Source organism: Methylobacterium sp. A54F, assembly GCF_053346035.1.
The window spans coordinates 110,038-221,814 of the sequence record NZ_JBKFBF010000002.1 but is presented as its reverse complement, the minus strand read 5'-3'; the positions used below and the strand labels follow the sequence as shown (position 1 = coordinate 221,814).

The window sequence follows — 111,777 nt, the reverse complement described above, 5'->3', positions numbered from 1 at the left end:
CATCACCGGCGTGCCGAAGCAGCAGCGGGACTGGGCCACCTCGTTCTCGTGGTGGGGGAAGATCAGGTCGATGCCGCCCGCATGGATGTCGAAGGTCTCGCCGAGATGCCGCCAGGACATCGCCGAGCACTCGATGTGCCAGCCCGGGCGGCCCGGCACCGCGATGCCGGCCGGTGAAGGCCAGGCCGGCTCCCCCGCCTTCGAGGGCTTCCAGAGCACGAAGTCGAGGGGGGAGCGCTTGTAGGGCGCGACCTCGACGCGGGCGCCGGCCTCCATTTCGTCGAGCGGGCGCTTCGAGAGCGCGCCGTAATCCGGCATCGACGGCACGTCGAACAGGACGTGTCCCTCGGCGACGTAGGCGTGCCCGGCCGCCACCAGGCCCTCGATCAGGGTGACCATCTCCGCGATGTGATCGGTGGCGCGCGGCTCGATGAAGCGCGCGGGCTCGCCCAGCACGTTCACGTCCTCCGGCATCAGCACCCCGAGACCGCGCATATCGGCGTGGAAGGAGGCGAGCGTCTCGTCCGTCAGCGCGCGGATGGTGATGCCGCGCTCGGCGGCGCGCGCGTTGATCTTGTCATCCACGTCCGTGACATTGCGCGCGTAGGTGACGTGAGCCGCCCCGTAGCGGTGGCGAAGCAGGCGGAAGAGCAGGTCGAAGACGATGATCGGGCGGGCGTTGCCGATGTGCGCGGCGTCGTAGACGGTCGGGCCGCAGGCGTACATCCGGACCCGCGCCGGATCGATCGGCGCGAAGGGCGCCTTCTCGCGGGTCAGCGTGTTGTAGAGCCGCAACATCGGGGCCATGAAACCAACCTTCGTCCCTCGGCGGGGGGCCAGCGCCCGCGCCGATGTTGCGCGCGGGCGACGGTCCTGCCGGCCCATCCGCGCTACCCCAAAACGGTGATGAATTCGAGAACCCCGATGTCGTCGGGGTCGCTCACCCGGGCCCCTGCGGGACGACCGACGCCCGCAACCCTTTGTTTACCGCGCCGTCGGATTTTCACCCGAAGCTTTCGCCACCGCGAACATTCAAGGAATTTCCCATGCGTCGTACGGCTGCCTGCCTCGCCGCTCTCCTTGCCACCGCCTTCCTCACCGTCGAACTCGCGGCGGCCGGCGACGGCGAGACGCCGGCAAAGGCTGCCCCCCGCGTCGAGAAGACCTTCCTGATCCCGTCGAGCGACGGCTACGGCGTCGGTGATTGCCTGACGAGCCCGGGCAGCGAGTGCGGGCAGGTCGTGGCGAACGCGTGGTGCGAGGCGCAGGGCTTCGCGGCGGCCGGGTCCTACGGCGTCGCGGCGGCCGACGAGTATACCGGCGCGATCGATCCGGCCCCGGCAGCGAAGGCCGCCGAGCGCCCGATCCGCATCACCTGCCAGGATTGAGAGGCCGCGCCCCTACTTCACGAAGTCGCCGCACTTCGGCGGCGGCTCCGTACCCCAGGGTGTCAGGGGAACCGCCGAGGTGGAGTTCTTCGGCGAGCCCTGGATGACCTTGTCCGAATAGACCATGTAGATCAGCGTGTTGCGCTGCGCGTCGCAGCCCCGGACGATCTGCATGGACTTGAAGATCAGCGACCGGCGCTCGCTGAAGACGACCTCGCCCTGCTTGACCTTCTCGCGGAACTGGACCGGCCCGGTCTGCCGGCAGGCGAGCGAGATGTCGGACACGTCCTCGGCGAGCCCGAGGGTGCCCTTGATGCCGCCCTTCTCGGGCTGCGTGTACCAGCAGGCCACGCCGCTCACGGCCGGATCGTCGATCCCGTAGACCACGAGCTTGTCGTTGGGCGTCAGCGGCCGCCAGACCGTCGACTTGTCGAAGATCCGGTCCGGATCCTGCGCCGCAGCCGCACCACCGAGCATCGGCGCGGTTGCGAGGGCCGCTGCCGAGCCAAGCCTGAGACCCCGAAGCCACATCATCGACCATTCCCCATGTGAAGCGTCGCCGCGCATGTAGTGGGGGTGTCGCTCGTTCGCGAGGGGGGTTAAATTTGTTAGGCTCCGCAGGTCGATTCCAGCGACGTTTTGAATGGAATCAGCGCTGCGCCCACCCGTCGCCGTCGGATCATGCCGTTGACCGTTGCGAAGACCCGTGAGCTTGCCGCCGCACTGGCCGGGATCGTCCTTGCCCTGGTCGGAGCGGGCAGCGCGTCCGCGGATCCGTTCGCCTGCCAGCGCTACCGCGCCGAGCTCGCCAACCTCGACGACGGGGCGAACACGGCCCGCGCCCTGCAGAGCGAGATCGGTCGCCTGCAGGCCTACTACCGCAGCCTCAACTGCGAGGGCGGGAAGTTCCTGTTCTTCGACACCCGCCCGCCGCAATGCGGCGCCGTGGAGCAGCGCATCCGCGCCCTGAATGCCGGTTACGGTGCCGAGAACGGCGAGGTCTCGGCCGCGCGGCGTCGCCAGCTGCAGGCGGCCGTCAGCTCGGCCTGTGCGGACGTTCCGCGGCCCGACGGCGCGGTCGCGGGCGAGGGCTACGCCCGGGGCGGTGCGCAGGTGATCTGCGTGCGAACCTGCGACGGCAGCTACTTCCCGATGAGCAACCTGCCCGACGGCCGCGAGGGCGCGAACGAACTGTGCCAGGCCCTTTGCCCGGGCGCGGAGGCAACGGCCTACTCGATGCCGCACGGCGACGAGGCGCTGAAGTACGCGGCGACCCTCAAGGGGAACCGGGCCTACGCCTCGCTCGCCAACGCGTTCAAGTTCCGCAAGGAATTCGTGCCGAACTGCTCCTGCAAGCCTTCGGGGCAGACCTGGGCCCAATCCCTGGTCAAGGCCGAGAGCATGATGGTCCGGCACAAGGGCGACATCTTCGTCACCCCGATGCAGGCGGAGGCCCTGTCCCGCCCGAAGGTTCGCCTGACCCTCGTCGGTCGCGCCGACAAGACGGCCGCGAGCCTCGCGGCCGACGCGGCCGGCCGCACCCCCGGAATCGTGATCGACGCGGCGGCGCCTCCGAAGGACGGCGAGATCGCGACCGCATCGACGGCGCCTGCCAAGAAGGCGGCCGAAGAGCGACAGAGCGTGCGGGTCATCGCTCCGAACGTCATCGCCGTTCCGCAGCGCGCCGCGGCGCCCTGAGCGCCGGCGGATCCACACCCGCGTTTGACCCCTCGCGATCGGGAACCATATCGGGCCGAACCCGTTCGGCACGGTCCGATCGCCATCGCGAGTTGTCTCTATGCGGAAAACCCGGCTCCTCCTCCTGACCGGCACCATGCTGCCCGGGCTCGCGCTCGGGACCCCGAGCTTCGCCGAACCTGGAGCATTGGAGCCCGGACGGCTGATTCTCGCGCAGCGCGATCCGGGTGAGCCGGGCGGCCCAGGCGGTCCGCGTCCCGATCGTGGCGGGCCGGAGCGGGGTGGTGCCGAGCGCGGCGGCCCCGGCGGCGGAGGACGACCGGACCGGGGAGGCCCGGAGCGCGGCGGACCCGAGCGGGCCGCGCCCGCGGAGCGCCCGGCTGCACGCGAGCGGCCGGAGCCGCGCCCCGAGCGGCAGGAGAGACCCGAGCGGCCTGACCGGCCCGAGCGCGGCGCCCCGGCGCCCGAGCGGGCGGCCCCGCCGCAGCCCCGGGAGCGGCCCGCGCCCGTCGAGCGCCCGACGCCTGGCGAGCGGCCGGCACCAGCGCAAGAGCGTCCGGCAGCCCGCCCGGAACGGCCCGAGCGGCCCGAGCGTGCGCCGCCGGTCCCGCGGCAGGACCGGGAGCCGGCTGAGCGCCCGGCTCCTCAGCGCACTCCCGACCGGTCAGGAGCGCCGGAGCGCCCGGCGGCGCCCGAGCGCGCAGCGCCCACTCCCGAGCGTCGCGAGGCCCCCGAGCCGAACCGCCGGGCGCCCGAGCCGCCCGCGCAGCGTCCCGTGCCGCCCCCGCCGGGCGAGCCGCGCGGCGCGCCGGAGCAGAGCCGCCCGCCCGCACCCAATGCCCAGCCCGGCGTACCCGGTCGCCCGGTACAGCCCCAGGGCGGCCCACCGGCCGCTGGGACGGTGCCGAATGCGCAGCCCGGGGTTCCGGGACGGCCGGTGCAGCCCCAGGGCGGCCCGGGCCAGGCCCCGAATGCGCAGCCGGGCGTGCCCGGTCAGCCCGTGCGGCGGCCCGGGGAGGCTCCCCCCGCAGCGGGGCCGGGCGCACCACCCCCGAACGTGGCCCCGCAGACCGCGGCGCCTCCGGCCGCGCCGAACGCGCAGCCCGGGGTTCCCGGACGTCCGGTTCAGCCTCCCGGCGTGCCGCCGTCCAACGGTGTCACCCCGGGTGTCCAGCCGGGTGTCCAGCCCGGCTTGCCGGCCGGCCGCGTGGACGACCGGGACCGTCGCGGCGACTTCAACGTGCCTGGCCGGCCCGGCTACGTGCCGGGCGGCTTCCGGGACGACGAGGATATCCGGGACTACGACCGCATCCGGCGGGACCGGCGCGAGTTCAACGAGGACGGGCGGACCTACATCCGCGAGCCCGGCCGCATCATCGTGCGCGACCGCGACCGCACCTTCATCCGCCACGACGAGAACGAGCGCTTCCGCGACCTCGACCGGCGGGCCTACCGGAGCGAGCGCCGGGGCCAGGAGACCTACACCTACCTCGACCGGCCCGGCGGCGAGCAGATCGTCACGATCGTCGACGACGACGGCCGGCTGCTGAGGCGGTCCCGCCGCTTCCGTGACGGCCGCGAGGTGGTGATCATCGACAACGCCTACGGCGGCCGGCCGCGGCCCGTCTACGAGGACGTGGTCGACCTGCCCCCGCCCGACATCCGCATCCCGCGGGAGCGCTACGTCGTCGATTACGAGGGCGCCGACGAGCGGACGGTCTACGAGGCGCTCGCCGCGCCGCCGGTGGTGCCGATCGACCGCCGCTACACGCTCGATCAGGTGCGCTACAGCCCGCAGTTGCGCGCCCGCATGCGCAGCGTCGACATCGACACGATCAACTTCGACACCGGATCGTTCACGGTGACGCCGGACCAGGCGCGGCGCCTCTCGACCATCGCGGCGGCGATCAACCAGGCGGTGCGGGCCAACCCGCAGGAGGTTTTCCTGATCGAGGGCTACACCGACGCCGTGGGCAACGACGTCGACAACCTCTCGCTCTCGGACCGGCGGGCGCAGTCGGTCGCGACGGTGCTGACGCAGCAGTTCCAGGTGCCGCCTGAGAACCTCACCACGCAGGGCTACGGCGAGCAGTACCTGAAGGTGAACACGCAGAACGCCGCGCGGGAGAACCGCCGGGTCACGGTGCGGCGCATCACCCCGCTGATCCAGCAGGGCCAGGCCGGTCAGGGCGAGCCGCCCCGCTGATCCGGCCTCCGAGACCAGGGCGGCCCGGGTAACAAGTCGGGGCCGCCCTGGCCGCGCCGGATTGACCCCGGCCCCCGCCCCGGCGCAACAGCGGGGCAGGGGCAGGGGCTGGGGCCGCGGTCGGTCGGGCGCCGAGGGATGACGGGATGGACGCGGGCAGCGACCGGTTGATCGAGGCTGGCACGCCGGCCTTTCGCCGGACCACGATCGCGCTGGCCGCGGCGGGCTTCTCGACCTTCGCGGTGCTCTACGGGGTGCAACCGCTCCTGCCGGTCTACGCCGAGGATTTCGGGGTCTCGCCCGCTGAGAGCAGCCTGGCGCTGTCGCTGCCCTGCGCGATGCTCGCCGTCGCCCTCCTCGTGGTGAGCCCGCTCTCCGAGGTGTGGGGGCGCCGGCCGGTCATGCTGGTCTCGCTCTTCGCTTCCGCGATCCTTACCGTCGCGGCCTGCCTGGTGCCGAGCTGGCACGGCTTCCTGGCCCTGCGGGCGCTGACGGGCCTCGCGGCAAGCGGCCTGCCCGCCGTCGCCATGGCCTACCTCAGCGAGGAGATGCACGGGCGAGCGATCGGGCTCTCGATGGGCCTGCTCATCGGCGGCAACGCGGCGGGCGGGATGATCGGGCGGCTGATCGCCGGCATCATCGCGGACCACGCCTCCTGGCGCCTCGGCCTCGGCACCATCGGCGTCCTGGCGCTCGGCGCGGCCATCGCCTTCGCGTGGCTCCTGCCGCCCTCGCGCCGCTTCGTCGCGCACCCGATGCGCTGGCGCGAGGTGCCCGGCACTTTCACGCAGCACTTCCGGGATGCCGGCCTGCCCTGGCTGTTCTCCGAGGCCTTCCTGCTGATGGGCGGCTTCGTCTGCATTTACAACTACATCGGCTTCCGCCTGCTGGATCCGCCCTTCTCGCTGAGCCAGACCGCCATCGGCGCGATCTTCGTGGTCTACCTCGCCGGCACCGCGAGCTCGGCCGTGACGGGCGAGATCGCGAGCCGTCTCGGGCGCCGCAAGGTGCTGTGGCTCGCGATCACGGTGGGGCTCGCCGGAATCCTGATGACCCTCTCGCAGAACCTCTGGGTGATCGTCGGCGGCATCGTCGTGGTGACGGTGGGCTTCTTCGGCGCCCACTCGGTCGCGTCGAGCTGGATCGGCCGGCGGGCGCTGCGCGACCGGGCCCAGGCCTCCTCGATCTACCTGTGCCTCTACTATCTCGGCTCCTCGGTCCTCGGCACCGCGGGGGGCTGGTTCTTCGCCCATTCGGGCTGGGGCGGGGTGGTGGCGTTCGTCGGCGGCCTGTACGGTCTGGCGCTGATCGTCGCGCTGCGCCTGTCGCGCCTTCCCCCCCTCACGGAGGCCAAATGACGAGCCGCACCCACGAGAGCCACGTCGCCGACCAGTTCGGCCCGCAGGCCGCCGCCTACGTGGCGAGCGCGGTCCACGCGCAGGGCGGCGACCTCGACGAGATCGGGGCGCTGGTCCGCGATGCGGCGCCCGCCCGCGTGCTCGATCTCGGCTGCGGCGGCGGGCACGTCGCCTTCGCGGCGGCGCCGCTCAGCGGCAGCGTCACGGCCTACGACCTCTCCGACGACATGCTCGGCGCGGTCGCCGCCGAGGCGCGGCGGCGCGGCCTCTCGAACATCGAGACCCGCCAGGGTGCCGCCGAGGTGCTGCCCTTCGCGGATGCCGACTTCGACGCGGTGCTGACCCGCTTCAGCGCCCATCACTGGCGTGGCGTCGCCGCGGCCCTCGCCGAGGCGCGGCGGGTCCTGAAGCCCGGCGGCCTGCTGGTGGTGGCCGACCTCGTCGCACCCGAGGATGCGATTCTCGACACCCACCTGCAGGCGGTGGAGCTGCTGCGGGACCCGAGCCACGTCCGCGACTACTCGGTGAGCCAGTGGCAGGCGATGCTGCGCGCCGCAGGGTTCGAAGCGAGGACACCCACCCTGCGCCGGCTCCACCTCGACTTCACGAGCTGGATCGCCCGGATGCGCACGCCCGCGTCCCTCGCCGCGGCGATCCGCGCCCTGCAGGAGGGGGCCGCGGCGGAGATCCGGGGGCATTTCGCCATCGAGCCGGACGGCAGCTTCACGGCCGACACCGCCGTGTTCGCGGGCCGGCCGGCCTGAGCCGATCGGGGACCGCCGCCCCCGGCCCGTTGACCGGACCCCGGGCTTTGCCCATCTAGGCCCGACCGTTTCCACGAGAGGAAGCCTGGCGCCCTCGCGAGGCGGCACCGGCTCTGTGTTGCAGAAGCCTTGATCGAGCTTGCCGTCGCCGTTGCGCTGATCGTCCTCAACGGCGTCTTCGCCCTCTCGGAACTGGCCGTCGTCTCGTCCCGCAAGGCCCGCCTGCGCACCATGGCGGAGGACCGGCGCTCCGGCGCGCAGGCCGCGCTCAGTCTGGCGGAGGAGCCGGGCCGGTTCCTCTCCACCGTGCAGATCGGCATCACCCTCATCGGCATCCTCTCGGGCGCCGTCTCGGGTGCGGCGCTCGGCGAGCGCCTGACCGACATCCTGCTCGAACTCGGCCTCGGCAAGGGCCTCGCGGAGACCGTCGGCTACGGCGTCGTCATCGGCATCATCACCTACCTGTCGGTGATCATCGGCGAGCTGGTGCCCAAGCACTTGGCGCTGCGCGACCCCGAGGGCGTCGCCTGCATGGTGGCCCCGGGCATGCGCCTCGTCTCGCGCGTGGCGGCCCCCGCCGTCTGGCTCCTCGATGCCTCGACGCGGGCGGTGTTCCGCCTGATCGGCCAGGAGACCGAGAGCGCGAGCGCGGTGACCGAGGAGGAGATCCGCAGCCTCGTCGCCGAGGCCGAGACGGCCGGCGTGATCGAGACGGACGAGCGCAAGATGATCGCGGGGGTGCTACGCCTCGGCGACCGCGCGGTGCGGGGCGTGATGACGCCGCGCACCGACGTCGTCTGGATCGACCTCGCCCGCGATCCGGCCGAAACCCGGGCGCAGATCCTCGCGAGCTCCCATTCCCGCCTTCCGGTGGCGGAGGGCCGCGCCGACAACATGCTGGGCGTCCTGCAGGTCCGCGATCTCGTGGGCCCCCTCTCGGCCGGCGAGCCCCTCGACATCCGGCGCCTGATCCGCAAGGCGCCGGTGCTGCCCGACACCCTCGACGCGCTGGGGGCCCTCGCCGCGCTTCAGGAAGCCGAGGTGCCGATGGGCCTGATCCATGACGAGTACGGCCACTTCGACGGGCTGGTCACCCCGGCCGACATCCTCGACGCCATCGCGGGCGCCTTCCACTCCGAGGATCCGGAGCCCGAGGCGGTGCAGCGGGCGGACGGGTCCTGGCTGATCGCCGGCTGGATGCCGGTGGACGAGATGGCCGACCAGCTCGGCATCCGGCTCGACACCTCGCGCGACTACGAGACCGCCGCCGGCCTCGTCATCGACCGCCTGCAGCGCCTGCCGGAGACCGGCGAGATCTGCGAGATCGCGGGCTGGCGCTTCGAGGTCGTGGACCTCGACGGCCGGCGGGTGGACAAGCTCCTCGCCACGAAGCTCGAGGACGCCTGACGGCGCCGGGGCCGAACGCCCGGCCTCACCCTGCCGTCGGCAGGATGCACGCGCCATGCGGCGTGACGCGATCCCCGCCCCGCAGCCTGGCGGGCGATACCCGCAGCGGCACGCATCGCCCCGGCGCGTCGGCAGAGGCGTGACCGCGATCGCGAGAGGGGAGACCTCAGGGGCGGAGGATGGAGGACTTCGCGCCGTCCGTCGTGAACGCGCCCTCGAACGCGCCCCTGTCGGTCTCGGCCCGGCAGCGCACCGTCCCGGGCCCCTTGTAGGGGTTCGTGAAGCGGCAGGTTCCGACCGCCGGCCGCCGCTCGGGCTTGCCCGCGAGGCCGACGATCACGGCATCGACCGGCTGAACCGCGGTGTCGGTGTCCGGCTTCACCTGGCTGCTGCCCATCCCGGTGAAGGTGAGGGCCGCGCCGTCCCGCGTCACGAAGTAGAACCCGACCCGGCCATCCGGGTAGGTCGTGTTCATCAGGCGGCCGGTGCACGCGCCCGTCTCGTCCCGCCCGCCGATCACCAGGCGCTCGCACGCCCCTTGAGCGAGCGCCATCGTGGGCCTGCTCGGTGCCTGGGCGAGGGCGCCCGCCGTCCAGAGGAGGGCGGGCAGCACGAGGAGGCCGCGCACGCGGCGGGCGCTCTGGCACGGGCGCGTCATCGGTGCGTCCCCGTCAGTGCGTCTTGGCGTTGATCGCCTCGGACCAGGTCACCGCGCGCTTGGCCATGCTGATGTGCTGGCGCTCGTACATGCGGCCCTCGATCTTGATGGCGCCGCGCCTGGCGTTCTCCGGCTGGTCGAAGGCCTCGATCACGAGGCGGGCGCGGCGCACCTCCTCGTCGGTCGGCGCGAAGCAGGTGTTCGCGGGCTCGATCTGGTTCGGGTGGATCAGGGTCTTGCCGTCGAAGCCGAGGTCGCGCGCCTGGCGGCACTCCGCCCGGCAGCCCTCCACGTCGCCGATGTCGTTCCAGACGCCGTCGAGGATGGTCAGCCCCTCGGCGCGGGCCGCCGCGAGGGTGAACATGATCCAGGGCAGCATCGGAACGCGGCCGGGGACGAGCTGCGCCCAGGTGTCCTTGGCGAGGTCGTTCGTGCCGAGCACGAAGCAGGTCAGGCGCGTGCGGCGGTCGCGGCGGGCCTGCGCGATGTCCTTGATGTTGAGGATCGCGGCCGGCGTCTCGATCATCGCCCAGACCGCGATGTCGTCCGGCGCGTCGAGGGCTTCGAGGTGGTTGGCGATGCTCTCGAGGACCGCCGGCGAGGACACCTTCGGCATCAGGATCGCGTTCGGCCGCGCCTCGATGGCGGCGCGCAGGTCCGCCTCGCCCCACGGGGTCTGGGGTGCGTTGACGCGGATGATCAGCTCGCGGTCGCCGTAGCCGCCGCCCTTCACGGCGGCGCAGACCTGCTCGCGCGCGACCTCCTTCTCCTCGAGGCCCACCGCATCCTCGAGGTCGAGGATCAGGCAATCCGCCGGGAGGGTCTTGGCCTTCTCGAGCGCGCGCTGGTTCGAACCCGGCATGTATAGGACGCTGCGGCGGAGACGAAGATCGGACATGGGCGCTTCCCTGCTTGTTCGTGCGGCAAGCGATAGACCACGGGCCCGCCGACGCCATCGCTTTGAATTCAAAATGCGGGAGAATCGCCCGCGTTTGACACCGCTTTGCGCTGCAGCATTAAGCCGAGATCCGGTCGTGCCGCTAGGCAGGTTCGCTCGGCCCCGAAGCGGGTTTCCGCCCCTGCACGGGCGGGTTCACGCAGCTCCATACGGTCCTCGACAGTCGAGGGCGCCCCCCTTTGGTCATGATCGGCCCGCAAAGGCAGCACGAAACCTTGAGGGGATTGCCGATGATCGGGATGAAGAGGGGCGCGGCCCTGGGCCTGCTGCTCGCGGGCGCGCTGGCCGTTCCGGCGCCGGCCCTGGCCGCCAGCAACACCACGATCGGCGTCGGCTCCGGCGCGGTGGCGGGCGCCCTCGTCGGCGGGCCGATCGGCGCGGTGGCGGGTGCGATCGTGGGCGGCGTCGTCGGCGCCTCGACGGACCGCGCCGGCCCGCGCCGCCACCGGCGGGTCCGCGCCGTGCGTCGCCCCCGGGCCGCCGTCCTGCAGCGCCGCCCGGTGGAGCGCAGCGCCGAGGCGATTCCGGCGCCGGCCGCCCGCGGCCCCGCCGTCACGGGCTCGGTGCCGGACGCCCCCGCCCGCGCCCCGGAGCCCGCGGCGGCGCCCGCCGGGGGGACGAGCTGGCGCAACCCGCGCTGAGCCCTCAGGCCGGCAGGCCTGCGGGCGTCGCCCCGAAGGTCCGGCGCACCAGGGTCGGGTAGGCGAGGGCCTGGCCGATCCCGCGGGCCGCGAGGAAGCCCAGGAAGGCGAGCCAGAGGCCCGCATTGCCGAGGCCCGCCCATTGCGCGGCGCCGAGCGCCAGCAGGTAGGCGGCCAGCGCGCCGAGCATCAGGTTGCGCATCGCCCGGGTCCAGGTGGCGCCGATGTAGACGCCGTCATAGGCGAACGGCAGGGCCGCCACGAGCGGCGCCGCCGCCGCGAACGGCAGGTAGAGCCGCGCGGTCGCCCGCACCTCGGGGCTCGTCGTGACCGCATCGATGAAGGCGCCGCCGCCCAAGAAGGCGAGGGCACCCACCCCGACGCCGAAGCCGAGGCACCAGAGCACGCTGAGGCCGACCGCCCGCCGGAAGCGCGCGAGCGATCCGGAGCCCACCGCCTGTCCGCACAGCGTCTCGGCGGCCGTGGCGAAGCCGTCGAGGAAGAACCCGCCGATCAAGAAGAGATTCCACAGGACCGCGTTGGCGGCCAGCACGGTGTCGCCGGAGCGCGCCCCGAGCGCCGAGAACACCACGATCGCCGTGACGAGGGCGAGCGTGCGCACGATGACGTCGACGTTGACGCTCAGCATCCGCCGCAGGGCCGCCGCGTCCCGCACCTCGGCCAGGGGTACCCGCAGGGGGCGGGAGCCGAGGCGCGCCAGCAGCGCGAGGCCGAGGGCGAGGCCCAGCATCTCGGCGACGAGCGTCGCGAGGGCCGCGCCCGCGATGCCGAGGTCGAGGCCGAGCACCAGGCCCAGGGTGAGCGCGATGTTGGCGCAGTTGATCGCGACCTGCAGCAACAGGCCGAGATCGGTGCGGCCGCGCCCGAGCACCGAGCCCAGCACCGCGTAGTTCGCGAGGGTGAAGGGCGCCGAGAAGATCCGGATGTGGAAGTAGGTCGCCAGCGCCGCGGCGACGGCGTCGCTCGCGCCAGCGATCGCGAAGGCCGCCCAGCCGATCGGCCCCTGCAGGACGACGATGGCGAGGCCGGTGAGGATCCCGGCCGCGAGCGCCCGGGCGAGCGTGCGGTTCACCTCCGCGGGGTCGCGGGCGCCCACCGCCTGCGCGGTGAGGCCGGCGGTCGCCATCCGCAGCGACCCGAACGACCAGAACAGCGCGTCGAAGATCACCGCCCCCAGCGCGACGGCCCCGAGGAGCGCGGCATCGCCCAGGCGCCCGATCACCGCGGCGCCCACGAAACCGAGGAGCGGCGTCGTGACGTTGGCGAGCGTCATCGGCAGCGCGAGCGCGAGGACCCGCCGGTGGGTCACGGGCACCGGGTGCATCATCGAACCGTCCCCGGGCGCCGCCTACCGCGTGGTCGCGAACAACCGCGAGAGGAACCAGAGGGGCACCACCACCACGGCGCCGGCGAGGACCCAGCCGCCGAATTCGTGGAACGTCGCGAGGCCGAGATCCACCAGCGCCCGGACCGTGTCGTAGGCGTGCCAGAACAGCCGGGCCGGCGTCAGGCCGAGCATCGCCATGAAGGCGCCGACGAGCACCGACAGGAACAGGAGCCGCAGGAACACCCCCGTCGGCGAGCCGCCGATGAAGCGGCGCAGGCCCGAGCCGGCGCGGTGCACGCCGTAATCCGGCGCGGCCTGTTCGAAGCGGTCCCGGCGGCGCGGGTCGTGCTCGACGATCATGCGGATTCCTCGGGACCGGTCTCGGTCGGATTGACCCCTCAACGCCCGGAAGGGGGCGGAAGCGTGACGCAAGCAACACAGGTTGCGCGAAACCGGATGCGGCCTCGGGCGTTGGGGCGTTTCGCGATCCGTACCCAGATGGCAATGCGGCGGCGGGACGCCAAGATACCCGACGCGCCCGCACGACACGAGCGACGAGACGACGAGCGATGATCGACCACGCCCTCTTCGATCCGGCGACGATCGATCCCGAGACGAAGCGCCTGAACGCCGAGATTGTGGCGGCGCACGCCGCGCAGGAGGACCCCTGGTCCCTGCCGATCGCCGAGGTGCGCGCGCGCCGCCGCCGGGGCACCCAGGCCTCGCCCGCGATGCCCCGCAGCGCGCGGGCCGAGGCGCTGACCATCGAGGGGCCGGGCGGGCCGCTCGCCCTGCGCGTCATCCGCCCGCGCCTGCGGCCCGGGCAGTCCGCCCGCGGCGCCTACCTGCACATCCACCGGGGCGGCTGGGTCTGGGGCTCGGCCGACGAGCAGGACCCCTGGCTGGAGCGGATCGCCGATTCGTGCGGCTTCGTCTGCCTCTCGGTGGAGTATCGCCTCGCGCCCGAGCATCCCTATCCGGCCGCGCTCCTCGATTGCGAGGCGGCGGCCCTCTGGCTCGCCGGGCCGGGACGGGCGGAGCTCGGCGTCACCGCCCTCACGATCGGCGGCGAATCGGTCGGCGCGCACCTCGCCGTGATGGTGCTGCTGCGCCTGCGCGACCGGCATGGCCTGCCCCGCGCCTTCCGGGGCGCCAACCTCAACGCCGGCTTCTACGACCTCGGCCTGACGCCGAGCGTGCGCATGTGGGGCGACGAGCGCCTCGTCGTGAACACCACCGACCTCACCCGCTTCGCCGACGACTACGTCCGCGACGGCATCGACCGGCGCCGGCCCGACGTCTCGCCGCTCTACGCCGACCTGAAGGGGCTGCCGCCGGCGCTGTTCACGGTCGGCACCGCCGACCCGCTGCTCGACGACACGCTGTACATGTCGGCCCGCTGGGCGGCCGCCGGCAACGGCGGCCACACCGCGGTCTATCCCGGCGGCTGCCACGTCTTCGTCCGCTACCCGGGCGCGATGACCGAGCGCGCCCTGGAGCTGATCGACCGCTTCCTGATGGCCCTCGCCTGAGCGACCTGCCGCAGGGCTTCCGGGACTGGTTCGCGTCGCGCGGCTGGGAGCCTCGCGCGCACCAGATCGAGCTGCTGCGGCTCGCCGGCGCCGGGCGCTCCGCGCTCCTCGTCGCGCCGACGGGGGCCGGCAAGACGCTGGCGGGCTTCCTGCCGAGCCTCGTCGGGCTCGCCGGCGCCCCGCCCGCGGCGGGCCGGGGGCGCGGCCTCCACACGCTCTACGTCTCGCCCCTCAAGGCGCTCGCGGTCGACATCGCCCGCAACCTGGAATCGCCAGTCGCCGAGATGAACCTACCGGTGCGCGTCGAGACACGCACGGGGGACACGCCGGCCCACAAGCGGACAAGGCAGGTGGACAAGCCACCGGACATCCTGCTGACGACCCCCGAACAGCTCGCGCTCCTCATCGCCCACCGCGAGGCCGCCGACCTGTTCGGCCAGCTCCGGCACGTGGTGCTGGACGAGCTCCACGCCCTCGTCACCTCGAAGCGCGGCGACCTGCTGGCACTCGCCCTCGCGCGGCTCCACCGCCTCAGTCCGGGCCTCGTCGCGATCGGCCTCTCGGCGACCGTCCGGGAGCCGGACGAGCTGCGCCGGTACCTCGTCCCGCAGCGCCCCCCGGAGGGGGAGGGGGCGAGCCCGCCCATGGCAGACCTCGTGGTCGTCCGCGGCGGCGCGAAGCCGGACCTGCGCATGCTGGACACCGGCCGGACGCTGCCGCTCGCCGGCCACACCGCCCACCAGGCGATGCCGGCCATCTACGATCTCATCCGTCAGCACAAAACGGTTCTGGTCTTCGTGAATACGCGGCTCCAGGCGGAATACACCTTCCAGGAGCTGTGGCGGCTCAACGACGACGTCCTGCCGATCGCGCTGCATCACGGCTCCCTCGACGCCCAGCAGCGGCGCCGCGTCGAGGCCGCGATGGCGGGGGGGCAGCTCCGCGCCATCGTCTGCACCGCGACCCTCGACCTCGGGATCGACTGGGGCGACGTCGATCTCGTGGTCAACATCGGCGCGCCGAAGGGTGCGAGCCGGATCATGCAGCGCGTCGGACGCGCGAACCACCGGATGGACGAGCCCTCGAAGGCCTATCTCGTGCCCGCGAACCGCTTCGAGATGCTCGAATGCCGCGCGGCCCTGGATGCCGTCGAGGAGGCCGCCCAGGACACGCCGGACGCCCGCATCGGCGCCCTCGACGTGCTGGCCCAGCACGTCCTCGGCATGGCCTGCGCCGAGGCCTTCGACCCCCTCGCCCTCTACGAGGAGATCGCCTCGGCCGCGCCGTTCGCCGGGCTCGCCTGGGAGGATTTCGAGCTCGTGGTCGATTACGTGGCGACCGGCGGCTACGCGCTCAGGGCCTACGAGCGCTTCGCGAAGATCCTGCGCGGCCCGGACGGCCTCTGGCGGGTGCGCGACGCGCGGGTCGCGCAGGCCTATCGCATGAACGTCGGCACCATCGTCGAATCCGCCAAGGTGAAGGTGCGCCTCGTCCGCTCCGTGCGCTCGAAGCCCGGCACGGTGCTGCCCAAGACCGGGCGGGTGCTCGGCGAGATCGAGGAGGATTTCTGCGAGACGCTGACGGTGGGGGACACCTTCCTGTTCTCCGGCGAGGTGCTGCGCTTCGAGGGCCTGATCGAGGACGAAGCCATGGTGACCCGGGCGGGCGCCGGCACCGATCCGGCGATCCCCTCCTACGCCGGATCGAAGTTCCCCCTCTCGACGTTCCTGGCGGCGCGGGTGCGCGATCTCATCGCCGACCCGTTCGAGTGGGACCGGCTGCCGCGCCAGGTCGCCGACTATCTCCTGCTCCAGCGCAGCCGCTCCCTCCTGCCGGGCCCGCGCGACCTCCTCGTCGAGACCTTCCCGCGCGGGGGCCGCTACTACCTGACGGCCTTTCCCTTCGAGGGCCGGCTCGCCCACCAGACCCTCGGGATGCTCCTGACTCGCCGCCTGGAGCGGGCCCGGCTGCGCCCCCTCGGCTTCGCGGCCAACGATTACGGCATCGCCATCTGGACCGGCCGCGACCTCTCGGATCAGATCGGCCTTCACCCGCGCTTCCTCGACGCGCTCTTCGCCGAGGACATGCTGGGCGACGACCTCGAGGACTGGCTCGCCGAATCGGCGATGATGAAGCGGACCTTCCGGCAATGCGCCGTCATCGCCGGGCTGATCGAGCGGCGTCATCCCGGGCAGAAAAAGACCGGGCGTCAGGTCACCATCTCGACGGACCTCGTCTACGATGTGCTGCGCAAGCACCAGCCCGATCACCTCCTCCTGCGTGCAGCGCGCCAGGATGCGGCAACCGGACTCCTCGACGTGAGGCGGCTCGGCATGATGCTAAGGCGGATCCAGGGGCGAATCATCCACAAGGCGCTCGACCGCGTCTCGCCGCTCTCCGTTTCCGTGATGCTCGAGATCGGGCGCGAGCGGGTCTACGGCGAGGGGGCCGACGAGATTCTGGCCGAAGCCGAGGCGCAGCTTCTCGAAGAGGCGCTGGGGTGACGGATGAGCGCCCGCTTCCGCACGAGGACACGATCTTGGCGCTCGGCCAACGACTTGAGAAGACCGCCCCCGCCGCGGCCCTGATGCTCTCCGGCGAAGCCCTGACGCTCGACCGCACCGGCGCCCTCTGGCTCGCCCGGCACCGCACGCTCGTGGTCTCCGACCTGCACCTCGAGAAGGGGTCGGCCTATGCGGCCCGCAGCGGTCAGTTCCTGCCGCCCTACGACACCCGCGAGACCCTCGCCTGCCTGCACGAGGTCGTGGCCCGGTTCGACCCGGCCTGCGTCGTGGCGCTCGGCGATTCGTTCCACGATGCCCGCGGCCCCGAGCGGATGGAGCCGGGCGACCGCGCCATGGTGGCGGCGCTGCAGGACGGGCGCGACTGGTTGTGGATCGCGGGCAACCACGACGCGGCGGTGAGCGAGGGCGTCGGCGGCCGCTACGCCAACACGCTGCGGCTCGGCGGCCTGACGCTCCGCCACGAACCCCGGGCCGATGCCGAGGAGGGGGAGGTCGCCGGCCATCTCCATCCCTGCGGCAAGGTCGCGATGCGGGGGCGGGCCGTGCGCCGGCGCTGCTTCGTGGGCGACGGCCGCCGGCTGGTGATGCCGGCCTTCGGCGCCTATGCGGGCGGCCTCAACGTGCGCGACCGCGCCTTCGAGCCGCTGTTCCCGAACGGCTTCACCGCACACCTCCTCGGCGACGGGCGCGTCTTCGCGATAGGCCGGACGATGCTGGCGCGGGACTGAGGACCTGGAGCGCGCTCAGGCCGCCACCAGCAGGGCCGCCCCGGCGACGCCCGACAGCACCAGGCGTAGCCGGCCGAGCCAGCGGGGGACGAGGCCGCGCCTCGCCAAATCCTGGTCCACGAGTCCCCAGGCGAGGACGAGGCAGCCGAGAATGCGCAGATCCCAGGGCGCGGGCGCGGCGAGCGCCGCCCAGGCGAGCAGAGACGGCACGATGGCGAGGAGGTAGTCCGCGTTGCCGGCGCCCCGCGCCGCCGCCGCACCCCAGCGGATACCCCCCAGGAACGAGGCGATCACGGCTCCGTAGGCGGACAGGATCGTGCGCGGTGCGAGGCCGACATTGCCGAGGCCGCCGTCGCTCCCGCTGATCGCCAGGGCGGCGAAGCCCAGGAAGGGGATCAGTCCCGCCACGCCCAGGAGGACGGCGCCCATCGGGACCGGGTTCACGCGCGCCATCCGTCCTCCGCGCTGCAGGCCGCCCGTGGGCGGCGCCTGACGATCCGCACACTATACGGCCGCCAGGGCGGCTGGTTCCCGCACTGCGGCACTATGGTCAAGCTTTGCCGGGGAAAACTACCGAGGGGCATGTCCGATGATGCACGCCGCCGGCAATTCGTTGACCATCGTTTCGGTCAGCCGCGCTGTGTTCGGCAAAGTTCGGATGAGGACGGACTAAAACCGCGGCTCGTGCGTCACCATATCATCGACGGCAATCATGCCACGACGATGTTCTCTGGCAGAGGCGAACCGATGCTTACCTCCACCACGCGTCGCAGGCGTACGGCGATCCTGCTGGCCCTCGCCGCAGGGCTGACGGTCGCGGCGCCGGTCGCCGAGGCTCGCCCGGGCGGCGGCGGCAGCATGGGGTCGCGGGGCTCGCGGACCTTCAACGCGCCCTCGGCCACTCCGACTGCTCCGAGCGCCGCTCCGATGCAGCGCACGCAGACGCAGCCCGGCCCCGGCATGAACAATCCCGGCATGCAGGCCCCCAGCCAGGGGCGTCGCTTCGGCGGCGGCTTCTTCGCCGGCCTTCTCGGCGCGGGCCTTCTCGGCGCGCTCCTCGGCGGCGGCTTCTTCGGCGGCCTCGGCGGGATCGCCTCGATCCTCGGCTTCCTGCTTCAGGCCGGGTTGATCGTCATGCTCGTCATGCTGACGGTCCGGTTCTTCCGCCGTCGCCAGCAGCCGGCCGGGGCGGGTGCCCCCTACGCCCGCACGGGCCTCGACGAGGTCCAGGGGCCGACGGGCCGCCAGCCCGACGGCCTGCCGATGGGCGGTCGCGCCGGGATGGGCGGTCCGATGGGTGGCCCGATGAGCGGCCAGCCGGCCCCTCAGCAGCGCCCGGTTCAGATCGGCCCGCAGGACTACCAGTCCTTCGAGCGGCTCCTCGGCGAGGTGCAGGACGCGTTCTCCCATGAGGACATGGTGGGCCTGCGCAACCTCGCGACCCCCGAGATGGCCGGCTACTTCGAGGAGGAGCTCCGCGCCAACGCCGCCCGCGGCGTGGTCAACCGCGTGACCAACGTCAAGCTTCAGCAGGGCGACCTGTCGGAGGCCTGGGGTGAGGGTGCGGCCGAGTACGCGACGGTGGCGATGCGCTACACGCTGACGGACCAGACTTTCGACCGCAGCACGAACCGTGTGGTCGAGACCGGCGAGCCCGAGGCCACCGAGCTCTGGACGTTCTACCGCGAGCGCGGCCGCCCGTGGATCCTGTCGGCGATCCAGCAGACCCGCTGATCGCCGCACGGGTACGAAATCAGGGGCCGGCGCCGCTCACGCGGCGCCGGCCTTTCTGTGTGCGTCCCAGGCGTTGGCCAGCGCGACGAACCCGGCGACCGGCACTTCCTCGGCCCGGGCCGTTTCGGGGATGCCCACAGTGGCGAGGAGCGCCGCGGCGTCGGGGGTCAGCGCCTTGAGGCTCTGGCGCAGCATCTTGCGGCGCTGGCCGAATGCCGCCCGGGTGACCGCCTCGAGCGCCGCCGCGCGACAGGGCAGGGGGGCCGGCCGCGGCACGAGGCGCACCACGCTCGACGTGACCTTGGGCGGTGGCACGAAGGCCGAGGGCGCGACGTCGAAGATGATGTCTGCCTGCGTGCGCCAGCCGCAGAGCACGCCGAGCCGGCCGTAATCGACCCGCGCACCCTCGTCGGCGACGATGCGTTCGGCCACCTCCCGCTGGAACATCAGGGTCAGGGAATCCCACCACGGCGGCCAGGCCTCCCCGTCGAGCCAGCCGGTCAGGAGGGCCGTGCCGACGTTGTAGGGGAGGTTCGCCACGATGCGGGCCGGGCCCGTGCCGACGAGCGGGCGCGGATCGAAGGCGAGCGCGTCGGCATCGACCACTTCGAGGCGCCCCGGATAATGCGCGGCGATCTCGGCGAGCGCCGGCAGCGCGCGGGGGTCGCGCTCAATGGCGACGACGCGCGCGGCGCCCGCCGCCAGCAGGGCCCGCGTGAGGCCGCCGGGGCCTGGGCCGATCTCGATGACCGTCACGCCTGCGAGCGGTCCGGCGACCCGGGCGATCCGGCCCGTGAGGTTGAGGTCGTAGAGGAAGTTCTGGCCGAGCGCCTTGCGGGGTTCGAGCCCGTGCCGCGCCACGACCTCCCGCAGCGGAGGCAGCCCGTCCGACGCGCTCACAGCTCGTCCGTGGGATCGAAGTGGCCGGCGCCCCGCGGCCGGTCCGCGTAGGCGCTCACGGGCTCGGTCCGCGCCTCCGGCCTCGCGCCGCCCGGCGTCGCCGCGACGGTGCGGGCGAGGCGATCGGCGAGGCGCAGGGCGGCCATCAGGCTGTCCGGCCGCGCGAGCGCCTTGCCGGCGATGTCGAAGGCGGTGCCGTGATCGGGCGAGGTGCGCACGAAGGGCAGCCCGAGGGTGACGTTGACGCCCTCGTCGAACGCGATCGTCTTGATCGGGATCAGCGCCTGATCGTGGGTCGGCGCCAGCGCGACGTCGTAGGTGCTGCGTGCCCGCGCGTGGAACATCGTGTCGGCGGGGAGGGGGCCGCGGATGTCGAGCCCCTCGGCGCGCAGGCGCTCAACGGCGGGAGCGAGCACGTCGCGATCCTCCGTGCCCATGGTGCCGTCCTCGCCCGCGTGCGGGTTGAGCCCCGCGAGCACGAGGCGGGGATGCTCCAGCCCGAACCGCGCGACGAGGTCGCGGGCGACGATGCGGGCGGTGCGCTCCACGAGCGCCGCGGTGAGGAGGCCGGGGACCTGCGCGAGGGCGACGTGAATCGTCACCGGCACGACCGCAAGCTCCTCGCTCCAGATCATCATGACGGGCAGCGGCGCTTCGGCGCCGGGCTCCCGCGAGAGCTCGGCCAGGAATTCCGTGTGGCCCGGATGCGCGAAGCCCGCGCGGGTCAGGACGTGCTTGGCGATGGGGTTCGTGACGACGGCCGAGGCCCGTCCCGCCTGCACCCACCTCACGGCGGCCGTGATCGACTCGATGATCGCGGCCGCGTTCGCCGGATCGGGCGCGCCCGGCTCGGCAACGACAGTTGTCCCGCTCGGAAGCGGCACGACCGGGAGCGCCCGGGGAAACACCTCCGCGGCGGTCTCCGGGTCGACCTCGGCCACGGGAATGGAAAGGCCGAGCCGGTTGGCGGTCGCCTCGATGAAGCCGGGGTCGGCCACGAGGAAGAACGGCGGCAGCGCATGCGCCGAAGCCCTGGCGCGCCAGGCGGCCAGCGCGAGTTCCGGCCCGATGCCGGACGGGTCTCCGAGGGTCAGGGCGAGGGGGGGCATGGCGGGTCCCGTTCGGCGGCGGCGCACCGGGCAATGCCGGGTGAACGGGTGCCGGCGCAAGGGGTTCTCGCGCAGAGACCGCGGTCCCGGAGATTCCAGGCGCGGACGGCTCAGCGAACCGAGGCGATGCCGTCCGCCGTGGTGGCGGTGCCCACGTTCTGGCGCAGGTCGGCCTCGCCGAGCGTCTTCAACTCGACGCGCAGCAGGACGGTCTGGTTGCGCTCGCGCACGCCGATCGCCGTGGCGATGGGCGAGACGATGTAGTTCAGCGAGACGGTGGTGCACTCGTCCTGGTAGCCGCCGCCGATGCTCATGCCCGAGAGGTAGAAGCGGCCCGGATTCTGGTAGGTCGGCACCACGCCGGTAGGGTTCAGCAGGTAGGCGCTGAAGGCGTCGGCGTAGAGGTCGCGGGTGTCGAGGTAGTGGGTCAGGTCCACGAGCGCCGAGCCGGTGACGAACCAGTTCGGGGTGATGTTGTAGGTGGCGGACGCCGTGATGCCCTCGCGGCGGTGGCTGAAGCCCAGGAACGGCTGAGCCTCGTAGAACGAGTAGAAGGCGGAGAGCGAGAGCGGCAGGAACGGCGAGAACCGCGCGGTCACGCCGGCCTCGAAGCGGTTGACCTTGAAATCGGACTGGTCGAACCGCGCCCGGCTGATGAAGCTGATGTTCTGGTTCGGCGAGACCTGGAAGCGGCCGACGAAGTCCGAGCGGCGGGTCTCCAGACCGGAATCGAAGCCCACATTGGCGAGGTCGCCCCGCCGGAACGAGTTGACGCCGGCGAGCTGGATCGACTCGCCGAAGAGCATGTTCATGTACCAGCCCGAAGGCGTCACCACCGAGTACTGCGCCCCGAGGTTGGTGCGCACGCCGCCCTCGACGCGGTCGTAGCCGGAGAACTTGTCCCACTCGAACAGCGACGTGTCGTCGAAGACAAGGCTCTGCGCGTCCTCGTTCGGGAGGCGGCCGATGCGGGTCTCGGAGGGCCGCGCGATGACCTGGGCGATCGGCTCCAGCGTGTGCACGCCGAGGGGGCCGAAGTCGCTCACGAAGGGGTAGCGGTAGTCGATGCCGACCGCCGGCATGACGCGGCCGGACGAGCCCTCGCCGACGTTGGCGATCGTCGGCACCAGGGCGTTCTGGTAGCCGGACAGGCTCGGGTTCACGAAGAACGCGTCGGCCCGCAGGTAGGTGAAGGGCGTCCAGACCTGCCCGGCATCGTCGATGAAGCTGCGCCGCCAGGAGACCTGCGCCGAGGCGCGGGTATCCGTCCCGGCCAGCCCGCGGATCAGGCAGCTCGCCCGGTCGAACGAACGGCAGGTCTCGTAGAGCGGGAAGTTCACCCCGTTGACGCTCGGGCTGAACAGGTAGGCGGTCGAGCGCGGCAGGCCCTGGAAGTCCGTGGCCTCGCGGGTAAGGCTCGTGAGGTTACCCTCGAAGCGGACCTCGCCGCCGAGGAAACCGGGCCCGTTGATGCGCTTGTCGTAGTCGATCACCGGCGCGACGACCGGCTGCTCCTTCTGCCAGTCGAAGCTCGACAGGCCCTTGAAGTAGTAGCCGCGCATCTCGAACCACGAGCGGTCCGACTGCCCGATCAGGTAGGCGGTGGAGACGGCCTCGCGGAAATAATCCGTGGTGATGTTCTGGTTGCGGATCCGGTAGTTGTCGAGGAACCACTTGTCGGTGACGCCGACGAGGTCCCAGCCCGTCCGCCAGCGGTCATTGATGTAGAAGCGCCCCTGGCTCTCCACCGAGCCGCGGAAGTCGCGGTCGCCCGCGCCGAGGGGCCCGGGCAGGAAGGCCGAGGGCGTCGACTGGAAGATGCCACTCACGCGCAGATTATAGAAGCCGGTGTCGAGACGGTGCCGGAACTCCGCCTGGCCGAGCACGCCCTGGCGGCTCACGAAGGCCGGCGACAGGGTGAGGTCGTAGTTCGGCGCGAGGTTGAAGAAGTAGGGCACGGCCGCGCCGGTGCCGAGCGCGGTCGACGAGATGAAGCGCGGCGTCAGGAAGCCGCTCTTGCGCTTCACCGTCGGGTCCGGCGCCTCGAAGTAGGGCAGGTAGGCCACGGGGATGCCCGCGATCTCGAGGGTCGATTCCTCGAAGTAGATCGTGTGCGTCTCGTTGTTGTGGATGATCTTGGCGGCCCGCACCTGCCACAGTGGCGGCTTCTCGGGGTTGTCCTTGCACGGCTCGCAGGCCGTGTAGGTGCCGTAGTCGAAGCTCGTCTGCTCGCCGCTGATCCGCTCGGCGCGGGGCGCGGAGAACCGGGTCCGCACCGGCTGGCCCTTCTGCTCGACGGTCTGCTGGATGCGCAGGGAGTCGATGAAGCCGTTCTTGAAGTCGTCCGTCAGCTCCATGCGGTCGCCGGTGACGACGGCGCCGTCCTGGTCGGTGAGGCGCACGTTGCCTTCGGCGAAGACGCGGCTGGTCCCGCGGTCGTAGCGGACCCGGTCGGCCTGCAGCGTGCGCGGACCGTAGTGCAACTCGGCGTTGCCCTTGGCCGTGACCGTGTTCTTGTCGTTGTCGTAGATCAGCTCGTCCGCCTCGACGAGCAGCTTGTCGCCGGGCTTGCCCTGGACGCCGGCCTTGAGCGGGTCCTTCCGGGCGGTCTGCGCAGCCGCCGGCAGCGCCGTCGCCAGGGGCGCGGCGGCCGTCAGCAGCACCAGCAAGCCGGCTGCCCTCGCGATGTCGGCGACCTTACGCAACGCGCGTCCCAACTCCTGCCACGCCCGCCATCCGCACCTGGTCCCCCCAGCGTCTAGCCGTCTTCCTGGTACAGAAGCGTGAGCGTACCGAGAAGACTTCCTACCACGGCGGGAAACCACGCCGCCAGCGGAACGGCCACGATTCCCGAGGCCCCCAGCCCCTCCATCACCTGCCGGATCACGTACAGGGCGAACCCCGCCGCGACCCCTCCCAGCACGAGCTTGCCCACGCCACCAAAGCGGAAGAACCGTAAGGAAACGGTTGCCGCAACGAGGACCATGGCCACGAACAGGACCGGCCGGGCCCACAGGACATCATACTGGAGACGGTAGCGGGTGGCATCCAAGCCGGCCCGCTCGGTCCGCTCGATGGTGTCCGGCAGTGACCAGAAAGGCACAGATTCCGGAGGCGTGAAGCGCTGCCGCACCTGCCCCGGATCGAGGGTCGAGGCGATCAGGTAGCTGCCGAACGACTCGGGCGGCGCGCCCGGCGTCAGCAGCCGGGCCTCCGTCAACTCCCAGTAGCCGTCGTGGAGGCTCGCCCGCGCGGCCTCGATCTGCGAGACGAAGCCCCCGGCCTCGTCGAAGGTGAAGACCGAGACGCCCGCCAGCGTGGTGGTGCCCTCGATGGCGGTCTCGGCCCGGATGATCGCCTGCCCGTCGAGGCTCCTCTGGCGGATCCAGAGGTCCTTGCCCGAGCTGGCTTTCGTCGCGCGGGCGAAGATCTTGGCCTCGATCTCGGTGGAGCGCTGCTTCAGGACCGCCGAGAGCGGGTTGTAGATGCCGATCGTGAAGGCGCCGAGCGCGAGCGCCACGAAGACGCCCGGCTGCAGGAACTGCCAGGCCGAGATGCCGGCGGCCCGCGCCACCACGAGTTCGAGCTTGCGCGAGAGCTGGAGGAGGGCGGCCATCGAGCCGAACAGCACGGCAAACGGCAGGACGCCCTCGGCGACGGCCGGCGTGCGGTAGAGGGAGAGCTGCGCCATGAGCGCCGGCGAGGCTCCCTCGGCATCACCGGCGCGCCGGAGGAGCTCGACGAAATCGAGGGTGTAGACCAGCGCGAACACGGTCACGAACACGCCGAGCACCGTGCGCACGAAGCGCATCGCGAAGTAGCGCCCGAGGGTCGGGCCGATTAGCATGGACACGGGGAGCGCCTAGCCGGGCGCGAGCCGGCGCGGGCGGAACCGGGTCCGCACCGCGGCCGCCACCCGGGCGTTCCAGGCCCGCACGGCCTGGCCGTGGAAGATCAGAAGCGCGGAGATCCCGATCGCGAGGAGCGGGACCGCGTAGACGGCCGCCACCGCGCCCTGGCTGCGGGTCGCCGCGCTGGTGGCCGCGAAGCCCGCGATGCGCAGGGCGACGACGGCGAGCACGGCGCCCGCCACCGCGAGCCCGCGCCCCTGCCTCGTGGTGCGGGGATCGCCGAGGGCCGCGAAGGCGATGAAGGCGAGCGCCAGGGGGTAGAGCCAGCCCGACAGGCGGTCGTGCAGCTCGGCCCGGAAGCGGCCCTTCTGCAGCTTGAAGTAGCCCTCCGACCGGTCGGGGAAGAGGAGCTGGCTCGTCGAGCGCTCGCGCGGCTTGTAGACCAGCTCGGCATCGGGCGGCGCGAAGGCGGCAAGGTCGATGGTGTAGCGCTCGAAGGTCAGGATCGAGGAGTCGCGGCTGTCCTTCTGCTGCTGGTGCACGCTGCCCTTCTCGAGCGCGAGGTAGCTCTGTCCGTCCACGTCGATCGCGAGGCCGCGCTCCGCGAGGTAGACCTTGGTCTTGCCGGCCTCCCGCTTGTCCTGGATGAACAGCCCCAGGAGCGCACCGTTCTGCCCGCGCTCGCGGAAGTGGAAGGTGATGCCGTTGTCGAGGGTGGTGAATTGCCCCTCCTTGACGACGTTCGCGATGAAGTCGCCGCGCACGCGGGTGATCACGTCGCGCAGTTCCTGGAAGCTCGCGGGCATCACGACGATCGTCAGGAAGCCGACCACGAAGCTCACCGCCAGGGCGAGCGTGAGGAACGGGCGCAGGATGCTGCGCGGCTTCATGCCGGCCGCCGACATCACGATCAGCTCGGAATCGCCGTTGAGCTTGTTCAGCGCGTAGACCACCGCGATGAACAGGGCGACCGGCGCGATCACCACCACGAGCGTCGGCAGCGACAGCCCGGTCACGAACAGGAAGATCAGGAGCGTCTGCCCCTTGGCGGTGATGAGATCGAGCTCCCGCAGGGCCTGCGTGACCCAGATCGTGCCGGTCAGCCCGACGAGGCAGGCCAGGAAGGCGGCGAGCGCGATGCGGAGGATGTAGCGCTCGATCTGCGTCATCGGGTCTCGCGATCCGCCATGGGCGTGCGGCCCGGCGGTCCCGTGCGTGAAGCCCCCTTCCGGCACGGCTCCTGAAGGCGCCGGGACTGGGGCGGATTTGCGGCCCGGCCTCCGGGCGATGCCCGGGCGCCGACGCCGGTCCCCGCGTTGCGTTCTACGCCTCAGCAGCTACACAGAGGGCGGTCGCCAGGGGGGCGGTCGCAAGGGGGCGGTCCCGCGGGGCCGGCCGCGCCGTAAGACATCATCGCAGGGTAGAAGGCAACGCCATGGCGGACGGTATCACCATCACCTTCGGTCCGGTGCGTTCCGGTGGTTCCGGCGATCTCGTCGTGTTCGTGGGCGATGACCTCAACCTCGGCGGCCCGGCCCGCGAGGCCCTCGGCCAGGCCGGCGTCGAGCTGGTTGGGCGAGCCGCGGCGTCGGAGCGGTTCAAGGGCCGTTCGCTCTCGGCGATGACGCTGGCCGCACCCGCCGGCATCGACGCGGACCGCCTGGTGGTGGCCGGCCTCGGCTCCGAGAAGGACCGGGCCAAGATCGACTGGACGGTGCTGGGCGGCTTCACGGGCGGCAAGGTCTCCGGCCGCTCGGCCCGGGTCGTGCTCGATGCGCCCGGCCTGACGGTCTCGGCCCTCAACGCGGCGGACTTCGCCCTCGGCGCCCGGCTGCGCGCCTACAGCTTCGACCGCTACAAGACCAAGAAGAAGCCCGACGCCGACGAGACCGGCGGCACGAGCCTCACGGTGCAGCTCCCCGAGCACGCCGCCGCCGAAGCCGCCGCGAAGGCCGCCGGCGCGGTGGCCGAGGGGGTGGTGCTCGCCCGCGATCTCATCAACGAGCCGCCGAACGTGCTCTTCCCGGAGGAGTTCGCCCGCCGCGCCGCCGAGCTGACGAAGCTCGGCGTCGAGGTAGAGGTCCTGGAGCCGGCGCGGATGCGCGAGCTCGGCATGGGCGCGCTGCTCGCCGTCGCCCAAGGGTCGGCCCGTGCGCCGCGCGTCGTGGTGATGCGCTGGAACGGCGGCCAGGCCGGGGACGCGCCGCTCGCCCTCGTCGGCAAGGGCGTCGTGTTCGATTCGGGCGGCGTCTCTATCAAGTCGGCCGGCGGCATGGAGGACATGAAGGGCGACATGGGTGGTGCCGCCGCCGTCGTCGGCACCCTGCACGCGCTCGCCGCCCGCAAGGCCAAGGCGAACGTCGTCGGCGCCATCGGCATCGTCGAGAACATGCCGGACGGCGAGTCCTACCGGCCCTCGGACATCATCACCTCGATGTCGGGCCAGACCATCGAGGTCATCAACACCGACGCGGAGGGCCGGCTCGTCCTCGCCGACGTGATCTGGCACGTACAGGCGGCCTACAAGCCCAAGGCGATCATCGACCTCGCGACGCTCACGGGCGCGATCATCGTGGCGCTCGGCCAGGACATCGCGGGCCTGTTCGCGAGCGACGACGAGCTCGCGGCCCGGATCACGGCGGCCGGCGAGGCGACGGGCGAGAAGGTCTGGCGGATGCCGCTCGCGCCGTCCTTCGACAAGGCCATCGATTCGAAGTTCGCCGACATGAAGAACACCGGCGGCCGCCACGGCGGCGCGGCCACGGCGGCGGCCTTCATCAAGCGCTTCACCAACGACGTGCCCTGGGCCCACCTCGACATCGCGGGCGTCGGCATGTCCTCGACGGCGAGCGAGATCAACCGCAGCTGGGGCGCCGGCTGGGGCGTCCGCCTCCTCGACCGGCTGGTCCGCGACCACTACGAGGCCTCCTGAGGCTCGGGCAGCCGCCCGGGACACAGACGATGCCGGCCGCGGCAGCGCGCGGCGCCTTCCTGCCGGCCCTGGCGGGCGTGCCGCTCGCCGCGGCGCTCCTCGCCCTCGGGCTCGCCGCGGCGACCGGATTCGATCAGCGCGGGACGCTTCCGCCCCTGGTCGAGCGGCACTTCTACGGGTTCTTCCTCGACCGCTATCCCCTGGCCGCCTTCGCCCTCGTCTACGGCCTCGCGCACATCCTCGTGCTGGGGCTCGGGCCGGGACCGGCCGGGTGGCCCCGGCGCCTCCTTGGGACCGCGGTCGGGCTCTGCCTGCTGACCGCGGCCGGCCTGTATCCGACCTTCGGCGGCGTGATCCTGCGCAGCGGCTTCGCGACCGGCGGCGTCGCCTTCCTGCAGGGGCTGCCGATGGCCGGCGCCTACGCCCTCGGCGCGGCCGCCACGGCCTTCAGCTTCGGCGGGATCCTCGCGCTCTCAGCAATCATGGCGAACCGCGCCCTGTGGCCCCGGGCCGGGTGGCGCCGCGCCGTCACCGGCACCCTGGCCAGTCTCGTCCTGCGCTTCCTCGCGCTCTGGTTCGCGGCGGCCCTCCTCGGCCTCGCGCCCAGCCTCGGGTTCGGCCCATGGCCGCACCGGGCTATGCGGCTCCCGGAAGCAGGGATCGGCGCCGTGCTCCTCGTCGTCGGTTTCATTCCCCACGCGATCCTCAACGGGCGTCGCTTGCGGAGGCCGCATCGAACCCGCTAAGTCGCGGGCGACGGGGCAGGATCAGGGTTGAGCCCGGCCGATCAGACGCCGGGCCTCCGGGAGGTTCGTCTTGACATTGGATCGCGCGGCCGCAAGGCCCTGGCACTCCGCCTATCCGACCGGCGTGCCGCCGGAGATCGATCTCGCCGGCCTCGGGACGCTGGTCGATCTCTTCGAGCACGCGGTCGCGCGCCATGCGGCCCGACCGGCGGTCACCTGCTTCGGGTCGTCGGTGAGCTACGCCCAGCTCGGTCGGGACGCGGAGGCGCTGGCGGCCTGGCTGCAGGCGCGGGGCTTCGCGAAGGGCGACCGCGTGGCGCTGATGATGCCGAACGTGCCCGCCTACCCGGTGGCCCTGTTCGGCGTGCTGATCGCCGGGCTCACCGTCGTGAACGTGAACCCGCTCTACACGCCCCGCGAACTCGCCGGCCAGCTCGCCGATTCCGGCGCGCGCGTCATCGTCGTCCTGGAGAACTTCGCCGCCACCGTCGCGCAGGTGCTTCCCGAGGTCTCGCTCGATCACGTCGTCGTGGCGGGGCCCGGCGACGGCCTGGGCCTCAAGGGCAAGGTCATCGACCTCGCCTCCCGCCACGTCCGCAAGGCGGTGCCGGCCTTCAGCCTGCCGCCGGGCCGCTGGACCCGCTTCTCGGCGGCGATCCGCGCAGGCAGCGCCCTGAAGCGGCAGCCGGCGTCGGTCGGGCCGGAGGACCTCGCCTTCCTGCAGTACACGGGGGGCACCACGGGCATCGCCAAGGGGGCGATGCTCACCCACCGCAACATCGTCGCGAACGTCACGCAGAGCCAGCTCTGGTTCGAGGCGACGGAGGACGAGGCGCCGCGGGTGATGGTGACGGCGCTGCCGCTCTATCACATCTTCGCGCTGACCTGCTGCTTCTTTCTGACGGTACGCCTCGGGGGCTGCTGCCTGCTGATCCCGAACCCGCGCGATGCGGACGGCTTCATCAGGGTGCTCGCCAAGAGCCGCTTCACCCACTTCGCCGGGGTGAACACCCTCTTCAACCTGCTGAACAACCACCCGAAGATCGGCACCGTCGACTTTTCCCGCCTCGACTACGTGGTGGCGGGCGGCATGGCGGTGCAGCGGGCGGTCGCGGCGCGCTGGAAGGAGATCACCGGCCACCCCATCGTCGAGGGCTACGGCCTCTCCGAGACGTCGCCGGTCGTCACCGTGAACCCCTACCGGGTGCCGGACTGGACCGGAACGATCGGCTACCCGCTGCCGTCGACCGACGTGGTGATCCGCGACGCGGATGGCGGGCCCGCCGCGATCGGCGAGGCCGGCGAGCTCTGCGTGAAGGGCCCCCAGGTGATGAAGGGCTACTGGCAGCGCCCCGACGAGACGGCCCGCGCCACCACGCCGGACGGCTACTTCCGCACGGGGGACGTGGCGGTGATGCTCCCGGACGGCGAGGTCCGGATCGTCGACCGGATGAAGGACATGATCCTGGTCTCGGGCTTCAACGTCTATCCCAACGAGGTCGAGGACGTGCTCGCCGCGCATCCGGGGGTGCTCGAATGCGCGGTGGTGGGCAGTCCGTGCCAGGATGCCGGCGAGATGGTCGTGGCGCACGTGGTCCTGCGGGACAGCGCCGTCACGCCGGACGCGATCCGGGCCCATGCCCGCACGCAGCTCACGGGCTACAAGGTCCCCCGCCGGGTGGTGGTGCACGACAGCCTGCCGAAGACCAACGTGGGCAAGGTGCTCCGGCGCGCCCTGCGCGACGAGGCGCCGCCCGCCTGACGCCTGCGCGTCGCGCGTAACCGCTCGGCGCGCCGGGGCGAATGGTAGCGGGACGCTTGTCGCGCCCCGATCCGGTGCCGATCTGCCGGCGTCAGAGTCCCGGGCCCGACCGGACGAGAGCGAGGACACTGCCCATGTTCATCAAGCGCCGCCCGAGCTGGGCGATCCCCGAGCACCTCGCCACGCCGGAGGCCGTCTTCCTCGACCGACGGGCGCTGCTCGGCGGCGCGGCCGGCCTCGCGGCGGGCTCGCTCCTCGGGGGCCATCCGGCCTTCGCGGCCGGGACGGACGGCTACCCGGCGGCCCGGAACGAGGCCTACACGCTCGATCGCCCAGTGACGCCCGAGCGGTACAGCGCCGACTACAACAACTTCTACGAATTCGGCACGTCGAAGACGGTCCTCCCGGCGGCCGATGCCTTGAAGCCGAAGCCCTGGACCGTGAAGATCGACGGCCTCGTGGAGAAGCCCTTCGAGATCGGCGTCGAGGATCTCGTCCGGAAGATCGGGCTCGAGGAGCGGCTCTATCGGCACCGGTGCGTCGAGGCGTGGTCGATGGCCGTGCCCTGGACGGGCTTTCCCCTGTCCCGCCTCGTCGCGCTGGCCAAGCCGTCCTCGGGCGCGCAGTACGTCCGCTTCCAGACCTTCCTGGACAAGTCGATGGCCCCGGGCCAGCGGCAGTTCTTCTATCCCTGGCCCTACACCGAGGGCCTGACGATGGCCGAGGCCACCAACGACCTCGCCTTCCTGGTGACCGGTGTCTACGGCAAGCCCCTGCCGAACCAGTTCGGCGCGCCGCTGCGCCTCGCCGTGCCGTGGAAGTACGGCTTCAAGTCGGCGAAGTCGCTCGTGAAGATCTCGTTCGTAGCGGAGCGGCCGAAGACCTTCTGGGAGGGCCTCCAGGCTTCCGAGTACGGGTTCTGGGCCAACGTGAACCCGGCGGTGCCGCATCCCCGCTGGAGCCAGGCGAGCGAGCGGGTGCTCGGCACCGACCAGCGGGTGCCGACGCTGATCTACAACGGCTACGGCGAGCAGGTGGCCGGCCTCTACAAGGGCCTGGAGAACGAGCGGCTGTTCGTCTGACGCCGCCCGGACAGAGGTCGGCTCAGTAGGTCCAGCGCTGGGCCTTCGAGACGAGGAAGTCGCGGAATGCCTGGACGCGGGCGACCGAGCGCATCTCCTCGGCGTAGACGAGGTAGCTCTCCAGCGTCGGCATCTCGCTCTCGCGCAGGACCTGTACGAGGCCCGCGCCGCCGTCGACCGCGTAGTCGGGCAGGATGCCGATCCCGGCACCCGTCTCCATCGCCTTCTGAAGGGAGGCGATGTTGTTCACGGTGAAGTGGATCGGGCGCCGCTCCTGGCCCTCGCGCCCGACGCTGGCCAGCCAGTGGGTCGCGAGCAGGTAGGACGGCTCGTTGCCGCCGAAGGACACGAGGCGGTGCTCGTCGAGGTCGGCGATCGACTTCGGCTCGCCGAAGCGCTTGATGTAATCCTCCGACGCGAACGCGTGGTAGTGGACCGTGAACAGGCGCCGCTGGATCAGGTCCGGCTGCGCGGGACGCCGCATGCGGATCGCCACGTCGGCCTCGCGCATGGCGAGATCGAGTTCCTCGTTGGTGAGGATCAGTTCGATCCGCACGTCCGGGTAGAGGTCGAGGAACTCCGCTACCCGCTGCGCGAGCCACGCCGTCCCGAGGCCGACCGTGGTCGTGACCTTGAGATCGCCGGACGGGCGCTCGCTGGTCTCGACGAGGCGCGCCTTGGTGTTCTCCAGCCGCAGCTTCATGTCCCGCGCTGCGCGGAACAGCAGGTCGCCCTGCTCGGTCAGGATGAGCCCCCGGGCATGGCGGTGGAACAGCGGCGCCTTGAGCTCGCGCTCGAGCGCGCTGATCTGACGGCTCACCGCCGACTGGCTCAGGCCGATGTCGTCGCCGGCCCGCGTGAAGCTTCCGGCCTCCGCCACGTTGAGGAAGATCCGGATCTTGTCCCAATCCACGGTGACACTCCCAAGCCGCACATCCTCGCCGCGGCTGATGTCCCGTGCCGCCGGCGCCGCCGGCGGTGTGGTCCTGATCCGCAGCCCGCCTCGATCGCCGGGGCAGTCCGGGCGGACGAGGCAGCGCGTCCGCGATCGGTCATGCCCAGCGAGGCAACGCCGGTCGACCCGGCGTCCCCAGGGTAGGACTTCCCTCTTGCGATTTCGTTGCGGTCGAACGCAAGTGGATCGGCGAAGATTTTGTTGACGACGCCGATCGGTCAGCGGAATTCATCCGCACGCCTACGAGTTCGGCGGCTTGTCCGACGGATCTTCTGTCGAATGGTCCGCGTCGCCTTGGCCTACTCTGCAGCGGCCTGACGTGGTGTCTCGCCGATATCGAGGTTTGCGAGAAATTTCTCGGCCTCGAGCGCGGCCATGCACCCCATTCCGGCGGCGGTGATCGCCTGCCGGTAGACGTCGTCGGTGACGTCGCCGGCCGCGAACACGCCGGGGATTTCGGTCTCGGCGGTTCCCGGCCGGACGGTGAGGTAGCCCCCGTGCCGCATGGAGAGCTGCCCCTCGAAGATCGCCGTCGCGGGCTGGTGGCCGATCGCCACGAACACGCCGTCGGTCCTGCGCTCGGAGACCGCGCCGGTGCGGACGTCCTTCAGGCGCAGGTGCGTGACGGTGGGCGCCGGCTGCTCCGTGCCGCAGATCTCCTCGATGGTCTGGTGCCACAGCACCTCGACGTTCGGGTGCTTGAACAGGCGCTCCTGCAGGATGCGCTCGGCCCTGAACTCTCCGCGCCGGTGAACGACCGTGACCTTCGAGGCGAGATTGGCGAGGTAGAGCGCCTCCTCGACGGCGGTGTTGCCGCCGCCGACCACCACGACCTCCTTGCCGCGGAAGAAGAAGCCGTCGCAGGTGGCGCAGGCCGAGACGCCGCCGCCCTGATACTTCGCCTCCGAGGGGATGCCGAGCCACTTGGCCTGCGCGCCCGTGGCGATGATCAGCGCGTCGCAGGTGTAGGTCTCGCCCGAATCGGCCTCCAGGCGGAAGGGCCGCGTCTGCAGGTCGACCTTCGTGATGTACTCCGAGACGATCCGGGTACCGACGTGCTCCGCCTGCAGGCGCATCTGCTCCATCAGCCAGGGACCCTGGATGGCCTCGGCGAAGCCCGGGTAGTTCTCGACATCCGTCGTGATCATGAGCTGGCCGCCCGGCTGGAAGCCGGAGATCAGGAGCGGCTCCACCATGGCGCGGGCGGCGTAGATGGCCGCGGTGTAGCCCGCCGGCCCGGAGCCGACGATCACCAGCTTGGCGTGCGTGTGAGCCATGTCTTCCTCGTCCTTCGTCCGGCCTCAGCCGCGGGCCCGGTGCCGCTCGTAGGCCTCCGCCATCGCCTCGGCGATCACGGGCGTCGCGTCGATCGGGTTGTAGCGCAGCGGCTCCAAACGACCCGTGAAGGGCTTGAGCGCCCCCGCCATGGCGAGCCCCGCGAACATCCGCCGATGCCGGATATAGGTACGCGGCAGCTCGAACAGCAGGACCGGCGCGCCGGTGCTCACTGCCTCGCTGACCATGTTGGCCGAGTCCGAGGTGACCACGATCGCCTCGGCGAGGGCGAGCATCGCCACGTAGGGATTGCGGCCCTCGCCGTCCCACAGGAAGCCGCCGGTCTCCGAGACCATGCTGCGCAGGGCCTCCCGCAGGGGGGCGGGAGTGCGGCGGGAGACGGTGACCATCAGGCGGTGGCCGCCCTCGGCGAGCTTGCGCAGGTCGGCCACGAGGCGCCGCATGTCGGCCTGGCGGTAGCTGAGGTGCCGGCTGTCGCCGCCGATCAGCACCGCCACCCGCGGGCCTTCGAGGGCGAGGAGCCGCGCGTCGGGTTCGGCGCGGGCGGCGCGGATCCGTGCGGCCGTCACGAGGTGAGGGGCCGTCAGGGTGGTGAAGACCTTCGGCCCCCGGAGGTCGTCGTAATCGGGGACCCAGATGAAGTCGGCGCTGTCGTGCCCCGTGCGCGGGTCCTTCAGGAAGGCCGTGAAGGTGCGCCCGCCCGTCGCGCGGCGCACCGCGCGGAGATAGGGCACGGCGCGCCGGCCCGAGGCGATCAGCAGGTCGGGAAAGGGGCCGGCCAGCGCGCCGCCGTCGCGGTGCGGGCCCTGGCGGGGATCGATCGGCCCCCAGGGGGCCGTCCAGCCGAAGGGCCCCCGGGCTGGAACGCGGCGGATGTCGTAGGCGAGGTTCAGCGTCTCGGCGATGCCGACGCACTGGTTCTCGTCGCCGGCCTTGCCGTCCGTGACGATCCAGGCCTGCGCCGCCGCGAGCGGGGGCAGCCCCGCCGCGGCCGCCACCGGCCCCGTCTCTTGGATGCTGGACACGGCCGATCAGTCGACGGGCAGCTGACGACGCAGCCAGGCGGCGTAGATGTCGGCGATGGCCGTCACCCGGCGCCGCTCGGAGAGCGGGTCGTACCAGGCGCCGCCGTAGCTCGCCGGCGTCGCGGTGAGCTGCGGGTGCCGTCCCAGCACCTCGCCCCGCGGCCCGATCAGCAGGGCCTCCCCGTCGAGATAGTCGTTCTGCGTGCCGCCGCCGATGCCGCGGCCGGCGGTCTGGCTGCCGGCGTAGGGGCGGAGCGAGAATCCGCGTATCAGCACCACGAGGGTGGGACCGCGCCCGCCGATGCGGTCGGCGAAGTCGCGACGCAGGGCGGCGGTCAGGTCCGCCCGCAGGGCTTCGGCCTGCGGGCCGTTGCCGAGGGCGATGAGCGGGCGCACGTCGACCCGCACGTCGCCGAAGCGGCCGCCGTTCAGGCTCGGGAAGTCGCCGGCCGCCGCCGCGCCGAGGCCCGGGAGCCCGGAGAGGGCGACGAGGCCCGCGAGGCCGCAGAGCCAGGCGCGAAAGGAGATGCGCACGCCTCAGCCGCCGTAGCGGACGTCGACCACCTCGTAGGACTTGCCGCCCCCGGGGGTCGTCACCTCGACCGTGTCGCCGACGCCCTTGCCGATCAGCGCGCGGGCGATCGGCGAGGTGATCGAGACGCGACCCGAGCGGACATCCGCCTCGGGCTCGCCGACGATCTGGTAGGTCTTCTCTTCCTCGGTGTCCTCGTCGACGAGCTTCACGGTGGCGCCGAACTTGATCTTGCTGCCCGACAGCTTCGTGACGTCGATGATCTCGGCGCGCGAGATCATGCTCTCGAGTTCGAGCACCCGACCCTCGTTGTGGGACTGCGCCTCCTTGGCGGCGTGGTACTCGGCGTTCTCCGACAGGTCGCCGAGGGCGCGGGCTTCGGCGATCGCCTGGATGATGCGCTGCCGCTCGACCTGCTGCCGGTGCTTGAGCTCCTCCTCGAGGGCTGCGAAGCCGCGCACCGTGATCGGAACCTTGTCTATCGCCATCGTCTCGCGCCACAATGAAGAAGCCCGGCCGGGAACGTCGCCGTTCCCTCCGGGCCAGGTCGGTTTCGTCTGAACCGCTGGTGACGCGGCCGGCGACTTGGAGCCCCCGCCGCGCGAATGGGTTCAGGCCGCAAAGTATTCCTGCAAGGCACGCACCTGGAGATCGCCCTCGAGATAGGCTTTGATCCCTTCGGCGGCAGCCATCGCGCCGGCTAGAGTGGTGTAGTACGGCACTTTATGCAAGAGGGCCGCGCGGCGCAGGGACCGCGAGTCCGAGAGGGCGCCGGCGCCCTCGGTCGTGTTCAGAACGAGCTGGATATCGCCGTTCTTGATCGAGTCGACCACGTGCGGGCGCCCTTCGAGGACCTTGTTCACCCGCTCAGCCGCCACCCCGTTCTCCTCCAAGAACCGCTGGGTGCCCCCGGTCGCCAGGATCGAGAAGCCGAGGTCCGCCAGGAGGCGGATCGAGGGCAGGATGCGCAACTTGTCGGCGTCCTTGACGGAGACAAAGACCGTCCCGGTCTTGGGGACCTGGGTCCCGGAACCGAGCTGGCTCTTGGCGAAGGCCACCCCGAACCCGCCGTCGAGGCCAATCACCTCGCCGGTGGAGCGCATCTCCGGACCGAGGAGCACGTCCACACCGGGGAAGCGCGCGAACGGGAAGACCGCTTCCTTGACGGCGATATGCGCGAGCGTCTTCGGCGCGAGGCTGAACGCGCCGAGGGGCTCGCCCGCCATGATCCGCGCCGCGATCTTGGCGATCGGCTCGCCGATGACCTTCGCGACGAAGGGGACCGTCCGCGAGGCGCGGGGGTTCACTTCGAGCACGTAGATCGTGCCGTCCTTGATGGCGTACTGGACGTTCATCAGGCCGCCGACCTTGAGCGCGAGCGCCATCGCCCGGGTCTGGCGTTCGAGCTCGGCGATGATCTCCGGCGAGAGCGAGCGGGGCGGCAGCGAGCAGGCCGAGTCACCCGAGTGGATGCCGGCCTCCTCGATGTGCTCCATGATGCCCGCGATGAACACCTCCGAGCCGTCGCAGACCGCGTCGACGTCGACCTCGACGGCATCGGACAGGTAGCGGTCGAACAGGAGCGGGTTCTTGCCCAGCACCGTGTTGATCTGGCCCGTCTTGTCGTTCGGGTAGCGCGCCTTGACCTCCGAGGGGATCAGGCTCGGAAGGGTGTCGAGGAGATAGTCGGCGAACTGCGCCTCGTCGCGGATGATCGCCATGGCGCGGCCGCCGAGGACGTAGCTCGGGCGCACCACGAAGGGCAGGCCGAGATCGGCCGCGACGAGGCGGCTCTGCTCGACCGAGTAGGCGATGCCGTTCTTCGGCTGCTTCATTCCGAGCTTGTCGAGGAGACGCTTGAACTGGTCGCGGTCCTCGGCGAGGTCGATGGCATCGGGCGAGGTGCCGAGGATCGGCACGCCCGCCGCCTCAAGCGCCCGGGCGAGCTTGAGCGGCGTCTGGCCGCCGAACTGCACGATGACGCCGTGCAGCGTCCCGGCCTGCCGCTCCGTCTCGATGATCTCCAGCACGTCTTCCTGGGTCAGCGGCTCGAAGTAGAGCCGGTCCGAGGTGTCGTAGTCGGTCGAGACCGTCTCCGGGTTACAGTTGACCATGATGGTCTCGTACCCGGCCTCGGAGAGCGCGAAGCAGGCGTGGCAGCAGCAATAGTCGAACTCGATGCCCTGGCCGATCCGGTTCGGGCCGCCGCCCAGGATGATCACCTTCCGGGCGTCGGTCGGCTGGGCCTCGTCGACCACGGCTCCCGCGAAGGGCGCCACGTAGGTCGAGTACATGTAGGCGGTCGGCGCCTTGAACTCGGCCGCGCAGGTGTCGATGCGCTTGAAGACCGGACGAACGCCGAGCCCGCGGCGCTTCTCGCGCACCTCGGGCTCCTCCAACCCCGCCAGCACGGCGAGGCGCGCGTCCGAGAAGCCGGCCGCCTTGAGCTGGCGGAAGGCGCCGGGCGTCGCCGGAAGGCCGTGCGCCTTCACCCGGTTCTCCAGGTCGACGAGGGCCTGGAGCTGCTCCAGGAACCAGGGGTCGATCTTGCAGGAGGCGTGGACCTCCGCGTGGCTCACACCGAGGCGGAGCGCCTGGGCGACCTTGAGCAGGCGGTCCGGCGTCGGCGTGCCGAGGGCCGCCTTGATGGCGTTGTGGTCGTCGCCCTTGCCGAGGCCGTCGATCTCGATCTCGTCGAGCCCGGTGAGCCCGGTCTCCAGCGAGCGCAGGGCCTTCTGGAGCGATTCCGCGAAGCAGCGGCCGATCGCCATCGCCTCGCCCACCGACTTCATGGCGGTGGTCAGCGTCGGCTCGGCGCCCGGGAACTTCTCGAAAGCGAAGCGCGGGATCTTGGTGACGACGTAGTCGATCGTCGGCTCGAACGAGGCCGGGGTCGCGCCGCCGGTGATGTCGTTGGCGATCTCATCGAGCGTGTAGCCGACCGCGAGCTTGGCGGCGACCTTGGCGATTGGGAACCCCGTGGCCTTGGAGGCCAGCGCCGAGGAGCGCGACACCCGCGGGTTCATCTCGATGACGATCATGCGGCCGGTCGCGGGGTCGATCGCGAACTGGACGTTCGAGCCGCCGGTCTCGACGCCGATCTCGCGGAGCACCGCGAGGGATGCGTCGCGCATCACCTGGTACTCCTTGTCGGTGAGCGTCAGCGCCGGGGCGACCGTGATGGAATCGCCCGTGTGGACGCCCATCGGATCGACGTTCTCGATGGAGCAGACGATGATGCAGTTGTCGTTCTTGTCCCGAACGACCTCCATCTCGTACTCCTTCCAGCCGAGCACGCTCTCCTCGATCAGGACCTCGTTCGTCGGCGAGGCGTCGATGCCCCGCTCCACGATGTCGAGGAACTCCTCGCGGTTGTAGGCGATGCCGCCGCCGGTGCCGCCCATGGTGAAGGACGGCCGGATGATCGCCGGCAGGCCGACCTCGGCCAGGGCGATCAGAGCCTGCCCGATGGCGTGCTCGCCGTAGCGCTTGCGCCGGTCGCCCTCGGCGCCCTGCCACTTCTTCTCGAAGGCCGCCAGCGCGGCGCGCCGCGCCTCGGGATCGGCATTCTCGGCCTCGATGCGCGCGACCTCGGCGAGGTACCGCTCGCGGTCGGCCTTCTTGGCGGCCGAGGCGTTGGCCAGCGCCGATTTCGGCGTCTCCAGGCCGATCTTGGTCATCGCGTCGCGGAAGAGGTGCCGGTCCTCGGCCTTGTCGATGGCCTCCGCCGTGGCGCCGATCATCTGGACGCCGAACTTCTCCAGGACGCCCATGCGCTGGAGCGAGAGGGCGCAGTTCAGCGCCGTCTGCCCGCCCATGGTCGGCAGGATGGCGTCCGGGCGCTCCTTCTCGATGATCTTGGCGACGATCTCGGGGGTGATCGGCTCGACGTAGGTGGCGTCCGCCATGTCCGGGTCGGTCATGATGGTCGCGGGGTTCGAGTTGACCAGCACGATCCGGTAGCCCTCCTCGCGGAGCGCCTTGCAGGCCTGGGTGCCGGAATAGTCGAACTCGCAGGCCTGCCCGATGATGATCGGCCCCGCACCAACGATCAGGATCGAGGAAATATCGGTGCGCTTGGGCATCGGACGCCTTCGTCACAGGCACGCGCGCCCGCCCTCGAAGGCCGCCAAGATCTGACGGTCCTGAGGCTCGGGCGCGAGCGGCTTGGATTGTCGTTGAGAGCCGCGTTTACACGCAGGCGCGGCCCTTTGAAAGGGCGTGCGGGCCGGCCGCGGTGGGTGCAGCCATGCGCTGCGCGGCGGGCGCGCCTCAGAGCGTGATGTAGAGGGCCGCGACCGCCCGGTCGATCCCGATGTAGAAGATCCCGAACGCGACCGCCGCCGCGGCGGCGAACTCGACCGCGGCGTTCTTCAGGGTCTGCGAGCGGCGCAGGATCTCGCGGCCGAACATCGCCGTGACCCAGCCGATGGTGAGGACGACGGGCATCGCGAACAGGAACGAGAGCGTGCTCTCGACCTGGCCGGCCCCGCCGGCTTCGAGGAGCGCGCGGATGTTGCGGACCCACGGGGCGTAGCAGGCGGCGTAGGCGGCCGTCGTCCAGGAGAGCGCCACCGCAACGCCGAGATGGAAGATGAAGATGCGGTGCAGACGGGAGAAATCGTCCTGCGCGTCGTCCAAGGTCATCGGGCAGCCCCATGCGGATCGGTGGACCCGCCGACGCTGCTTCGAATCGCCGTTCACGGGGTGACCCGCTGCCTGAGCCCGAAACCCGCGCTTTTTGTGACGCGCGGTGTTCGGAGCCCGGCTCAGGCGGGCGTGCGCTCCGTCTCAGGCCGTCCGTCCCGCATCAGGGCGACGAAGCGCTCGAACAGGTAGTGGCTGTCGCGCGGGCCGGGCGAGGCCTCCGGGTGGTGCTGCACCGAGAAGGCGGGCCGGTCGGTCAGGGTCAGGCCGCAGTTCGAGCCGTCGAACAGCGACACGTGGGTCTCGACCGCCGTCTCCGGCAGGCTTTCCGGGTCGACCGCGAAGCCGTGGTTCATCGACACGATCTCGACCTTGCCGGTGGTCTTGTCCTTCACCGGATGGTTCGCGCCGTGGTGCCCCTGGCCCATCTTCACCGTGCGGCCGCCGAGGGCGAGGCCCATCAGCTGGTGCCCGAGGCAGATCCCGAAGGTCGGCACCTTCTCCTGGAGGAGCGCCCGGATCACCGGGACCGCGTAGGCGCCCGTGGCGGCCGGATCGCCCGGGCCGTTCGACAGGAACACGCCGTCCGGCTTCAGCGCCAGGATCTCGTCGGCGCTCGTCGTCGCCGGCACCACGGTGACGTCGCAGCCCGCATCCGCGAGAAGCCGCAGGATGTTGCGCTTGACGCCGTAGTCGATCGCCACGACCCGGAAGCCGGAGCCGGGCTGCCGCCGGCCGTAGCCGCCGTTCACGGCCCAGACCGTCTCGCTCCAGTCGGACGGCGCGCGGCTCGTCACCGGCGGCACGAGGTCGAGGCCCTCCATGGGGGCGAGGGCAGCCGCGCGCGCCTTCAGCGCCTCCCGGTCGAAGGCGCCCTCGGGGTCGTTGGCGATCACCGCGTTCGGCATGCCGCGGTCGCGGATGCGCGCGGTGAGCGCCCGGGTGTCGACCCCGGTGATGCCCACGATCCCGCGCGCCCGCAGCCAGGCGTCGAGGTGGCTCGACGAGCGCCAGTTCGAGGGCTGCGTCACGGCGGAGGCGATCACGGTGCCGCGCACGCCCGAGGCCGGCGCCGCGTCGAGGCTCTCGAGATCCTCGTCGTTGGTGCCGACGTTGCCGATGTGCGGGAACGTGAAGGTGACGATCTGCCCGGCGTAGGACGGGTCGGTCAGGATCTCCTGGTATCCCGTCATGGCGGTGTTGAAGCAGACCTCGCCCTCGGCCACGCCGGTCTGGCCGATGCCGAAGCCCTCCAGCACCGTGCCGTCGGCGAGCACCAGGAGGGCCGTCACCTTCGGCTCGGCCCAGGGTTCCGGCGCGGCGCGCCCGGGCGCCGGGCGGGGTTGCGCGGGGGCGCCATCGTCTTGCAGCATCGGCGTGATCTCGCTTATGTCCGGCCAAGGCCCGGCACCGGCGCGAAGGCGCGCGGCACGGGCGGCGGAGTCGTGTGGCGCTCTTAGCGAGCGGGCCGCGCTCCGGTCAATGTGGCCCTGCCGCGCCGCCGCCTCAACCGACGCAAGCCGCAGGCCACGCATTCGTTTTTCGCAAACTCCGAGGATCCCGAGATGGCACTGCGCGAGCGCTTCACCGCCGAGATGAAGGAGGCCATGAAGGCCGGCGACAAGGGCAAGCTCGCCACCGTGCGGATGATCCAGGCCGCCCTGAAGGACAAGGACATCGAGGCCCGCGGCCTCGGCAAGGACCCGGCGAGCGACGAGGACATCCTCGCGCTCCTCCAGAAGATGATCAAGCAGCGCAACGAATCGGCCGGCGTCTACGAGCAGGGCGGCCGGCCGGAGCTCGCCGAGAACGAGCGCGCGGAGGTCGCGATTATCCAGGGCTTCCTGCCCCGGCAGATGGACGAGGCCGAGACGAAGGCCGCGATCGACGCGGCCGTCGCCGAGACGGGCGCCGCCGGCCCGAAGGACATGGGCAAGGTGATCGGCGCCCTGAAGGCGCAGTATGCCGGGCGCATGGATTTCGCCAAGGCGAGCGGGCTCGTGAAGGCGGCGCTCGCCGCGAAGGGCTGAGGCGTCCGGCGGGCCCCGGTTTTGCCCGCAATCCCCCGCACGGCGCCGGGCGGAGCGGGTGCGCCGGGACTCCGGCCACGCTCGTGCGCTATAGAACGGGGTTCCCGAGCGGAATCCCGAAGCCCGTGCGCTACCCGCCCCACATCCTCGAAGAGATCCGCGCGCGCCTGCCCGCCTCCGACGTGGTCGGGCGCCGCGTCCGGCTGAAGAAGGCCGGGCGTGAGTGGCGCGGGCTGTCGCCCTTCAACGCCGAGAAGACCCCGTCCTTCTACGTGAACGACCAGAAGCAGTTCTATCACTGCTTCTCCTCGGGCAAGCACGGCGACGTCTTCACCTTCCTGATGGAGACGGAGGGCCTGAGCTTCCCCGAGGCGGTGGAGCGGCTCGCGGGCGAGGCCGGCGTCAGCCTGCCGGCGCCGAGCGCCGACACCCGGGAGATGGAGACGCGCCGCCGGGGCGCCCTCGACGTGATGGAGCTCGCGGCCGCCTTCTTCGAGGACCAGCTCCGCGGGCCCCGCGGCGCCGCGGCCCGGGCCTATCTCGACCGGCGGGGCCTCTCGGAGGAGACCCGCCGCCGGTTCCGCCTGGGCTACGCCGCGCCCGACCGCTACGCCCTGCGCGACTTCCTGGCAGGCAAGGACGTCGAGCGCGACACGATGGTGGAGCTCGGCCTCCTCGCCGCCGGCGAGGACGTCGCGGTGCCCTACGACAAGTTCCGCGACCGGGTGATCTTCCCGATCACCGACATCCGCGGCCGGGTCATCGCCTTCGGGGGCCGCGCCATGCAGGCGGAGGCCAAGGCGAAGTACCTGAACTCGCCGGAGACGCCGCTCTTCCACAAGGGTCAGGTGCTCTACAACCTCCATCAGGCCCGCAAGCCCGCCCACGACCGCGGCACGGTGATCGCGGTGGAGGGCTACGTCGACGTCATCGCCATGACGCTCGCCGGCCACCCGAACACGGTGGCGCCCCTCGGCACCGCGCTCACCGAGGAGCAGCTCGCGCTGCTCTGGCGCCACGCCGAGGAGCCGATCCTCTGCTTCGACGGCGACGGCGCCGGCCAGCGCGCGGCCTACCGCGCCCTGGACCTCGCCCTGCCGATGCTGGAGCCCGGCCGCTCGCTCCGCTTCGCGCTCCTGCCCGAGGGTCAGGATCCGGACGACCTCCTGCGGACGGGCGGCGCCCCGGCCGTGGACCGCGTGCTCGATGCGGCGAAACCCCTCGTCGAGGTTCTGTGGGCCCGCGCCACGGAGGCCGCGCCGACCGACACGCCGGAGCGGCGGGCGGGCCTCGCCAAGACCCTGCGCGACGCGGTGGCGGGCATCCGCGACGAGACGGTGCGCCGGTTCTACCGGGACGAGATCGAGGACCGCCTCCGGGGCCTCTCCCCGCGGGGCAATCCGCAACGCGGCGCCTTCCAGCCGGGCGGCCGGGCCGCGCCCTTCCAGAGGAGGCCGCGGCCCGGCGACCCGCCGCCCTCGCCGCGCCTCACCGCCGGCCCGAGCCCGCTGCTGGCCCGCTCCAGCGGCTTCTCGGGCACCGGCAGCCCGCGGGAGGCGATGATCGTCGCGAGCCTTCTCGCGCATCCGGAGCTGATCGGCGTCGAGGCCGAGGACCTCGCAGCCCTCGACTTCGAGGATCCCGACGCTCTGGCACTCCGAGGCTTTCTGCTCGATCGCGCCGCCAACCAGGACGAGCCCGACCCGGCGATCCTGGAGAGCGCGCTCGCCCGGAGCGGCCTCGTCGAGGCGGCCACCCGTCTCGCCGGCCAGGTCATTCCGGGTGATCGCTGGAGCCTGGAGCCCCACGCCGACCCGGTGCGGCTCGAAGACGCATTGCGTCAGGCCGTGATCTTGCACCGCAAGGCCGGAGCGCTAAATAGCGAACTCCGCCAAGCCGAGCGGGCACTCGTCGAGGAGGAGACGGAAGCCAACTTCGCCTGGCTCTGCGACGTGAAGCAGCGACTCGCCGTCATCGCGGGTGCGGAGGCCGAGGCGGACTTGCCGGACGCGGCGGACTCGACCACCTCTTGAGACTGTGCCAATGGCGCTTTCGAGAGCGGGCGCCGCGCGGAACGGCGCCCTGGCACGGGGCTCGTCTGCCGAGGCGGGTTGGCGGGCGGACATCGCCGCATAGTTAACAATCGGTCAAGCGTCTTGCTTGATACCGGTATCCGAGATCGAGGCGGTTCAGGCGAGCGGCCGCCGACCCACACCCATTGCGGCGTCGTTCGCACGAAGCGGCTCCAAAGCTTCGGCCTCGCGCTGCCACGAAAACAATAGGCTGAACATGGCGACGAAGGCAACGGAACGGGACGAGACGGATGCCGCTCCGGAGCAGCAGACCGACGGGCCGCTCCTCGACCTGACGGATGCGTCCGTCAAGCGCATGGTGAAGCTCGCCAAGAAGCGTGGCTACATCACCTACGAGGAGGTCAACGAGGTCCTGCCCGATGGCCAGTCGGATCCGGACCAGATCGAGGACGTGCTCGCCCAGCTCTCCGAGATGGGCATCAACGTCGTCGAGGCCGAGGAGACCGACGAGGCGGCGGCCGAGCGTCCGGCCACCGGCGAGGCGGCCGACGAAGAGGAGGGGGCCGAGGGCGGCGAGGTCGCCGAGGCGTCCCCGAGCCGGGCGGTCGCCGTCCGCGCCGAGACCACCAAGGAGCCGACCGACCGCACGGACGATCCCGTGCGCATGTACCTGCGCGAGATGGGCTCGGTGGAGCTCCTGTCCCGCGAGGGCGAGATCGCGATCGCCAAGCGCATCGAGGCCGGGCGCGAGGCGATGATCGCGGGCCTCTGCGAGAGCCCGCTGACCTTCCAGGCCATCATCATCTGGCGCGACGAGCTCGTGGAGGGGAAGGTCCTCCTGCGCGACATCATCGACCTCGAGGCGACCTACGCGGGGCCCGACGGCAAGAACGCGCCGCAGATGGCCGAGGGCGAGGAGAACGAGGAAGGCGACGGCGACGGCGCGACGCCGCCCGAGGGCGGCGACGACGACGACGACATGGAGAACAACGTCTCGCTCGCCGCCATGGAGGCCGAAATCAAGCCGCGGGTCCTGGAGACCTTCGACGCCATCGCCGAGAACTACCGCAAGCTGCGCCGGCTCCAGAACGAGCAGGCCGGGCGCAAGGCCTCCGGCGAGCGCTCGACGGCTGCCCAGGACACGAAGCAGTCGGAGATCAAGGACGTCGTCGTCTCGGACGTGAAGTCCCTCTCGCTCAACAACAACCGCATCGAGGCTCTGGTCGAGCAGCTCTACGGGATCAACAAGCAGCTCATCAGCCACGAGGGCCGGCTGATGCGCTACGCCGAGACCCACGGCGTCGCGCGCGACGAGTTCCTGCGCCACTACCAGGGCTACGAGCTCGACCCGAACTGGATGGCCCGCGTCGGGAGCCTCGGCGGCAAGGGCTGGAAGAACTTCGTCGAGAAGGGTGGCACGCAGGCCGCGCAGCTGCGCGAGCAGATCGTGAACCTCGCCTCCGAGACCGGCCTGGAGATCGGCGAGTACCGCAAGATCGTCAACATGGTCCAGAAGGGCGAGCGCGAAGCCCGGCAGGCCAAGAAGGAGATGATCGAGGCGAACCTCCGCCTGGTGATCTCGATCGCCAAGAAGTACACGAACCGCGGCCTGCAGTTCCTGGACCTGATCCAGGAGGGCAACATCGGCCTGATGAAGGCGGTGGACAAGTTCGAGTACCGGCGCGGCTACAAGTTCTCGACCTACGCCACGTGGTGGATCCGGCAGGCAATCACACGTTCGATCGCCGACCAGGCCCGCACCATCCGCATCCCGGTGCACATGATCGAGACGATCAACAAGATCGTCCGCACCTCGCGCCAGATGCTGCACGAGATCGGCCGCGAGCCGACCCCGGAGGAGCTGGCCGAGAAGCTCGCGATGCCCCTCGAGAAGGTCCGCAAGGTCCTCAAGATCGCCAAGGAGCCGATCTCCCTGGAGACGCCGATCGGCGACGAGGAGGACAGCCACCTCGGCGACTTCATCGAGGACAAGAACGTCGTCCTGCCGATCGATGCGGCGATCCAGTCGAACCTGCGTGAAACCACCACCCGGGTCCTCGCCTCGCTGACGCCCCGCGAGGAGCGGGTGCTGCGCATGCGCTTCGGCATCGGCATGAACACCGACCACACCCTCGAGGAGGTCGGCCAGCAGTTCTCGGTGACCCGCGAGCGCATCCGCCAGATCGAGGCCAAGGCACTGCGCAAGCTCAAGCACCCGAGCCGGAGCCGCAAGCTGCGGAGCTTCCTCGACAACTGACCGACATGCGGCGGCCCAGCCGGCCGCCGCATTCTTCGCGTCCTGGTGGAGTTCGCTAGGACATGCGTCTTGCGGTAGTATTCGTCCACGCGAACGTCTGCGCGGGCGTTGCCACCCCGACACCGCATTCCCACCTTGGCCATATGCTCGACCACGGCCCGACCCAGAAGGCATCCGCGCCGACCGCCCTTGCCGACGGATCGGAGGCCGAAGGCGTGCCGTTCGGCCTCATCCAGGAATGCGTCGCCCTGCGCGACTGGCTGCTGAGCGAGGGCACGCGCACCCTCGCGGCGGACGACCTGCTCGCGGGGCTCGCCGAGCGGCTGAACGACCTCGACGTGCCGGTGGACCGCGCGAGCACCGCAATCGACACGCTGCACTCCGAATATGCCGGCGTCGGGCGGACCTGGAGCCGGGAGGAGGGCGCGCAGGTGCGCCTGTTCCCCCACGGCGAGGCCTCGGACAAGGCCTACCAGGCGAGCCCGTTCTACACCGTGCACCAGACCGGCGAATGGCTGATCCTCGACCTCGATGAGACGCCCGAGGACACCTACGCGATCCTGCCCGAGCTGAAGGCGGCGGGCTACCGCCACTACCTCGTGGCACCCCTGATCTTCACCAACGGCGCCCGCAACGGCATCACCTTCGCGACGCGCGCGAAGGCTGGCTTCCGCGACGACCACATCGCCATCCTGCGCTTCGTGATGCCGACGCTCGCGGCCGTCATGGAGATGCGCCTCGTCAACAAGCAGCTCGATCAGGTTCTGCGGATCTACGTCGGCGACGAGCCGCACCGGGCGATCCTGTCGGGCTCGATCCGGCGCGGCCACGTCCAGCGGATCCGCTCCGCCATCCTGTTCGCGGACATGCGCGACTACACGCGCACCTCCGCCGACATGACGCCCGAGGAGGCCGTGGACCTCCTGAACATCTTCTTCGACTGCCTCGTGCCGGCCATCGAGCGCGAGGGCGGCGAGGTCCTGAAGTATCTGGGCGACGGGCTGCTCGCGATCTTCCGCGAATCCGGCGACGACCTCGGCGGAGCCGCCAAGGGCGCCCTGACGGCGGCGCAGGCGGCGCTCCACGCCCTCGGCGAGGCCAATGCCCTCAACCGGTTCGCCAAGCCCGTGGCCGCGGGAATCGCGCTCCACCACGGCGAGGCGGCCTACGGCAATGTCGGCTCCGGCACGCGCCTCGACTTCACGGTGATCGGCCGCGACGTGAACCTCGCGAGCCGCATCGCTCGCCTGAACCGCACGCTGGGCGAGCCGCTGCTGATGTCGAAGCCCTTCGTGGACTTCCTGTGGGGCGACCCCGATTTCCTCGGCGAGCACGTGCTCGACGGCTTCGCCGAGCCGATGGGCGTCTACCGCCCCGCCGCTAAGCGCCAGGACAGCCCGGTCCGGGCCTGAGCCCCTTGACCGGGCGCGCCGGACGGCCCAAATCTGCAAGCGTTCCAGGGAGATCCCCGGCAAGGGGCTGAGAAACCGCTGGGCTTCGCCAGATCGGCGAGCGGCGCGGAAATCCTTCGAACCTGATCCGGCTCACACCGGCGTAGGGATTGGACCGCGGGCCCGTGGAGGCCCGGCTTCTCCAGGAAGCGTCGGATACCATCCCTGCGGGCAACCGCGGAGGATCGTCCTTGGCATCCGTGCCGACATCGCCCATCGGACTGCGCCGCGACCCGGTGCGCGCGGCCGACGCCGCGCCCGCGGCTCCCTTGCCCCCACGCGCCGACGTCGCCGTGGTGGGCGGCGGCCTGATCGGCCTGTCGATCGCCTGGCGCCTCGCGGAGGCGGGGCGTTCCGTCCTGGTGCTCGAGCGTGAGACGCTGGGAGCCGGGGCAAGCCTTGCCGCCACCGGCATGCTGGCGCCCGCCGCCGAGCACGAGCCGGGTTCGGACCTCCTCCTGCCGCTGGCCCTCGAATCCCTCCGGCGGTGGCCCGGCTTCCGGGACGCGCTCCAGGCCGCATCCGGCCTCGACATCGATTACCGCGAGGACGGCACACTCGTGCTCGCCATCGGCCGCGACGAGGTGGACCGCCTTCGCTTCCGCTTCGACCTGCAGCGGCGGGCCGGCGTCGCGGCCGAGTGGCTGCCCGGCAGCGAGGTCCGCCGCCGCGAGCCGCTGCTGCGGCCGACCGTGACGGCGGGCCTCCACTGCCCCCTGGATCATCAGGTCGATCCGCGGCGCGTCATGGAGGCGCTGGCGGCGGCCTGCCTGCGCGCGGGCGTCGCAGTGGCCGAGCGCACGGCCGTCACCGGCCTCACGTGGGCCGGCGGGCGCGTCTGCGGCGTCGAGACCGCCACCGGCGAGGTCCGGGCCGACACCGTGATCCTCGCCTCGGGCGCTTGGAGCGGGGAGGGCGGCCTGCTGCCGGAGCGGCTGGCCCTGCCGGTGCGGCCCCTCAAGGGCCAGTCGCTCGCCCTGCGCACCACCCGCCGCACGGGCACGCTCTCCGGCATGGTCTGGACCGAGCAGGTCCACGTGGCGCCGAAGGGCGACGGCCACCTCATCGTCGGGGCGACCGTGGAGGATTGCGGCTTCCGGCCCGGCGTCACCGCGGGCGGGCTCTACGCGCTGCTGGAGGGCGCTCGGCGCGTGCTTCCCGGCATCGAGGAGATGGAGGTCGAGGCCGTCTGGAGCGGCTACAGGCCGACCTCGGACGACGATGCGCCGATCATCGACGCCCTGGCGCCGGGACTGATCGCGGCCACGGGCCATCACCGCAACGGCTACCTGCTCGCGCCGGTGACGGCGGACGCGGTACGCGACCTCGTCGCGGACGGCGCGCTTCCCGAGGTGGCGCGGCCCTTCGGCCTCGCGCGGTTCCGCGAGCCGGACGCGGCGAGGGCGCGCGCATGAGGCTCACTGTCAACGGGCAAACCCGGGACTGCGAGGCGGCCAACATCGAGGCGCTGTTCCGCATCGAGGCCGAGGAGACCGGCCTCGACAGTCCGCAGGGCATCGCCATCGCGCTGAACGGCCGCGTCGTGCGCCGCCGCGACTGGGCCGACACGCCGGTCCGCGAGGGCGACCGCGTCGAGATCGTCCGCGCCATGCAGGGAGGCTAGAACCATGTCGGACACCGTCACGCCGCTGCGTCCGGACCCGGACGACGCCCTCGTCATCGCCGGGGTGCACCTCGCCTCACGGCTGTTCATCGGCACCGCGGGCTACCCGACCCAGGCGATCATGCGCGAGGCGGTGGCCGCCTCCGGGGGCGAGGTGGTCACGGCCTCGATCCGCCGGGTCTCGCTCCAGGGACACGGCTCGGACACCGTGCGCATCCTCAGCGGACGGCGCTTCCTGCCGAACACGGCGGGCTGCGAGACCGCGCGCGACGCGATCATGACCGCGGAGCTCGCCCGCGAGGCGCTCGAAACCAATTGGATCAAAGTCGAGGTGATCGGCGACCGCGAGACGCTGTACCCGGACGTGGCCGAGCTGATCGAGGCCTGCCGCCACCTCGTGGACGACGGCTTCGTGGTGCTGCCCTACTGCAACGACGACCCGGTCGTGTGCCAGCGTCTCCAGGACATCGGCTGCGCCGCAGTGATGCCGATGGGCTCGCTGATCGGCTCGGGGATGGGCGTCGCGAACCCGGCCAACATCGAGCTGATCTGCCGCCGCGCGAGCGTCCCGGTCATCGTCGATGCCGGCATCGGGACGGCCTCCGACGCGGCGGTCGCGATGGAACTCGGCGCCGCCGCCTGCCTCGTCAACACCGCCGTCGCCAAGGCGGACGATCCCGTGCGGATGGCGCGCGCCATGCGGCACGCCGTCGAGGCTGGCCGGCTCGCGCACCTCGCCGGTCGCATCCCCCGCCGGGGCCGGGCGGAGCCGTCGAGCCCGCAACTCGGCCTCGTCGGCTCGTGAGGCCGCTGCCCGCCCCCGTCCTGGCGGTGAGCGACCGCCACGGCTGCGCGGCCGGGCTGATCGACACCGCCCGGGCGCTCCTCGACGGCGGCTGCCGCTGGCTCTGGTTCCGCGACACGGACCTCGACCCGGCGGAGCGCCGGCGCATCGCCGAGGACCTCGTCGTGCTGGTCCACGCGGCCGGCGGCGCGCTGACGATCGGGCGCGACGCCGCCCTCGCCGCGGCGATCGGGGCGGACGGCGTGCATCTCCGGGCCGGGGCTGGGCCGGAGGCGATCGCCGCGGCCCGCCGCATCCTGCCCGAGGCCGCCCTCGTCGGCGTCTCGGCGCACGGGGAGGACGAGGTCTCGCGGGCGCGCTCGGGCGGCGCCGACTACGCCACCCTCAGCCCGATCTTCGCGAGCCTCAGCAAGCCCGGCTACGGACCGGCCCTCGGGCCCGCCGCCATCGCCACGGCGAGCGCCCACGGCCTGCCCATCCTGGCGCTGGGTGGTCTGACGCCCGCGACCGCCGCGGCCTGCCGCCACGCGGGCGCGGCCGGGATCGCGGTGATGGGCGGGCTGATGCGGGCGCCGAGCCCCGGCCTCGCGATGCGCGAACTCTTGGCGGCGTGGCAGACGTGAGCCCCGTGCCGTCCTACTTCGCCGCCGGGCCGTAGGGCGGGCGCGGGATCGCCCGGTGGGCCGCCCGCAGGGCCGCCGACCAGCGCTCGCGCAGGTCGTGGAAGTAGGTCTCGCCGGCCTCGATGCGGTGGTTCACCTCGAGGTCGAGGGCGTTGCGCCGCGCCACCGCGATGTCGATCGGCAGGCCGACCCCGAGGTTCGAGCGCATCGTGGAGTCCATCGAGACGAGGCCGACCTTCAGCGAATCGTAGAGGTCGGTCTCGAACTTCACGGCCCGGTCGAGGATCGGCTTGCCGTACTTGTGCTCTCCGATCTGCAGGAAGGGGGCGTCCGTCGAGCACTCGATGAAGTTGCCGGCCGAGTAGATCAGGAACAGGCGCATCGGCTCGTCGCCGATCTGCCCGCCGAAGAGCAGCGACACCGAGAAGCGCAGGTTTGCGGCCTCGAAACCGGCCTTCTCGATTTCCCGGACGCGGCGGATGGCGCGGCCGATCAGCTGCGCGGCCTGGAACATGGTCGCGGTCTCGACGAGCCGCACGGGCGGCTCGCCGCTCCCGTCGCTGATGCCCTCGCTGAGGAGGCTGAGCACGGACTGCGTGACGGACAGGTTGCCGGCCGAGGCCAGCATCATCACCCGCTCGCCCGGCACGTTGAAGTGGTGCAGCTTGCGATAGGTCGAGATGTCGTCGAGGCCCGCATTCGTGCGGGTGTCGGCGATCATCACCAGCCCTTCCTCCACGAGGACGCCGACGCAGTAGGTCATCGTACCGGGTCTTTCCTTGGCCGCGTCCGGCGGCCCGCGGCGGCGGCGGCGCGGACGGTCAGGAGCAGGATTGCGTTGCTGCCTGTGCTTGCTCCACGCACAGCTTCACGTCCAGCGTCTCCGTGCCGCCGCCGGTGCGGCTGCCGCGGATCGGCGCCGCGCCGAGAAAGTCGAGCCCGATCGCCACGCGGATGTAGCCCTCCGCCGCCGCGACGCCGTTGGCGGGGTCGAAGCCGACCCAGCCGAGGTCCGGCACGAGGGCCTCGGCCCAGCCGTGGCCGGATTCGTGATCGACCGCCCCGTCCTCCATCCGGTAGTAGCCCGAGACGTAGCGGGTCGGGATTCCGAGGTGGCGGGCCGCCGCGATGAAGACGTGAGCGAGATCCTGGCAGACCCCGCCCTTCGCCTCGAAGGCCCTGGCGGCCGTGGTGCTGGCGCTGGCAGGCCCTGGCGTGAAGGTCATGCCGTCGTGAACGGCGGCGAGAAGGCGGTGCAGAGTCGGCAACGGGGCCGCGTCCCCGGCGCCTCCGACCGCGTCCGCGAAAGCCTGGATCTCGGCGCTCGGCGCCACGAGGTCGGTCTCGCGCAGGTAGAACGGATCCGGCAGGCGCTCCGTGGCGCCGCGCACGATGCCGTGGGTGTCGTTGGTGTCCACCTCGCCGGTCACACGGATGACGAGGGCGTCCGCCGCATCGTCCGCGGTGAACCAGTGGACGATGTTGCCGAACCCGTCCTCGCGCTCGGTCAGGCGCCCGTCCACGGACGGCTCGATGCGCCACTTGCGGACGTACTGCCCGTCGTGGTCGCGGGGCGTCATGCGCAGGACCTGGATCAGGCCGCGGGCCGGCTGCTCGTAGGTGTAGATGGTCTCGTGGACCACGCGAATGCGCATCGGGCCTCCCTGTCGGTCGCTGGATCCTCGCGCCGCCTCGCGGACGGCCTCAGACCAGATACTGCTCGATGATCGCCGCGCCCACCCTGTTGTTCTCCTCGATGAAGGCCGCGACGAACTCGTGCAGGCCGGCCGCGAAGATCCGGTCGATGTCCTCGCTCTCCAGGCGGGCGAGCAGGTTGCCGGCGAGCCGCTGGCCGGCGCCCCGGCGCCCGTAGGCGTCGGCGATCAGGTCGAGGTGCTCGACGATCACCCCGTAGCAGTTGGCGAAGGAGCGCGGCATCTGCCGGTTGAGGATGAGGAGGTCGGCGACGAGGAGCGGCTTGATGCTCTCCCGGTAGACCCAGTGATAGGCGTTGAACGCGGAGACCTCGCGCAGGATCGTGGTCCACTGGAAGTAGTCGAGGCTGCCGCCGATGGTCTCGTTGGCCGGCAGCAGAATCTGGTACTTGACGTCGAGGATGCGGGCCGTGTTGTCGGCCCGCTCGATCGCGGTTCCGAGCCGCGTGAACCAGTAGGCGTCGTTGCGCAGCATCGTCCGGTAGGCCGAACCGTCGAAGGTCAGCGAGATCTTCTTCACCCAGTCGAGGAAGTGCGAGAACTCCTCACGGCTGAGGTCGCGGCCCTCGTAGTTCCGGAGCTCGAGCCAGGCGCCGTTGATCGTGTCCCACATCTCGGTCGTCAGCGCGGTGCGCACGCTGCGGGCGTTCTCGCGGGCGGTCTCGATGCAGGAGCGGATGGAGGAGGGGTTGTGCTGGCTGAAGGCCAGGAAGTCGCAGACCGTGTCGGCGTTGATGCCGTCGTAATGCGGCTTGAACGCCTCGATGTCGCCGGCCGAGGCCAGGGCGGAGGCCCACTCGTTGGTCTCGCCGCCGCCGTAGCTCGTCGGCAGGGCCGCGAGGCGGTGGGCGGCATCCAGGATGCGGGCGACGAACTCGGCGCGCTCGACGTAGCGCGAGAGCCAGTAGAGGTTGTCTGCGGTCCGGGACAGCATGGGCGTATCGCTACCGGTCTCTCGAGGTCGCCCGACGGGGCGGAACAGGGACGTGCGGGCCGCGCAGCGGGGCGGCCCTGAGGGCGCGGCTCACGCGTCCAGGACCCAGGTGTCCTTGGTACCACCGCCCTGGCTGGAGTTCACCACGAGGGAGCCCTCCTTGAGCGCCACGCGGGTGAGGCCGCCCGGCACGATCCGGATCTCGTCGGCGCCGCACAGCACGAAGGGGCGGAGGTCGACGTGCCGGGGCGCCACCCCGGAGGCCACGAAGGTCGGGCAGGTGGACAGCGACAGGGTGGGCTGGGCGATGAAGCCGTCCGGCGCGTGGCGCAGGCGCCGGCCGAACTCCTCGATCTCGCGCTTCGTCGCGTGGGGGCCGACCAGCATGCCGTAGCCGCCCGAGCCGTTCACCTCCTTCACGACGAGGTCGGAGAGGTTGTCCATGACGTAGGAGAACGCCTCCTTCTCGCGGCAGCGGTAGGTCGGCACGTTGTGCAGGATCGGCTCCTCGCCGGTGAAGAACTTCACGATCTCCGGCATGTAGCTGTAGACGGCCTTGTCGTCGGCCACCCCCGTCCCGACCGCGTTGGCGAGCGTCACGGTCCCGCGCTCGTAGGCGTTCATCAGGCCCGGCACGCCGAGCACCGAGTCCGGACGGAACACCAGCGGATCGAGGAAGTCGTCGTCGAGGCGGCGGTAGATCACGTCGATCCGGCGCGGCCCCTCGGTGGTGCGCATGTAGACGACGTCGTCCTTGGTGAAGAGGTCGGACGCCTCCACGAGCTCGACGCCGAGCTTGTCGGCCAGGAACGAGTGCTCGTAGAAGGCCGAGTTGTAGCGGCCGGGGGTGAGCAGCACGCAGGTCGGATCCCGGGTGGCCGTGGTCGGCGCGAGGCTCCGCAGCGTTGCGAGCAGCGCGTCCGGATAGTTCTCCACCGGCGCGACCCGGTGGCGGGAGAACAGGTCCGGGAAGAGGCGCAGCATCACCTCCCGGTTCTCCAGCATGTAGGAGACGCCCGACGGGATGCGGGCATTGTCCTCCAGCACGAAGAAGTCGTTCTCGCCGGTGCGCACGATGTCGATGCCGGCGATGTGCACGTAGAGGTCGTGGGGCACCCGGAACGAGCGCATCTCCATCCGGTAATGGGCGTTCCGGTAGACGAGGTCGGCCGGGATGATGCCGGCCCGGATGCATTCCTGGGCCCCGTAGACGTCCTTCAGGAACGCGTTGATGGCCGTGACGCGCTGCTTCAGGCCGCGCTCCAGGAAGCCCCACTCGGGCTTCGTCAGCACGCGGGGGATGATGTCGAAGGGAATCAGCCGCTCGGTCGATTCGTTGTCGCCGTAGACCGCGAAGGTGATGCCGATCCGGCGGAACAGCAGCTCGGCCTGGCTGCGGCGGGTGTGGAAGTCGTCGGACGGCGTCTGGTCGAGCCAGGCCTTGAGCTGGCCGTAGGCGTCGCGCACGGCCGCGGCGGCCGCGGGTTCGTCGCCATGGCCCGTCATCTCGTCGAACGCCGTACGCGCCATATCGCCCCTCCCAGACACGGCAAACTAGAGGCAAGAGATGCGCCACGCCAAGGGGAACGTTGAGGGCGGGGCCGGTGCCGCCCAGCAGAACCCCTTACAAACCTAGATCAACTTGAGTCCTTTCAAGCTCGCGTGCCCGCTTCGCCCGAGGATGATGTGATCGTGCACCACGATCCCCAGTGGATCGAGGGCCGCCACGATCTCCCGCGTCATGCGCACGTCGGCGCCGGAGGGCGTCGGGTCGCCGGAGGGATGGTTGTGGGCGAGGATGATGGCGGTGGCCGACAGCTCGAGGGCACGGCGCGCCACCTCGCGGGGATAGACCGGCGTGTGGTCCACGGTGCCGCGCCCCTGCACCTCGTCGGCGATGAGGTGGTTGCGCCGATCGAGGAACAGCACGCGGAACTGCTCGCGGGCTGCGAACGCCATGGTGGCACGGCAATAGTCGAGCACCGACGACCATGCCGAGAGGAGCGGGCGCTCGGCGATGGCGCCGCGCGCGAGGCGGTGGCCGGCCGCCTCGATGAGCTTGAGATCGGCGATGATCCCGGGGCCGATGCCCTCGACTTCGGCGAGGCGCGCCGGCTCGGCGCTGATCGTCTCGGCGAAGCTGCCGAAGCGGCGGATCAGCGCCTTGGCGAGCGGTTTCACGTCGCGACGCGGGATCGCTCGGAACAGGGCGAGCTCCAAGAGCTCGTAATCGGCCAGCGCCTCCGCGCCCCCTTGCGCGAACCGGGCGCGCAGGCGCTCGCGATGGCCGAGGTAGTGCGGTTCCGGCTCCGCACCCCCGTCGGCGGCTCCGGGGCCGGTCACGGCGGCGTCAGGCCGTCGCGAGGCCGGGCTGGTGCAGACCCTTGGGCGAGACCGTGAAGATCTCGACGCCGGTCTCCGTCACCCCCACGGTGTGCTCGAACTGGGCTGAGAGCGAGCGGTCGCGGGTCACCGCGGTCCAGCCGTCCGAGAGCACCTTCACGGTGGGCCGGCCGAGGTTGATCATCGGCTCGACCGTGAAGAACTGGCCGGGCTTGAGGGGCACGTCGTAGCTCGGCTCGACGTAGTGCAGGATGGTCGGGGCGTCGTGGTAGGTGCGCCCGAGGCCGTGGCCGCAGAAGTCGCGCACCACCGAGCAGCGCTCGGCCTCCGCGAACGTCTGGATCGCCCGGCCGATGTCGTTCGTCGACCCGCCGGGCCGCACGGCCGCGACGCCGCGCATCAGTGCCTCGTAGGTGATCTCGCACAGGCGCGCGGCCCGGCGCGCCACCTCGCCCACGTAAGCCATCCGGCTCGAATCGCCGTGCCAGCCGTCGAGGATCAGGCAGATGTCGAGGTTGACGATGTCGCCCTCGCGCAGGGGCTTGTCGTTCGGGATGCCGTGGCAGACGACGTGGTTGATCGAGGTGCAGATCGACTTCGGGTAGCCGCGGTAGAGCAGCGAGGCCGGGTAGGCGCCGTGGTCCATCGCGAACGTGTAGGCGAGGCGGTCGAGTTCCTCCGTGGTCACCCCGGGTTGCGTCGCCTCCATCAGGAGATCGAGGGCCTCCGCCGTGAGCCGGCCGGCGCGGCGCATCCCCGCGAAGGCCTCGGGCCCGTGGATCGGCGGCTCCGGGGCGCGGCGCGCACCCTGCGCGGTCGCCTGGTCTTGCTGGGTCATCGGGGGCGGGTCTTCGTGGGAAGGATTGGTGGATCCCCTATGTACGGTGCCGGGCGAAGGGCGCCAAGCGCCGACCTGTCCGATCCGCACGCCGGGGCGCATCTTGCCGCGCGGGCTAGGCTTGCGCAGCCCGAGGCGCTAGAGCGATGGGCCGAAGCGATGGGCGGGCCGGGCGCTGGACCCCGGCGGCAAACGGGCGGCCCGGCGGGCCGGATGGCGCGATGGCTGACAGGGCGGTTCCTCACTTCCACAACGACATGGGCGTGGCGGTGATCCACGTCGGGTCGCGGGAGTTCATGTGCATCGGGGCGCTGCCGCCCTTCGACCACCCGCACGTTTTCCTCGACATGGGCGCCGACCACGAGCTGATCTGCCAGTACTGCTCGACGCTCTACCGCTTCCGCCCGACCCTCAAGCCCGGCCAGGCCGACCCGGCCGCGAGCGTCTGGGACGACCGCAAGGCGCTCGCGGCCGAGTAGGGCGCGGCCCCCGCCGTGCCCCCCCTCGACATCGCCATCGTGGGCGCCGGCATCGGCGGCCTGACGGCGGCCCTCGCCCTGGAGCACGCCGGGCATTCCGTCACCGTGATCGAGCGCCGGACGGGCTTCAGCGAGGTCGGCGCCGGCCTCCAGATCTCCCCGAACGCGAGCCGCGTGCTGATCGGCCTCGGCCTCGGCGCGGCGCTGCGGCGGGCCGCCACCGAGCCCTCCGGCGTCGTCGTGCGGGCGCTCGCGACGGGCCGGGAGATCGGCGCCGTGGCGCTCGGGCAGGCGGCGGGCGCGCGCTACGGCGCACCCTACTACGTCGTCCACCGGGCCGACCTGCAGACGATCCTCCTCGACGCCGTGCGCGCCCGGCCGCGGATCCGCCTGATGGTCGGCCGCGACCTCGTCGGCCTGAGCGAGACCGCCGAAGGCGTCACCCTGTCGCTCGAGAGCGGGGCCCGCAGCGAGACCGTCGCGGCCGACCTCGCGGTCGGGGCGGACGGCCTGCGCTCGCGCGTGCGCGGCCACCTTGACGGGCGCCCCCTCAGCCAGGGACGGATGGCGGCCTGGCGGGCGATCGTCCCCCGCGAGGCGGCGCCGGAGGCCCTGCGGGGCGGCGCCACCGGCCTCTGGCTCGGGCGCGGCCGGCACGTGGTGCACTATCCGATCCTCGGCGGCGACCGCCTCAACGTCGTCGCCATCGTGCCCGAGCGGCAGGGCGACGAGGACTGGGGCCGCCTCGGGGAGCCGGCGGTGCTGCGGGCGCAGTTCCGCGACGCGGCGCCGGACCTCGCGGACCTCCTCGGCCTGCCCGATTCCTGGCTCGTCTGGTCCCTCGCGGAGCGCCGCGCCGCCCGCCCGATGGCGCGGGGCCGGGTGGCGCTCCTCGGCGACGCGGCCCACCCCGTCCTGCCCTTCCTCGCACAGGGGGCGGCCCTCGCCATCGAGGACGCCGCGGTGCTCGCCCGCTGCCTCGCCGCGCCGATGCCCGAGGCCCTCGCGGCCTACGCGGCCGCCCGGGGACCCCGAGTCCGCCGCGTCCAGCGCGCGGCCCGCAGCAACGGCCGCACCTATCACGCCGGTGCCTGCCTCGGGTTCGCCCGCAACCTCGTGATGCGCCGCCTCGGCCCGGACGGCATGCGCGACCGCTACGCCTGGCTCTATGGTTGGAACCCGGACGCCGCTTGATCCGTGGTGAAGCTGGAGCTACCGATCCCGCTCGCGCGGACGTGGCGAAACCGGTAGACGCACGAGACTTAAAATCTTGCGGCCGCAAGGCCGTGCGGGTTCGAGCCCCGCCGTCCGCACCAATCCTTCCGGCTCTTAGCAGCCGATGCAGATGTCGCGCACGGGATGCTCCCGCTTGGGGCCGGTGCGCTGGTTCGGAAGCGCTCCTCCCAGCGGTTGCGGCACGGCGCGGTGGAGGAGGGGTCGCGGCGCGCGGGTGTCGGAGGCGGGCGCTGCCACGCTCTCGGGCGGCGGAGCGGGGAACTGTGCCGTGCGGTAGAACGGGCTGTCGCGCCCGAGGCCGGCCGGCGCGGCGGCGACGCCCGTCGCACTCAGGGCGACGACGAGCCCGGCCGCGATGGGGCCGGAGCGCAGCGCGGCCCGCCCGCGGTCCATCAGACGGCGGCCGGCAGGTCCGCGACGGGCAGGGCGAGCGCCTGGGCGGGCTCGGCGGCCTGGCCCGGGTGCTTGCGGGTCATGTAGTAGAGGCCGACCGCGTGCCAGAAGGCGCCCTGCTCCTCGCTCGTGCGGCGGGACAGCGTCGTCGCCATCCGGTCCATCGCGGCGCTCGCCGCCTCGTTGCCTTGCAATTCCTGGAGGAGGTTCGCGAGGTTGAACATGTCGGTGCTCCCGCTCGGCGACAACTCGGGTTAACGTCGTGGCCGAGCTTCGGATCCCGAACGCCGTTCGGGACGGCCGGAGCCGGTTTCGCCGCCCGGGCCTGCCTGGCCTTCCTCTTGCCTTTCGCCCGGGGCTGCCGCCCCCGGCACCGCCCCAAGGTTCGCCGAATGCTCCGAGACCCCTGCTCGCGCCTTCTCCGTGCTGCCGCCGTCGCGGCTCTGCTGCTGTCCGCAGCCCTGCCGTTCGGCCCGCCGGCCGAGGCCCGCGAGATGCTGGAGGCCGGCAGCGGCACCGCGCTCCGCAAGCCGAACGTCGTCATTCTGGCCACCGGCGGCACCATCGCGGGGGCGGGCGCCGATGCCAGCAACAGCGCGACCTACCAGGCCGCCAAGGTGCCGGTGGACAAGCTGATCGCCGCCGTGCCCGCCATGGCGAACGTCGCCAACGTGCGCGGCGAGCAGGTCTTCCAGATCGCGTCCGAGAGCTTCACGGACGCGCAGCTCGTGCAGCTCGCCAAGCGCGTGTCGCAGCTCCTCAAGCAGGACGACGTGGACGGCGTGGTGGTCACGCACGGCACCGACACGCTGGAGGAGACGGCCCTGTTCCTGAACCTCGTGGTGCGGAGCGACAAGCCGATCGTGGTGGTCGGTTCGATGCGCCCCTCTACAGCGACCTCGGCGGACGGCGCCCTCAACCTCCTCGATGCCGTCACGGCGGCGGGAAGCAAGGAGGCCGTGGGCAAGGGCGTCCTCGTCGCCATGAACGACACCATCTTCTCGGGGCGCGACGCGACGAAGCGCACGAACATCGTGCCGAGCGCCTTCTTCAGCCAGTGGGGCCCCCTCGGCATGGTCGTCGAGGGCAAGACCTACTTTTTCCGCGCCTCCACCAAGCGCCACAACACGAGCTCGGAGTTCGACATCGACACCATCGACAGCCTGCCGCTGGTGGCCATCGTCTACGGCTCGGGCAACATGATCCCGGGGCTCTACGACGCCGCCGTCCAGGCCGGCGCCAAGGCGATCGTCAACGCGGGCACCGGCAACGGCTCGGTGGCCGGCTACCTCGTGGACAAGCTCAAGGAGATCCGGTCGAAGGGCACGCTGATCGTGCGCTCGGCCCGCGTGCCGGACGGGTTCGTGCTACGCAACGCCGAGCAGCCCGACGACACCTACGACTGGGTGGTGGCCCACGACTTCAATCCGCAGAAGGCCAAGATCCTCGCCGCGGTGGCCCTGACCAAGACCAGCGACACCAAGGAGTTGCAGCGAATCTTCTGGGAGTACTGACGGCCGTGGATCGCGGGGCGGCCCCACCGCCCCGCGAACGCGGATGAAGCTGCAGCGGCGCTGTAAACGTTTACAACGCGAGGCCGACGCCTTAGAAGGATTGAAAGTTTGCAGGCGCGGCGGCGCTCCCGGCGCCGCCCATGCGGGAGGTCGGTCCATGACAGAGATTCATCCCGAGGTCGCTGCCGTGACGGCGCGGGTGATCGAGCGGTCGCGGCCGTCTCGGCAGGCCTATCTCGACCTGATCGCCCGCGAGCGCGACGAGGGCGTGCATCGCCCCAAGCTCGCCTGCGGAAACCTCGCCCACGGCTTCGCGGCGGCCGGCGAGGACAAGGCCGCCATCCGCTCGGGCCGCGCGATGAACATCGGCATCGTCACGGCCTACAACGACATGCTGTCGGCCCATCAGCCCTACGGTCGCTATCCGGAGCAGATCAAGCTCTTCGCCCGGGAGCGGGGGGCCACCGCGCAGGTGGCGGGCGGCACGCCGGCCATGTGCGACGGGGTCACCCAGGGTCAGCGCGGCATGGAGCTGTCCCTGTTCTCGCGCGACACCATCGCGCTCTCGGCCGCGGTTGCGCTCAGCCACGGCATGTTCGACGGGGCCGCACTCCTCGGCATCTGCGACAAGATCGTGCCGGGCCTGCTGATGGGCGCGCTCCGGTTCGGCCACCTGCCGACGATCCTGATCCCCGCGGGCCCGATGCCCTCGGGGCTCGCCAACAAGGAGAAGCAGCGCATCCGCCAGCTCTACGCCGAGGGCAAGGTCGGCCGCGAGGAGCTGCTCGAATCCGAGTCGGCCTCGTATCACGGCGCGGGCACCTGCACCTTCTACGGCACCGCCAACTCCAACCAGATGATGATGGACGTGATGGGCCTGCACATGCCGGGCGCCTCGTTCATCAACCCGGGCACGAAGCTCCGCCAGGCGGTGACCCGCGCCGCGATCCACCGCCTCACCGAGATCGGGGCCGACGGGAACGACTACCGGCCCCTTGGCCACTGCGTCGACGAGAAGGCGATCGTCAACGCGGTAGTCGGCCTCCTCGCCACCGGCGGCTCCACGAACCACGCGATCCATCTGCCGGCCATCGCGCGTGCGGCGGGCATCGTCCTCGACTGGGAGGATTTCGACCGGCTCTCCAGCGCTGTCCCGCTCATCGCCCGCGTCTACCCGAACGGCTCCGGGGACGTGAACCACTTCCACGCGGCCGGCGGCATGAGCTTCGTGATCGCGGCGCTGATCGAGGCGGGCCTCCTGCACGACGACATCCTCACCGTCGCGGGGAGCCGCCTGCGCGACCACGCCCGCGACCCCAGGCTCGCGGGCGAGGACCTCGTCTTCGAGGATGCGGTGCCGGAGAGCCTGGACGACGCGATGCTGCGCCGGCCCGCCGCACCCTTCCAGCCCGATGGCGGCATGCGCCTCGTGCGGGGCAATCTCGGCCGCGCCACCTTCAAGACCAGCGCCGTCGAGCCCCATCGCCGGACGATCGAGGCGCCCGCCCGCGTCTTCTCCGACCAGGACGCCGTCCTGCAGGCCTTCAAGGCAGGCGAACTCGAACAGGACGTGGTGGTGGTCGTGCGCTTCCAGGGCCCGCGGGCCAACGGGATGCCGGAGCTGCACAAGCTGACGCCGCCCCTCGGCGTCCTCCAGGATCGGGGCCACCGGGTGGCGCTGGTGACGGATGGCCGGATGTCGGGCGCCTCCGGCAAGGTTCCGGCCGCGATCCACCTCAGCCCCGAAGCCCTGGGCGGCGGGGTGATCGCCAAGATCCGGGACGGCGACATCGTGCGCCTGAGCGCCGAGGACGGCATCCTCGAAGTGCTGGTGGACGAGGCCGAGCTCGCCGCGCGCGAGGTGCCCCCGGCGCCTCCGCCGGGTTCCGGCACGGGCCGCGAGCTGTTCGCGTTCATGCGGCACGGGGCGGACGGCGCCGAGCAGGGCGCCTCGGCGATGCTCGCCGGCGCGGGCCTCTGAGATCAGCAGCCAGGAAGGAAACCGAAGATGGCCTCCATCGACGCGCTGATGCGCTCCGTCCCCGTGATCCCCGTGCTGGTGATCGAGGATGTGGGCCATGCCGAGCCGATCGCCCGCGCCCTGGTGGAGGGTGGCCTCACCGCCCTCGAAGTGACGCTGCGCACGCCCGCGGCCCTCGACGTGATCCGGGCGATGGCGCGGGTCGAGGGGGCGGTGGTGGGGGCCGGAACGGTGCTGAACGCCCGCGACCTCGACGCGGCGCTCGACGCCGGCGCCCGCTTCATCGTCAGCCCGGGGCTCACGGCGCCGCTCACCGAGGCGGCGCTCAAGCGCGGCGTGCCCTACCTGCCGGGCGTCGCCAGCGCAGCCGACATCATGCGCGGGCTCGATCACGGGCTCGACCGCTTCAAGTTCTTCCCGGCCGAGGCGGCGGGCGGGCTGAAGGCCCTGAAGGCGCTGGCCGCTCCCTTCGGCCAGGTTCGGTTCTGCCCCACGGGCGGCATCAGCGAGGCGACGGCGCCGGACTGGCTGTCCCACCCCTCCGTGCTCTGCGTCGGCGGAAGCTGGGTGGTGCCCGCCGGCGAGCCGGACGTCGCGGCGATACGCAGGGCGGCGAGCGCGGCCTCGGCGCTCCGCCGGGCGTGATCGGGCCGACCGCGCGTCGCCGCCGCTAGGCCGCAGGCGCCATGGAGCTGAAGTGGCTCGAGGACTTCGCCAGCCTCGCCCGGACCGGCAGCTTCTCGCGCTCCGCCGCGGAGCGCCTCGTCACGCAATCCGCGTTCAGCCGGCGCATCCAGGCCCTGGAGGCCTGGCTTGGCGTGTCGCTGATCGATCGGAGCACCTACCCGACGACCCTCACGGCGGAGGGGCGGGCCTTCCGTGAGACCGCCGAAGAGGCCATCCACATGCTGCACGGCAGCCGCGCCGCCCTGCAGGCGAGCGCCCGGCCGAGCACGCGGACCGTGGCGGTCGCCGCCCTCCACACCCTCGCGCTGACCTTCTTTCCGCGCTGGCTCGCGCGCATCGAGGCGCGGACCGGGCCCCTGAGCAGCCGCCTGCTCCCGGGCGACTTCCACGGCTGCATCCAGGCCGTCGCGGAGGGCGGCTACGATTTCCTGCTGACCTTCCACCATCCGAGCGTGCCGATCCTGCTCGACCCGGCGCAGTTCCCGCACCGGGTGATCGGGTCCGACAGCCTGTTGCCCGTGCGAACCGCCGCGCAGTCGGGATCCGCACCCCTGCCGCTCCTCGCCTACCCGCGGGAGTCCTTCCTCGGCCGCGTCGCGCAGTCCGCGCAGGACGGCGGCCAGCCGGCGGCGATCGTCCACACCAACGAGAACGCCATGGCGGAGGCGCTGCGGTGCATGGTGCTGGAGGGCCACGGCTCGGCGTGGCTCCCGCGCAGCCTCGTGGCGCGGGATCTCGCCGAGGGACGCCTGATCGCGGCGGGCGAGCCGGTGCCGCTCGCGGTGCGTCTTTATCGGAACGCCGCCCATAGCCGGGCCTCGGTTGCGGCGGTCTGGCAGGCGGCGGAGGCCGTGGCGGCGGACGCGATGCAGGATCCGAATGGGCTCGACCGAAACGGCATTGGACCGGCCGCCTAGCCGGGCGCAACGTCCCGGCGGAACGGGAGGCGGCGATGCTCGGTGTGCTCGGCGGGATGGGTCCGATGGCGACGGTGGACTTCATGGGCAAGCTCGTCCGGAACACGCCCGCGGCCCGTGACCAGGATCACCTGCCGGTGATCGTCTGCTCGGCCGCGAACATTCCCGACCGGACCGCCGCGATCCTGGGGGAGGGGGCTGATCCGCTCCCGGCGATGCGCGAGGCCCTGCGCCGACTGGAGGCGGCGGGCGCACGCTGCATCGCCATGCCCTGCAACACCGCCCACCACTGGCACGCGGCCCTGCAGGCCGGCACGCCGCTGCCGATCCTGCACATCGTGGATGCCGTGGCGGATGAACTCGCGGGCCAGGGTCCCGGCCCTGTCGGGGTGCTTGCGACGAGCGCCACCGTCGCGACCCGCCTCTACCAGGACCGCCTCGCCGTCCGCGGCCTCGCGTGCCGCATCCCCGATGCCGCCGGCCAGGCCGCGGTGATGCGGGCGATCCGCTACGTGAAGGGAGGCGCGCCCGCCGCGGCGGCCGATATCCTGCGGCGGGAGGCCGAGGCGCTGGTCGCGGCCGGGTGCCGGCGGGTCGTGATGGCCTGCACCGAGATCCCCGTGGCGCTGGAGGCCGTCGAGGGGCCGCTGCGCGCGGCCCTGGTCGATGCGACCGACGCGCTCGCCCGGGCCTGCGCGGCGACCTGCGCGGCACGCCAGGACGCCGCCCCGCCGTCTTTGGCTGCCTGACGCCCCTGTGGCCGACCCCGGGGTCGCGACCCCGGCGCGGCGGCTACTCCGCCGGCACCGCGGGGCGCAGGTCGGTCGGCACGAAGCGGCCGTCGCCGGCGGGCTTCATGTCGAGGCGGCGCTCGTGGTGCTCGAGGAGCGTGGAGCGGTGTCCGATCGAGACGATCGTTGTGTTCGGAAGCCGCTCGCGCAGCATCCGGTAGATGTTGGCCTCGCTCGGCTCGTCGAGGGCGGCGGTCGATTCGTCGAGGAACAGCCAGTCGGGCTTCGCCAGGACCGCACGGGCGATGGCGAGGCGCTGCTGCTCGCCCCCGGAGAGGCGCTGGTCCCAGGCATCGACCTCGTCCAGGCGGTCGGCGAGTTGCGGAAGCTGGGCCGCCACCAGCGCCTCGCGGATCGCCTCGTCCGTGAACTGGTCGGTGGTGTTCGGATAGGAGACCGCGCCGCGCAGCGTGCCGAGGGGGATGTAGGGCCGCTGCGGCAGCACCAGGGCCGATTGGCCGGCCGGCACGTCGACGCGACCCTTGCCGAAGGGCCAGATGCCGGCGATCGCCCGGAACAGGGTCGACTTGCCCGAGCCCGACGGGCCGGTGACGAGGGTCGCTGGCCCCCTCGGGATCGCGATGCGGTCGGCGTGCACGATCTCGCGTCCGTCCGGCAGGCCGATGGCGAGACCGGTCGCGGTGACGTCGGTCGTCGTCTCGTTGCCCTGGACGAGGCCGTAGCCGGCGCTCGACAGCGCCTCGGCCTTCGTCATGGCGCGCTTGAAGGAGGCGAGGCGGTTGGTGTTCGCCTTGTAGGCCGCGAGCGTCGTGTAGGCGTTGATGAAGAACGACAGCGACGACTGCACGTTCGAGAAGGCGTTCACGGTCTGCTGCAGGGCGCCGAAGGTGATCTTCTTGGCGAAGTACGAGGGCGCGGCGACCACCAGGGGCACGATCGTGCTCGCCTGGTTGTAGCTGAACGAGAAGGCGATGAGCTTGATGCGCCGGAAGATGATGTCGATGTAGTTCTCGACCACCGCGTGGAAGAGGCTCGCGAGCCGCACGCTCTCGGCGCGCTCGCCGCGCAGCAGCGCGATCTGCTCGCTGTAGATGCGCGAGCGGGCAAGCGAGAAGCGGAAATCCGCCTCGACCTTCTCCTGGCGGAAGTCGAGGCCGATGAGCGGGCGCCCGATCAGGTGCGCGAGCCAGGTGCCGACCACCGCGTAGGCGACCACGAGCCAGACGAGGAAGCCCGGGACCACGGAGTCCGTGAAGGGCAGGACGAAGTCGCGCGACAGCGTCCAGAGGATCACCATGAAGGAGACGAGCTGCGCCGCCTGGCTGAGCAGCCGGATCGACAGGCTCGCCGTCTGCGCGATGAAGGCGTTCACGTCGGCCTGGATGCGCTGATCCGGGTTGTCGGCGTGCTCGCCCGTGAAGGGGATGCGGAAGTGGGTGCCGTGGCCGAGCCAGCGCTCGTAGAAGCTATGGGTCAGCCAGGTGCGCCAGCGGATGTGGAGGGACTGGTCGACGAACAGGTCGAACATGCCGATGCAGACGTTCATCACCGCGAGCGGCACGAACACCCACACGACCTGGTACCAGAAGGCGTCGATATTGTATTCCTGGATGGCATTGTAGGCGTCGCGGTACCAGAAGTTGAAGCGCAGGGTCAGGGCGACGTCGGCGAAGTTCACGAAGATGGAGAGCGCGACGAGGCGCTGGCCGATCTGGCCCTCCGTCTTACCAAACCAGCGGAACATGCCGATCTCCTTGGTCGGCGCGTCGCGGTTCGCGAAGTAGGGGTCGGCGATCAGAGTGATGTCGCGGATGGGCTTGAGGTAGGAGATCCCGAGCACGATCGCGGCGAACACCACGGCGCCGGTGGCCGAGAAGGCGGGCGGCAGCAGCGCGGCGACCACGGGCGGCAGCAGGCCCATCGCGGCCGCTGTCTTCGAGCCCGCGAGCAGCAGGTAGCCGATGCCGTAGACCGAGATGAAGACTTTCAGGTAGGCGGAGAGATTGGCAGACGCGAGCAGGATGCCGGCCATCGCGAAGCCCGCGAGCGACACGTAGAGCGGGGGCGCGGGCACGCCCGGGGCGAGCAGCAGCACGAGGGCGAAGACCGCGGTGAGGGCGGCCTGTAGGCCGAGCCCGCTCCTGAATGCCGCCACGCGCGTCTCCCGGCTGAAGGTCGTCGACGCGGGATCCCGACGGGGCCGCGCTCCCGCGGCTCTGGCCCCGGGTCGTGGCCAGATAGTGGCACCCGCGGGCGCTTGTCGCGTGAAATTTCCGTCAGGTTCGGGCGCGCCCGCTCCGGCCGCCGGGGCGGACGCTCCCCTGCGACGATGCGCCTACTGCCAGTCCCAGTCCTCGAAGGCCGGCTCCTTGCAGCGGTAGCCGATCGGGCATTCCGGGTTGTCGCGGGTCGGGACGAAGCGCAGCTCGGCGATCTCCGTGAGCTCGCAGAAGCTGCGGTCCCGCACGAAGCGCTCGGGCGGGGCACGGCCGAGGCTCAGCGTCACGGAGCCCTCGCGCCGCACGAGGTCCATCGCCTCCTGGCAGGTCATCCGCGGGCTCGCCGTTCGGGGTTGCCCCAGTGCCGGCAGCGCCAGGACGCTGAGCAGGAGGGCCAGGGCGGCGCGTCTCATCGCGGAGGGGGAAAACTCTACCGTGGCGGGGACTTGAAGCATGGCAGTTTCCAGCCGCGCCGGGAAGGGGCCTCGGTCGCGAACCGCGTCATCGCGGGCACATCCGGAAAATTCCCATCCCCACCGTGACGTGTTCGCCGCGGCTCCGCCGCAATCCACGGATTTAGAGGTTCCCTGCGTCACAGGAACCGTTACTGTTCCGTCAAAGCGGAACGGAATCGGTTGGCCGTCGCGCGGACAACCTTCACGACTGCAGGATCCCGATCGATGTCCGGCCTCTCGATTCTCGATGTCGAGGCAGTGCGCGCCGCACCCCTCAGCCGCGACCCCTACGCGTTCGCCCTCGGCAAGGATGTGCTGCGTGAGGATGCGATCTCCGACATCCGCCGCGACTTCCCCGCCATCGACAAGCCCGGCTACCTCACCGTCGACGAGGTGGCGCTCAAGGGCCGCTTCAAGGCGCTGATCGACGAGCTGGAGAGCGACGCCTTCTCGGCGATCCTCGGCGAGAAGTTCGGCGTCGACCTCGTCTCCTGCCCGCGCCTCACCACCATCATGAAGCGCTCGCAGCTGAAGTACGGCTCAATCCACACGGACGGCCCGTCGAAGGTGCTGACGCTCCTCGTCTACATGAACGACGCCTGGGACGCGCCGGCGGCCGGACGCCTGCGCGTGCTCTACGACGGCAAGAACTACGCGCCCTTCGCGGTCGAGGTGCCCCCCACCATGGGCACGATGTTCGCGTTCCTGCGGGCCGACAATTCCTGGCACGGCCACGAGCCGTTCGAGGGCGAGCGCCGGGTGGTGCAGGTGGCGTGGCTCAAGGATGCCGCGGAACTGGAGCGGAAGAAGAAGCGCAACCGCACCGCGCAGTTCCTGAAGGGGATTTTCGGCCGCTGACAGAGACGGGGGACTGGGGGGCATGACGGTCGCGCTGGGAATGGACCCGACCCTGATCGGTGCCGGTGAGGCCGGCCCGGCGGACGACGATCCGTCGGCGCGGCGCGCCTCGTCCCGCCCCTGGCTCGGCCTCCTCCTCGTCCTGGCCACCGGCTGGGGCGCCTTCCTGAGCTACAGCGCGATCTTCCTCACCGACGAGCCGCCGCAGCGCAACGCCGCGGCGGACCTCCTCGAGAGCGGTTCGAGCGACCTGCCGTCCTTCGCGATCCCGCCCGAGGTGCTCCGGCCCAAGGCCGCCCCGCCCGCGGCCCCGGCGCCCGCGATCCTCGCCGAGGAGCCGCGCAGCGTGCCGGTGCCGCCGGTCCGCGACGTCGTGCTGCCGTCCGCCGAGGCCGTGGAAGCCGGCCAGACCGCGCCCCGGAGCGAGCGGGCCGATTACGTCGGCACCTGGGGGCCCACCAGCGCCGCCTGCGGGGCGCGCTCCCGGCGCAAGGGCTACCTGCCCGCCACCATCACGCCGGAGGGCGCTCGCGCCGGCCGGACGAGCTGCAGCTTCCACGACGGGCACCGGACCGGGAACGCCTGGGTGGTCGCGGCGGAGTGCAACGACCGCGGACGCCGCTGGACCTCGCAGGTCCGCCTCGTGGTCGAGGGCGACCGCCTCACCTGGACGAGCGCCAAGGGCAGCGCCGCCTACGTCCGCTGCGGCCGCCGGGCGGGCTGAGCCGCCCGCGCCCGTCGTCCGGCCAACGCCTCAGAGCGTGACGGCGAGGCGGTCGGGGGAATCCATGCGGTTCGGGTCGCCGCGCTCCGCGATGAACCGCTCGCGCCAGTCGCGGCTCGCCGCGTCGCGCTGCACCTGCAGCTTCACCGCGCCGGGCGCGATGGCGGGCCGGTCCGCGAGCCCGAGGGCGTGCGAGACGCGGTCGACCGCCGCCTGCGGGTCGCGGGCGAGATCCTCGTAGAGCACCTCGACGGGCGCGATGCCGGTGCGGGCGAAGAACATGTCCCAGCGGGCGTTGCGCTGGCAGACCTGCCCCAGATAGGTCTCGATCGCCTCCGGGTCGTAGCGGATCTCGCCCTTCGCCTCTTCGGTCGAGCGGAACTGCTGCGACTGCATCGAGCGGACCCAGGACAGGGCCTGCCCCAGGACATCGAGGCGCCTGAGCCGGACGAAGCTGAGGTTCGGCAGGACCTCGGTCAGCCGGATATGCGGCGAGACCGTATCGAACAGGCCCGGGAACAGCTTCAGCGCGTAGATGCCGTTCGGCGTGGCGCCGAGCGTCAGGATCCGCTGCGCCTGGAGGGCCGGATCGTCCGGGTAGTCGGGGTCGTCGTAGCGGCGGCGCGTGGCCCCGTTGAAGTATTCCCGCGGCCGGCCGAGCGCGCCGGTGCTTCCCAGGAGCTCGCAGAAGTAGTTGCTGCCCGAGCGCGGCGCGCCGCACACCGCGTAGCCCCGCGGAAGGGGGAGGGGGTTCTGGGCCGGGTTCGGGTCGGCGCGGCGGCCGAACAGGCGGGCGAGGGGGCTCATCCGAGCCTTATGGGGCCTCCGGCGGCCGTTGCGAAGGGCCGGTGCGGACACCCGGAACGCGAAAGGGGCCGCCTCGCGGCGACCCCTTCCGATCCTTGGCCCGGGTGGTGGACTTAGAAGTCCATGCCGCCCATGCCGCCGCCGCCCGGCATCGCCGGAGCCGCGCTCTCCTTCTTGGGAGCGTCCGCGACCATCGCCTCGGTGGTGACGAGGAGACCGGCGACCGACGCCGCGTCCTGCAGGGCGGTGCGCACGACCTTGGCCGGGTCGACGATGCCGGCCTGGATCATGTCGACGTACTCCTCGGTCTGGGCGTTGAAGCCGTAGGTCTCGGAGCCGGTGTTGTCGGAGATCTTGCCGACCACGATCGAACCCTCGACGCCCGCGTTCTGGGCGATCTGGCGGATCGGGGCCTCGAGCGCCTTCAGCACGATCTTGATGCCGGCCGCCACGTCGGCGTTGTCGTTGGACAGGCCAGCGACCGCCTTCTTGGCGCGGAGGAGAGCGGTGCCGCCGCCGGGGACGATGCCTTCCTCGACCGCCGCGCGGGTGGCGTTGAGGGCGTCGTCGACGCGGTCCTTCTTCTCCTTGACCTCGACCTCGGTCGCGCCGCCGACGCGGATCACCGCGACGCCGCCCGCGAGCTTGGCCAGGCGCTCCTGGAGCTTTTCACGGTCGTAGTCCGAGGTGGTCTCCTCGATCTGCGCCTTGATCTGCCCCACGCGGGCCTCGATGTCGGACTTCTCGCCCGAACCGTCGATGATCGTGGTGTTCTCCTTCTCGATGCGGACGCGCTTGGCGCGGCCGAGCATCGGCAGGGTCACGTTCTCGAGCTTGATGCCGAGGTCCTCGGCGATCATCTGACCGGAGGTCAGGATCGCGATGTCCTCGAGCATGGCCTTGCGACGGTCGCCGAAGCCCGGCGCCTTCACGGCCGCGACCTTGAGGCCGCCGCGGAGCTTGTTCACAACGAGGGTGGCGAGCGCCTCGCCCTCGATGTCCTCGGCGATGATGAGCAGCGGCTTGCCGGTCTGCACCACGGCCTCGAGGACCGGGAGCATCGCCTGGAGCGACGAGAGCTTCTTCTCGTGGATGAGGATGTAGGGATCGTCGAGCTCGGCGACCATCTTCTCGGCGTTGGTGATGAAGTACGGCGAGAGGTAGCCGCGGTCGAACTGCATGCCCTCGACGACGTCGAGCTCGGTCTCGGCGGTCTTCGCCTCCTCGACCGTGATCACGCCCTCGTTGCCCACCTTCTGCATGGCGTGGGCGATCATGTCGCCGATTTCCTTGTCGCCGTTCGACGAGATCGTCCCGACCTGGGCGACCTCCTCCGACGAGGCGACCTTCTTGGCGCGGCCGGTGATGTCCTTGACGGCGGCCTGGGTCGCGAGGTCGATGCCGCGCTTCAGGTCCATCGGGTTCATGCCGGCGGCGACGTACTTGGCGCCCTCGCGGACGATCGCCTGGGCCAGCACGGTGGCGGTGGTGGTGCCGTCGCCGGCGATGTCGTTGGTCTTCGAGGCCACTTCGCGCACCATCTGGGCGCCCATGTTCTCGAACTTGTCGGCGAGCTCGATCTCCTTGGCGACGGTGACGCCGTCCTTGGTGATGCGGGGGGCGCCGAACGACTTCTCGATCACGACGTTGCGGCCCTTCGGGCCGAGCGTGACCTTGACGGCGTCCGCGAGGATGTCGACGCCGCGGAGCATCTTCTCACGGGCGTCGGACGAGAAACGTACGTCTTTGGCTGCCATGTGCAGGGGTCCTCAGATTGCGGTGGTGAGTGCTCCGGGTGCCCGGGAGGGGCAGCGACCGGGAGCGGACGAATGCGGGTGCGGGCGCGCTGAGGCGTCCGGGGCGCGCCTCAGGCGACGACGCCCATGATGTCGGACTCCTTCATGATCAGGAGATCCTGACCGTCGATCTTGACCTCGGTGCCGGACCACTTGCCGAAGAGCACCCGGTCGCCGGCCTTCACGTCGAGCGGGTTCACCCGGCCGGCTTCGTCGCGGGCGCCGGGACCGACGGCGACGATCTCGCCCTCTTGCGGCTTCTCCTTGGCGGTGTCCGGAATGATGATGCCGCCCTTGGTCTTCTCCTCGCCCTCGATGCGGCGGACGACGACACGGTCGTGCAGCGGACGGAACTTCATGAGCTGCCCTCTTGCTTTTCGAATTCGAGATGGCTTGATGCGGCCGAAGCCGCATCCGAACCCCGGCTGTTAGCACTCCCTCCAGAGGAGTGCTAACGCTGGCGGCGAGATAGGCGGACGGCCTTTCCGAGTCAAGGGTGCCGCACCCCCTTGCGCGACCTTGATCGACACGTCCCTTCCCGAACGCGAACCCACCACGGACCCCCTCACCATGCTCAGCCTCCACGGTGCCGAGGGCGCGGTCGGGCACGGCTCCGACCCAGCCGCGATCCCGACCGACGCGATCTGGATCGACCTCGAAGATCCCGACGCCGAAGAGGCGCGCCGCGCCGAGGCGGCGACCGGGATCCGCGTCCCGACCCGCCAGGCGCTAAGCGAAGTCGAGAGTTCGAGCCGCCTGCGCCGCGCCAAGGCGAACCTGTCGGTCTCGACGCCGATGATCACCTTCGAGCAGGCCGATTCGAGCCTGAAGCCGCTGGGCTTCGTGCTGACCAAGGACCACCTCGTCACGGTGCGCTTCCACGACCTGCGGGCCTTCGCGGAGGTGAAGCGGCGAATCGCCGAGGGGGACGGCCCGGCTCAGAACAGCACCGAGATCTTCCTGCTGCTCGTCGAGGAACTGGTGGACAGCCTCGCGGACGCGCTGGAGGACATGGGCGCCGATCTCGACGGACTCTCGACCCGGATCTTCGACTTCGACGTGCGGGCGAAGCCCCGCAACGGGGTCACGGACGCCAAGCCGCCGCCCCGCCGCCGGGACCTCGCGCTCCGCCGCATCCTCCGGGGCATCGCCCGGCGCGGCAAGGCGCTCGGCAAAATCCGCTCCAGCCTGCTCGGCCTGCAGCGGATCGTCCCCTTCGTGGCCTCCGAATGCGACGGCATCCTCCGGCAGGAGGAGGCGGCCTCGCGCTTCGAGACGATCCGGCGGGACATCGAGTCGCTCGAGGAGTTCGAGACGCGGCTCTCGGAGAACGTGCAGTTCCTCCTCGACGCGGCGCTCGGCCTCATCAACATCGAGCAGAACAACGTCTTCCGCGTGCTCACCGTGGTCTCGGCGATCGGCGTGCCGCCGACGCTGCTCGCCTCGATCTACGGCATGAACTTCAAGCACATGCCGGAGCTCGACTGGGCCTGGGGCTACCCCTACGGCCTCGCGCTGATCGTGGTCAGCGCGCTGATCCCCGCCTTGTACTTCAAGGTGAAGGGCTGGTTCTGAGCCCGCTCACCACGGGCCGAGGTTCGGGTGGAGGTCGGACCAGTCGGGGTTCGCCTCCTCGATCAATCGAAGCTTCCAGTCGCGCCGCCATGTCTTCAGGGACTTCTCGCGCTGGATCGCCTCGACCGCTCGGTCGTAGGTTTCATACCAGACGAGGCGCTGCACGCCGTACCGCGTCGCGAAGCCAGGCGTTGCCCCAGTGCGATGCTCGTGCATGCGGCGGGCGAGGTCGCGCGTGACGCCGATGTAGAGGGTGCCGTGCCTCCGGCTCGCGAGGATGTAGACGGCGAACGGCACGGGGCTGACCCGATTCGGTTTGACAGTTCGCGCAGAGGATCGCCGAATAGGACTGATGTCCAGATGCGGTCCGGGGTTTTGCTAGGGCCACCCCCGTTCAGCCAGCAACGCCGTCATCCCGGGGCCGCGCAGCGGAGCCCGGGATCCAGAGCCGCCGAGCTGGCAGAACGAGGCATCGTCGGCGGCTCTGGATTCCGGGCTCGCCTGCGGCGCCCCGGAATGACGGGATTGGGGCGGGGAACGATGCGGCGTTGACCGCGCCTACCCCTCGATCCGCGAGAAATCCGCCACCTCGCGCGTCGCGGCGCGCAGTGCGTTGAGGAGGGCGAGGCGGTTGGCGCGGAGGGCCGGGTCGTCGGCGTTGACCGTCACCGCCTCGAAGAAGGCGTCCACCGGTGCGCGAAGTGCGGAGAGCGCCCGCATGGCCCCCTCGAAATCCTCTGCCGCGACGGCCGCGGAGGCCGCCTCGCGGGCGGTCGCCAGGGACGCCGCCAGCGCCCGCTCCTCGGGCTGGCCGGACGACGCGATCAGCGCCGCGTCGGGCTCGGCGTCGTAGGCGCGCCCGTCCTTCTTCTCCTCGATGCGCAGGATGTTGGCGGCGCGCTTGTAGCCGGCGAGGAGGTTGCGCCCGTCGTCGGTGTCGAGGAAGCGGCCGAGCGCCTCCACGCGACGCACCACCATCAGCAGGTCGTCCTGGCCGGGCAGGGCGAAGACGGCGTCGATCAGGTCGTGGCGCGCGCCCTGGTCGCGCAGGTAGACCTTGAGGCGGTCCGCGATGAAGGCGAGGAGGTCGAGGCTGCTGCGCTGAACGCGTCTGCCGCCCCAGGCCGTCTCGCTCGTCGCGCTGAGGTGGTCCCGCGCACCCACACCGGCGCCTCGCGTCGATTCAGTCGCCCTGATTGCATCGACGACCGGAGCGACATGCCCGTCGAGCAGGGAAACCAAGGGCAGCCGCTGTCCGTCCAGGATGAGGCGGATCACGCCGAGGGCCGCGCGTCGGAGCGCGAACGGGTCCTTGCTGCCGGTCGGCTTTTCATCGATCAGCCAGAAGCTCGTGAGCGTGTCGAGCTTGTCGGCGAGCGCGACGGCGACCGAGACCGGATCGCTCGGCACGCGGTCAGACGGCCCGAGCGGCTTGTAATGCTCCTCGATCGCCGCCGCGACGCTCGCGTGCTCGCCCTGCAAGCCCGCGTATGTGCGCCCCATCAGCCCCTGCAGCTCGGGGAACTCGCCGACCATCTCGGTGACGAGGTCGGCCTTGGCGAGGCGGGCCGCGCGCGCGGCGAGGTCCGGGTCGGCGCCGACCAGCGGCGCGATCTCGCGGGCGAACGCCGCGATCCGCGCCACCCGCTCGCCCTGCGTCCCGAGCCTCTCGTGGAACACGATGCTGTCGAGCTTCGGCAGCCGGTCTTCCAGGCGCACCGCCTTGTCGGTCTCCCAGAAGAACGTCGCGTCGGAGAGGCGCGCGCGCACCACGCGCTCGTTGCCGGCGGTGATCGCCACGCCGCCGTCGCTCGCCACGAGGTTCGAGACGAGGAGGAAGGCCGGCGCCAGCGCCTCGGAGCCGCCCTTGCGCAGCACGAAGCACTTCTGGTTCGCCCGGATCGTGGCGCGGATCGCCTCGGCGGGGATGTCGAGGAAGCGCGCGTCGAAGGAGCCCATGAGCACCACCGGCCATTCCACGAGGCCGGCGACCTCCTCCAGGAGCCCCTCGTCCTCCACGAGGTCGAGGCCCTGCGCGAAGGCGAGGTCCCGGGCATCGTGCAGGATGATGTCCTTGCGCCGGTCGGCGTCGAGCACGACCTTGGCGCGCTCCAGGCTCTGCACGTAGTCGTCGAAGCGGCGCACCTCGATGGGCTCGGGCGCGAGGAAGCGGTGGCCGTAGGTGGTGGTGCCGGCCGCGATCCCGTCGACCGCGAAGGGCACCACGTCGGGCGTTTCGGTCTCGGGGCCGAAGGTCGCGACGATGGATTGCAGGGGCCGCACCCAGCGCAGCGCCCCGGGCCGCGCGGACGCCGCGCCCCAGCGCATCGCCTTCGGCCATGGGAAGCTGCGGATGATCCCGGGCAGGATCTCGGCCAGCACGTCGAGGGTCTCGCGGCCGGGCCGCTCGATCACCGCGAGGTAGAACTCACCCTTCTTGGGGTCGGTGACGGTGGTGGCCTCCGCGAGGCTCGCGAGGCCGGCGCTCTTGAGGAAGCCCTGCACGGCGGCCTCGGGGGCGCCGACGCGGGGGCCGCGGCGCTCCTCCCGCACCGCCTCGCCGCGGGCCGGCAGCCCGGCGACGTGGAGCGCGAGGCGCCGGGGCGTCGCGAAGGCCTTGGCGCCCTCGTAGAGGAAGCCGCGCTCGACCAACGCATCGGTGACGAGCTTGCGCAGGTCCTCCGCCGCGCGGCGCTGCATGCGAGCGGGGATCTCTTCGGAGCGCAGTTCGAGGAGGAGGTCGGGCATGGCTCGGGGGTCCGGCGGCAGGTCCCGGGGGGGACGGCCGCGGCAGGGGGCGTCGGAGCGGCCGGCCTCGTTTAGGAGTCCGGCCGGGCGGTGTCGAGGCGGGCCGGCGGGTGGCCCGCCTCAGGCGGCGTGCCCGCCGCCCTCGGTCCGCAGGTAGGCCGCCCCGCAGGCCTTCGCGAGCTCGCGCACCCGCAGGATGTAGCTCTGCCGCTCGGTGACCGAGATGACGCCGCGCGCGTCGAGCAGGTTGAAGACGTGGCTCGCCTTGATGCACTGGTCGTAGGCCGGCTGCGCCATCCGGTGGCGCTCGCCCTCGGCCGCGGGGGCGCCGGCCGCCAGGTAGGCCTCGCACGCCGCCTCGGCGTCGGTGAACTGGCGGAACAGCATGGCGGTGTCGGCCGCCTCGAAGTTGTGGCGCGAGTATTCCTGCTCGGATTGCAGGAAGACGTCGCCGTAGGTGACCTTGTCCGCGCCGGTGCCGCCGTTGAAGTTCAGGTCGTAGACGTTCTCGACGCCCTGCACGTACATGGCGAGCCGCTCCAGGCCGTAGGTCAGCTCGCCCGCCACCGGCGCACACTCGAAGCCCGCCACCTGCTGGAAGTAGGTGAACTGGCTCACCTCCATGCCGTCGCACCAGCATTCCCAGCCGAGGCCCCAGGCGCCCAGCGTCGGGCTCTCCCAGTCGTCCTCGACGAAGCGGATGTCGTGGAGCCTCAGGTCGACGCCGATCGCGGCGAGCGAGGCGAGGTAGAGCTCCTGCAGGTTCTCGGGGTTCGGCTTCAGGATGACCTGGAACTGGTAATAGTGCTGCAGCCGGTTGGGGTTCTCGCCGTAGCGCCCGTCCTTGGGGCGCCGCGAGGGCTGCACGTAGGCGGCCTTCCAGGGCTTCGGCCCGAGGGCGCGGAGGGTCGTGGCCGGGTGGAAGGTGCCCGCGCCCACCTCCATGTCGTAGGGCTGCAGGATCACGCAGCCCTGCGCGGCCCAGAAGCGCTGCAGCGTGAGGATCAGCCCCTGGAACGAGGTTTGAGGCGCGAGGTCGGCATCGCTCGGCATCGGTCGCAGGGTCCTCGTCGGGCGGAATGGTCGGCGCCGGAGCGTTTAAGAGGGCGGGCCGAGGTGTCAAGCGAAGGGGCGGGTGCGAGTGCGCACGTATTTCCGCCGCATTTTAGCCCAGATCGGGAACTGCTAAGCCCACGGCCAAGTTTAAGCAGCAATCAGGGACATGCGGGCCGCCCCGACGCGGCCGAAGCCTTCGGAAGACCAGTCATGCGCAAGGATCTCACAGTGTTCGCGGCCCTCGTGGCGACCTCGCTCGTCGCCACTCCCCTCGTGATGGGCGTCGGCAAGGCGCTCGCCACGTCCGAGGACAAGTCGGCCGTGGCGATGCCGGTCGCCGTGCTCCCCGTCGAGGTCGCGCCCGTCGCCGCCCCCGCGATGCCCGAGAGCTGCGCCCGCAAGGTCCGCGTGGTCTACGCGGGCTACGCCGCGCCGGCCGGCGGCTGCCAGGTTCCGCGCTGAGCCTTCCGCGCCCAAGCCGTTACAGGCCATAGCGCGCCCAGGCGGCGCGCTCGGCCACCGCGCCGATCAGGTCGTCGGCAAGGCCTCCCCCAAGACCCGCTCCGAGACCGATGCCACCCGGGGCCGAGCGCCGGAGCAGGCGCGCAATGAACGAGCCCTTCGCCTCGGCGACGAGGCGCAGGTCCACCTTCTCGCCGAAGCGCGCCCGCAGCGTCGAGCGGATATCACCCAGGGCGTCGACGAGGCCGAGCGGGACGGCCTGCCGCCCGGTCCAGACAGCCCCGGTGAACAGGTTTTCGTCGGCCGCGAGCTTCGGGCGGCGCGCCGTGACGAGCCCCGTGAACAGCTCCTGGACGTCGGCCTGGATGCGCTTGAGGCGCTCTACGTCCGCCGGATCCTCCGGGCGGAACGGATCGAGCATCGCCTTGGCCTCGCCCTGCGTGTGGACGCGGCGCTCGACGCCGATCCGCTCGATCAGCTTGTCGAAGCCGAACCCCGCCGAGACGACGCCGATGGAGCCGACCACCGAGGTCGGGTCGGCCACGATCTCGTCCGCCGCGCAGGCGATCATGTAGCCGCCGGACGCGGCCACATCCTCCACGAAGGCGATGACGGGGAGCGACTTCTCCTCGGCGAGGGCGCGGATGCGCCGGTGGATCAGGTGCGACTGGGCCGGCGCGCCGCCCGGCGAGTTGATCACGATCGCGACACCCACCGCGCCCGGCATCGTGAAGGCGCGCTCCAGGCTGCCCGCCACGGTGCCGATCGACAGGCCCGGGCGCAGCGGCGACACGGCGCCGATCGCGCCGCTGAGCCGCACGACGGCGACCCGCGGACGCTTCTCCCGGAACCGGCGTGGCAGCAGCGCGCGCAGGGGGGCCGGTATCGCGAGGGGCATCGTCGGGATGATCCTGTCCAGGGGTTCTGAAAACGCAGCAGATCGGCCGGCCGCCCGGCCCTGCGTAGTCCGCCTCGCGGCGGTCCGCGCCGTGCCCCCGCTTCATGCCATGGCGGGGGCCGGGTTGGCCATTCCAAGCGCGGCCGTGCGCCCTAGAAGGACTCTGAGGCCCCGCGCACGCCGCGTCGGGCGGCCGCGCACCGGTCCACGAGGCAGGGTGCGGCAGACACCCTGGGAGGAGACCGACACCATGCGTTCCCTACGTTGGATGATCGTCGCGATCGGCATGCTCGGGGGCCTGATCGGCCTCGGCGCCGTCGCGAACGCGGCACCGCTGCCGATGTCCGCGGCGGCGGCCCAGGCGGAGCCCGGCGCCCTGGCGACCCAGGTGCACTGGCGCCGCCGCCATTACGGCTGGCGCCGGCACTACGGCTGGCGGCGTCACTACTGGCGGCGCCCGGTCTATTACCGCCGCCCCTATTACCGCCGGCACTGGGGCTATCGGCGCCCCTACTACCGCCGCCACTTCTACCGGCGGCACTATGGCTGGCACCGTCCCTACTACCGCCGCCATTTCGGCTGGCGTCCCTTGTACTGATCGGAGCCGCGGCGCGGATCGCCTCAGGGCGTCGCGCCGCGGTGCAGCGCCTCGGCCTCCGGTGTGAAGCGGCCGTCCGCGCCGTGCAGGACGAGGGGCGGCAGCAGGCGAAGGGGGGCCCGGCTCCCCTTCGCGCCGGAGATCAGCACGCGGATCGCGGGCCGCTCGGGCCCGGGATGGACCGGCCGCACGGCAAGGTCCCCGAAGCGCCCGCGCAGCACGTCGAGGCAGGCCGGCAGGGCATCGGCCCGGTGGATCAGGCCGATCCGGCCGCCGGGGCGGACGAGGCTCGTGCAGGCCCGGATCCAGCCCCCGAGGTCGCCGGCCCAAAAGCTGTGGGCGGTCGCCTTGCCGGCCACCGGTGATGGCCGGTGCCGGCCGTGGTCGTGATAGGGCGGGTTCGTCAGCACCGCGTCCGCCATGTCCGGCGCGAGGCCGGCGGCCCGCCGCGCGGCACCGGGGGCGAGCACGTCGGCCTCGACCACCGTGACCCGGTCGCCGAGGCCGTTCGCGGCCGCGTTGCGCCGGGCGAGGTCCGCGAGCGGGGCCTCCCGCTCTACCAGCAACGCCCGGCAATCGGGCCAGAGGGCCGCGCAGGCGAGGCCCACCGCGCCGGTGCCAGCCCCGACGTCGCACACTACCGCCCCGTCCAGCGGCCCGAGGAGGCTCGCCAGGAGCACCGCGTCCGTACCGGCTCGGTGCGACCCCCGCGGGGGCTGCAGGAGCCGCAGGCGCCCCCCCAGGAAGGCGTCGGGCCCGGGCTCGGATGTCACGGCCGCAGCTCGTGGGCGAGCCCCGCATCAGTCAGCAGCCGGCGGGCCTGCCGGGCGTGATCGTGCGGCACGAGGAGCCGGCGCGGGAAGGCGCTGATCGAGCCCTCCATCAGGCTCATGTGATTGTCGGCCACCAGCACCGGGATGTCGGCGCCCTCGAGGAGCGACTGTGCGAAGCCGATGAGGACGATGTCGTTCGTGCGGATCAGCTCGATCATCCGGTCCGGCCGCTCTCGGTGAAAGGGATGGCGGGAAGAAGGGGGTGGCGGATTCGCCGCGTACAGGCTTCGGGCCGCCCGCGCCATATGGGTCGGCGGCCGCCGATGTTGCGGCACCAACCGCCCCGTGCGAAGGGGGGCGCGGATTTTTCCATCTCGGCCGCGAAGCCCGGCCAGTGCAGTCCGGAGGCGTCGGACCTTGGGTGTCGTCATTCCCCTGGATGAGGGTCGCTCCGATCCGGAGGCGAGCCTCGCTGACCTCGTGGCCCTGGTCGCGGGGGGCATGGAGCGCGTCAACGCGATGATCCTGTCGCGGACGGGCTCGGAGGTGGCGATGATCCCGGAGGTGGCCAACCACCTCATCGCCTCAGGGGGCAAGCGCCTGCGCCCGATCCTGACGCTCGCCACCGCCGACCTCTGCGCCTACCAGGGCGACGGCGCGGTGAAGCTCGCCGCGAGCGTCGAGTTCATGCACACCGCGACGCTCCTTCACGACGACGTGGTGGACGAGAGCGACATGCGCCGCGGGCGCATCGCGGCGCGGATCAAGTGGGGCAACGAGGCGAGCGTGCTCGTCGGCGACTTCCTCCTCGGCCAGGCCTTCCGGATGATGGTCGAGGTCGGCTCGCTGCGCGCCCTCGACATTTTGTCCGCCGCCGCGACCGTGATCGCCGAGGGCGAGGTGATGCAGCTCACCGCCGCCAAGAACACCGAGACCAGCGAGGACGAGTACCTCGCGGTGATCCGGGCGAAGACCGCCGAGCTGTTCGCCGCCGCCTGCGAGGTGGGACCGGTGCTGGCCGAGCGGCCGCGCTCCGAGCAGGCCGCCTGCCGCTCCTACGGGATGAACCTCGGCATCGCCTTCCAGCTCATCGACGACGTGCTCGATTACGGCGGCACCAGCGCCTCCCTCGGCAAGAACGTCGGCGACGATTTTCGCGAGGGCAAGATCACCCTGCCGATCGTGCTCTCGTTCCGCCGCGGCAGCGACGAGGAGCGGGCCTTCTGGCGCCGAACCCTCGAACAGGGCGACGTCCAGGACGGCGACCTCGAGACCGCCCGGGCGATCCTGCGGCGCCACCGCGCCCTGGAGGACACCGTAGAGCGGGCGCGCCACTACGGCGCCATGGCTCGGGACGCGCTGGCGCTCTTTCCGAACGCCCGCATGAAGTCCGCGCTGCTGCAGGTGGTCGATTTCTGCATCGCCCGGGCGCACTGAGCCGCCCCGGAAGGCCTGAAGGGGCGAGCCTCAGCGCAGGAGCGTCGGGGCGACCCACCAGCCCGGCTCGGCCGCGCGGATGCGGCGGGCCGCCAGCGCGGCCTCGCTGCGGTGCCCGAAGATCGCGAACACCGTCGCGCCGGAGCCCGACATCCGGGCGAGGCGGCAGCCCGCCTGGGCCCGCAGCACCGCCAGCGCCGTCCCGATGGCCGGCGCCACGGTGAGGGCCGGCCCTTCGAGGTCGTTGCGCGCCGGCCCGATCGCGGCGAGGAGCGCGTCGGCCGTCAGGCGAGCCGGGATCTCGGGGTGATCGGCGCCCGGCAGGGCATCGCCCGCGGCCAACCCGAGGGCCCGGAACACCGGGGCGGTCGGCACCGGGACGCCGGGGTTGATCAGCACGGCAGGCAACGGCGCCGGCGCCAGCGCCGGCCCGATGCTCTCGCCCGCCCCCCGCATCATCCGCGCCCGCGGATCGAGGCAGACCGGGACGTCGGCGCCCGTGCCCCGCGCCGCGTCGATCACCGCCGGATGGTCCAGGGCGAGCCCGTTCAGCTCGGCAAGGAGCCGCAGGCCCGCCGCCGCGTCCGACGATCCCCCGCCGATCCCGGCGGCCACGGGCAGCCGCTTCACGAGGTGGAACGCACCGGTGCGCAGGCCCGGGACGGCCTCGCCGAGGCGCCGGGCGGCCCGCAGGACGAGGTTGTCGTCGGTCGGTCCGGCGGGCCCCGCGGTCGGCCCGTCGACGGTCAGCCGCGAAGGGCCGCCCGGCTCCAGCGTCAGCAGGTCGCTCGCGCCCGCGAAGGCCACGAGGCTCAAGAGCTCGTGGTAGCCGTCGCTCGCCCGCCGCCCGAGGACGTGGAGGGTCAGGTTGATCTTGGCGGGCGCGCGGGTGGCGAGGCGGGTCATGCTCACGGCGTTCGGGTCGTCGGGGAGGGGCCATCAGGCGATAGCCCGGCCGAGAGGGCCGCGCCAAGCCGGTCCGCCGACGTCAGGCGTTCGAGCGATCTGGCCTGACGGCGGGACCGTGGAGGCGTCGCCGCCGGGCGTCAGGCCTCAGCCGCCGGTCTTCTTCTTGTCGGCGGAGCCGGGCGGCTCGTTCGGCGCGGGCGCGCCCTTCGGCAGCTCGGGGTTCTCGGGGTTGTGCGGGGCGGCGACGGGCGCCGGCGGGTTCTCGGCGGTGGCGGTCGGCTTGTCGACCTCGGGCAGCCCGTTCTTGAGCTTCTCGTTGATCGCCTCGAGGTCGTCGGGCTCGGGGTTCAGGTCCTTGGCGTGCTGCCACTGGAACTTGCCTTCGAGCCGCCGGCCGGAGCGCCAGTAGGCGTCGCCGAGGTGGTCGTTGATGGTCGGGTCGCCGGGCTTCAGCTCGACCGCCTTCTCCAGCTCGCGCACCGCGTCGTCCCAGCGGCCGAGGCGGTAATAGGCCCAGCCGAGGCTGTCGACGATCATGCCGTCCCGCGGGCTCGCATCGGCGGCCTGCTTCAGCATCCGGAAGGCCTCGTCGATGTTCATCTTCCGGTCGACCCAGGAATAGCCGAGGTAGTTCAGCACCTGGGCCCGGGCGGCGGGCTGGTTCGGGGGCAGCAGCTCCAGCGCCTTCTGGAGGTCGGCCTCGGCCTTCGGCCAGTCCTTGGCGCGCTCGTAGGCGGTGCCGCGGAAGTAGAAGGTCGTCCAGTAGCTCTGGATCGGGCGGTCGCCGATCAGGCCGATCGCCCGGCTGTAGGTGGCGGCCGCCTCGTCGTACTTCTTGCGGGAGCGCTGCACGTTGCCGAGCGCGGTCACCACGTCGATGTCGTCCGGGTGGGCCTTCATCAGGGCGTCGAGGTGCTGCAGCGCCTCCTCGCCCTTGCCCATCTGCTCCAGGTTGAGGCCGATCTGGATGTCGGCGTTGAGCTTGAGCGGCGAGGTGGCAGGAATCTGCGCGTAGGCCTCGTTGGCGCGCTCGGCCTGCTTCATGCGGTCGAGGGTGTCGGCGAGCGTCAGGCGGGCGAGGGCGTGCTCGGGGGCGAGGTAGAGCGCGAGCCGCAGGTAGATCACGGCGGGCAGCTCGTCGCCCTGCGTCGAGCCGGCCGAGCCGAGCCCGTAGAGGACCTCGCCCGCTCCCTCCTGCGCCGTCGAGATGATGCGCGACAGGGGCTTGCCGGCCTTCAGCTTGTCGAGGGCGTCGCGCACGATCGGGTGGCGCGGCATCAGCTTGTCGAAGTCGGTGTAGGCCTGAATGGCGAGGTCGGTGCGGCCGGCCTGCGCCTCGTAGCGCGCATAGGCGTCGACGATGCGCAGGGTGTTGCGGTCGGCGTCGTAGGCGGCCTTCAGGCGGCGCTCGGCCTCCGCCTGGTCGCCGACCACGCTGGCGATCAGGCCCGCGTGGTAGTCCCGGAAGGTGTTGTAGTAGCGCTCGCCCTTGAGGCGGGAGACCGTCTCCAGCGCCCGCTTGCCGTCACCCTGGCCCGCGAAGGCCCAGGCGGTGAGCAGGGTCGCGGTGAGGTCGGCGGCCGCACCGCGGCCGCTGCGGGCGAAGTTCTGGCGGGCAGCGGCCCACTGGCCGGCCTTGATCTGGCGCACGCCGAGGGCGAGCTGGGCGAGGCCGTTGGCGCCGTCGCGGCTCGTCAGGCGCTCGGCCGCCCGGAAGGCGTCCGGAAGGGCCCCGTCGGCGAGCAGCGACACGAAGGCGCGCTCCAAGAGCTCGGCGTTGCGCGGGTCCGCCTTCACGGCCTCGCGGTAGAAGCTCGCGGCGGCCGCGGTGTCGCGCGAGGCGCCGGCGATGTAGGCCGAGAGGAAGTTGCCCTCGAGCGATTCCGCCGGCTCGTACTCGTTGATCGGGCTCGCGTCGCGCGGCTGCGCGGCGAGCGCCGTCATCGAGACCGGGAGCAGTCCCGCGAGGGCGAAGGCGAGCACCGACGCGGCGCGGCGGGTGGCGTTTCCGTTCTTGGGCACCAGTCTCGGCTCCTGCGCGCCGACCTTCAACGCGGGCCGGCGCCGATGTGGCGGGGACAGTGGACTCTTCCCGCCATGCCCGCAAGGCGAAAGGATGGCGCGCCCGGGAGCCCCGAATCCGCCCCCCGCGCCCCCTGCGGCGGCCGCGCGTCCGCCTGCGGCCGAACGGGGAAAGCGCCGATCACATGTTCGGGTAGTTCGGCCCGCCGGGGCCCTCCGGCGTCACCCAGTTGATGTTCTGGTTCGGATCCTTGATGTCGCAGGTCTTGCAGTGGACGCAGTTCTGCGCGTTGATCTGGTAGCGCACGCCGTCGCCTGCGGACGCATCCTCCACCCACTCGTAGACGCCGGCCGGGCAGTAGCGCGCCGAGGGACCGCCGAACACGTCGTGCTCCGAGGTCTTCTGCAGGCCGAGGTCGGCGACCTTCAGGTGCGGCGGCTGATCCTCCTCGTGGTTGGTATTCGAGAGGTAGACCGAGGAGAGCCGGTCGAAGGTGAGCTTGCCGTCGGGCTTCGGGTAGACGATGGGCGTCACCTCGGCGAGGGGCTTCAGGCAGTCGTGGTCCGGCTTGCCGTGGCTGAGGGTGCCGAAGGGCGAGGCGTCGAACAGCGTCGAGGACCACATGTCGAGGCCGCCGAGGCCGACGCCGACGAGGGTGCCGTAGCGCGACCAGAGCGGCTTGACGTTGCGCACGGCCTTGAGGTCGCGCCCGATCGGGCTCGCCCGCCAGCCCTCCTCGTAGGCCGTCAGCTCGTCGCCCTGGCGTCCGGCCCGCAGGGCCGCGCTGATGGCATCCGCCGCCTGCATCCCCGAGAGGACGGCGTTGTGCGAACCCTTGATGCGCGGCACGTTCACGAAGCCCGCCGAGTCCCCGACGAGGCAGCCGCCCGGGAACACGAGCTTCGGCACCGACTGCCAGCCGCCCTCCATGATGGCCCGCGCGCCGTAGCCGATGCGCTTGGCGCCCTCGAAGGTCTCGCGGATCATCGGGTGCGTCTTGAAGCGCTGGAACTCCTCGAACGGCGACAGCGTCGGGTTCTCGTAGTTCAGGTGCGTGACGAACCCCACCGAGAGGAGCCCGTCGTCGAAGTGGTAGAGCCAGGAGCCGCCGCCGGCCTTGTTCGGCAGCGGCCAACCCATGGTGTGCTGCACGAGCCCCGGCTGGAACTTGTCGGGGGCGAGCTGCCACAGCTCCTTCACGCCGAGCCCGTACTTCTGGTGGTCCCGGTCGCTGTTGAGCGCGAAGCGGTCGATCAGCGTCTTGGTCAGCGAGCCACGGGCCCCCTCGCCGAAGATCGTGTACTTGCCCCTGAGCTCCATGCCGCGGGTGTAGTCGTCGCGGGGATCGCCCGAGCGGCCGATCCCGAGGTCGCCGGTGGCGATCCCGACGACGGCGCCGGACCCGTCGTAGAGCACCTCCGAGGCCGGAAAGCCCGGGTAGATCTCGACGCCGAGCTCCTCGGCCTTGCGGCCGAGATACTTCGTGACGTTCGAGAGCGAGCCGACGAAGTTGCCGTGGTTCGACATCAGCTTCGGGAAGAACACGTTCGGCAGGGTGACGCCGCTGTTCCTCGTGAGGAACATGAACTCGTCGCGCTCGACCGCGGTCTTCAACGGGCGGTCCGCATCGTCGCGCCATTCCGGCAGCAGGGTGTCGAGGCCCGACGGGTCGATCACCGCGCCGGACAGGATGTGGGCGCCGACCTCGGAGCCCTTCTCGACGACGACGACGCTGATCTCCTCGCCGGCCTCGGCCGCGTGCTGCTTCAGGCGGATGGCGGCCGCGAGGCCCGCCGGCCCGGCCCCCACCACCACCACGTCGAAATCCATGCCCTCGCGTTCGGGAAGCGCCATCCTGCCATCTCCTGCCGCGGTCCGCTGACGCCGGTGCGGCGCTGCGATCTCGCTTTGTCCTGATCGTTGCTCCTGCCCTTATGTCTCAAGCGGTTCCAAACTGTGAAGGCAAGCACCCCCGCGGCGGGAGCGGCCTAGGCGCGCAGGGCTAGGCCCGAGGGGCAATCGCGGTTGTCCACAGGCAAGGCGGGCCCCACATCTGCCTCATGACCTCCCCGCCGGACGCGCAGCGCGACCTGATCTCGTACCTCGACTTCCACGTCGAGGCGGGCGCCGATGCGGCCCTCGACGAGGCGCCGCACGATCGCTTCTCGGAGGGCGACGCGCCGGCACCCGCCGCCCGTCCCCCCAAACCGAAGGCTGCCGCATTGCCGCCGGCCGCGCCGAAACCCGCCCCGCCGCCGCGCGCGGCCGAGCCACCGCCGAGCACATACGGACGCTCGGCGGCCGAGAAGCCCGACGTCGCCGCGGGCGATGCCCGGGCCCGGGCGCGGGACACGCGCAGCCTCGCGGAGCTTGAAGCCCTGCTCGCCGGCTTCGACGGCTGCCCCTTGCGCTTCACCGCCAAGAACCTCGTCTTCGGAGACGGCAACCCGGAGGCCCGGGTGGTGTTCGTCGGCGAGGCGCCGGGCGCCGACGAGGACCGCATCGGCAAGCCCTTCATGGGCCGCTCCGGCCAGCTCCTCGACCGGATGATGGCGGCCATCGGCCTCGACCGCTCCGCGGCCTACGTCACGAACATCGTCCCCTGGCGCCCGCCGGGGAACCGCAACCCGACGCCCCAGGAGGTCTCGATCTGCAAGCCGTTCATCGAGCGGCAGATCGAGCTCGTCGACCCCGACCTGATCGTCTGCCTCGGCAGCCCCGCGACGCAGGCGCTGACGGGCACGAAGGACGGCATCCTCAAGGCGCGCGGGCGCTTCTACGCCTACAAGCTCGGCGACCGCGAGGTGCGGGCGCTCGCGACCCTCCACCCGGCCTATCTCCTGCGCCAGCCCGTGCAGAAGCGCCTCGCCTGGCGGGACTTCCGCCTGGTGCGCGCCGCCCTCGACGGCCGGGCCTGAACCGGATAGGCCGGCTCAAGCGGAACCGTCCCGGACGCGACGCCATTACCTCGGCGTCGCGAGGTCTGGCGACGTGCAACGAGTGGTGGCGGGACCATGCGCTGGGAAGACTTTCGGAGTTCCGGCAACGTCGAGGACCGGCGCGGCGAGGGCGGCGGTGGCGGCTTCGGCTTCCCGGGCGGCGGTGCCGGCGGCCTCGGCATCGGCACCATCGTGATCCTCTGCATCATCGGCTGGGTCACCGGCATCAACCCCGCGATCCTGATCGGCGGCGCCGAGCAGATGACCCGCGGCGGCGGCGGCAGCCGGCAGGAGCAGGTCGATCCCGAGACCCAGCAGCGCCGGCGCACCGCGCCGACCGACCAGAGCGGGCAGTTCGCGGCCAAGATCCTCGGCAACACGGAGGACGTCTGGAGCCAGGTGCTTCCGAACCAGACCGGCAAGCAGTACACGCCGACCGCCATGGTGCTCTACACGGGCGGCACCCGCAGCGGCTGCGGCTCCGCGCAGGCCGCGATGGGCCCGTTCTACTGCCCCCTCGACAAGAAGGTCTACCTCGACACCTCCTTCTTCAAGGAGATGCAGCAGAAGTTCGGCGTGAAGGGCGACTTCGCCTACGCCTACGTCATCGCCCACGAGGTTGGGCACCACGTCCAGGATGTGCTCGGCATCCTCGGCAAGGTGCAGGCCCGACAGCAGCAGGCATCGAGCAAGCGCGAGGCGAACGCCCTCTCGGTCCGCATCGAGCTGATGGCCGACTGCCTCGCCGGCGTCTGGGCCAAGAACTCGAACGACCGCTTCAATTCCCTGGAGCAGGGCGACATCGAGGAGGCGCTGAACGCCGCGAGCGCCATCGGCGACGACAAGCTGCAGAAGCAGAGCCAGGGCTACGCGGTGCCCGATTCCTTCACGCACGGCTCCTCCGAGCAGCGCATGCGCTGGTTCAACACGGGCTACAAGAGCGGCCAGACCCGCTCCTGCGACACCTTCCGGACCGCGAACAACTGAGGCCTAGAGCTCCGCCGAGCGCTGCGACAGCTCGGCTCGCAGGGTCCTGGCCGCCTCGGTGAGGGCGGCGTCGCGGCGGCGGCGCGGGTGCGGCACGGCGATGGTCAGGTCCGCGGCGACCCGGCCCGGGCTGCCTGCCAGCACCACCACGCGGTCGGCCAGCGTCACGGCCTCATCGATGTCGTGGGTGACGAACAGGATGGTCTTGCCCGTCGCGGCCTGGATGCGCTGAAGCTCGTCCTGCAGGCCCTCCCGGGTGAAGCTGTCCAGCGCCGAGAACGGCTCGTCCATCAGCAGGACATCGGGCTCGACGGCGAGCGCCCGCGCGATGGACACGCGCTGCCGCTGGCCGCCGGAGAGCTGGTGCGGCCAGCGCCCCGCGAACTCGGAGAGCCCGACGAGCCGCAGCATCTCGGCGGCCTTCGCACGGCGCTCGGCCCGCGACAGGCCGCTGCCCTCGAGCCCGAAGGCGACGTTGTCGATCACCCGCCGCCAGGGCAGGAGGCGGGCATCCTGGAAGACCAGGGCCATCGGCGTCCGGCAGCCCGGGCGGGCGGAGACCCGGACCGTCCCGCCGCTCGGCCGCGCCAGCCCGATCAGGACGCGCAGCAGCGTCGACTTGCCGACCCCCGATTCGCCGACGATCACCACGAAAGCTCCCCGCGCCACCGAGAGGTCGAGGTTCTCGAGGATCACGCTGCGCCGGCCGCCCCGCTCGTAGGCGAGGGAGAGGCCGCGGATCTCGATGATGGGCTCGGCCATGGCTCAGGCCCGCCAGCGCAGGAGCCAGTCCTGCAGGGCCACGAAGGCGCTGTCGAACAAGCCGTAGAGGGCGGCCATGGTCAGCATGTAGACGACGACGATGTCCGTGGAGAGGAGGCTCGACGCCTGCATCATGCGCTGGCCGACGCCCGGGACGCCGAAGATCTCGGCGGCCACCACCGCCATCCAGGCCTGCCCCAGCGCCGTGCGCAGGCCGACGAGGATGCCGGGCGTCGCGGCGGGCAGGAGGATCTTGGTGAGCCGCGCGCCGGCCGAGCGGAAGCCGAAGGCCTGCGCCACCTCGATCAGGTCACGGTCGACGTTGCGCACCGCGCCCTGCGTGGCGAAGAACACGATCCAGAACACGCCGATCGCGATGATGAACACCGCGGCCGAGGGCTCGACGCCGAACCACAGGATCGCGAACGGCACCCAGGCGAGGCCGGGGATCGGCCGCAGGAGCCGCACGATCCAGGCCGTGAAGGCCTCGAAGGGACGGAACATGCCGCTCAGGAGGCCGAGCCCGATCCCCGCGCCGGCGCCGGCGGCGAGCCCCGCCACGTAGTGGGTCAGGCTCGACAGGACCGCCTCCGGCCAGATCCCGAGGGAGACCTCCTTGAGGAAGGCCGCCGGCAGGGTGCTGGGCGGCGGCAGGAAGGCCGGGTTGACGAGGCCGAGGCGCGGCACCGCCTCCCACAGGGCGAGGAAGGCCGCGAGGCCGAGGGCGGCGAGGAGCGTCGAGCGGAAGAGCCTCATGCGGGGAGGGCGCTCAGCGCGTCGCCTTCTCGTAGTAGCCCGGGACGAACAGCCCATCGACCGGGATGTCCTTGTCGAGGGTCCCGATGCTGACCTGATAGGCCTGCATCCGCTTCGTGGCCTCGATGATCGCCCGCGGGTCGGCCGTGAACTTGGCCGCCGGCGAGGTCAGCGCCTTCTGGATCGTCGCCACGTCGGTGATGCCCTTGCCGAGCGCCGCCTCGACGGGCTTGGCGGCCCGGGCGGGGTCCGACTTCAACAGCGCGACCGCCTTGACCAACGCCTGGACGAGGCCCTCCACCGCGGCCGGGTTCTTGTCCGCGAAGGGGCCGTGCACGCCGACGACGGTGCCGGGCTGGTCGGGGAACATCTCGCCGCCGGTGGCGATCAGCTTGATGGCCGGGTTGCGGGCCTGGACGATGGTGAGCGCGGGCTCGCGGATCGAGGCGCCGTCGACGGCGCCGGCCAGCACCGCCTGCTGGGTCGCGTCGATGCCCATCGACACCACGTCGGCATCCGACTTGTCGGCCTTGGCGACCTGCCAGAGCCAGTGCTGGAGCGTGGTGTTCGGCACCGAGCCCGGCGGCTGCGTGGCGAGGCGCGCGGCGCGGCCCTCCTTGGCACGGAACTGCCGCAGGGCTTCGGCCTTCGGCACGCCCTCCTTGAAGTAGGGGGCGAGCTTCGGCCCGGCGACGAAGACCATCTCCTCGATGGCGGTCGCGGCGACCACCCGGACGTCGATGTTCTTGGTGCGGGCGACCGCCAGCGGCGCGATGCCGGCGACGTAGACGTCGATGGTGCCGGAGGCCAGCGCCTGGATCATGTTGGGGCCGGACTCGAACGTCGTGAAGGTGGCGTTGAGGCCGGCCTCCTTCAGCCAGCCCTCGCCGTTCGCGACGAAGATCGGCGCCGCGCCGATCACGGGGATCACGCCGATGCGCACGGGCACCGCGCCTTGAGCGCCACCTTGAGCGAGGGCGGCGGCGGTCAGGAACAGGCTGAGCGCGGCCGCGAGGGCCGCCTTGACGACGGTCTGGAAGGGCATGGTCGGGTCCGCACGGGAGTCGGGCGTGACATGCCACAGGCGGCCGGATTCGCAAACCCGGCCGCTTCGAGGGCCCCGTCAGGCCGCCTGCGGGATCAGGACTTGCCGTCGGCGTTGGGAAAGAACAGCTGCTCGCCGTCGATCTTGTAGGCCGCGATGGCACCCTGGCCGGCGGGCGAGACCAGCCAGTCGATGAACGCGCGTCCGGCCTTGACCTTCACGCTCGGGTGCTTCTCGGGGTTCACCAGCATCACGCCGTACTGATTGAACAGCCGGCGGTCGCCCTGGACGAGGATCGCGAGGTCGCCGCGGTTCTTGAACGAGAGCCAGGTGCCGCGATCCGCCAGGATGTAGGCGTTGGCGGCCGACGCCGTGTTGAGGGCGGGCCCCATGCCCTGGCCCACGTCCTTGTACCAGTCGCCCTTGACGCGATCGAGGTCGACGCCCGCTTCCTTCCAGTAGCGGAGCTCGGCCGCGTGCGTGCCGGAGCGGTCCCCGCGGGAGACGAAGGGCGCCTTGGCGGCGGCGATCTTGGCCAGCGCCGCCGTCACGTCGCTGCCGGCCGCGCCGGCCGGGTCGCCCTTCGGGCCGATCACCACGAAGTCGTTGTACATCACCTCGCGGCGGTCGACGCCGTACCCCTCCTGGGCGAACTTCATCTCGGCGGCCCGGTCGTGCACCAGCACGACGTCCGCGTCCCCGCGCCGGCCGACGTCGAGGGCCTGCCCGGTGCCGAGGGCGACGACCTTCACGGCGATGCCGGTCCGGTCGGTGAAGGCCGGGAGCAGGTGGCGGAACAGCCCAGACTGGTCAGTGGACGTCGTGGACGCCACGGTGATCGTCTCGGGCTCGGCGGCGGCCGGCCCGGCGAGCAGCAGCGCGAATCCGAGGCCTAGGAGGCCGCGGCGTAGGATGCCCATGGGAGTTCTCCGTTGAGGTAGGCGCGGGCCGCGGGATCGCGGGGCGCCGACAGGACCTGGCGGGCCGGCCCACGCTCGACCGCGCGGCCGGCTGAGAGCACGACGACGTCGGCGGCGAGCCGCGCGACCTGCCCGAGGTTGTGCGAGACGAGGACCACCTTGGTGCCGGCCCGCGCCATCTCGGCCACGAGGTCCTCGACGATCTCGGTGGCGGCGGGGTCGAGGCTGGCGGTCGGCTCGTCGAGGAGGAGGAGCTGCGGCTCGCAGGCCCAGGCGCGGGCCAGCGCGAGGCGCTGCTGCTCGCCCCCCGAGAAGCGCGTCGCCGGGTCGCCGCTCCGGGCCGCGAGGCCGACCCGCGACAGCGCCGCCGCGACGCGGGCCGCCCGCGCCCGCCCGGACAGGCCGAGGGGCACCAGCGCGAGCGCGAGGTTGCGGGCGGCGCTCGCCCGGACGAGGGCCGGGCGCTGGAACACGAAGGCGCGGCGCACCGGAGGGCCGCCGGGCTCGCCCACCGTGATCCGGCCCTCGCTCGGCCGCAGCAGCCCGTCGATCAGGCGCAGGGTGACGCTCTTGCCCGCGCCGTTCGGCCCGATCAGCGCGGTGATCCCGCTGCCCGGCAAGTCGAGGTCGAGGGCGTCGAGGATGGTCCTGGCCTCGACCCGGTAGGTGACGGAGGCGAAGCGGATCGGGACGCCGGCGCTCATCCGTAGGCCCGCGCCGCGAAGGTCCTGAGGCCCGCGGCGGCGGCGTTGACCGCCAGGACGAGGCCGATCAGCACCAGCCCCAGGGCGAGGGCGAGGGCGAGGTCGCCCTTCTGCGTCTCGAGGGAGATCGCCGTCGTCATGGTGCGGGTGTGGCCGTCCATGTTGCCGCCGACGACGAGCACCGCACCGATCTCCGAGATCGCCCGGCCGAAGGCCGCCAGCAGCGCCGTCACCAGCGAGAAGCGCACGTCGAAGATCAGGATCCCGGCGCGGCGCCAGGGCGAGAGGCCGAGGGAGCGGAGCTGCTCGCCGAGATGCGCCTCAGCATCGGCCACGATCTGGCGGGTGAGGGCGGCGATGAGGGGCGTCACCAGCACCGATTGCGCGGCGATCATCGCCGCCGGGCTGAAGAGCAGGCCGAAGCCGCCGAGCGGGCCGGAGCGCGACAGGACGAGGTACAGGATGAGGCCGACGACCACCGGCGGCAGCCCCATCGCGGCGTTGAGGAGGCCCACGAGGGCGCCGCGTCCCGGCACGTCGACCACCGCCACGACGGCCCCGAGCGGCACGCCGAGCAGGGTGCCGACCGCGACCGCCGACAGGCTGACGCGCAGCGACAGCCAGGCGATCGCCACGACCTCCCGGTCGAGGCTCGCGAGCCGTCGCAGGCTGTCAGCGAGGGTATCGTACATGGCGCTCCGGAGCCGAAGTGCCTCCTCTTGCTACCCGGGCGGCAGGCGCACAATAGGAAGTGAGGTTCCGGTGCGATCACCAGAGCAGGGCGTGCGGGTAGACCGGGATCGCGTCGCCGACCGAGAGCGCTGTCGCGTCGTCCGGCAGCGCCGCGAGCCCGTCGCTGCCCGTGAGCGAGGTGATCACGCCGGCGCCGTCCCGGGGATACTTGACGGCTTCGAGGATGCCGTCGGCGCCGGCGCGCAGGGAGACGCGCACGAATTCCCGGCGGCCCGCCTTCTTGCGGTAGGCGAAGACGGAGCGGGCCGGCACGGGCAGCGGGGCGGCGTAGGTCTCGCCGCCGAGGCGGGCGAGCAGCGGGCGCACCACGAAGAGCAGGGTCACGTAGGCCGCGACCGGGTTGCCGGGCAGGCCGACGAACGGCCGGCCGGCCACGACGCCCATGGCCACCGGGCGGCCGGGCTTGATGGCGAGGCGCCAGAAGACGAGTCGGCCGGTGGCTTCGACGGCCCCCTTCACGTGGTCCTCCTCGCCCGTCGAGACGCCCCCCGTCGTCAGGATGAGGTCGTGCGTGCCGGCAGCCTCCGCGAGGCGGGCGCGCAGGCTCGCCGGGTCGTCGCGCAGGATGCCGAGGTCGCTGACCGCCGCGCCGAGGCGCGCCAGGAGGGCCGCCAGCATCACGCGGTTCGAATCGTAGATGGCGCCGGGCCGCAGGTCGGCGCTCGGCTCGGCCAGCTCGTTGCCGGTGGAGAACAGGGCGATCCGCAGGCGCCGCCGCACGGGCAGCCCCTCGCATCCCACGGCCGCCGCGAGGGCGAGGTCCTGCGGGACGAGGCGGCGGCCGGCGGCGATCGCCACGGCGCCGCGCGGAAGGTCCTCGCCCGCCCGCCGGAGGTTCGCGCCGCGCTTCAGCCCCGCCGGCAGCACGACGGCGCCGCCTTCGAGCCGCACGTCCTCCTGCATGAAGATGGTGTCCGCCCCGGGCGGTACCGGCGCGCCGGTGAAGATGCGCACCGCGCAGCCCGCGGTCTCCACGCCCTCGGCGGAGGAACCTGCGGCGAGGCGCCCGCCCAAGGGCAGCGTCGTCTCGCCCTGCGCGGCGAGGTCGGCATGGCGCACGGCGTAGCCGTCCACCGCGGAATTGTCGAAGGGCGGCAGGTCGATGGACGCCGCGACGTCCGCGGCGGCGATGCGCCCGTCCGCCAGCGCGAGGGAAACGGTCTCGGCCTCGCTCACGGTCGGCAGGCGCTCGCCGATCAGCGCGACCGCCTGCTCGATCGTCAGGAGCGGCCCGCCGAAGGCGAAGCAGTCGTCAGTGAGCTGAGCCATCGGCGTCGAGCCTCTTCAGGACGTCGTGGAGAGGTTCCGCCCCGGCGAGCACGGCCTCGGCGATGGCGGGGATGTCGTCGAGGTGCACCTGCGGCAGGGCCAGCCCCGGGAAGGCGACGTCGCTCGCCACCGCGACGATCCGGTCGTCGTGCGGGTGCAGCGGCTCGCGCCCGTTCGCCGCGCGGAAGACCTCGAGCTTCGGGTGCCGCTCGCGCTTGAAGCCTTCCACCAGTGCCAGGTCGCAGGGCGAGAGGCGGCGCAGCAGCGCGGCGAGACCGGGCTCCGGCGCATCCCCGAGCTCGTGGATTTGCGCCCAGCGCCGCGCGGAGGCGATGATCACCTCGCTCGCGCCGACCTCCCGGTGGACGAAGGAATCCTTGCCGGGGCGGTCGATCTCGAAGGCGTGGTGGGCGTGCTTCAGCGTCGCGACCCGGAGGCCGCGGCCGGTGAGCGCCGGGATGAGGCGGCGCAGCAGCGTGGTCTTGCCGGCGCCGCTCCAGCCCGCGAGGCCGATGACCCGCATGGCTCAGGCCCTCCCGGCGGGGGTGAAGCCGAGCGCGGCGAGCGCGGCGCCGGTCTCGGGCTCGGCGAGGATGGCGAGGAACGCGGCGATGGCAGGCTCCGCGCGTCGGTCGGCCTGGTAGGCGAAGTCGTAGTGCTCGTCCGTCAGCGGCAGGAAGCCCAGCCCGTAGGCCTCGGCGACGTTCGCGATGGCGACGCCCCAATCGGCCCGCCCCTGCGCGACCGCCGCCGCGACGGCGTTGTGCGAGCGGGGCTGGTTCCAGTAGCCGGCCGGCCGCGCCCCGCCGAGCAGGCCCTCGACGAGGAGGCGGGTGCCGGAGCCGGTGTTGCGGTTGACCATGACGGCGTCCGCGTCGGCGAGGATCGCCCGGATCGCATCCGCGGCCTCGCCGGCGAAGCGCCCGTCGCCCGCACGGAAGACCACGCCCTGGCGCCGCCGCCAGCCGTCCGCCAGCACCATGCCGGGGGCGAGGAAGGGCGCGTTGTAGGTGCCGGTCTCGGGATCCTGCAGGTGCATCGCGGCTAGGTCGCACTCGCCGCGCTTCAGGGCCGCGAGGCCGCCGGCCGAGCCGACCCAGATGGTGCGAGCCCGGAAGCCCCGCGCGGCGAGGCGGCCCACCACCCGGTCGAGGCCGAGGCAGTGGCTCCCCACGATCGTCAGGTCCGGCGGCCGAACCGCGGCGCCGAGGCGGGTCACCGCCACGCTCTCGCCGGCCTCGAGCCCCGCCCGATTCGCCGGCACCGGAAAGAAGCCGTCCGCCTGCGAGAAGGCCGTGACGGAGCCGGATCCCTTCGGCAGCGGCAGCGCCACAGGCCCGTCCTCGCCGCGGGCGAGGGAGGCCATCACGAATTCCATGCGGCCGAGCTCGGAGGGCAGGCGCTGCGGCACGCGCGCCGTCACGGCCTCCTCCTCGCGGGGCGGCAGGCCCGCCAGGGCGCGGATCAGCGGCACCACGAACTCGTGGAAGGTGAACATCGCGGAGGTCGGGAAGCCCGGCAGCACCACGATGGGCTTCGCGCCGACCGCCGCGAGGCACAGGGGCTTGCCGGGCTTGAGGGCCACCCCGTGGACCAGGATGCCGGGGGCACCGAGGCGCGTCAGGATCCGGTGGGAGACGTCGCCCGCCCCCTTCGAGGTGCCGCCCGAGAGGACCACCACGTCCGCTGCGTCCAAGGCGCGCCGGAGGGCGGCCTCCAGCAGCGCCTCGTCGTCGGGCACGATGCCGAGGGCGAGCGCCGTGCCGCCGTTCTCGGTCGCCGAGGCGGCGACGATCGGCCCGTTCGAATCGTAGATCCGTGCCCCGTCGAGGGCCCCGCCGGGGGGCACCAGTTCGTCGCCGGTCGACAGCACGGCGACCCGGGGACGGCGCACGACGGAGACCCGGTCGAGGCCGCAGGCCGCCAGCATCCCGACCTCCCGGGCCGTGAGGATCATTCCCCGGCGCAGGACCGTCTCGCCCCTCGCCATGTCGGCGCCGGCGTAGCCCACGAACTGGCCGGGCGAGGCCCCGCGCATCAGGGCCACGCGCGGCGACGCCGCGCGCTCCGACAGCCCTTGGGGTGCGGCCTCACCCTCGAACTCGGTCGTCTCGACCATGACGACGGCGTCGGCCCCGCGAGGGATCATGCCGCCCGTGGCGATGGCCGTCGCCGTGCCGCCCGCCACCGCGAGGGTGGGCGCGACGCCGCAGGCGAGGATCTCCGGGTTGAGCGCGAGGCGCACGGGCGCGCCCGCATCGGCGCCCTCGGTGTCGGCGGCGCGCACCGCGAAGCCGTCGACGAGCGCGCGGTCGAACGGGGGCACGTCGATCGGGGAGGCGACGTCGGCGGCAAGCACGCGCCCGAGGGCGTCCGCGAGGGCGATCTCCTCGGCGGGCAGGGCCTCGTGCGGCACGGCCGCGCGGAAGCGCGCCGCGGCCTCGTCGCGGGACAGGACGCTCAGGAACTGCTCCTGGCGCGCCACGGCCGCGATGCGGGCCAGGAAGTCCGATCCGTTCGACGCGGCGCTCACAGGTCCATCATCTCGACGGGGGTGCCCGCCGGGTAGCCCTCGGCCTCGGGCGGCACCCGTATCGCGCCTCGTGCCAGGAGGAGGCGGTGCAGCGCAAGCTCCGCGCTCCCCAGCGGCTCCAGCCCGTCCGCCGCCTCGCGCACGAACACGATCTCGTCGAGCCCGATCATCGAGGACACCTTGCGGGCGAGCGGGAGGGGGCGACGGACCGGCTCCTCGCCCCCCGCAAGCCGCCGCAGCAGCGGCCTCGCGAGGGTCAGGAAGGCCGCGAGCGTCCCGTCGAGGCGGCCGGGCAGCAGCAGCACGGGGCGGCCGCCCGCCCGGCCGAGGCCGGCGCTGTCGCCGGGCCTCAGGGCGATGCCGTGCGCCGCGAGGTGACCGGCGCGGGCGAGCGCCGCGGCGGCGTGGTCGTTGTCGCCGAAGCCCGTGCCGCCGACGACCAGCACGGCGTCCGCCTCGCCGTCGAGGAGGGTCCGGGCCAGCGCCTCGGCGTCGCCGCCCTCCTGAACGACCTCGGACACCGCCACGCCCTGCGCCGCGACGAGCCCGGTCAGCAGCGCCGCGTAGCCGGCATCGGGCCGCGTGAGGACGAGGCGCACCCGCGGGGCGCGGACAGCGACGCGCGCAACGCCCGCGAGGCCGAGCGCCACGGCGTGGAGCGGGGTGACGACGTGGCCCGCCGGAACGATGACCGCGCCCGCCGCGAGGTCGCCCCCGGCGGCGCGAGTGGCGGTGCCGGCGGCCGCGTCCGCCACGACCTCCCAGGGCGGCGCCTGCGACACGGCGTCGGCGGGCAGAACGGTGTCGGCATCGGCCGGGAGCGGCGCCCCGCTGGCCACCGCCTGCGGGCGCCGGCCGAGCCAGGCCGGTGCGTAGGGTGAGGCGCCGGTGATCTCGCGGGCCGCCACCGCGAAGCCGTCCTCCAGGGCGGTGCGCGCCGCGGGGTACGGCCCCGCCGCGACGCAGTCCTCGGTCGCGATGCGACCGATCGCGGCGGCCGGCGCGACGCCGCTCGCCGGGACCGGCGCCACATCCGCGAGGAGCAGCGCCACGGCATCCCGCAGAGGCATCAGGGCCGCGGAGGTCGAACGCCGCGTCATCGGGGCAGGCATCCTCGGGTTGCGGAAGTCGGCGGGCCCGACATAGGCACGGGAGCGATTTGGCGCAAAGGCGCCCTGGTGGGCGATCCTGTGGAGGCGGCATGACCCGGAGCGGTATCGGCGGAGCCCTGCGGCGGCTGGCGCTCGCGCTGGCGCTCCTCGGCCTCCCGGCCGGCGCGGCGCTCGCGCAGATGCGCGGGCACGGCGGGCCGGTCCGGGCGCTCGCGGTGAGCACGGACGGGGCGAGCGCGCTTTCCGGCAGCTTCGATCAGGCGGCGATCCTCTGGGGCGTCGAGGCCGGAACCGCCCGACGCGTGCTGCGGGCCCATGACGGGGCCGTCAACGCCGTCGCGATGCTCCCCGACGGGCGCCTGCTCACGGGGGGCGAGGACGGGCGGGTCGCGCTGTGGCGGCCCGATGCCGACGCCCCCGAGGCCGTCTTCCAGGATCACGCCGGCCCCATCGCCGGGCTCGCGGCGGCGCCGGACGGCAGCCGCTTCGCCACCGCCTCCTGGGACGGCACCGCCCGGGTGCGGACGCTCGCCCGCGGGCCGGTGCGGGTGCTGTCCGGCCATCTCGGCAACGTCAACGCCGTCGCCTTCGCGGGGGACGGGCGGATCGTCACCGCCGGCTACGACGCGACCCTGCGCATCTGGCCGGGGGACGGGGAGGCGCCGCCCGTCGTCGTGACCCTGCCGACGCCCCTCAACGCCGTGGCGGTGGCCGGCGACGGCGAGATCGTCGCGGCGGGCGCGGACGGCACCGTCCGGATCCTCACGGCCGGCGGCGCGGTGCGCGCCGAGGCGGAGACGGAGCCGCGTCCGATCATCGGGCTCGCCCTGTCCCCGGACGGGCGGACGATCGCGGCCGCCACGGTGGGCGGCGCCGTCGCGCTCATCGATCGCGGGTCGGCCACCACCCTGCGCCGCCTCGTCGGGCCCGGCCTCCCGGTCTGGTCCCTGGCCTTCCGCTCGAACGACGAGCTCCTGACCGGCGGCGGCGACCGGCTGGTGCGGCGCTGGGACGTGGCGCGGGGGGAGCCGATCGGCGCGCTCGCCATGGCGCGCCCGCAGGACGACCTCGCGCCCTACGCGGGAGAGCGCGGCGCCGAGGTCTTCCGCGCCTGCACGGCCTGCCACAGCCTGACGCCTGACGGTGGCAACCGCGCCGGCCCGACCCTGAGCGGCGTGTTCGGCCGGCGCATCGCGACGCTGCCGGGCTACCGCTACTCCGACGCGCTCAAGGGGCTCGACATCGTCTGGTCGCGCGAGACCATCGCGCGGCTCTTCGAGATGGGCCCGGCCCGCTACACACCGGGCACCCGGATGCCCGAGCAGGTGGTGGCGAGCCCGGAGGACCGCGAGGCGCTGGTCCGGTTCCTGGAGCACGCCACGGCCGAGCCGCGGTAGGGGATCCGGCGCCTAGCCCGTGGGCGCCTCGCTCTGGCGGGCGCGCAGGTAATCCTCGGTCGTGCGCGGCTTGGCGCGCTCCGGCATGGTGTGCGGGTCGAAGCCCTGGTTGAGGGCGGCCTCCACGCGGCAATCCTCGCACATCATCAGGGAGCGGATGCGCTCCTCGCCGGCCGCACCTGCGAACATCCAGTGCCGGTCGCGCAGCTTCCCGATGACTCGCTCGATGGTGCTGCGGGTGCCGAAGGGCTTCTCGCAGGCGATGCAGCAGAACGGCTCCTCCTCCTTCACCACCCGGCGGGGCTCCGCCCAGGCCGCGAAGTCGATCTGCGGCGTCAGCGCGATCACCTTTTCGGGGCAGGTCGCGGCGCAGAGCCCGCACTGGACGCAGAGCGCCTCGTCGAAGGCGAGGAGCGGGCGCTCCGCGCTGTCGGTCAGCGCGTGGGTCGGGCAGGCGCCGACGCAGGACAGGCAGAGGGTGCAGCCCTCGACGTCGATGGCGAGGCCGCCGAAGGGGGCGCCGGCGGCCAGCGGCACCACCGGGACCGGCGCGGGCGCGGCGACCTGCATCTCGCGGAAGGCCACGCGCAGCACCTCGCGCTTGCCGCCCGCCGCCCGGAACGCCGCCGGCCGCGGCGAGACGGTGCCGGGCGCGATGCCTCGCAGGCGAGCGCCGAGATCGTCCGGGTCGTCCGTCTCGATCGTCGCGAGGATGCCCGCGCCGTAGCCGAGGGCCGCCGCGACCGTGCCGCCGAGCTCCACCGCGCGGTGGAGCACCGCGCGGTCGTGCTTCGGCCGGGCGGACCCTAAGATCCGCACGCCCGCCGCCCCGTAGGCGAGGGCCGCCGCGAACACCTCGGGGCCGATCTGGGTCACCTCGTTGACGGGCAGCGGCAGGACGTTGGCGGGCAGGCCGGGGCCGTGGCGGGCCAGGGCGAGGAGCAGCGGCTCCCCGTGCTCGCCGTCGTGCAGCAGGACCACCGGGTCCGCGCCGCCGGCCTCCCGGTAGGCGGCAAGCAGCGTCCGCAGCCGCCGGAGCAGCGCGTCGGCCGGGGGCACGGCGTAGGCCGCCGCCCCGGTGGGGCAGACCGAGGCGCAGGAGCCGCAGCCGGCGCACACGTAGGGGTCGATCGCGACGCTGTCGCCGGCCGGCGCGATGGCGCCGGTGGGGCACACGTCGAGGCAGCGGGTGCAGCCGGTGATGCGCGAGCGGGAATGCGCGCAGAGCTCGGCCCGGAACTCGACGAAGCGCGGCTTGTCGAAGGTGCCGACGAGGTGGCCGGCCTCGCCCACCAGCCGCTCGACCCCGGCCGGGTCGCGCGGGTCGGCCCGCAGGTAACCGCTCCGCGTCTCGTGGGCCGGGAACAGGGGCGTCCCGGCGGTGAGGTCGAGGACGAGGTCGCAGGTCGAGGTGGCGCCGTCGCGCGCCGGCCCGAAGCGCAGGCAGTCGCGGGAGGAGGGGGCGGGGGCCGCGCAATCGTCGATGGTCAGCTCGAACGCGCCGAGGTGCCCCTTCGCCCGGGTGACCGTGCCCTTGAGCACCGGGAACTCGGCGCGCCGCGGCGGCGGGACGGCGCCGGGCCGGCTCAGCAGCACGGTGATGTCGAGGTGCTGGGCGAGGCGTCGCCCGACCTCGATGGCGGTCTCGTCGCGCCCGTAGATCAGCGCGACGCCCGCGCTCTCGAGCGTCACGAGCCCGGCCTCCGGCACGGGTTCGGCGGCAGCGGCCGCGAGGGCCGCCATCTTCGGCCCTGCGGCGGCCGCCTCGTCCGACCAGCCGGCCAGCTCGCGCAGGTTCGCGAAGGCGACGCGGTCGCTCGCACCGAGCTCCTCGGCGACCTCCCCGAACAGGGGGCCTTGCACGGTGCAGCCTATCGTGACGGGGCCGCCCGCCTCCAGGGCCTCGCGCACCCGCGCCAGCTCCCGGCCGCAGAGCTGCTCGGCGGTGGCGACGGCGCCGCCGCAGCCCCGCGCGATCGCCTCCGCGTCGAGGGGCATCGTCGCTTCGCAGGAGCAGGCGAACACGGTGCGGGCGGGAACAGGGCGGGGATACGCCTGGCGGTCGGACACTGTGTCATCCCGGATTCGTGCGGCGCGCGCGTCGGCGCGCTTGTCGAGGCCCCTTATACTCGAATAGGTCCAAACTGCGATTGAGCGGAACCGCGCAGGCGCATCGAGTCCCGGGCCGAAGGCAGCGCGAGGTGAGGCAGTGACGGCGTATGCGGCGTCGAGTGAGGCAGCGGATCTCCTGCTGCCGCCGCTGTTCAGCGGGCTGCGTCTGGCCGCGCCCGAGGCGGTGTTCGCCGAGGCGCTGCGCCGGGCGGGGCCGGATGAAGCGGGTCTCCTCGTCCATGCCGAGAGCGACCGGGCGCTGGCGCTCGCCGTGGTTCTCGCGCCCGAGGAGCCGCTGCGCACCGCCCGCCGGGCGTTCCTGGCCGGGATGGCGGCGCTCGCCGAGGCGGTGGGCACCCACGCCCCGCCCGAGAAGGCCGTGCGCTTCGGCTGGCCGGACAGCCTCCACTTCAACGAGGCCCGCCTCGGCGGTGGGCGCCTCGCCTGGCCCGAGGGCTGCGCGGAGGAGGCGGTGCCGGACTGGCTGGTGTTCGGCGCCATGCTGATCGCGGGCAAGGCCGATGACGGGGATCCGGGGCTCACGCCGGACAGCACCTCGATCGCCGACGAGGGCTTCGAGATCGCCTCCCGGGACGTCATCCTGGAGAGCTTCGCCCGCTACCTGATGAAGTTCTTCGCGGTCTGGGCCGAGGACGGCTTCGAGCCGGTGGCCCGGCGCTACCTGCGCTACCTCGGCGGGGACTCCGCCACCCTCTCGCCCGAGGGGGACCTGCGCGCCGCGGGCGGTGCGACGGAGCCCCTGATGCCGGCCTTGAGGGCTCCCTCCTGGCTCGACCCCCTGACCGGAAGGCCGCGGCTGTGAGATCCTGCCGCGCCCGCCCCATCGAAGCGTCCCCATGGTCCTGAAGCTTCCCCGCACGCTCCGCCTCGACCCGTCCGACACGTTCGTGTTCGCCCGCGCGGCCGAGCCCGGCGAGTGGGCCGTCACGGGCTCCTTCCTGTTCGTCGATGCCGACCCCGCCGCCCTGTCCGCGAAGGAGCGCGCGGCGTTCCGGTCCGGCTTCCTGGGGGTCGACAGCTTCGGCTTCTCGACGCTCGTCGTCGTCAGCGAGGCGACGGAGGACGAGCGTGACGGCGCAGTCGAGGCGCTGGCCCGGCACCTCGTGGCGCAGCTCGGCGCGCCGAGCCTGGAGGCCGCCCGCGCGGCCGCCGCGGAGGAGGTCGCGGAGGCCGCGAGCCTGTGCGCGCCGGAGGTCGGCGCGGTGATCGCGATGAGCCGCAGCGCGGCCGACGGCGCGCTGACCGAGCGCTTCCGCACGCTGCAGCGGCGGGCCGGCAGCCCGGAGGCCGACCGGCTTCACGCGCACGCCCGCGCCTTCCACTTCGTCGAGACCGACGAGCCGGAGGAGCGCGTCGATCTCGCCGGCCTCGCGGCCGGCAGCGCGCAAGGCAGGGGGCGCCCGTGACCGAGTTCTGGGTCTCCAGCGGCCACCACCTCGCGGGCCGCACGGAGGGCGGCGGCCTCGCCGTGACGGATGCGCTGCTGCTCGCCTACCTGGCCCGGCCGGAGCTGGTGCCGCCCGCGGAGGCCTGCGCGGCCGAGCGCGCGCTCTACGACAGCCTCCGGGCGGATCCGCGCCGCCCCGTGAGCCCGGCGGAGCTCGCGCGCCTCGCCGACCCGGACGCGGTCGAGAACTGGCAGGTGATCCTCGCCTTCCGGGACCGGCTGCTGCGCGCCCGCTCGGTGGAGGCGGCCTATCTCGACATCGTGCGGGCCGGCACCGCCGGCACGCCGGGCCTGTTCCTGAACCAGCTCGTCCACCTGATCCTGCGCAACGCCCTCGACGGCTGCGAGGACCCGTTCGCGCTCCGGGCCGGGGAGATGTTCTTCCGGCCCCAGCGGATCTCGCTGCACGAGGGCGCGACGCTCGCGGCGGACGCCGAGCTGATCGAGGCGCGCGAGGGCACGCGCTCCCCCCTCATGGCGATGTTCGGGCACGAGCCTGCGGCGGAGCTCGACGTGATGACGGGCGAGAACGCCTGGACCTACTGGAGCCGGTCCGACGCGTTCACGATGGCGCTCAACCTCTCGGGCGATCCGCGGGCGCGGGACGGGCTCGCCCGGGCCATCGAGGCCTGGCTCGCGCACCTCCTCGGCCTCACCGTGCGCGTCGCCCCGATCCCCCGCATCGAGGAGCCGGACTGGCGCTGGTTCATCGGCCTCGACGCCGAGGCGACGGCCATCGGCAATGCCCTCTGGCGGGGCGAGCCGGTGGAGCCGGAGGCGCAGACCCGCGTCCTCGCGCTGTTCCGCATGGAGGTCGCGGACGAGGCGCGCCTCGACCCGAAGGTCGCGGGCCACCCCATCTACCTCATCATGGCGATGAACGCGGACAAGCGCCTGACGTTGAAGCCTCAGAATCTCGTCGTCGGCCTGCCGCTGGCGGATTCCGACTGAGCCGGAGAGGCCGATCATGCCCGAGGACCGGTTCGAGGTCGGGATCATCGTCGCGCGGCGGGCGCTCAACAACCCGTGGGTCAGCCACCAGTGGCTGCCGGTCGGCGCCCTGCCGGCGGTCCCGCAGGCGGAGCCCTGGACGCGGCTGACGCAGAGCGCCGGGGAGGAGACCTTCTACGCCGGCTCGCACCAGGTCGCGCTGCACGTCTCGGAGACCGGGCACTATCGCGACAACCTCGTCTCGGGGCGCCCGAGCCTGTGGGTGTCCCTGCGCCACCTCGGCGACGACGCCTACGAGATCGCGACCGTGACGGCCGACCCCTACGAGGGCGAGGCGATGGCGGAGGGCATCGGCGAGATCGTGGAGGCGGTGCCGATGCCGGAGAGCGTCCAGGCGATCCTCGCCGCCTTCGTGGAGGCCTGGCACGTCGAGCGCAAGTTCGAGAAGCGCAAGCGCGACCGCGCCGACCCGGAGGCGCTCGCCCGGCGCGGCATCGGCGACAAGGGACGGGACGGCTGATGGGCACGGGCGACTTCCTCTCCCGCTGGTCGCGGCGCAAGCAGGAGACCCGGCTCCCGCCGGCCGAGCCGCCGCCCGCGCCGGAGCCCGTCCTCGAAGGCGACGCGGCGCCCGCCGAGGCGGCCCTGTCCGCCGAGGAGCTCGCGGCCCTGCCGAGCCTCGACGCGATCGACATCGGCACCGACCTCACGCAGTTCCTGCGCGCGGGCGTGCCGCCGCTCCTGCGCAACGCGGCGCTGCGGCGGATGTGGTCCCTCGACCCGGCGATCCGCGACTATCTCTGCGAGGCGCGCGAGTACGCCTTCGACTGGAACGTCGCCGGCGGCGTGCCAGGCGCCGGTCCGCTCCTGCCGACCGACGACGTCGAGGCGATGCTGGCGCGCATCATCGGCGACCGAACCGAAGCGAGACCGGAGGCGGTCGCACAGGTCGCCGAGGAGGCCGCCGACGTGACCGCGGAGGCGCGGCCCCCCGCCGAGGACCCTCCACCGCAGATCGCTCTCGAAACCTCGCCTGACCCAGTGGTTGCACCCCCGGCGCAGACCGCCACGGAGGCCGCGGCCGAAGAAAGCCGACAAAGTACGGCCTCTGTCACACGCGTGCGACGCCACGGCGGAGCAATTCCCCTTTGAACGGATCAAAAGTGAGTTCCCCGCCCGGCGGATCGCGTTTATAACGTGCGCAATGTTTCCGCCGGAAAGCGGCGGGCCGATCGGGGCGGTGGATTCGGGCGTGGCGCTGGCCGACGTGGATATCGGGGCTGAAGTCGGGGACGTCGACGAGATCGACCGCCTCCGTGCGCGGCAGTACGACCTTCTGGCGACGCTCGTCGGCCGTCCGGCCTGCGGCCGGCTGCTCGGGCAGCTCTCGGCCCTGGACGGCGATGCGAGCCCCCTCGGACAGGCGCTCGGACGCCTCGGACAGGCCGCGCGCGACGCCGCGCCGCCGGCGCTAGAGCGGGACCACTTCGCGCTGTTCATCGGCGTCGGGCGGGGCAAGCTCGTGCCCTTCGCGTCCTTCTACCTCACCGGCTTCCTCAACGAGCGACCGCTGGGCCGGGTCCGCGAGGATCTCGCCGCGCTCGGGATCGAGCGGAGCGCGGGGACGAGCGAGCCCGAGGACCACGCCGCGATCCTGCTCGAGGTGATGGCGGGGCTCGCCGCCGGGCGCTTCGCGGCGGAGCCGGAGCGGCAGGCGATCTTCTTCGCGCGCCACCTCCAGCCCTGGGGCGAGCGCTTCTTCGCGGATGTCGAGGCCTCCGCCGAGACCGAATTCTACCGCGCGGTGGGCGCCCTCGGGCGGCTCTACCTCGCCGTCGAGGCGGAAGCCTTCGCGATGGATGCCTGAGGCCGACGGACCCTAGGAGCGATGACGATGGAACGGGACAAGCAGAACGGGATCGGGCGGCGCCAGTTCTTCCGCACCCTCGGCGGCGGCTCGGCGGTCGCCGCGGCCAGCCTCGTCGCGCCGATCACCGCGACGCCCGCGCAGGCCTACGATCCCGGCTCCGAGGAGACGAAGGCCCGCTACCGCGAGACCGACCACGTGAAGGCGTTCTACCGGACGAACGCCTACGAGACGCTGAAGAAGTGAGAGCGCGATGCTGATCAAGCGCAAGAGCGGCGAGGCCAGCCGCAGCCGCCACCAGGCCGTCTCCGCCGGGCTCGTCTCGGGCACCCTCGACCGCCGCAGCTTCCTGCGCCGCTCCGGCCTCGTGGCGGGCTGCCTCGCGGCCGCCGGCTCGATCCAGCTCGGGTCGGTGCGCCGGGCGCAGGCCGCGGGCGCCTCGGTCAGCGGGCCGGAGGTCACGATCCGGAAGAATATCTGCACCCACTGCTCGGTGGGCTGCACGGTCACGGCCGAGGTCGTCAACGGCGTCTGGGTCGGCCAGGAGCCGTCCTACGGGAGCCCGATCAACCGCGGCACGCACTGCGCCAAGGGCGCGGCGATCCGCGAGCTGGTGCACGGCGACCGGCGCCTGAAGTACCCGATGAAGATGGTCGACGGGCAGTGGACCAAGATCTCCTGGGACCAGGCGATCGACGAGATCGGCGACAAGATCACCGCCATCCGCGAGCGCAACGGGGCCGACTCGGTCTACTGGCTCGGCTCGGCCAAGTTCACCAACGAGGCCTCCTACCTGTTCCGGAAGCTCGGGGCGTTCTGGGGCACGAACTCCGTCGACCACCAGGCGCGCATCTGCCACTCGACGACCGTGGCGGGCGTGGCCAACACCTGGGGCTACGGCGCGCAGACCAACTCCTACAACGACATCCGCAACGCCAAGACCATGATCATCCTCGGCGGCAACCCCGCCGAGGCGCACCCGGTCTCCCTGCAGCACGTGCTGACCGGCAAGGAGATCAACCGCGCCAACATGGTGGTGATCGACCCGCGCTTCACCCGCACGGCCGCGCACGCCACCGAGTACGTCCGCATCCGCTCGGGCACCGACATCCCGGTGGTGTGGGGCATCCTCTGGCACATCTTCCAGAACGGCTGGGAGGACAAGGACTTCATCGCCAAGCGCGTCTACGCGATGGACGACGTCCGCAAGGAGGTCGCCAAGTGGACGCCCGACGAGGTGGAGCGCGTCTCCGGCGTGCCGGGCGAGCAGCTCAAGCGCGTCGCCAAGCTGTTCGCCACCGAGAAGCCCGCGACCCTGATCTGGTGCATGGGCGCGACCCAGCACACGGTCGGCACCGCCAACGTGCGGGCGCTCTGCATCCTGTGCCTCGCCACCGGCAACGTCGGCAAGCCGGGCACCGGCGCCAACATCTTCCGCGGCCACACCAACGTGCAGGGCGCCACCGACCTCGGCCTCGATGTCACGACGCTGCCGCTCTACTACGGCCTCGTCGAGGGCGCCTGGAAGCACTGGGCCCGCGTCTGGGACGTGCCCTACGAGTGGCTGCAGTCCCGCTTCGACGAGGTGCCCGCCAAGGCCGGCCGCAAGGCGCGCTCCCGCAAGGAGAACATGGAGGCGCCGGGCATCACCTCGACGCGCTGGTTCGACGCCGTGAACCTGCCCGAGGATCAGGTCGACCAAAAGAGCCCGGTCAAGGCCATGATGGTGTTCGGCCACGGCGGCAACACCGTCACGCGCCTGCCCGACGCCATCAAGGGCATGAACAACCTCGAGCTCCTCGTCGTCGCCGACCCGCACCCGACGACCTTCGCGGCGCTCGATGCCCGGCAGAACAACACCTACCTGCTGCCGATCTGCACGACGCTGGAGTGCGACGGCTCCCGCACGGCCTCGAACCGCTCGCTGCAATGGGGCGAGCAGATCGTGAAGCCCGCCTTCGAGTCGAAGTCCGACTACGAGGTCATCTACCGCCTCGCCGCCAAGCTCGGCTTCGCCGACACGATGTTCAAGGCCATCAAGGTCGAGAACGGCGTCCCGGTGGCCGAGGACGTCCTGCGGGAGATCAACCGCGGCGGCTGGTCCACGGGCTATTGCGGGCAGTCGCCCGAGCGCCTGAAGGCGCACATGCGCAACCAGCACAAGTTCGACCTGATCACCCTGCGCGCCCCCAAGGACGACCCGGAGGTCGGCGGCGACTATTACGGCCTGCCCTGGCCGTGCTGGGGCAAGCCGGAGCTGCGCCATCCCGGCACGCACATCCTCTACAACACCAACCTGCACGTGAAGGAGGGCGGCTCGACCTTCCGGGCTCGCTTCGGCGTGGAGCGCAACGGGCAGACGCTGCTCGCGGAGGATTCCTTCACGAAGGACTCCGACCTGACGGACGGCTACCCCGAGTTCACCATGGCGGTGTTCAAGAAGCTCGGCTGGGACAAGGACCTGACGGCCGAGGAGATGGCCTCGATCACCAAGACGGGCGGCGGCAACGTCGACGCGGTGAGCTGGGCCACCGACCTCTCGGGCGGCATCCAGCGGGTCTGCCTCGATCACGGGGTGATCCCGTTCGGCAACGGCAAGGCGCGGGCGAACGCCTGGAACCTGCCCGATCCCGTGCCGGTGCACCGCGAGCCGATCTACACCCCGCGCCCCGACCTCGTCGCGCAGTACCCGACCCGCCCCGACGACCGCCAGTTCCGGATGCCGAACATCGGCTTCACGGTGCAGAAGGCCGCCGTCGAGCGGGGGGTCGCCAAGAACTTCCCGATCATCCTCACCTCGGGCCGCCTCGTCGAGTACGAGGGCGGCGGCGAGGAGACCCGCTCGAACCCGTGGCTCGCCGAGCTCCAGCAGGACATGTTCGTCGAGATCAACGTCCAGGACGCCGCCGAGCGCGGCATCAAGGACGGGGCCTGGGTCTGGGTCTCGGGGCCCGAGGACGGCACGCAGACCAAGGTGAAGGCGCTCGTCACCGAGCGGGTGGCCAAGGGCGTGGCCTTCATGCCCTTCCACTTCTCCGGCTGGTACCAGGGCAAGGACATGCGCGCCCATTACCCGGCGGGCACCGACCCCGTGGTGCTCGGCGAGAGCGTCAACACCGTCACGACCTACGGCTTCGATCCCGTGACCGGCATGCAGGAGCCCAAGGCGGCCCTCTGCCAGATCCGTGCGGCTTGAACAGGAACGACCCATCATGGCCCGCATGAAATTCCTCTGCGACGCGGACCGCTGCATCGAGTGCAACGCCTGCGTCACCGCCTGCAAGAACGAGCACGAGGTGCCGTGGGGCATCAACCGGCGCCGCGTCGTCACCCTCAACGACGGCAAGCCCGGCGAGCGCTCGGTCTCGATGGCCTGCATGCACTGCACGGACGCGCCCTGCGCGTCCGTCTGCCCGGTGAACTGCTTCTACACCACCGCCGACGCGGTGGTGCTGCACTCCAAGGACCTGTGCATCGGCTGCGGCTACTGCTTCTACGCCTGCCCGTTCGGCGCCCCGCAATATCCGCGGGTCGGCAACTTCGGGTCCCGCGGCAAGATGGACAAGTGCACCTACTGCTCGGGCGGCCCCGAGCCCGACCTCTCGACCATCGAGTACGAGAAGTACGGCTCCAACCGCCTGGCCGAGGGCAAGCTGCCGCTCTGCGCGGAGATGTGCTCCACGAAGGCGCTGCTCGCCGGCGACGGCGAGATGATCGCCCAGATCTACAAGGAGCGGGTGGTCAAGCGCGGCTACGGCTCCGGCGCCTGGGGCTGGAAGACGGCCTATCGCGAGACGGTCGCGCTCTGAGCGGCAGGGTCACGGCATGACGAAGACACAGGGAAAAGCCATGCGGCTCGGTGCGACGCTGATCCGGACCCTCACGGCGGCCGCGGCCCTCGCGGCCGTCGCCGCGGCGGGCACGGTCGCGAACCCGCGGCCCGCGGCGGCGCAGACCCAGCAGGCCGCGCCGCCGCCCACCACGGCGCCAACGCCCACCGCCGACGCGGTGAACGAGGAGAGCCTCTTCAAGCAGGCCCCGAAGATCGGCGGCCGCATCTCGATCCCCGACCAGAAGGCGGCGAACCTCATCCAGCCCCAGGGCCGGGAGTGGCGCGGCTTCCACGAGGGCTGGCTGCCCTGGATCGGGGCGGCCTTCATCCTCGGCATGGTCGCCCTGCTCGGGCTGTTCTACTTCACGCGCGGGCGGATCCGCATGGAGCAGTCCGAGGAATCGGGCCGCAAGATCCTGCGCTTCAACGGCTTCGAGCGCTTCACGCACTGGATGACGGCGAGCTGCTTCATCGTGCTCTCGCTGTCGGGCCTGAACTACATCTTCGGCAAGCGCCTGCTGATGCCGCTGATCGGGCCGGAGGCGTTCGCGACGCTGGCGCAGTGGGCGAAGTACTCGCACGTCTACCTCGCCTGGCCCTTCATGCTGGGCATCGCCTTCATGTTCGTCGTCTGGCTGCGCGACAACATCCCGAACCGGATCGACGTGCATTGGATCAAGGCGGGCGGCGGGTTCCTGGGCGACGGGCACCCCCACGCCGAGCGCTTCAACGCCGGCCAGAAGGTGGTGTTCTGGATGGTGGCGGGCTTCGGCGCCGCGATGTCCGTCACCGGCCTGATGATGCTGTTCCCGTTCGCGCTCCTCGACATCAACGGGATGCAGATCATGCAGGTGATCCACGCCCTGATCGGCATCACCTTCATCGCGGCGATCCTCGCGCACATCTACATCGGGTCGCTCGGCATGGAGGGCGCCTACGACGCGATGGGCAGCGGCAAGGTCGATCTCGCCTGGGCGCGCACCCACCACGATCTCTGGGTCGAGCGGGAGCAGGCCAAGACCGCGAGCGGGCCGCAGCTGCGGCCCGGCCAGGTCCCGGCCGAGTGAAGTCCCGGCCGAGTGAGGTCCCGGCCGAGTGCGGATGCGGGACGCGTGAGGACGCCGCCCGGGCGACGTCCGGGCCATCTTGAGAATCGGGAGAGACACCGTGAAAGCGTTCCTCGTCGCCGTCATCGCCGCCCTCGCGCTCGGCGTCGCGGCCTCCTACGTCCTCGCGACGAGCCAGCGCTTCGCCTACCAGGCCTTCTCGACCGAGGCGGCCCGGGTCTCGAAGCCCGGCACCAACCTCGTCGGCCCCCGCTGGACCGGCGACGTGAAGGGCCCGCACGACGCGGTCGCGGGCGAGCCGTCCGGGCACAAGTCGTGAGCGGCGGGATCCGCAGAGGGAGCAGCACGATGAGACACCTCCCGCTCGCCGCCGGCACCGCCGCGCTCCTGGCGCTCGGCCTCGGGCCGGCGCTGGCCCAGGGCGCGGGCAAGCCCGCAAACCTCTGCAAGGAGCTCGTCGCCTACGTGCATCCGCCGGCCCCCGCGCCGGCGGCTCCCGCGGCCGCCCCCGCCGGGCAGCCCCCGGCCGTCGCCGCCGCGGCGCCGCCCCAGGGCCAAAGTCAGGGTCAGCAGACCCCGTCCGCGGCCGCGGGCGACACGCAGCAGAAGGCGGGCCTCAGCGGGCCGGTACCGAATTCGGGGCCGGGCGCCGCCGGGCCGCAGGGCACGGCGCAGGGCGCCGCCCCGCAGCCGGCCACCGCCGCCGCGCCGGCCGCGGCGCCCCCGCCCGCAAAGCCGACGCCCGAGATGATCGCGGCGGTCGACGCGGCGGCCGAGGCCAACGACCTCGCGGGCTGCCGCCAGGCCGCCCGCCGGATGCGCGTGGCCGGCATTCCGCTGCCCGCCCCGCTCCTCGCGCTCTCGGCGCTGGACCTGAAGTTCCTGCAGGCCGCGCAGTAGGGTTGTCGCTGAAGGCGGGCGCCAGCGGCCGCGCGATCCCTGGAGCCCTCCTTCGAGGCCCCCTGGCGGGGGCACCTCAGGATGAGGTGGGTGGATCGGGGAAACCGTTCCTCACTCCCACCCGCGACCTCATCCTGAGGTGCGGAGCGAAGCGAAGCCTCGAAGGAGGCCTCCAGGGATCGCAAAGCTTCCTGGAGAGCACGTCGGAACAAGAACCGCCGGTCCCCGGCCCTCACGTCCCAAAGAACGCCGCCTCCGTGTAGGCGAGGTCGCCGTGCCGGGGGGGCTGCGAGCCCTTGGCGTATTTCGGCATGCGTCCCGGCAGGTAGCGCCCGACGAGGCCCGGAACGGGCCCGTTGGCGTCGACCATCAGGACGGGCAGCCCGCGCAGCAGGAGGTGGCGCCCGAGCGGGCGGGCGAAGCGGCGGAGCTCCGCCTCCCCGGGGGCGTGGATCACCTGCGCGACCGGGATGCGCAGGCGCGTGAGGGTGCGCCGGGCGAACACGAACGGGTGGGCCTCGCCCTCCGCCACACCCCAGAGGGCGATGCAGCCGAGGCCCGCATGGGTCTCGATCAGCGCGCGGTCGGCTTCCGCGGCGCCGGCGGGGACGTGTCCGGCCGCCGCGATGCACAGGCCGGCCTCCGAGGCCGGGCCGGCGAGCGGCAGGGCG

105 protein-coding genes, 1 tRNA gene and 1 riboswitch (2 of these 107 cut by a window edge) are annotated in these 111,777 nt (G+C 72.1%); of the genes, 52 read left to right on the top strand and 54 right to left on the bottom strand.

The window, feature by feature from the left end; translation table 11 throughout:
* Positions 1-807, bottom strand: partial view of a cysteine--tRNA ligase gene (gene cysS, locus ACLBXP_RS04735; RefSeq protein ID WP_447666411.1) — the 5' portion only. Its footprint begins 576 nt before the window's first position; the window shows 807 of its 1,383 coding nt (coding positions 1-807); it begins with the start codon at positions 805-807; its stop codon lies beyond the left edge, outside the window.
* Between the two features lie 239 nt (positions 808-1,046).
* On the opposite strand from cysS, the gene ACLBXP_RS04730 reads away from it, so the two are divergent.
* Positions 1,047-1,388: a hypothetical protein gene (locus ACLBXP_RS04730; RefSeq protein WP_447666410.1), complete on the top strand. Its 342-nt coding sequence runs from the start codon at positions 1,047-1,049 to the stop codon at positions 1,386-1,388.
* Between the two features lie 12 nt (positions 1,389-1,400).
* Here ACLBXP_RS04730 and ACLBXP_RS04725 read toward each other — a convergent pair whose 3' ends face one another.
* Positions 1,401-1,922 carry a CreA family protein gene (locus tag ACLBXP_RS04725; protein ID WP_447666409.1) on the bottom strand — a complete coding sequence of 174 codons (522 nt, stop codon included), beginning with the start codon at positions 1,920-1,922 and terminating at the stop codon, positions 1,401-1,403.
* A 147-nt stretch (positions 1,923-2,069) separates the two neighbouring features.
* Between ACLBXP_RS04725 and ACLBXP_RS04720 the strand changes: the two genes are divergently transcribed.
* The 5 genes from ACLBXP_RS04720 to ACLBXP_RS04700 all read left to right on the top strand — a co-directional run bounded on the left by ACLBXP_RS04720 (position 2,070) and on the right by ACLBXP_RS04700 (position 8,821).
* Positions 2,070-3,086 (top strand): DUF2865 domain-containing protein, encoded by a 1,017-nt coding sequence (locus ACLBXP_RS04720; protein ID WP_447666408.1) that lies wholly within the window; start codon positions 2,070-2,072, stop codon positions 3,084-3,086.
* A gap of 100 nt (positions 3,087-3,186) precedes the next feature.
* The gene (locus ACLBXP_RS04715) at positions 3,187-5,292 is read left to right on the top strand and encodes an OmpA family protein (RefSeq protein ID WP_447666407.1); all 2,106 of its coding nucleotides are present in this window, start codon (positions 3,187-3,189) and stop codon (positions 5,290-5,292) included.
* 146 nt (positions 5,293-5,438) lie between these two features.
* On the top strand, positions 5,439-6,650 hold the full coding sequence (locus ACLBXP_RS04710; RefSeq protein WP_447666406.1) for an MFS transporter: 1,212 nt from the start codon (positions 5,439-5,441) through the stop codon (positions 6,648-6,650).
* Positions 6,647-7,414, top strand: a complete 768-nt coding sequence (locus ACLBXP_RS04705) for a class I SAM-dependent methyltransferase (RefSeq protein WP_447666405.1) — start codon at positions 6,647-6,649, stop codon at positions 7,412-7,414. Before ACLBXP_RS04710 ends, ACLBXP_RS04705 begins: the two co-directional genes overlap by 4 nt.
* Before the next feature lie 129 nt (positions 7,415-7,543).
* On the top strand, positions 7,544-8,821 hold the full coding sequence (locus ACLBXP_RS04700; protein WP_447666404.1) for a hemolysin family protein: 1,278 nt from the start codon (positions 7,544-7,546) through the stop codon (positions 8,819-8,821).
* Between the two features lie 166 nt (positions 8,822-8,987).
* Here the strand turns inward: ACLBXP_RS04700 and ACLBXP_RS04695 are convergent, their stop codons facing one another.
* Both ACLBXP_RS04695 and ACLBXP_RS04690 read right to left on the bottom strand, forming a co-directional pair.
* Positions 8,988-9,479 (bottom strand): hypothetical protein, encoded by a 492-nt coding sequence (locus tag ACLBXP_RS04695; protein WP_447666403.1) that lies wholly within the window; start codon positions 9,477-9,479, stop codon positions 8,988-8,990.
* Between the two features lie 13 nt (positions 9,480-9,492).
* On the bottom strand, positions 9,493-10,377 hold the full coding sequence (locus ACLBXP_RS04690; RefSeq protein ID WP_447666402.1) for an HpcH/HpaI aldolase/citrate lyase family protein: 885 nt from the start codon (positions 10,375-10,377) through the stop codon (positions 9,493-9,495).
* Between the two features lie 299 nt (positions 10,378-10,676).
* Here ACLBXP_RS04690 and ACLBXP_RS04685 point away from each other — a divergent pair, with 299 nt between their 5' ends.
* The gene (locus tag ACLBXP_RS04685) at positions 10,677-11,078 is read left to right on the top strand and encodes a hypothetical protein (protein WP_447666401.1); all 402 of its coding nucleotides are present in this window, start codon (positions 10,677-10,679) and stop codon (positions 11,076-11,078) included.
* Between the two features lie 4 nt (positions 11,079-11,082).
* On the opposite strand, the gene ACLBXP_RS04680 is transcribed toward ACLBXP_RS04685, so the two are convergent.
* On the bottom strand, positions 11,083-12,426 hold the full coding sequence (locus tag ACLBXP_RS04680; protein WP_447666400.1) for an MATE family efflux transporter: 1,344 nt from the start codon (positions 12,424-12,426) through the stop codon (positions 11,083-11,085).
* Between the two features lie 21 nt (positions 12,427-12,447).
* Positions 12,448-12,786, bottom strand: a complete 339-nt coding sequence (locus ACLBXP_RS04675) for a DUF6460 domain-containing protein (protein WP_447666399.1) — start codon at positions 12,784-12,786, stop codon at positions 12,448-12,450.
* A gap of 209 nt (positions 12,787-12,995) precedes the next feature.
* Here ACLBXP_RS04675 and ACLBXP_RS04670 point away from each other — a divergent pair, with 209 nt between their 5' ends.
* Genes ACLBXP_RS04670 through pdeM form a run of 3 tightly spaced genes read left to right on the top strand, consistent with a single transcriptional unit; the run spans position 12,996 to position 17,211 of the window.
* Positions 12,996-13,958 carry an alpha/beta hydrolase gene (locus tag ACLBXP_RS04670; RefSeq protein WP_447666398.1) on the top strand — a complete coding sequence of 321 codons (963 nt, stop codon included), beginning with the start codon at positions 12,996-12,998 and terminating at the stop codon, positions 13,956-13,958.
* A complete protein-coding gene (locus tag ACLBXP_RS04665; protein ID WP_447666723.1) occupies positions 13,955-16,462 on the top strand; it encodes a ligase-associated DNA damage response DEXH box helicase in 2,508 nt (835 codons plus the stop codon). The genes ACLBXP_RS04670 and ACLBXP_RS04665 overlap by 4 nt, the downstream gene beginning before the upstream one ends.
* Positions 16,463-16,497: 35 nt before the next feature.
* A complete protein-coding gene (gene pdeM, locus ACLBXP_RS04660; RefSeq protein WP_447666722.1) occupies positions 16,498-17,211 on the top strand; it encodes a ligase-associated DNA damage response endonuclease PdeM in 714 nt (237 codons plus the stop codon).
* 15 nt (positions 17,212-17,226) lie between these two features.
* Here pdeM and ACLBXP_RS04655 read toward each other — a convergent pair whose 3' ends face one another.
* Positions 17,227-17,664, bottom strand: coding sequence for a DUF3429 domain-containing protein (locus ACLBXP_RS04655; RefSeq protein WP_447666397.1), 438 nt, complete (start codon positions 17,662-17,664; stop codon positions 17,227-17,229).
* 294 nt (positions 17,665-17,958) lie between these two features.
* Here ACLBXP_RS04655 and ACLBXP_RS04650 point away from each other — a divergent pair, with 294 nt between their 5' ends.
* A complete protein-coding gene (locus ACLBXP_RS04650) occupies positions 17,959-18,945 on the top strand; it encodes a TIM44-like domain-containing protein (RefSeq protein ID WP_447666396.1) in 987 nt (328 codons plus the stop codon).
* A gap of 36 nt (positions 18,946-18,981) precedes the next feature.
* Here the strand turns inward: ACLBXP_RS04650 and rsmA are convergent, their stop codons facing one another.
* The 5 genes from rsmA to lptF all read right to left on the bottom strand — a co-directional run bounded on the left by rsmA (position 18,982) and on the right by lptF (position 25,974).
* Complete coding sequence (gene rsmA, locus ACLBXP_RS04645) at positions 18,982-19,845, bottom strand: 16S rRNA (adenine(1518)-N(6)/adenine(1519)-N(6))-dimethyltransferase RsmA (protein ID WP_447666395.1); 864 nt, start codon at positions 19,843-19,845, stop codon at positions 18,982-18,984.
* Positions 19,842-20,954 carry a 4-hydroxythreonine-4-phosphate dehydrogenase PdxA gene (pdxA, locus tag ACLBXP_RS04640; RefSeq protein WP_447666394.1) on the bottom strand — a complete coding sequence of 371 codons (1,113 nt, stop codon included), beginning with the start codon at positions 20,952-20,954 and terminating at the stop codon, positions 19,842-19,844. Before pdxA ends, rsmA begins: the two co-directional genes overlap by 4 nt.
* A 110-nt stretch (positions 20,955-21,064) precedes the next feature.
* On the bottom strand, positions 21,065-23,659 hold the full coding sequence (locus ACLBXP_RS04635) for an LPS-assembly protein LptD (protein ID WP_447666393.1): 2,595 nt from the start codon (positions 23,657-23,659) through the stop codon (positions 21,065-21,067).
* Between the two features lie 53 nt (positions 23,660-23,712).
* Positions 23,713-24,801, bottom strand: coding sequence for an LPS export ABC transporter permease LptG (lptG, locus tag ACLBXP_RS04630; RefSeq protein WP_447666721.1), 1,089 nt, complete (start codon positions 24,799-24,801; stop codon positions 23,713-23,715).
* Positions 24,802-24,816: 15 nt separating this feature from the next.
* Positions 24,817-25,974, bottom strand: coding sequence for an LPS export ABC transporter permease LptF (lptF, locus tag ACLBXP_RS04625; RefSeq protein ID WP_447666392.1), 1,158 nt, complete (start codon positions 25,972-25,974; stop codon positions 24,817-24,819).
* A gap of 266 nt (positions 25,975-26,240) precedes the next feature.
* Here lptF and ACLBXP_RS04620 point away from each other — a divergent pair, with 266 nt between their 5' ends.
* From ACLBXP_RS04620 to msrP, 4 genes are all read left to right on the top strand, one after another.
* Positions 26,241-27,737, top strand: coding sequence for a leucyl aminopeptidase (locus ACLBXP_RS04620; RefSeq protein WP_447666391.1), 1,497 nt, complete (start codon positions 26,241-26,243; stop codon positions 27,735-27,737).
* Positions 27,738-27,766: 29 nt separating this feature from the next.
* Entirely contained in the window at positions 27,767-28,483 is a 717-nt protein-coding gene (locus ACLBXP_RS04615; protein ID WP_447666390.1) for a hypothetical protein, read from the top strand.
* A gap of 70 nt (positions 28,484-28,553) precedes the next feature.
* Complete coding sequence (locus tag ACLBXP_RS04610) at positions 28,554-30,245, top strand: AMP-binding protein (RefSeq protein ID WP_447666389.1); 1,692 nt, start codon at positions 28,554-28,556, stop codon at positions 30,243-30,245.
* Positions 30,246-30,379: 134 nt separating this feature from the next.
* The gene (gene msrP, locus ACLBXP_RS04605) at positions 30,380-31,327 is read left to right on the top strand and encodes a protein-methionine-sulfoxide reductase catalytic subunit MsrP (RefSeq protein WP_447666388.1); all 948 of its coding nucleotides are present in this window, start codon (positions 30,380-30,382) and stop codon (positions 31,325-31,327) included.
* 22 nt (positions 31,328-31,349) lie between these two features.
* Here the strand turns inward: msrP and ACLBXP_RS04600 are convergent, their stop codons facing one another.
* From ACLBXP_RS04600 to carA, 8 genes are all read right to left on the bottom strand, one after another.
* Complete coding sequence (locus ACLBXP_RS04600) at positions 31,350-32,240, bottom strand: LysR family transcriptional regulator (RefSeq protein WP_447666387.1); 891 nt, start codon at positions 32,238-32,240, stop codon at positions 31,350-31,352.
* Positions 32,241-32,581: 341 nt separating this feature from the next.
* Complete coding sequence (gene trxB / locus ACLBXP_RS04595; protein ID WP_447666386.1) at positions 32,582-33,559, bottom strand: thioredoxin-disulfide reductase; 978 nt, start codon at positions 33,557-33,559, stop codon at positions 32,582-32,584.
* 24 nt (positions 33,560-33,583) lie between these two features.
* On the bottom strand, positions 33,584-34,594 hold the full coding sequence (locus ACLBXP_RS04590; protein WP_447666720.1) for a mitochondrial fission ELM1 family protein: 1,011 nt from the start codon (positions 34,592-34,594) through the stop codon (positions 33,584-33,586).
* Between the two features lie 15 nt (positions 34,595-34,609).
* Positions 34,610-35,137 carry a hypothetical protein gene (locus ACLBXP_RS04585; protein ID WP_447666385.1) on the bottom strand — a complete coding sequence of 176 codons (528 nt, stop codon included), beginning with the start codon at positions 35,135-35,137 and terminating at the stop codon, positions 34,610-34,612.
* 3 nt (positions 35,138-35,140) lie between these two features.
* On the bottom strand, positions 35,141-35,617 hold the full coding sequence (gene greA / locus ACLBXP_RS04580; RefSeq protein ID WP_447666719.1) for a transcription elongation factor GreA: 477 nt from the start codon (positions 35,615-35,617) through the stop codon (positions 35,141-35,143).
* A 129-nt stretch (positions 35,618-35,746) separates the two neighbouring features.
* Positions 35,747-39,220, bottom strand: a complete 3,474-nt coding sequence (gene carB, locus ACLBXP_RS04575) for a carbamoyl-phosphate synthase large subunit (protein ID WP_447666384.1) — start codon at positions 39,218-39,220, stop codon at positions 35,747-35,749.
* Positions 39,221-39,407: 187 nt separating this feature from the next.
* Positions 39,408-39,782 carry a hypothetical protein gene (locus ACLBXP_RS04570; RefSeq protein ID WP_447666383.1) on the bottom strand — a complete coding sequence of 125 codons (375 nt, stop codon included), beginning with the start codon at positions 39,780-39,782 and terminating at the stop codon, positions 39,408-39,410.
* 122 nt (positions 39,783-39,904) lie between these two features.
* Complete coding sequence (gene carA, locus ACLBXP_RS04565; protein WP_447666382.1) at positions 39,905-41,155, bottom strand: glutamine-hydrolyzing carbamoyl-phosphate synthase small subunit; 1,251 nt, start codon at positions 41,153-41,155, stop codon at positions 39,905-39,907.
* Between the two features lie 192 nt (positions 41,156-41,347).
* Here carA and ACLBXP_RS04560 point away from each other — a divergent pair, with 192 nt between their 5' ends.
* From ACLBXP_RS04560 to ACLBXP_RS04525, 8 genes are all read left to right on the top strand, one after another.
* Complete coding sequence (locus tag ACLBXP_RS04560) at positions 41,348-41,812, top strand: GatB/YqeY domain-containing protein (protein ID WP_447666381.1); 465 nt, start codon at positions 41,348-41,350, stop codon at positions 41,810-41,812.
* A gap of 125 nt (positions 41,813-41,937) precedes the next feature.
* Complete coding sequence (gene dnaG / locus ACLBXP_RS04555) at positions 41,938-43,845, top strand: DNA primase (protein ID WP_447666380.1); 1,908 nt, start codon at positions 41,938-41,940, stop codon at positions 43,843-43,845.
* Positions 43,846-44,101: 256 nt separating this feature from the next.
* On the top strand, positions 44,102-46,102 hold the full coding sequence (gene rpoD, locus ACLBXP_RS04550; protein ID WP_447666379.1) for an RNA polymerase sigma factor RpoD: 2,001 nt from the start codon (positions 44,102-44,104) through the stop codon (positions 46,100-46,102).
* Between the two features lie 143 nt (positions 46,103-46,245).
* Complete coding sequence (locus ACLBXP_RS04545) at positions 46,246-47,514, top strand: adenylate/guanylate cyclase domain-containing protein (protein WP_447666378.1); 1,269 nt, start codon at positions 46,246-46,248, stop codon at positions 47,512-47,514.
* Between the two features lie 37 nt (positions 47,515-47,551).
* A riboswitch (TPP riboswitch) is annotated at positions 47,552-47,681 on the top strand.
* A 63-nt stretch (positions 47,682-47,744) separates the two neighbouring features.
* Positions 47,745-48,968 carry a glycine oxidase ThiO gene (thiO, locus tag ACLBXP_RS04540; RefSeq protein ID WP_447666377.1) on the top strand — a complete coding sequence of 408 codons (1,224 nt, stop codon included), beginning with the start codon at positions 47,745-47,747 and terminating at the stop codon, positions 48,966-48,968.
* Positions 48,965-49,177 (top strand): sulfur carrier protein ThiS, encoded by a 213-nt coding sequence (gene thiS / locus ACLBXP_RS04535; protein ID WP_447666376.1) that lies wholly within the window; start codon positions 48,965-48,967, stop codon positions 49,175-49,177. Before thiO ends, thiS begins: the two co-directional genes overlap by 4 nt.
* Positions 49,178-49,181: 4 nt before the next feature.
* Positions 49,182-49,982 (top strand): thiazole synthase, encoded by an 801-nt coding sequence (gene thiG / locus ACLBXP_RS04530; RefSeq protein WP_447666375.1) that lies wholly within the window; start codon positions 49,182-49,184, stop codon positions 49,980-49,982.
* Positions 49,979-50,605, top strand: a complete 627-nt coding sequence (locus ACLBXP_RS04525) for a thiamine phosphate synthase (RefSeq protein ID WP_447666374.1) — start codon at positions 49,979-49,981, stop codon at positions 50,603-50,605. The genes thiG and ACLBXP_RS04525 overlap by 4 nt, the downstream gene beginning before the upstream one ends.
* 13 nt (positions 50,606-50,618) lie before the next feature.
* Here the strand turns inward: ACLBXP_RS04525 and ACLBXP_RS04520 are convergent, their stop codons facing one another.
* From ACLBXP_RS04520 to map, 6 genes are all read right to left on the bottom strand, one after another.
* Positions 50,619-51,368, bottom strand: a complete 750-nt coding sequence (locus ACLBXP_RS04520; RefSeq protein WP_447666373.1) for a peptidase — start codon at positions 51,366-51,368, stop codon at positions 50,619-50,621.
* Between the two features lie 58 nt (positions 51,369-51,426).
* Entirely contained in the window at positions 51,427-52,260 is an 834-nt protein-coding gene (locus tag ACLBXP_RS04515; protein ID WP_447666372.1) for a transglutaminase family protein, read from the bottom strand.
* Positions 52,261-52,309: 49 nt separating this feature from the next.
* Positions 52,310-53,254 (bottom strand): alpha-E domain-containing protein, encoded by a 945-nt coding sequence (locus ACLBXP_RS04510; RefSeq protein ID WP_447666371.1) that lies wholly within the window; start codon positions 53,252-53,254, stop codon positions 52,310-52,312.
* 90 nt (positions 53,255-53,344) lie between these two features.
* On the bottom strand, positions 53,345-54,784 hold the full coding sequence (locus ACLBXP_RS04505; protein WP_447666370.1) for a circularly permuted type 2 ATP-grasp protein: 1,440 nt from the start codon (positions 54,782-54,784) through the stop codon (positions 53,345-53,347).
* 102 nt (positions 54,785-54,886) lie between these two features.
* Complete coding sequence (radC, locus tag ACLBXP_RS04500) at positions 54,887-55,597, bottom strand: RadC family protein (RefSeq protein WP_447666369.1); 711 nt, start codon at positions 55,595-55,597, stop codon at positions 54,887-54,889.
* 7 nt (positions 55,598-55,604) lie between these two features.
* Positions 55,605-56,435 (bottom strand): type I methionyl aminopeptidase, encoded by an 831-nt coding sequence (gene map, locus ACLBXP_RS04495; protein WP_447666368.1) that lies wholly within the window; start codon positions 56,433-56,435, stop codon positions 55,605-55,607.
* 221 nt (positions 56,436-56,656) lie between these two features.
* On the opposite strand from map, the gene ACLBXP_RS04490 reads away from it, so the two are divergent.
* The 3 genes from ACLBXP_RS04490 (at position 56,657) to ACLBXP_RS04480 (ending at position 58,230) form a co-directional block, all read left to right on the top strand.
* A complete protein-coding gene (locus tag ACLBXP_RS04490) occupies positions 56,657-56,914 on the top strand; it encodes a zinc-finger domain-containing protein (protein ID WP_447666367.1) in 258 nt (85 codons plus the stop codon).
* Between the two features lie 15 nt (positions 56,915-56,929).
* Positions 56,930-58,108 carry an FAD-dependent oxidoreductase gene (locus ACLBXP_RS04485; RefSeq protein WP_447666366.1) on the top strand — a complete coding sequence of 393 codons (1,179 nt, stop codon included), beginning with the start codon at positions 56,930-56,932 and terminating at the stop codon, positions 58,106-58,108.
* Between the two features lie 35 nt (positions 58,109-58,143).
* A tRNA-Leu gene (locus tag ACLBXP_RS04480) sits at positions 58,144-58,230 on the top strand.
* Positions 58,231-58,243: 13 nt separating this feature from the next.
* On the opposite strand, the gene ACLBXP_RS04475 is transcribed toward ACLBXP_RS04480, so the two are convergent.
* Both ACLBXP_RS04475 and ACLBXP_RS04470 read right to left on the bottom strand, forming a co-directional pair.
* Complete coding sequence (locus tag ACLBXP_RS04475) at positions 58,244-58,543, bottom strand: hypothetical protein (RefSeq protein ID WP_447666365.1); 300 nt, start codon at positions 58,541-58,543, stop codon at positions 58,244-58,246.
* Positions 58,543-58,767 (bottom strand): hypothetical protein, encoded by a 225-nt coding sequence (locus ACLBXP_RS04470; protein ID WP_447666364.1) that lies wholly within the window; start codon positions 58,765-58,767, stop codon positions 58,543-58,545. The genes ACLBXP_RS04475 and ACLBXP_RS04470 overlap by 1 nt, the downstream gene beginning before the upstream one ends.
* 168 nt (positions 58,768-58,935) lie before the next feature.
* Here ACLBXP_RS04470 and ACLBXP_RS04465 point away from each other — a divergent pair, with 168 nt between their 5' ends.
* From ACLBXP_RS04465 to ACLBXP_RS04445, 5 genes are all read left to right on the top strand, one after another.
* Positions 58,936-60,057: an asparaginase gene (locus ACLBXP_RS04465; protein ID WP_447666363.1), complete on the top strand. Its 1,122-nt coding sequence runs from the start codon at positions 58,936-58,938 to the stop codon at positions 60,055-60,057.
* A 157-nt stretch (positions 60,058-60,214) separates the two neighbouring features.
* Positions 60,215-62,038 (top strand): phosphogluconate dehydratase, encoded by a 1,824-nt coding sequence (gene edd, locus ACLBXP_RS04460; RefSeq protein WP_447666362.1) that lies wholly within the window; start codon positions 60,215-60,217, stop codon positions 62,036-62,038.
* Positions 62,039-62,065: 27 nt separating this feature from the next.
* Positions 62,066-62,683: a bifunctional 4-hydroxy-2-oxoglutarate aldolase/2-dehydro-3-deoxy-phosphogluconate aldolase gene (gene eda / locus ACLBXP_RS04455; RefSeq protein ID WP_447666361.1), complete on the top strand. Its 618-nt coding sequence runs from the start codon at positions 62,066-62,068 to the stop codon at positions 62,681-62,683.
* A gap of 41 nt (positions 62,684-62,724) precedes the next feature.
* Positions 62,725-63,642, top strand: coding sequence for a LysR family transcriptional regulator (locus ACLBXP_RS04450; protein WP_447666360.1), 918 nt, complete (start codon positions 62,725-62,727; stop codon positions 63,640-63,642).
* 35 nt (positions 63,643-63,677) lie between these two features.
* Positions 63,678-64,391 (top strand): aspartate/glutamate racemase family protein, encoded by a 714-nt coding sequence (locus ACLBXP_RS04445; RefSeq protein ID WP_447666359.1) that lies wholly within the window; start codon positions 63,678-63,680, stop codon positions 64,389-64,391.
* A 43-nt stretch (positions 64,392-64,434) separates the two neighbouring features.
* Here the strand turns inward: ACLBXP_RS04445 and ACLBXP_RS04440 are convergent, their stop codons facing one another.
* Positions 64,435-66,549, bottom strand: coding sequence for an ABC transporter ATP-binding protein/permease (locus ACLBXP_RS04440; protein WP_447666358.1), 2,115 nt, complete (start codon positions 66,547-66,549; stop codon positions 64,435-64,437).
* 180 nt (positions 66,550-66,729) lie between these two features.
* The gene (locus ACLBXP_RS04435) at positions 66,730-67,026 is read right to left on the bottom strand and encodes a hypothetical protein (RefSeq protein ID WP_447666357.1); all 297 of its coding nucleotides are present in this window, start codon (positions 67,024-67,026) and stop codon (positions 66,730-66,732) included.
* 267 nt (positions 67,027-67,293) lie between these two features.
* On the opposite strand from ACLBXP_RS04435, the gene ACLBXP_RS04430 reads away from it, so the two are divergent.
* Positions 67,294-67,926 (top strand): 2OG-Fe(II) oxygenase, encoded by a 633-nt coding sequence (locus ACLBXP_RS04430; RefSeq protein WP_447666356.1) that lies wholly within the window; start codon positions 67,294-67,296, stop codon positions 67,924-67,926.
* A 22-nt stretch (positions 67,927-67,948) separates the two neighbouring features.
* Positions 67,949-68,650, top strand: a complete 702-nt coding sequence (locus ACLBXP_RS04425; protein WP_447666355.1) for a hypothetical protein — start codon at positions 67,949-67,951, stop codon at positions 68,648-68,650.
* A gap of 30 nt (positions 68,651-68,680) precedes the next feature.
* Here the strand turns inward: ACLBXP_RS04425 and ACLBXP_RS04420 are convergent, their stop codons facing one another.
* From ACLBXP_RS04420 to groES, 3 genes are all read right to left on the bottom strand, one after another.
* A complete protein-coding gene (locus ACLBXP_RS04420; RefSeq protein ID WP_447666354.1) occupies positions 68,681-69,457 on the bottom strand; it encodes a Stf0 family sulfotransferase in 777 nt (258 codons plus the stop codon).
* 113 nt (positions 69,458-69,570) lie between these two features.
* On the bottom strand, positions 69,571-71,214 hold the full coding sequence (gene groL, locus ACLBXP_RS04415; protein ID WP_447666353.1) for a chaperonin GroEL: 1,644 nt from the start codon (positions 71,212-71,214) through the stop codon (positions 69,571-69,573).
* Between the two features lie 110 nt (positions 71,215-71,324).
* On the bottom strand, positions 71,325-71,612 hold the full coding sequence (gene groES / locus ACLBXP_RS04410) for a co-chaperone GroES (protein WP_018042554.1): 288 nt from the start codon (positions 71,610-71,612) through the stop codon (positions 71,325-71,327).
* A gap of 211 nt (positions 71,613-71,823) precedes the next feature.
* On the opposite strand from groES, the gene ACLBXP_RS04405 reads away from it, so the two are divergent.
* Positions 71,824-72,828, top strand: a complete 1,005-nt coding sequence (locus ACLBXP_RS04405; RefSeq protein WP_447666352.1) for a magnesium transporter CorA family protein — start codon at positions 71,824-71,826, stop codon at positions 72,826-72,828.
* 6 nt (positions 72,829-72,834) lie between these two features.
* Here the strand turns inward: ACLBXP_RS04405 and ACLBXP_RS04400 are convergent, their stop codons facing one another.
* The 3 genes from ACLBXP_RS04400 to ACLBXP_RS04390 all read right to left on the bottom strand — a co-directional run bounded on the left by ACLBXP_RS04400 (position 72,835) and on the right by ACLBXP_RS04390 (position 76,629).
* Positions 72,835-73,125, bottom strand: coding sequence for a GIY-YIG nuclease family protein (locus ACLBXP_RS04400; protein WP_447666351.1), 291 nt, complete (start codon positions 73,123-73,125; stop codon positions 72,835-72,837).
* 261 nt (positions 73,126-73,386) lie between these two features.
* Complete coding sequence (gene glyS, locus ACLBXP_RS04395) at positions 73,387-75,528, bottom strand: glycine--tRNA ligase subunit beta (RefSeq protein WP_447666718.1); 2,142 nt, start codon at positions 75,526-75,528, stop codon at positions 73,387-73,389.
* 168 nt (positions 75,529-75,696) lie between these two features.
* A complete protein-coding gene (locus ACLBXP_RS04390) occupies positions 75,697-76,629 on the bottom strand; it encodes a glycine--tRNA ligase subunit alpha (protein ID WP_447666350.1) in 933 nt (310 codons plus the stop codon).
* A gap of 213 nt (positions 76,630-76,842) precedes the next feature.
* Here ACLBXP_RS04390 and ACLBXP_RS04385 point away from each other — a divergent pair, with 213 nt between their 5' ends.
* On the top strand, positions 76,843-77,094 hold the full coding sequence (locus ACLBXP_RS04385) for a hypothetical protein (RefSeq protein WP_447666349.1): 252 nt from the start codon (positions 76,843-76,845) through the stop codon (positions 77,092-77,094).
* 19 nt (positions 77,095-77,113) lie between these two features.
* Here ACLBXP_RS04385 and ACLBXP_RS04380 read toward each other — a convergent pair whose 3' ends face one another.
* A complete protein-coding gene (locus ACLBXP_RS04380) occupies positions 77,114-77,992 on the bottom strand; it encodes a S49 family peptidase (protein WP_447666348.1) in 879 nt (292 codons plus the stop codon).
* 250 nt (positions 77,993-78,242) lie between these two features.
* On the opposite strand from ACLBXP_RS04380, the gene ACLBXP_RS04375 reads away from it, so the two are divergent.
* The gene (locus tag ACLBXP_RS04375; protein WP_447666347.1) at positions 78,243-78,590 is read left to right on the top strand and encodes a hypothetical protein; all 348 of its coding nucleotides are present in this window, start codon (positions 78,243-78,245) and stop codon (positions 78,588-78,590) included.
* A gap of 23 nt (positions 78,591-78,613) precedes the next feature.
* Here the strand turns inward: ACLBXP_RS04375 and ACLBXP_RS04370 are convergent, their stop codons facing one another.
* Positions 78,614-79,363 carry a tRNA1(Val) (adenine(37)-N6)-methyltransferase gene (locus ACLBXP_RS04370; RefSeq protein ID WP_447666346.1) on the bottom strand — a complete coding sequence of 250 codons (750 nt, stop codon included), beginning with the start codon at positions 79,361-79,363 and terminating at the stop codon, positions 78,614-78,616.
* Complete coding sequence (locus tag ACLBXP_RS04365; RefSeq protein WP_447666345.1) at positions 79,360-79,581, bottom strand: putative signal transducing protein; 222 nt, start codon at positions 79,579-79,581, stop codon at positions 79,360-79,362. The genes ACLBXP_RS04370 and ACLBXP_RS04365 overlap by 4 nt, the downstream gene beginning before the upstream one ends.
* Before the next feature lie 199 nt (positions 79,582-79,780).
* Here ACLBXP_RS04365 and ACLBXP_RS04360 point away from each other — a divergent pair, with 199 nt between their 5' ends.
* Complete coding sequence (locus ACLBXP_RS04360; RefSeq protein WP_447666344.1) at positions 79,781-80,800, top strand: polyprenyl synthetase family protein; 1,020 nt, start codon at positions 79,781-79,783, stop codon at positions 80,798-80,800.
* Positions 80,801-80,830: 30 nt separating this feature from the next.
* On the opposite strand, the gene ACLBXP_RS04355 is transcribed toward ACLBXP_RS04360, so the two are convergent.
* From ACLBXP_RS04355 to ACLBXP_RS04345, 3 genes are all read right to left on the bottom strand, one after another.
* A complete protein-coding gene (locus tag ACLBXP_RS04355; RefSeq protein WP_447666717.1) occupies positions 80,831-81,706 on the bottom strand; it encodes a 4-(cytidine 5'-diphospho)-2-C-methyl-D-erythritol kinase in 876 nt (291 codons plus the stop codon).
* A gap of 147 nt (positions 81,707-81,853) precedes the next feature.
* Complete coding sequence (locus ACLBXP_RS04350) at positions 81,854-83,731, bottom strand: tetratricopeptide repeat protein (protein ID WP_447666343.1); 1,878 nt, start codon at positions 83,729-83,731, stop codon at positions 81,854-81,856.
* A gap of 181 nt (positions 83,732-83,912) precedes the next feature.
* On the bottom strand, positions 83,913-85,586 hold the full coding sequence (locus ACLBXP_RS04345; protein WP_447666342.1) for an electron transfer flavoprotein-ubiquinone oxidoreductase: 1,674 nt from the start codon (positions 85,584-85,586) through the stop codon (positions 83,913-83,915).
* A 206-nt stretch (positions 85,587-85,792) separates the two neighbouring features.
* On the opposite strand from ACLBXP_RS04345, the gene ACLBXP_RS04340 reads away from it, so the two are divergent.
* Positions 85,793-86,650: a uracil-DNA glycosylase gene (locus tag ACLBXP_RS04340; protein ID WP_447666341.1), complete on the top strand. Its 858-nt coding sequence runs from the start codon at positions 85,793-85,795 to the stop codon at positions 86,648-86,650.
* A 96-nt stretch (positions 86,651-86,746) separates the two neighbouring features.
* Positions 86,747-87,658: a KPN_02809 family neutral zinc metallopeptidase gene (gene ypfJ / locus ACLBXP_RS04335; protein WP_447666340.1), complete on the top strand. Its 912-nt coding sequence runs from the start codon at positions 86,747-86,749 to the stop codon at positions 87,656-87,658.
* A gap of 3 nt (positions 87,659-87,661) precedes the next feature.
* Here the strand turns inward: ypfJ and ACLBXP_RS04330 are convergent, their stop codons facing one another.
* From ACLBXP_RS04330 to ACLBXP_RS04285, 10 genes are all read right to left on the bottom strand, one after another.
* Positions 87,662-88,420: an ABC transporter ATP-binding protein gene (locus tag ACLBXP_RS04330; RefSeq protein WP_447666339.1), complete on the bottom strand. Its 759-nt coding sequence runs from the start codon at positions 88,418-88,420 to the stop codon at positions 87,662-87,664.
* A 3-nt stretch (positions 88,421-88,423) separates the two neighbouring features.
* Positions 88,424-89,176, bottom strand: a complete 753-nt coding sequence (locus ACLBXP_RS04325) for an ABC transporter permease (RefSeq protein WP_447666338.1) — start codon at positions 89,174-89,176, stop codon at positions 88,424-88,426.
* A 13-nt stretch (positions 89,177-89,189) separates the two neighbouring features.
* The gene (locus tag ACLBXP_RS04320; RefSeq protein ID WP_447666337.1) at positions 89,190-90,221 is read right to left on the bottom strand and encodes an ABC transporter substrate-binding protein; all 1,032 of its coding nucleotides are present in this window, start codon (positions 90,219-90,221) and stop codon (positions 89,190-89,192) included.
* Between the two features lie 95 nt (positions 90,222-90,316).
* Positions 90,317-91,141 (bottom strand): extracellular solute-binding protein, encoded by an 825-nt coding sequence (locus tag ACLBXP_RS04315; protein WP_447666336.1) that lies wholly within the window; start codon positions 91,139-91,141, stop codon positions 90,317-90,319.
* Positions 91,114-91,845: an ATP-binding cassette domain-containing protein gene (locus ACLBXP_RS04310; protein WP_447666335.1), complete on the bottom strand. Its 732-nt coding sequence runs from the start codon at positions 91,843-91,845 to the stop codon at positions 91,114-91,116. Before ACLBXP_RS04310 ends, ACLBXP_RS04315 begins: the two co-directional genes overlap by 28 nt.
* Positions 91,842-92,537 carry an ABC transporter permease gene (locus ACLBXP_RS04305; RefSeq protein WP_447666334.1) on the bottom strand — a complete coding sequence of 232 codons (696 nt, stop codon included), beginning with the start codon at positions 92,535-92,537 and terminating at the stop codon, positions 91,842-91,844. The genes ACLBXP_RS04310 and ACLBXP_RS04305 overlap by 4 nt, the downstream gene beginning before the upstream one ends.
* Positions 92,538-92,613: 76 nt before the next feature.
* The gene (locus tag ACLBXP_RS04300) at positions 92,614-93,867 is read right to left on the bottom strand and encodes a molybdopterin molybdotransferase MoeA (protein WP_447666333.1); all 1,254 of its coding nucleotides are present in this window, start codon (positions 93,865-93,867) and stop codon (positions 92,614-92,616) included.
* A complete protein-coding gene (gene mobB / locus ACLBXP_RS04295; RefSeq protein WP_447666332.1) occupies positions 93,851-94,390 on the bottom strand; it encodes a molybdopterin-guanine dinucleotide biosynthesis protein B in 540 nt (179 codons plus the stop codon). The genes ACLBXP_RS04300 and mobB overlap by 17 nt, the downstream gene beginning before the upstream one ends.
* Positions 94,391-94,393: 3 nt before the next feature.
* Complete coding sequence (locus ACLBXP_RS04290) at positions 94,394-96,400, bottom strand: molybdopterin biosynthesis protein (RefSeq protein WP_447666331.1); 2,007 nt, start codon at positions 96,398-96,400, stop codon at positions 94,394-94,396.
* Complete coding sequence (locus ACLBXP_RS04285) at positions 96,397-97,500, bottom strand: molybdopterin-binding protein (protein ID WP_447666330.1); 1,104 nt, start codon at positions 97,498-97,500, stop codon at positions 96,397-96,399. Before ACLBXP_RS04285 ends, ACLBXP_RS04290 begins: the two co-directional genes overlap by 4 nt.
* 101 nt (positions 97,501-97,601) lie before the next feature.
* Between ACLBXP_RS04285 and ACLBXP_RS04280 the strand changes: the two genes are divergently transcribed.
* On the top strand, positions 97,602-98,909 hold the full coding sequence (locus ACLBXP_RS04280) for a c-type cytochrome (RefSeq protein WP_447666329.1): 1,308 nt from the start codon (positions 97,602-97,604) through the stop codon (positions 98,907-98,909).
* 12 nt (positions 98,910-98,921) lie between these two features.
* Here ACLBXP_RS04280 and ACLBXP_RS04275 read toward each other — a convergent pair whose 3' ends face one another.
* Positions 98,922-100,907, bottom strand: a complete 1,986-nt coding sequence (locus ACLBXP_RS04275) for a 4Fe-4S binding protein (RefSeq protein WP_447666328.1) — start codon at positions 100,905-100,907, stop codon at positions 98,922-98,924.
* A 211-nt stretch (positions 100,908-101,118) separates the two neighbouring features.
* Here ACLBXP_RS04275 and ACLBXP_RS04270 point away from each other — a divergent pair, with 211 nt between their 5' ends.
* From ACLBXP_RS04270 to ACLBXP_RS04215, 12 genes are all read left to right on the top strand, one after another.
* A complete protein-coding gene (locus tag ACLBXP_RS04270; RefSeq protein WP_447666327.1) occupies positions 101,119-101,844 on the top strand; it encodes a biotin/lipoate--protein ligase family protein in 726 nt (241 codons plus the stop codon).
* 34 nt (positions 101,845-101,878) lie between these two features.
* On the top strand, positions 101,879-102,448 hold the full coding sequence (locus ACLBXP_RS04265) for a DUF6505 family protein (protein ID WP_447666326.1): 570 nt from the start codon (positions 101,879-101,881) through the stop codon (positions 102,446-102,448).
* Positions 102,445-103,440 carry a DUF6352 family protein gene (locus ACLBXP_RS04260; RefSeq protein ID WP_447666325.1) on the top strand — a complete coding sequence of 332 codons (996 nt, stop codon included), beginning with the start codon at positions 102,445-102,447 and terminating at the stop codon, positions 103,438-103,440. The genes ACLBXP_RS04265 and ACLBXP_RS04260 overlap by 4 nt, the downstream gene beginning before the upstream one ends.
* A gap of 16 nt (positions 103,441-103,456) precedes the next feature.
* A complete protein-coding gene (locus tag ACLBXP_RS04255) occupies positions 103,457-103,960 on the top strand; it encodes a DUF3305 domain-containing protein (protein ID WP_447666324.1) in 504 nt (167 codons plus the stop codon).
* The gene (locus ACLBXP_RS04250; protein ID WP_447666323.1) at positions 103,960-104,592 is read left to right on the top strand and encodes a DUF3306 domain-containing protein; all 633 of its coding nucleotides are present in this window, start codon (positions 103,960-103,962) and stop codon (positions 104,590-104,592) included. Before ACLBXP_RS04255 ends, ACLBXP_RS04250 begins: the two co-directional genes overlap by 1 nt.
* Positions 104,593-104,671: 79 nt before the next feature.
* Positions 104,672-105,307, top strand: coding sequence for a TorD/DmsD family molecular chaperone (locus ACLBXP_RS04245; RefSeq protein WP_447666716.1), 636 nt, complete (start codon positions 104,672-104,674; stop codon positions 105,305-105,307).
* 27 nt (positions 105,308-105,334) lie between these two features.
* On the top strand, positions 105,335-105,553 hold the full coding sequence (locus ACLBXP_RS04240) for a formate dehydrogenase (RefSeq protein ID WP_447666322.1): 219 nt from the start codon (positions 105,335-105,337) through the stop codon (positions 105,551-105,553).
* A 7-nt stretch (positions 105,554-105,560) separates the two neighbouring features.
* Positions 105,561-108,503: a formate dehydrogenase subunit alpha gene (locus ACLBXP_RS04235; RefSeq protein ID WP_447666321.1), complete on the top strand. Its 2,943-nt coding sequence runs from the start codon at positions 105,561-105,563 to the stop codon at positions 108,501-108,503.
* Between the two features lie 16 nt (positions 108,504-108,519).
* Positions 108,520-109,116, top strand: a complete 597-nt coding sequence (gene fdh3B / locus ACLBXP_RS04230; protein WP_447666320.1) for a formate dehydrogenase FDH3 subunit beta — start codon at positions 108,520-108,522, stop codon at positions 109,114-109,116.
* 40 nt (positions 109,117-109,156) lie between these two features.
* Positions 109,157-110,206: a formate dehydrogenase subunit gamma gene (locus tag ACLBXP_RS04225; protein ID WP_447666715.1), complete on the top strand. Its 1,050-nt coding sequence runs from the start codon at positions 109,157-109,159 to the stop codon at positions 110,204-110,206.
* Between the two features lie 100 nt (positions 110,207-110,306).
* On the top strand, positions 110,307-110,525 hold the full coding sequence (locus ACLBXP_RS04220) for a hypothetical protein (protein ID WP_447666319.1): 219 nt from the start codon (positions 110,307-110,309) through the stop codon (positions 110,523-110,525).
* 29 nt (positions 110,526-110,554) lie between these two features.
* Entirely contained in the window at positions 110,555-111,106 is a 552-nt protein-coding gene (locus tag ACLBXP_RS04215) for a hypothetical protein (protein WP_447666318.1), read from the top strand.
* Between the two features lie 232 nt (positions 111,107-111,338).
* Here the strand turns inward: ACLBXP_RS04215 and ACLBXP_RS04210 are convergent, their stop codons facing one another.
* Positions 111,339-111,777 carry the 3' portion of a hypothetical protein gene (locus tag ACLBXP_RS04210; protein ID WP_447666317.1) on the bottom strand. 434 nt of this gene lie beyond the right edge of the window, so only the last 439 of its 873 coding nucleotides appear in the window; the start codon falls outside the window, past its right edge — the gene reads right to left on this strand; its stop codon occupies positions 111,339-111,341.

Excerpts from the sequence above, each read along its gene's own strand:
- mobB (WP_447666332.1), bottom strand. The coding sequence starts at position 94,390 with ATGCGGGTCATCGGCCTCGCGGGCTGGAGCGGCGCCGGCAAGACCACG.
- ACLBXP_RS04225 (WP_447666715.1), top strand. The coding sequence starts at position 109,157 with ATGCGGCTCGGTGCGACGCTGATCCGGACCCTCACGGCGGCCGCGGCC.
- ACLBXP_RS04620 (WP_447666391.1), top strand. The coding sequence starts at position 26,241 with ATGGCGGACGGTATCACCATCACCTTCGGTCCGGTGCGTTCCGGTGGT.
- ACLBXP_RS04720 (WP_447666408.1), top strand. The coding sequence starts at position 2,070 with ATGCCGTTGACCGTTGCGAAGACCCGTGAGCTTGCCGCCGCACTGGCC.
- rpoD (WP_447666379.1), top strand. The coding sequence starts at position 44,102 with ATGGCGACGAAGGCAACGGAACGGGACGAGACGGATGCCGCTCCGGAG.
- ACLBXP_RS04275 (WP_447666328.1), bottom strand. The coding sequence starts at position 100,907 with ATGCCCCTCGACGCGGAGGCGATCGCGCGGGGCTGCGGCGGCGCCGTC.
- ACLBXP_RS04710 (WP_447666406.1), top strand. The coding sequence starts at position 5,439 with ATGGACGCGGGCAGCGACCGGTTGATCGAGGCTGGCACGCCGGCCTTT.
- thiS (WP_447666376.1), top strand. The coding sequence starts at position 48,965 with ATGAGGCTCACTGTCAACGGGCAAACCCGGGACTGCGAGGCGGCCAAC.
- carA (WP_447666382.1), bottom strand. The coding sequence starts at position 41,155 with ATGCTGCAAGACGATGGCGCCCCCGCGCAACCCCGCCCGGCGCCCGGG.
- eda (WP_447666361.1), top strand. The coding sequence starts at position 62,066 with ATGGCCTCCATCGACGCGCTGATGCGCTCCGTCCCCGTGATCCCCGTG.
- ACLBXP_RS04435 (WP_447666357.1), bottom strand. The coding sequence starts at position 67,026 with ATGAGACGCGCCGCCCTGGCCCTCCTGCTCAGCGTCCTGGCGCTGCCG.
- ACLBXP_RS04280 (WP_447666329.1), top strand. The coding sequence starts at position 97,602 with ATGACCCGGAGCGGTATCGGCGGAGCCCTGCGGCGGCTGGCGCTCGCG.
- ACLBXP_RS04300 (WP_447666333.1), bottom strand. The coding sequence starts at position 93,867 with ATGGCTCAGCTCACTGACGACTGCTTCGCCTTCGGCGGGCCGCTCCTG.
- ACLBXP_RS04305 (WP_447666334.1), bottom strand. The coding sequence starts at position 92,537 with ATGTACGATACCCTCGCTGACAGCCTGCGACGGCTCGCGAGCCTCGAC.
- ACLBXP_RS04695 (WP_447666403.1), bottom strand. The coding sequence starts at position 9,479 with ATGACGCGCCCGTGCCAGAGCGCCCGCCGCGTGCGCGGCCTCCTCGTG.
- ACLBXP_RS04675 (WP_447666399.1), bottom strand. The coding sequence starts at position 12,786 with ATGATCGTCGAGCACGACCCGCGCCGCCGGGACCGCTTCGAACAGGCC.
- ACLBXP_RS04265 (WP_447666326.1), top strand. The coding sequence starts at position 101,879 with ATGGTCCTGAAGCTTCCCCGCACGCTCCGCCTCGACCCGTCCGACACG.
- ACLBXP_RS04390 (WP_447666350.1), bottom strand. The coding sequence starts at position 76,629 with ATGCCGAGCGATGCCGACCTCGCGCCTCAAACCTCGTTCCAGGGGCTG.
- groES (WP_018042554.1), bottom strand. The coding sequence starts at position 71,612 with ATGAAGTTCCGTCCGCTGCACGACCGTGTCGTCGTCCGCCGCATCGAG.
- ACLBXP_RS04515 (WP_447666372.1), bottom strand. The coding sequence starts at position 52,260 with ATGCGCATTCGCGTGGTCCACGAGACCATCTACACCTACGAGCAGCCG.
- ACLBXP_RS04520 (WP_447666373.1), bottom strand. The coding sequence starts at position 51,368 with ATGACCTACTGCGTCGGCGTCCTCGTGGAGGAAGGGCTGGTGATGATC.
- ACLBXP_RS04420 (WP_447666354.1), bottom strand. The coding sequence starts at position 69,457 with ATGAGCCCCCTCGCCCGCCTGTTCGGCCGCCGCGCCGACCCGAACCCG.
- lptF (WP_447666392.1), bottom strand. The coding sequence starts at position 25,974 with ATGACGCAGATCGAGCGCTACATCCTCCGCATCGCGCTCGCCGCCTTC.
- ACLBXP_RS04685 (WP_447666401.1), top strand. The coding sequence starts at position 10,677 with ATGAAGAGGGGCGCGGCCCTGGGCCTGCTGCTCGCGGGCGCGCTGGCC.
- ACLBXP_RS04320 (WP_447666337.1), bottom strand. The coding sequence starts at position 90,221 with ATGCCCTTCCAGACCGTCGTCAAGGCGGCCCTCGCGGCCGCGCTCAGC.
- edd (WP_447666362.1), top strand. The coding sequence starts at position 60,215 with ATGACAGAGATTCATCCCGAGGTCGCTGCCGTGACGGCGCGGGTGATC.
- ACLBXP_RS04355 (WP_447666717.1), bottom strand. The coding sequence starts at position 81,706 with ATGACCCGCCTCGCCACCCGCGCGCCCGCCAAGATCAACCTGACCCTC.
- ACLBXP_RS04445 (WP_447666359.1), top strand. The coding sequence starts at position 63,678 with ATGCTCGGTGTGCTCGGCGGGATGGGTCCGATGGCGACGGTGGACTTC.
- ACLBXP_RS04405 (WP_447666352.1), top strand. The coding sequence starts at position 71,824 with ATGCTCAGCCTCCACGGTGCCGAGGGCGCGGTCGGGCACGGCTCCGAC.
- ACLBXP_RS04255 (WP_447666324.1), top strand. The coding sequence starts at position 103,457 with ATGCCCGAGGACCGGTTCGAGGTCGGGATCATCGTCGCGCGGCGGGCG.
- ACLBXP_RS04705 (WP_447666405.1), top strand. The coding sequence starts at position 6,647 with ATGACGAGCCGCACCCACGAGAGCCACGTCGCCGACCAGTTCGGCCCG.
- ACLBXP_RS04470 (WP_447666364.1), bottom strand. The coding sequence starts at position 58,767 with ATGTTCAACCTCGCGAACCTCCTCCAGGAATTGCAAGGCAACGAGGCG.
- ACLBXP_RS04250 (WP_447666323.1), top strand. The coding sequence starts at position 103,960 with ATGGGCACGGGCGACTTCCTCTCCCGCTGGTCGCGGCGCAAGCAGGAG.
- carB (WP_447666384.1), bottom strand. The coding sequence starts at position 39,220 with ATGCCCAAGCGCACCGATATTTCCTCGATCCTGATCGTTGGTGCGGGG.
- msrP (WP_447666388.1), top strand. The coding sequence starts at position 30,380 with ATGTTCATCAAGCGCCGCCCGAGCTGGGCGATCCCCGAGCACCTCGCC.
- ACLBXP_RS04240 (WP_447666322.1), top strand. The coding sequence starts at position 105,335 with ATGGAACGGGACAAGCAGAACGGGATCGGGCGGCGCCAGTTCTTCCGC.
- ACLBXP_RS04560 (WP_447666381.1), top strand. The coding sequence starts at position 41,348 with ATGGCACTGCGCGAGCGCTTCACCGCCGAGATGAAGGAGGCCATGAAG.
- ACLBXP_RS04465 (WP_447666363.1), top strand. The coding sequence starts at position 58,936 with ATGCTCCGAGACCCCTGCTCGCGCCTTCTCCGTGCTGCCGCCGTCGCG.
- ACLBXP_RS04680 (WP_447666400.1), bottom strand. The coding sequence starts at position 12,426 with ATGATGCACCCGGTGCCCGTGACCCACCGGCGGGTCCTCGCGCTCGCG.
- ACLBXP_RS04235 (WP_447666321.1), top strand. The coding sequence starts at position 105,561 with ATGCTGATCAAGCGCAAGAGCGGCGAGGCCAGCCGCAGCCGCCACCAG.
- ACLBXP_RS04385 (WP_447666349.1), top strand. The coding sequence starts at position 76,843 with ATGCGCAAGGATCTCACAGTGTTCGCGGCCCTCGTGGCGACCTCGCTC.
- ACLBXP_RS04450 (WP_447666360.1), top strand. The coding sequence starts at position 62,725 with ATGGAGCTGAAGTGGCTCGAGGACTTCGCCAGCCTCGCCCGGACCGGC.
- glyS (WP_447666718.1), bottom strand. The coding sequence starts at position 75,528 with ATGCAGCGCCGCGCGGCGGAGGACCTGCGCAAGCTCGTCACCGATGCG.
- ACLBXP_RS04545 (WP_447666378.1), top strand. The coding sequence starts at position 46,246 with ATGCTCGACCACGGCCCGACCCAGAAGGCATCCGCGCCGACCGCCCTT.
- ACLBXP_RS04375 (WP_447666347.1), top strand. The coding sequence starts at position 78,243 with ATGCGTTCCCTACGTTGGATGATCGTCGCGATCGGCATGCTCGGGGGC.
- ypfJ (WP_447666340.1), top strand. The coding sequence starts at position 86,747 with ATGCGCTGGGAAGACTTTCGGAGTTCCGGCAACGTCGAGGACCGGCGC.
- ACLBXP_RS04310 (WP_447666335.1), bottom strand. The coding sequence starts at position 91,845 with ATGAGCGCCGGCGTCCCGATCCGCTTCGCCTCCGTCACCTACCGGGTC.
- ACLBXP_RS04690 (WP_447666402.1), bottom strand. The coding sequence starts at position 10,377 with ATGTCCGATCTTCGTCTCCGCCGCAGCGTCCTATACATGCCGGGTTCG.
- ACLBXP_RS04505 (WP_447666370.1), bottom strand. The coding sequence starts at position 54,784 with ATGGCGCGTACGGCGTTCGACGAGATGACGGGCCATGGCGACGAACCC.
- ACLBXP_RS04570 (WP_447666383.1), bottom strand. The coding sequence starts at position 39,782 with ATGACCTTGGACGACGCGCAGGACGATTTCTCCCGTCTGCACCGCATC.
- groL (WP_447666353.1), bottom strand. The coding sequence starts at position 71,214 with ATGGCAGCCAAAGACGTACGTTTCTCGTCCGACGCCCGTGAGAAGATG.
- ACLBXP_RS04490 (WP_447666367.1), top strand. The coding sequence starts at position 56,657 with ATGGCTGACAGGGCGGTTCCTCACTTCCACAACGACATGGGCGTGGCG.
- ACLBXP_RS04330 (WP_447666339.1), bottom strand. The coding sequence starts at position 88,420 with ATGGCCGAGCCCATCATCGAGATCCGCGGCCTCTCCCTCGCCTACGAG.
- ACLBXP_RS04725 (WP_447666409.1), bottom strand. The coding sequence starts at position 1,922 with ATGATGTGGCTTCGGGGTCTCAGGCTTGGCTCGGCAGCGGCCCTCGCA.
- ACLBXP_RS04715 (WP_447666407.1), top strand. The coding sequence starts at position 3,187 with ATGCGGAAAACCCGGCTCCTCCTCCTGACCGGCACCATGCTGCCCGGG.
- fdh3B (WP_447666320.1), top strand. The coding sequence starts at position 108,520 with ATGGCCCGCATGAAATTCCTCTGCGACGCGGACCGCTGCATCGAGTGC.
- thiG (WP_447666375.1), top strand. The coding sequence starts at position 49,182 with ATGTCGGACACCGTCACGCCGCTGCGTCCGGACCCGGACGACGCCCTC.
- ACLBXP_RS04315 (WP_447666336.1), bottom strand. The coding sequence starts at position 91,141 with ATGGGCATCCTACGCCGCGGCCTCCTAGGCCTCGGATTCGCGCTGCTG.
- ACLBXP_RS04475 (WP_447666365.1), bottom strand. The coding sequence starts at position 58,543 with ATGGACCGCGGGCGGGCCGCGCTGCGCTCCGGCCCCATCGCGGCCGGG.
- ACLBXP_RS04215 (WP_447666318.1), top strand. The coding sequence starts at position 110,555 with ATGAGACACCTCCCGCTCGCCGCCGGCACCGCCGCGCTCCTGGCGCTC.
- ACLBXP_RS04345 (WP_447666342.1), bottom strand. The coding sequence starts at position 85,586 with ATGGCGCTTCCCGAACGCGAGGGCATGGATTTCGACGTGGTGGTGGTG.
- lptG (WP_447666721.1), bottom strand. The coding sequence starts at position 24,801 with ATGCTAATCGGCCCGACCCTCGGGCGCTACTTCGCGATGCGCTTCGTG.
- pdxA (WP_447666394.1), bottom strand. The coding sequence starts at position 20,954 with ATGCCCCCCCTCGCCCTGACCCTCGGAGACCCGTCCGGCATCGGGCCG.
- map (WP_447666368.1), bottom strand. The coding sequence starts at position 56,435 with ATGACCCAGCAAGACCAGGCGACCGCGCAGGGTGCGCGCCGCGCCCCG.
- ACLBXP_RS04670 (WP_447666398.1), top strand. The coding sequence starts at position 12,996 with ATGATCGACCACGCCCTCTTCGATCCGGCGACGATCGATCCCGAGACG.
- trxB (WP_447666386.1), bottom strand. The coding sequence starts at position 33,559 with ATGGCTCACACGCACGCCAAGCTGGTGATCGTCGGCTCCGGGCCGGCG.
- ACLBXP_RS04615 (WP_447666390.1), top strand. The coding sequence starts at position 27,767 with ATGCCGGCCGCGGCAGCGCGCGGCGCCTTCCTGCCGGCCCTGGCGGGC.
- ACLBXP_RS04655 (WP_447666397.1), bottom strand. The coding sequence starts at position 17,664 with ATGGCGCGCGTGAACCCGGTCCCGATGGGCGCCGTCCTCCTGGGCGTG.
- ACLBXP_RS04325 (WP_447666338.1), bottom strand. The coding sequence starts at position 89,176 with ATGAGGCTCTTCCGCTCGACGCTCCTCGCCGCCCTCGGCCTCGCGGCC.
- ACLBXP_RS04380 (WP_447666348.1), bottom strand. The coding sequence starts at position 77,992 with ATGCCCCTCGCGATACCGGCCCCCCTGCGCGCGCTGCTGCCACGCCGG.
- ACLBXP_RS04425 (WP_447666355.1), top strand. The coding sequence starts at position 67,949 with ATGACGGTCGCGCTGGGAATGGACCCGACCCTGATCGGTGCCGGTGAG.
- ACLBXP_RS04730 (WP_447666410.1), top strand. The coding sequence starts at position 1,047 with ATGCGTCGTACGGCTGCCTGCCTCGCCGCTCTCCTTGCCACCGCCTTC.
- ACLBXP_RS04430 (WP_447666356.1), top strand. The coding sequence starts at position 67,294 with ATGTCCGGCCTCTCGATTCTCGATGTCGAGGCAGTGCGCGCCGCACCC.
- ACLBXP_RS04340 (WP_447666341.1), top strand. The coding sequence starts at position 85,793 with ATGACCTCCCCGCCGGACGCGCAGCGCGACCTGATCTCGTACCTCGAC.
- ACLBXP_RS04510 (WP_447666371.1), bottom strand. The coding sequence starts at position 53,254 with ATGCTGTCCCGGACCGCAGACAACCTCTACTGGCTCTCGCGCTACGTC.
- ACLBXP_RS04285 (WP_447666330.1), bottom strand. The coding sequence starts at position 97,500 with ATGACGCGGCGTTCGACCTCCGCGGCCCTGATGCCTCTGCGGGATGCC.
- ACLBXP_RS04365 (WP_447666345.1), bottom strand. The coding sequence starts at position 79,581 with ATGATCGAGCTGATCCGCACGAACGACATCGTCCTCATCGGCTTCGCA.
- ACLBXP_RS04650 (WP_447666396.1), top strand. The coding sequence starts at position 17,959 with ATGCTTACCTCCACCACGCGTCGCAGGCGTACGGCGATCCTGCTGGCC.